Below are 94,715 nucleotides of genomic sequence, written 5' to 3'. Positions count from 1 at the left end.
TCAACCGAAGTGTTTTTTTGTGGGGGGGGGGGAGGGGGGGGGGGAGGGGGGGGGGGGGGGGGGGGGGGAGGGGGGGGGGGGGGGGGGTCCCCCCCCCCCCCCCCCCACGCCCATGCCCACCCGCTCGCGGCGCGCGCGGTCGGTGTCGGCCGCGCGGTCAGTGGACTCGGCGCCCGAACGCGTCCTCGCGCGTGTAATAGCGGTAGAAGAACGTGCCGAAGGTGCACCCCGCGACGATCAGCGACATCATCACGGACCGCCAGAACGAATGCGGCGTCTGGATGTACAGGAAGCCGAACGCGATGCCGGCGAACGCCGACCACAGCAGCGCGTGCACCTCCCTCGCCATCCGCGGGGCCAGCGTCAGCAGGGCCATGGACACCACCGCGAACACCAGCGCGCTGAGCCAGCCGAGCAGCAGGTTCCCGCCGGTGATGGGGCCGCCCTGGCGGGCGTCGGCCGCGACCCAGTAGCCGTAGACCAGGCCCAGGCCGACCGGGCCGGCGAAGTGGGCGATGCGGTGGGTGCGTGCGTCGAAGACGTCGGGCGGACGGGTGGGCCGCCCGCCGGGGACCCGTTCTCCGATCGCCCTGCGGCCAGCGCGGGCCGTGCCGCCGGGCGCGGGTGCCGCTTGAGCCATGAGAGCACTCCTCTCTCCTCGCCCCCGGCTTCCAGAGCACACCTGGGGGCACGGCCTGGCAAGTCGGCCAGGAGAGTGACGGGTGCCCGGATGCGGCGGGTTCTCTCCCGTGTTTCGCTGGGAACGCCGAGAGACATGGAGGGCTGCCCGCCGTGACGGACACGGAGTACGGCCGGCGGCGCCATCCGCTGCGCGTGCGCGGTCGGAACGTCGCCTGGGTGCCGCCTCTGCTGCTGCTCGTCGGCATCGTGCTGCTGGACCTCAACACCACCGAGCGGTTCCGGATCATCACCTGGATCGTGCTGGTCCCCGGCACCGCCGCCGCGATCTGCGGGGTGTGGACGACGGGCGCCTTCGCCGTGCTGGCGGTGGTGACCTACGTCGCCGTCGACAGCGCCTGGCCGGGCGAGTACCAGGCCGGTCTCGGCGACTTCGTCCTGGTCGCCGTCGGTGGCCTGCTGGCCGTGATCGCCTGCGCCGTACGCCTCCGCAAGGAGCGGCAGACCCTGCACATCCAGGACATCGCCGCGACCACCCGTCGTACCGTGCTGCGCCCGCTGCCGCCGCGCTGGGCCGGGCTGGAGCACGCCGGGGTGTATCTGGCGGCCGACGTCGAGGCCCGGGTCGGCGGCGACTTCTACGACATCCAGCCCGGCCAGCACGGCACCCGCCTCTTCGTCGGCGACGTGCAGGGAAAGGGGCTCGGCGCGGTGGAGACCGCCGCCGCGCTGCTCGGCACCTTCCGCGAGGCCGGCTACCACGAGGAGGACCTCGCGACCGTCGCCGAGCGCCTGGAGATCCGCATGCTGCGGCACCGCCGGCACACCACCGCGCTCGGCCGCGAGGACGGCGACCGGTTCGCCACCGCCGTGCTGATCGGCTTTCCCGAGGACGCGCCGGAGAGCATCGAGGTCGTCAACTTCGGACATGAGCCCCCGCTCGCCGTGGGCCCGCGCGGAGTCCGCGAGCTGCCCAGCGGGGACGGGCTGCCGCTCGGCTTCGGCGACCTGGCGGGCGGTCTGCCGCCCGTGCACCGGGTGCCGCTCGCCGCCGACGAGACGCTGTTGCTGGTCACCGACGGGGTGACCGAGGCCCGCGACCGGCGGGGCGCCTTCTATCCGCTGGTCCGGGAGCTCGCGCCCGCGGTCGCCGACCGGGCGGGCCGCCCCGATCCCTGGCTGCTGGTCCGGCTGGTCCGCGACGGCGTCCTGCGGCACTGCGGCGGACGGCTGGTCGACGACACCACGGTGTTCGCGGTGCGGCGGGTGCGGGGGGCGGCCGCGGGCGAGGACGGCGAGGACGGCGAGGACGGCGAAGACGGCCAAGAGGGACGTTTGCGGTCCTGATGCCGTCCTCCTGGTCTCCTGAGGCGCGCGTTTGCAGGCGCAGCGGTTACGGTGCTGGCTGGAGAGCGTGGAGAGCCGGCCAGGTCGGCAGGGCCGACAGGGGCTGCAGGGCTACAGGGGGAGGACCGATGCCCGGAACCGTGCTGCTGCTCGCGGCCTCGCCGGTGGGCCGGGGGCGGCTGGTGGAGGCGGCCGGTGTGCTGCCGGTGCTGGCCGCCGTCGCCCCGGCCGTGCTGTCCGGCACCGACACCGCCAACGTCGTGGAACTCGCCGATCCGCTGGAGCCGCAGGCCGTGCTGACCCGGCTGCGCGCCGCGGCGGCCGCGCCCGGGCCGCTGACCCTGTACATCGCCGGGCAGCTGCAGCTGGACCGGCGGCAGCGGCTGCCGCACCTTGCGCTGGCGCGCACCACCGCGGCGACGGTTCGCTACACCGGGTTGCCGTGGCACTGGATTCGGGAGGAGCTGCGGTTGCGCTCCGCTGTGGATACGGCGCTGGTCGTGGATCTGCATGCGGATGCGGAGGCGTGGCGGTACGTGGCGGAGCGGGGGCTGGACTGCGGTGCGAATGCTGCCGTTTACGGGCGTGTCGCGCCGGTGGGTGGGCGGCGGGGGGTGGCCGAGCCGGGGTACATGAAGGCGGTGGCGACGTTGTTGCGGAGTGGGTACCGGCCGCCGCTGCTTCAGTTGCACGAGCTGGCGTTGGGGCGGATCGCCGAGGCCAGTGCGGGCCGGGATCTGGTGCTGGCCGTTCCTGGGGGCACCGTCCCCAGACCCCCGTTCGCCCACCCGCCCACCCGATTCGGTCAGCCGGAAGGCCAGGCCCCCACCGCACCCGCCACGAGTCCGGCCCCGCACGCCACCGGGCAGACCCCGCCCGCGCTCGCCCCCAGTCACGCCCCCGGCGTCGTCAAGCAGGTCCCGTCCGGCGCCAAGTCGGCCCCCGACGCCGGCAGGCAGGATCCGCCCGGCGCCAAGCAGTCCCCGCTCGCCCCCAGTCACGCCCTCGACGCGACCAAGCAGGCGCCGCCCGCGCTCGCCCCCAGTCACGCCCCCGGCGTCGTCAAGCAGGTCCCGTCCGGCGCCAAGTCGGCCCCCTACGCCGGCGGGCAGGATCCGTCCGGCGCCAAGCCGGCGCCCTACGCCGGCAGGCAGGATCCGTCCGGCGCCAAGCAGTCCCCGCTCGCCCCCAGTCAGGCCCTCGACGCGACCAAGCAGGCGCCGCCCGCGCTCGCCCTCAGTCACGCCCTGGACGCCGTCAAGCAGGTCCCGTCCGGCGCCAAGTCGGCCCCCCACGCCGTCAAGCAGCCCCCGCTCGCCCCCAACTACACCCCCCACGCCCCCAACCACACCCCCCACACCCTCGCCCCACCCCCCGGTGTCACCGGCCCCGACCCCCACGCCGTCATCAGTGCTGCCGTGCAGAGTGGGCGGCACGGTGATGCCGATGTGCTTGCGGCTCAGCAGGAGGAGGCTGCCGTGCGTGTCTATGGGCCGGGTTCCGACGAGGCCCTGCACTGGGTCGAAGTGCGTGCCGATCTCGCGATGTTCGCGGGGGACGCGGTGCGCAGTTGCCGGGCTTGGCTCGCGGTCGCCGAAGTGCGGCTGGCCGCGGGGCAGGCCGTGGACGCGTCTGCCGTGGAGGCGGCCGTGGACCGGGCGCACCACCAGTGGGGGCGGATCACGGACCCGGCGCGAGCCCGTGAACTCGGGCCCGCGCTCGCGGAGTTGCGGCGGCGGGTGCCGGGTCGCCGACAGGGTGCGCTGGAGAACGTCCGGCGGCAGCTGCGGCAGCTTCAGGCCGTCCAGTAGGCGCCAGCAGGTCTCGTAAGCCCCGTCACGCCGTCGGCAACAGCGCCAGGGCCCCGGAGACGAGCGTGCGGACTCCGGGGGCGATCACCGACAGGTCGGGTGCGAAGTCCGGGCTGTGGTTGCTCGGCACGGCCGCGAACTTCTCCGACAGGGTGTCGCCGGGGGCCTTGTCCCACACCTCGGCCGGAGTGGTGGTCACGAACCAGTACGAGTACGGGATGGCGCCGTCGAGCGCCAGAGCGGGGAAGTCCTCGCTGCCCATCGCCGGTCCCGGGTCGAACACCGTGCCCGCGCCGAAGACCTCGCCGTGCACGGCGGCCACCGCGCTGTCGGTGGGCGCGTCGTTCACGGTCACCGGGAAGGTGTTGCCGATGGTGATGTCGGGCTCGCGCGGGCAGCCCGCGGCCACGCACTCGCCGTGCGCGATGCGCCGGATCGCGGCCAGCATCCGCTGCCGTACCACCTCGGACTGGCTGCGCAGGTTCAGCGAGACGCGGGCCTCGGACGGGATGATGTTGTGCCGGGTGCCGGCCTCGATCCGGCCGACGGTCAGCACGGCGGACTCGCCGGCGGCGAGCTCCCGGGAGACGACCGTCTGGAGGCGGGTGACCAGGTAGGCGGCGGTGACGACGGGGTCCACCGTCGCCTCCGGACGGGAACCGTGCCCGCCCCGGCCGTGCACCACGATGTCCACGTCCGTCGCCGCCGACATGATCAGGCCCGGCGCGTGCGGGTACAGGCCCGCCAGGCCCGGAGCGGCGTGCTGCCCGAGCAGGACGTCCGGCCGGCCGAACCGCTCGTACAGTCCGTCCGCGACCATCCGGGCCGCGCCCTGCCCGGTCTCCTCGGCCGGCTGGCCCACCACCAGCAGGGTGCCCCGCCAGGTCTCCCGCCCGGCGGCCAGGGCCGCGGCGGCGCCGGTCAGCCAGGTGACGTGCAGATCGTGCCCGCACGCGTGCATCACCCCGTCCGCCGCAGAGGCGTACGGCAGCCCGGTCGCCTCCCGGACCGGCAGCGCGTCCATGTCGGCCCGCAGCAATACGGTCGGCCCGTCGCCGTTGGCCAGCCGGCCCACGACCCCGGTGCCGCCGACGCCCTCGGCGGTCTCGAACCCGGCGCCCTTGAGCCGCCCGGCCAGCGTCGCGGCGGTGCGGTGCTCGCGCAGGGACAGCTCGGGGTGGCGGTGCAGGTCGCGGTAGAAGTCCTCCCACCGCGACACCGGCAGGTCGGAGGTCAGGTCCAGGGCGGTACGGGCGGCGGCAGAGGTCATGCTCGCAGCGTAGGCCGCCGGCGGGGCCTGCGGGAGGGTCGGTCGTTCCGGCCGGGGGCGCCCGGTGCGGCCGGGGAGGCCCTTCACCTCGCGGATGCCGACTGCTGGGTCCCGTGGGCGCCCGGTCCGGCTTCCGCCGCCCGGGCCGGGCCCGCGTTCGCCGCGAGGATCAGGGCTGTCGCCGCGATCACCGCGGCGACGACGGCCCTGCGCGCGGTGGTGTTTCCGTAGGGTGCGGATGTACGTCCGGGCACGGTGACCTCGCAACACAACAGCGACGTATTAAGCAGACTTAATCCGCCGTTTAACCTAGGGGCTGGACGGGTCCAACGGCAAGAGGCACCAAGGGAGTTGGGGGGCCGACAATGCGGGAACGGGACGACCCTGCGGTCATCGGACGGCGCGTACAGCAACTGCGCACCGAACGCGGGCTGACACAGCGGCAGTTGGCGGAGCCCGCCTACACACCCGCCTATATCTCCACCGTGGAGGCGGGCCGGGTTCGGCCCTCGGACGAGGCGCTGCGGCACATCGCCGGCCGGCTCGGCGTGGAGTACGAGGAACTGGCCGTCGGACGGCCCGCTCACCTCGCCACCGACCTGCGGCTACGCCTCACCGAGGCCCAGAGGGTCCTCGCCGACGGCAGGGCCGAGGAGGCCGCCGGCCAGTACGCGGCGCTGCTCGCGGAGGCGGAGACCCATGGGCTGGGCTGCGAGCGGACCACGGCACTCCTCGGGCTCGGCGAAAGCGCCCTGGAGACCGGTGAGCTGGCGCAGGCCAGGGAGTTCTTCGAGCGCGCCGAGGCGCACCTCGCGGACGAGTCGCTGCCGGTGCGGGTGCCTGCCGTCCGCGGCCGCGCCGTCGCCCACTACCTCGCCGGTGAACTCAGGTACGCCGTGTACCTCCTGGAATCCACCCTCGACGAGCTCAACCGAGGCGGACTGCACGACCCCGACGCCCTCCTGCTGCTCTACGCCAGCGTGATCGGCCCGTACATGGACATGGGCGCGCACGCCCGTGCCGCCCAGGCCGCTGAGTTCGCCCTGGCGCTCGCGCCGCAGGCCGGCGATCCCGCGCTGATCGCCCGGATGCACCGCTCGGTGGCCCGCACCCTGATCGCCGAGGGCCGGGTCACCGAGGCCGACGCCTCCCTCGCCAAGGCGGCCGAGCTGTACCGCCGGCTGAGCCTGCGCACCGAGCTGGCCAACTGCCACTGGATGCGCGGATACGTGTGTGCCCAGAACGGCGAACTGGAACGCGCCGAGGCCGAGTTGCGCCAGGCGTACACCATGCTCTCGGAGACCCGGGCCGCCCTGTACCGCAGCCAGGCCGCCGTGGAACTGGCCGATGTGCTGCACCGCCGGGGCAAGTCGGAGGAGGCCGCCGTACTCCTGGAGGGCGTCCTCGGCGACTTCTCCTCCGAGCGCGGCGCGGTGCACGCCGCCGCGGCCCACCGTCTGCTCGGCATCATCGCCGAGGACGCCCGGGACACCGAGGCCGCCGAGGAGCACTACGTCCGCGCGCTCAGCCTGCTGGAACGCGCGGGCGCCGCGGGTGACCTGGCCGACCTGTGCCGCCTCCTCGGCGATCTGCTGCGCCGCACGGGCCGTATCGACGCCGCCCTCGACGCCTACCGCACCGGCCTGGGACACCGCACGACCCCGGGCACCACGACCCTGGGACCGGCACCGGCCCAGCCGCCGCTGTGACGCCTCGCGGATCACACCTGGACCCGGCCCTGCTTGCGGATGTCCGCCAGGCGCAGGGCGCCGATCTGGACGGCGGCCTGGGTCGCGTCGTTCGGTACGTCGCCCAGGCCGCCGTTGGTGAGGGCGAAGGCGTCCGGGCCGACGCGGACGGCGGCCACATCCAGGGTGAGCACGGCGTGCTGGCCCTGTCGGTTCATGGCGGCGAGGCTGATCCGCAGGCCCTGGCGCGCGTCCCCGACCTGCGGCAGCGTGGCGTCGCTGACCTGGACGTCCTCCGTGATCCCGGTCTCCGTGCCGGCCGTGAACCGCGCGCACCGCGCCGGCATCGTCTTCAGCCAGGCGAGCGCCGCGTCCACGTCGGCGGGGCGGCGGGCGGCGATCTGGTAGCGCAGCTGGGCGTTGGTGTCGTCGTTGTCCAGGCCGACGGCGACGCGGGCCGGGCCGCCGAGGAGCTCGTCGGTGTAGAGGGCGTCCAGCAGCCGCTGGCACTCGCCGGCCGAGGTGTTCGCCTTCAGCAACTGGTCCCGCCAGGTGGCCGCCCCGCGGGTCGCCGTCCAGGGGGCGCCGAGGTCGGTCTGGGTGATGAGCGCGGCCTGCGCCTGCTCGTCGGTGAGGGGGGAGCCGTCGGCCCGCATGGACCCCTTCCGCGTCGGTGACGGCTTGTCGATGGTCGGGATGGGCTGGGGCGCGGTCTCCGGCTGCTTCAGACCGAGGGCCGCGCAGCCGCCCATGGCGAGGAGGCCGGCGACGGTGAGCCAGAGCGGGAGGCCGCGAAGGCGTATCGCGTCGGTCATGCAGGTGCCTCCTGGGGCTGCGAGCCGGTGGGCGGACTGGCCGGGCCGGCTGATGTGGTGCCTGATCTCACGGCACCACCGCCCCGACCGGCCCACCAGCGCTCCGGGCCGTCCGGGTGAGTGGTCCGCCGCAGCCCGCGGAAAACGCCTCGAAATGCCGCTTCGGTGCCTGCTACGGTCGCCGTATGCAGCGCGCCCAGCAGTGCCACCCGTGCCCGAAGAGCACGACGACGCCGGAGACCGTCCCGGCGCGCTGACACCTGACCAGCATCCGAGCCCCGGGGCGAACGCCCCGGGGCTCGCGTCTGCGTGGGTGTTCGCCTCCCCCAGTGAGGAGACCCACCGATGAACGACGCACTCCCCGACCACCGCCGCCTCGGCCGCGAGCTCGACCTCTTCGACACCGACCCGCTGATCGGCGCGGGGCTGCCGTACTGGCTGCCCGACGGGGCGGTCGTACGGCACACCCTGGAGGAGTACATCCGCGAGGCCGAACGCCGGGCCGGGTACCGGCATGTGTACTCGCCCGTGCTCGGCAAACGGGAGCTGTACGAGATCTCCGGGCACTGGGACCACTACAGCGACGACATGTACCCGCCGATGAAAGCGGGCCCCCATGAGTCCGAGGAGGTCGTACTGCGGCCCAGCCTCTGTCCTCACCACGCCCTGATCTACCGCGCCCGCTCCCACAGCTACCGGGAACTGCCCCTGCGCATCGCCGAGCTGGGCGGCATGCACCGTGCCGAACTCTCCGGAGTCCTCGGCGGTCTGACCCGCGTCCGCGCCATCCAGCTCAACGACGCGCACATCTTCTGCACCCTGGACCAGGCGGTTGAGGAGGCCCGCGGCGCGCTGGAGCTGATCGCCCGCGCCTATGCCGACCTGGGCATCGAGGCCGTACGGCACCGGCTGTCGCTGCCCGGGGAGGGCGGGAAGTACGTCGCCGATCCGCAGCTGTGGCGCCGGGCCACCGAACTGCTGCGGGAGGTGCTGGACGCGTCCGGCGTGGCGTACGAGGAGGCCGAGGGCGAGGCCGCCTTCTACGGCCCGAAGATCGATGTGCAGATCGCCGACCCGGCCGGCCGCGAGTCCACCCTGTCCACCGTGCAGATCGACTTCCACCAGCCGGCCCGTTTCGACCTGCACTACATCGGCGCGGACGGTGCCAGGCACCGGCCGGTCATGGTGCACCGCAGCATCATCGGCAGCGTCGAGCGGGCCGTCGCCCACCTGATCGAGGCGCACGCGGGCGCCTTCCCGGCCTGGCTGGCCCCGGTGCAGCTGGCCGTCCTGCCGGTCGGCGAGGAGCAGCTGGAGCAGGCGGCGGCGATCGTGCGCAGGGCCGTGGAGCTGGGCCTGCGCGCCGAACTCATGGGCCCCGCCGAGGGCACCCTCGGCGCCCGGATCCGGGCCGCGCGCCTGGTGCCGTACCAGGCGGTGGTCGGCGCCCGGGAGGCCGCGGCGGGCCTGGCCGCCGTACGGCTGCGGGACGGCCGCCGGCCCGGCGAGCTGCCGGTGCCGAAGCTGCTGTCCCGGATCGCCGCGCGGGTGGCCGCACGCGGCACCGTCCTGTGGGACTGACCGCCGTGAGCGGAGGCCGGAACTGATCTAAGGTCGGCTTGACGGAAGGAGTCCGCCGTGACCGGTCAGTCCATCCCCGTGATCATCGACTGCGACACCGGGGTCGACGACGCCCTCGCCCTGCTGCTGGCCGTGCGCCACCCGGACCTGGATCTGCGGGCGGTGACCTGCGTGGCCGGGAACACGGACGTCGACGGCGTGGTCCGCAACACCCTGACCGTGCTGGAGCAGGCGGGCGCCCCGGACATCCCGGTGGGCCGGGGCGCCGAGCGCCCGCTGATCGAACCGGCCCGCTCGGCGCGGCATGTGCACGGCGCCGACGGCATGGGCGACCTGGGCCTTCCCGCGCCGAGGCGCACGGCGTCCGAGCTGGACGCCGTGGCGCTGCTGCGCCGCGAGATCCTGGCCTCGCCGCGCCCGGTCACCCTGATCCCCACCGCGCCCCTGACGAACATCGCCCTGCTGCTGCGCACCCACCCGGAGGTGACCCGCAACATCGAGCGGATCGTCTTCATGGGCGGCGCGGTGGCCGTCGGGAACGCCACGCCGGTCGCCGAGTTCAACGTCTGGCACGACCCGGAGGCGGCGGCGATCCTGCTCACGGCCGGGGTGCCCGTCACGATGTACGGGCTCGACGTCTTCATGCAGGTGGTCGTGCCCGCGCCGGAGGTCCACCGGCTGCGCACCAGCAGCGACCCCGGCACCCGGCTGGCCGGGGAACTGCTCGCCCACCGGCCGGCCCACCAGGGCGAGGCCCCCGACGCGGAGGAGGCGGGCGGCCTCGGTGACGCGGGCGCGGTGTGCGCGGTCGCCGACCCGCAGGGCATCACCACCCGCCTGCTGCCGGTCGAGGTCTCCCTGGCCCCCGGCCCGACCCGGGGCCAGACGGTCGTCGACCGCCGCCCCCGCCCCGGCGAGTCCGAGATCCACGAGGGCAGGCGTGAACAGCCCCTGGTGGACGTGGCGTTGGAGGTCGACGTGGACCGGTATGTGAAGCTGTACCTGGAGACGGTGGAGCGCCCTTAGACCGCGTCGCGCCGCAGCGGGGCGGTACTCGCCCCTAAGGTTCCTTTCCGGGCAATGTGGACAGATTCCCTGTACCGTCGTCCTTCCCGAAGGGATCCCGTATGGCAGGCCGCTCCCCGGACCTCTCCTCCAAGAACCCCGACTGGTGGCGCCAGGCCGTCATCTACCAGGTCTACCCCCGCAGTTTCGCCGACGCCGACGGCGACGGACTCGGTGATCTGCGCGGCATCACCCAGCGCCTGGACCACCTCGCGGGGCTCGGCGTCGACGCCCTGTGGCTGAGCCCCTTCTACCCCTCGGAACTGGCCGACGGCGGCTACGACGTCGCCGACCACCGGGACGTCGACCCCCGCCTCGGCACCCTGGACGACTTCGACGCCCTGGTCGGCGAGGCCCACCGGCTCGGTCTGAAGGTGGTCGTCGACATCGTCCCGAACCACACCTCGCACCAGCACCCCTGGTTCCGGGAGGCCCTGCGGTCCGGCCGCGGCTCCCCGGCCCGCGAGCGCTATGTCTTCCGCCCCGGCCGCGGCGCGCACGGCGAACTCCCGCCCACCGACTGGCAGTCCGTCTTCGGCGGCAGCGCCTGGAAGCGGACCCCGGACGGCGAGTGGTACCTGCATCTCTTCGCCCCCGAACAGCCCGACCTCAACTGGGACAACGAGGACGTCCGCGCCGACTTCCGCACCACCCTGCGCTTCTGGTCCGGCCGGGGCGTCGACGGCTTCCGCGTCGACGTCGCCCACGGCCTCGCCAAGGACCTGGCCGAGCCGCTGCGGGACATCGGGAACATCGGTGCCACCGGCGAGACGGCACTGCCGCTCGTCGAGCCGGGCAGCCACCCGTACTGGGACCGCGACGAGGTCCACGAGATCTACCGGGACTGGCGCAAGGTCTTCGACGCCTTCAGCCCGCCGCGCACCGCCGTCGCCGAGGCCTGGGTCCCGGGCCCCCGCCGCGCGCTGTACGCCCGCGCCGACGAACTCGGTCAGGCCTTCAACTTCGAGTACCTGGAAGCCCGTTGGGACGCCGACGAGCTCCGCCGGGTCATCACCGACGAGCTGGCCACCGCCCGGGCCGCCGGCGCCACGGCCACCTGGGTGCTGTCCAACCACGACGTCGTACGGCACGCCTCCCGCCTCATGCTCCCGCCCGGCACCGACCCGGCCGCCTGGCTGCTGTCCGGCGGCAGCGCGCCCGCGATCGACCCGGTGGCCGGGCTGCGCCGGGCCCGCGCGGCGACCCTGCTGATGCTGGCGCTGCCGGGGTCGTCGTACCTCTACCAGGGCGAGGAACTCGGGCTGCCCGAGGTCGCCGACCTGCCCACCGAGGTGCTCCAGGACCCGATCTGGGAGCAGACCGGCCATGTCCGCAAGGGCCGCGACGGCTGCCGGGTGCCGCTGCCGTGGACGACGACCGGGCCCTCGTACGGCTTCGGGCCGGGCGCCGCCTGGCTGCCGCAGCCGTCGTCCTTCGCGGCGTACGCCGTCGAGGCGCAGACGGAGGCCGAGGGCTCGACACTGGAGCTGTACCGCACGGCGCTGCGGCTGCGCCGCAAGCTGCTGGAGGGCGAGACGCTGACCTGGACGCCGGACGCCCCCGCCGGCGTCCTGGACTTCACCCGCTCCGAGACCTGGCGCTGCATGACCAACCTCGGTGCCGGGCCGGTACCGCTGCCGCCCGGGGAGGTGCTGCTGACCAGCACCTCCTCACCGCTCGACGGTACGACCCTGCCGCCGGACACCACCGTCTGGCTGGCCTAACCGGCCGACGGGCTCGGCGCCGGCGAGGCGCCGCCGCCGGTCAGCCCGCTGAGGTCGACGGGCGTCGACGTGGGGTTCGGCGGCGGGGTGAGCACCACCTCCGGCTGACCGGCTGCCGGGGGTGGCGGGGTCAGGTCGGAGGCGGGCAGCTTCGGCGGGGTGGTCTGCTGGAAGAGCGTCTGGTCGAAGTCGACCAGACCGGTCTTCTCCATCACCGTCATATGGTCCAGCACGGTGTTGTTGGCCTGGTCGGCGAGGGCGCGCACCAGCGAGTTCTTGGTGGTGGACCGGATCTTCGAGATCGTGTTGAAGATCGCACCGTGCGTCATCCGCAGGATGTTGGCGAAGTCGCTGTCGAACTTCTTCCCGGTGTCCGCCTTCAACTGGCTGACGAAGCCCTGCTGCTGGGGGCTCGGCAGGTTGGGCAGCGTGATGTTCAGCATCGGCGCGATCTTGCGGCAGCTGGTGTCCAGAGCCGCGTGCCCGTCGACCAGGTGCTTGCTGGCCGTGATGACCGTCGGTGTGGTGCCCTTCTGCAGCCCCATCTGCCCCACCGGGTACTCCCACAGACCGGCGGCCCGCACCTTCACCACGAAGTCCCGGTCCTGCTCGGTGAGCGGCCCCCACTGGGTGTTGGCGATGACGCGGTCCTGCGCGGTGGTCACCTTGGTCAGGCCGAGCATGCTCGGGTAGGCGAGTGCCACCAGGGTGACGGCCATCGCACCACCCACGAAGAGCGTTCCCGTCGCGTTCCGCGAAAAGCGCACCGTGCCTCCTGCCCGGTCGTGGATCCCGCCCGCGGTGACGGCGCGGGGCGGTTCGGACGCACAGCAGTACGGACGGGGCGGCCGTTCGTATCGGTGCGGCGGGTAAAGATTTGTATCTGTGCCGCAGGTAAAGAAGAGTTGACCGTTCCTCGGGAGAGGCGGGAGGAAACGCTGGCATAGATTTGCCGCATGCCCCCACAGCCGCCGCCCCGCATGCCCGCCGCCCTGCCCGTGCTGCCCTACCGCAAGCCCACCAAGGGCCGCGACTACTGGGTCTTCGACGACGTGCTGCCCGAGGTGGACGCCGTACGGGAGCGGTGCCTGGCCAAGGACGACTGGGTCAAGGGCTACCCGTACACCTCCGAGACCTGGCCCGGCCTGCGCGCCATGCCCGGCCTCGACCCGGCCGAACTCGCCCGCGTCGAGGCCCTGGTGAAGCAGGCCACCGGCGCGAAGAAGCTGTGGGTGCAGCAGGCGCCCGGCGGCGGCACCCTCAACCACAACTGCGTCCAGGTGGTGGGGGAGGGCGAGAGCGAGCCGCGTCCGCACACCGACTCCCGTGCCCTGTGCCGGTACGCCGCCGTGCTGTACCTGAACCCGGGTGTGCCCAAGAACTGCGGCACCGCCTTCTACCGCCAGTCACTGCCGGGCGGCCGGCTCGGCGGCAACATCGTCCAGGCCCCGCACAACAACCTCGTCGAGGCCCTCGGCACGAGGTTCGTCCCCGCCGACCATTTCGAGGAGGACGTCCGCGTCCCCCACAAGTACAACCGCCTCCTCCTCTACAACGCCAACCTGGTGCACAGCGCGACGGGTTACTGCGGCAAGGAGCTGGAGGACAAGCGCATGACGGCGGTGTTCTTCTGGATGGCGTGACGGCACCGCGGCGCGGGCCCCGTCACCGGAGCAGCAGCAGCGTCGCGGCCGTGATGCAGGCCGTGCAGACCGTGAGGGTCAGGGCCAGGCAGCGGCGTTTCAGGTCCTGGTAGCGGTGTTCGTACTCGGCGCGCAGGGACACGCAGCGGGCCGCGATGCGTTCCAGGTCGGCTCGGGAGCGGGCCAGGGTGTCGGCGATGTAGCGGTGTTCGATGTCCTCGCGCTGGGCCGTGGTCAGCCACTCCAGGGATCCGGTGAACTCCCGTGCGCGTTGCTCCGCCTCGGCGATGCGGGCCTGCCAGAGCAGGTACCCCTCCACCTCGTTGGCGAGCGCGTCGTCGGCTCCCTGCCGCGGCAGACCGCTCACCCCTGTCCTCGGTCGGGCCGCGCCGGGAGCGGGTGCTCGTGCTCCAGCATCGCGATGTCGGGGTGGTGCAGGTCGAACGCCGGGGACTCGCTGCGGATGCGCGGCAGGGTGACGAAGTTGTGCCTCGGGGGCGGGCAGGAGGTCGCCCATTCCAGGGAGCGGCCGTAGCCCCAGGGGTCGTCCACGGTGACCGGCTTGCCGTACCTGGCCGTCTTCCAGATGTTGTAGAGGAACGGCAGCATCGACAGGCCCAGCAGGAACGAGCCGATGCTGGAGACGGTGTTCAGGGTGGTGAAGCCGTCGGCCGCCAGATAGTCGGCGTAGCGGCGCGGCATGCCCTCGGCGCCGAGCCAGTGCTGGACGAGGAAGGTGGTGTGGAAGCCGACGAACAGCGTCCAGAAGGTGATCTTGCCGAGGCGTTCGTCGAGCATCTTGCCGGTCCACTTGGGCCACCAGAAGTGGAAGCCGGCGAACATCGCGAACACGACCGTGCCGAAGACGACGTAGTGGAAGTGGGCCACCACGAAGTACGAGTCGGAGACGTGGAAGTCCATGGGCGGTGAGGCGAGGATGACTCCGGTCAGGCCGCCGAAGAGGAACGTGACCAGGAAGCCCGCCGCCCAGAGCATCGGCGTCTCGAAGGACAGGCTGCCCTTCCACATCGTGCCGATCCAGTTGAAGAACTTCACGCCGGTCGGCACGGCGATCAGGAAGGTCATGAAGGAGAAGAAGGGGAGCAGCACCCCGCCGGTGACGTACATGTGGTGGGCCCACACCGTCGCGGACAGGCCGGCGATGGAGATGGTCGCGGCGATCAGGCCCATGTAGCCGAACATGGGCTTGCGGGAGAACACCGGGATGATCTCGCTGATGATGCCGAAGAACGGCAGCGCGATGATGTACACCTCGGGATGGCCGAAGAACCAGAAGAGGTGCTGCCAGAGCAGGGCTCCGCCGTTGGCCGCGTCGAAGACGTGGGCGCCGAACTTGCGGTCCGCCTCCAGGGCGAACAGGGCGGCGGCCAGGATCGGGAAGACCAGCAGGACCAGGACGGCGGTCAGCAGCACGTTCCACACGAAGATCGGCATGCGGAACATGGTCAGACCGGGGGCGCGCATGCAGATGATCGTGGTGATGAAGTTGACCGAGCCGAGGATGGTGCCGAAGCCGGAGAAGGCAAGGCCCATGATCCACAGGTCGCCGCCGATGCCCGGCGAGTGGACGGCGTCGGTCAGCGGGGAGTAGGCGAACCAGCCGAAGTCGGCCGCACCGTCCGGGGTGAGGAAGCCGCCGACGGCGATGAGCGAGCCGAACAGGTAGAGCCAGTAGGCGAACATGTTCAGCCGCGGGAACGCCACGTCGGGCGCGCCGATCTGCAGCGGCATGATCCAGTTGGTGAAGCCGGCGAACAGCGGCGTCGCGAACATCAGCAGCATCACGGTGCCGTGCATGGTGAACAGCTGGTTGAACTGCTCGTTCGAGACGATCTGCAGGCCCGGCCGGGCCAGCTCGGCGCGCATGATCAGGGCCATCACGCCACCGATCAGGAAGAACGCGAAGGACGTCGCCAGATACAGCGTGCCGATCGTCTTGTGGTCGGTGGTCGTCAGCCACTTCACCACGACACTGCCGGGCTGCCTGCCCCGGACCGGTACCTCGCTCTCGTAGGCGTCCTCGGCCGCGGCGGCCCCATGGGGTTCGTTGAGGATGCTCACAAGTCGTCCGTCTCCTGATGGTCGCGATCCGCGCACGCCATACGTCGGCTACTGGCCATCCTTTGCCGCGCGAGGGTGTACGCGCCGCCCGACGCGCGGCCGACCGCGTGACGGATGCACCCGGACGGCCTAAGGGGCGCCGGGCGGGGGGCGCGGCTTTCGTGCGGCAGGATGGCGTGATGGCCGAAGAGGAAGATCAGTCCGCCGCTCACCGGCCCGTTCAGGTGGCCGGGCGGCTGGCTGTCGGGGGACTGGTGCTCGCCGCGCCGGCCTGGCTGGTGCGTGGGGTGTGGGAGGTGCGGCTCGCGGTCGCGGGGAGCCGGGCGACGGGCCGCCGGATCAGGGGAACGGGGTGCACCGGCCGCTCAACTCCCTGGAGGAGTCGTACCGCTGGGTGACCGCGGTGGGGGCCGGGCTCGTTCTGGTCTGTGCGCTGCTGTTCCTGTCCTGGCGGGATCGTCGTCGACGCGTTCCGCGGCAGCGCTCCCGGGCGGCGGCTTCCCGGCTCCGTCGACGTGTGGTGGGCGCTGTGGGCGCTCGGGACGCTCCGCGGGGCGGGGATCGGGTACCGCGACTCCACGGACGAGATCACCGGGCGTGCCTACGGCGAGGTGAGGCCGCTGCTCGTGTGCGACGCCGCCGTGGTGGGCGCCGCGATCGCCGGTGCCCTCGCGGTACGGGCCGTGACCGCGGTACAGGTGGAGCGGATCCGCGGGGCCCACGCTCAGGTGGCCGAGGCCGGGGTCGGCTAGCGCACCGGCTCGATCACGTCCGCCCACACGCGGTCCTCCCAGGGGTTGCCCGGGATGCCCAGGCGGGCCGCCACCACGTCGTCCAGGAACTCCGCCCGCTCGGCCTCCAGCGGCACACCTGGCCACCAGAGGGCGTCGCACTCGGTGCGGACGAGGAAGCGCGCGCCGTCCGTCCGGAAGCGGTACGGGTGCAGCCGGTCCTGCTCGCAGCAGGGGCAGACCGGGCGAGTCGTCATGGCGGGCACGGGTGTGTGGGGTGGTGTCGGGTGCGGTACGGATGCGGGCATGAGCAGTATCGCCATTGTGGGGGCCGGGCCGGGGCTCGGGGCCGCCGTTGCCCGGCGGTTCGGGCGGGAGGGGTTTGCGGTGGCCCTCTTCGCCCGGGAGCGGGAGCGGCTCGACGCGCTGGTGCGGGACCTCGACGGCAGCGGGATCACGGCCCGGGGGTTCGTCGCCGATGTGCGCAGGCCGGAGGAGCTTGCCGCGGCGCTCGGGCGGGCGGCGGCCGAGGTCGGGACCGTCGAGGTGCTGCAGTACAGCCCGGTGCCGCACCGGGACTTCATGCGGCCGGTGCTGGAGACCGGGCCCCGGGAGCTCGTCGGGCCCATCGAGTTCTCCGTGTACGGCCCCGTGGCCGCCGTGCAGCAGGTGCTGCCGGGGATGCGCCGGCTGGGGCGCGGGACGATCCTCCTCGTCAACGGCGGGACCGCCGTCGTACCGCACACCGAACGGGCCGGGACGTCCATCGCGTTCGCCGCGGAGAGCGCGTACGGCCATCTGCTGCACGAGCGCCTGGCCCCTGAGGGGATCCATGTCGGGCAGCTGGTGATCCCGGGGGCGATCACTCCGGGGCACGCGCGCAAGGATCCGGCCGTGCTGGCGGAGACGCTGTGGGCCATGCACCGGGACCGGCACGGCTTCCGGCACTTCGCCGACGATCTCGGCGCCTGACCCGTCGTTCCCGGCGACTGACAGGCCACGGTCACCCTGCAATGCCAGGGTTTGTACGCCAATATAATGATGTTGGCCGTATTGCTCTCTTCAAGGGGGCCTCCGTGGCTGTCGAAATCCCCGCGATCATCAAGCCGTCCCGGCTCAGGAGCCGGGGCGGACTGCTGGGCGAGTGTCTGGCCGAGTTCCTCGGGACCTTCGTGCTCATCTCCTTCGGCTGCGGTGTGGTCGCGATGGCGGTCGCCGCACTGCCCGGTTCGGGCCGTGCCGCGACGCCCACCACGGTCTTCCTGGCGGCGGGTGACTGGCTGCTGATCACCTGGGGCTGGGCGTTCGGGGTCGTCTTCGGCGTCTACGTCGGCGGCGGGGTGAGCGGTGCCCATCTGAACCCGGCGGTCACCCTGGCCATGGCGGCACGGCGCGGATTCTCCTGGGCCAAGGTCCTGCCGTACTGGTTCTCGCAGGTGGTCGGCGCGCTCACCGGCGCGGCGCTGGTCTACCTCGTCTATCACGACGCGATCAGCGCCTTTGACGCCGCCGCGCCCGGACCGAAGGTGAACGGGCACACGAACGCCACCTTCTCGATCTTCGCCACCTTCCCGGCGGCGTACTTCCACGGCGGCGTCTGGGGGCCGCTGATCGACCAGATCGCCGGCACGGCTTTCCTGCTGATGCTGATCGCCGCCGTCCTCGACGTGCGCAACCTGGCCGTGCGGGCCAACCTCGCACCGCTGGTCGTGGGCTTCGTCGTCGCCGCCATCGGCATGTCCTACGGCGCCAACGCGGGCTATGCCATCAACCCGGCCCGTGACTTCGGGCCGCGCCTGCTCACCTACGCGGCCGGCTGGAACAGCCTGGCGTTCCCGGGCAGCGTGTCCGGCGTGTACAGCGGCTACTGGTGGATCCCGATCGTCGGGCCGCTGATCGGCGGTGTGGTCGGGATCGTCGTGTACGACCTCTTCATCGGTGACGTCCTGCTGCTCCGGGCCGAGCTGGCCGAGCCGCCGGAGCCGGGGCGGGCGACGGCGGTGCGCACCTCCGACGAGGAGTAGCCCCCGGGACGGCGGTCCCGCGGCCGCCCCGGCGCTCACAGCGGCCGGGTCGGCCAGTCCAGGAGGCGGGCGCCGATCACGGCCGTCTGGAGCATGTAGCGGTGCGCCGGGTCGGCGGGGTCCGCGCCGGTGAGTTTGTGGATGCGTTCCAGGCGGTAGGTGAGCGCGCGGACGCTGAGGGAGAGCCGGCGGGCGGCCTCGGCGGCCACGCAGCCGGAGTCGAAGTAGGCCGCGAGCGTGTCCAGCAGGTGCACGGCTCCGCCGCGGGCCCGGGTGAGCGGGCCGAGGGTGTGCGACACCAGGTCGACCAGCGCCTGCCGGTCCCGGGCCAGCACCGGGTAGACGAGCAGGTCGGCGGCCCGCAGCACCGGCCCGGCCAGGCCGAGCCGGGTGGCCATCTCCAGCGCGGCGAGGGCCTCCTCGTACGACTGCACCACCCCGCCGGCGCCGTGCTGCGGGCGGCCGATGGCGATCCGGCCGCCATCCGTCGCCGCGTACGCCTGCTTGGCGAAGTACAGGAGGATCTCGTCCTCGTCGCCCGGCGCGACGCACAGCAGTCGGCCGTTCTTGGTGGTGAGCAGGATGCTGCGGGAGTCGAAGCGGGCGAGCACGGCGGCCTCCACCCGGCGGGCGACCGTGCCGCCCTCGACGTAGGCGGACGGGCCCTCGGCGACGGCCACCGCGTGCGCCCGGGACAGGTGCAGGCCGAAGCGTTCGGCGCGCTCGACGAGGCGGCCCAGGTCGCTGCGGCCGTAGAGCAGGTCGTCGATGAACTCCCGGCGCGCGGCCTCCTCGCGGCGTACGGTGAGCCGCTGCGCGCGTTCGTAGCCCTCGGCGAACGCGTCGATGGCCTGCTCGACGGCGGCCAGCGTGGCCAGGCTGCTCTCGACCGAGCCGGGCACGGCCGACCAGGCGGCGCGGGTGGCGGCCAGGTGGGCCACGATCAGCGCGCGCAGCCCGTGCCCGGCCTCGGCGGCCTGCTCGCCCAGGGTCCGCCGGGTCTTCAGCTCCTCCCTGGTCAGCCGCCGGCCGGTGGCCGAGACCTCGGCCAGCGTCCGGGGAAAACCGTCCAGGTAGTGCTCGGGCGTGTCATGTATGTCGTGCTTGTCCCCCATGCCGGTACCGGCCCCCGTCCCCCGTGCTCCCGCGATCTTGACGTGCCGGTGACGCTTTCCTAGCGCCCCTCCGGCATCGAGACCCTAGTGAACACTGCCGGACACCGGCAATGCGCGGGCGTATGCCCTGGCCGCACCATCTTCCGCGGGGAGCACTACGGAGGGTCGCGGTGCCGGACGCCGGCCGACGGCCGGTGCGTCAGTACCGGCACGGGGGTCCGGTACACGGTCCGGCACCGCGATCCCGGGGGGCTCCGTACCTCATCGTCTGACGCAAGGACGTGTGTCATGGAAGTCCTCGGCGTGCTCGTCGCCGTCTGTCTCGTCGTCGTGGTGCTCGCGGTGCTCGCGTTCTCCCGGCTGTACCGCAAGGTGGACCAGAGCCAGGCCCTGATCGTGTCGAAGACGCGCCAGGTGGACGTGTCCTTCACCGGCCAGGTCGTGCTGCCGATCCTGCACAAGGCCGAGGTCATGGACATCTCGGTGAAGACCATCGAGATCAGCCGCTCGGGGCGGGACGGACTGATCTGCCGGGACAACATCCGCGCCGACATCCGGATCCTGTTCTTCGTGAAGGTCAACAAGACCATCCCGGACGTCATCAAGGTCGCCCAGACCGTCGGCACCGAGCGCGCCAGCCACCAGGACACCCTCCAGGAGCTGTTCCACGCGAAGTTCTCCGAGGCGCTGAAGACCGTCGGCAAGCAGATGGACTTCACCGACCTCTACACCAAGCGTGAGGAACTCCGGTACCTCATCATCGAGTTGATCGGCATCGACCTCAACGGCTACCACCTCGAGGACGCGGCGATCGACTACCTGGAGCAGACCCCGCTCTCCCAGATGGACCCGGCCAACGTCCTCGACGCCGAGGGCATCCGCAAGATCACCGAGCTGACGGCGATCGAGCACGTGCGCACCAACGAGGCCCGCCGCAACGAGCAGAAGGAGATCACCCGCCAGGACGTCGACGCCCGCGAGGCCATCCTGGAGCTGGAGCGCCGGCAGGCGGACGCCGAGATCAAGCAGAAGCGGGAGATCGAGACCTCCCGGGCCCGCGAGGAGGCCGAGACCGCCCGCGTGGTGGAGGAGGAACGGCTGCGCGCCCAGGGCGCCTTCCTGCGCACCGAGGAACAGCTCGGCGTGCAGCGGGAGAACCAGGCCCGGGAGATCGCCGTCGCCGCGAAGAACCGCGAGCGGGTCATCGCCGTCGAGAACGAGCGCATCGAGAAGGACCGCCTGCTGGAGGTCATCGCGCGGGAGCGGGAGACCCAGCTGACGAAGATCGCCGCCGAGAAGGAGGTCGAGGCGGAGAAGCGGGAGATCGCCGAGGTCATCCGGGAGCGGGTGGCGGTGGACCGTACGGTCGCCGAGCAGGAGGAGTCCATCAAGAAGCTGCGCGTGGTCGAGGAGGCGGAGCGCGAGCGGCAGGCGCTCGTCATCGCCGCCGAGGCGGAGGCGCAGGAGAAGCTGGTCAAGGACATCAAGGCCGCCGAGGCCGCCGAGCAGGCCGCCACTCACCGCGCCGCCGAGGAACTCACCCTCGCCGAGGCCCGGTTGAAGACCGCCGACCTCGACGCCCGGGCCAAGCTGCGGCACGCCGAGGGCGTCCAGGCCGAGGCCGCCGCCGAGGGGCTCGCCGCGGTGCAGGTCCGCGACAAGGAGGCCGAGGTCACCGTGAAGGCCGGGCGCGCGGCGGCGGAGGCCACCGAGGCACGGCTGCGGGCCGAGGCCGAGGGCACCCAGGCCAAGGCGCTCGCCGAGGCGGAGGGCGCACGCGCCAAGGGCCTCGCGGAGGCCGAGGGCGCGCGGGCGGCCGCGGAGGCCACCGAGGCGCGGCTGAAGGCCGAGGCGGAGGGCGCGCGCGCCAAGGGCCTGGCCGAGGCCGAGGGGACCAAGGCGAAGGCGCTCGCGGAAGCCACGGCGATCGGCGAGAAGCTGAAGGCCGAGGCCGCCGGTCTGACCGAGAAGGCCGCCGCGATGGCCGCGCTGGACGAGGCCTCGCGCGGGCACGAGGAGTACCGGCTGCGGCTGCAGGCGGAGAAGGAGATCCGGCTGGCCGGGCTGGAGACCCAGCGGCAGGTGGCCGAGGCGCAGGCGACGGTGCTGGCGACCGGGCTGGAGAACGCCGACATCGACATCGTCGGCGGGGAGTCCGTCTTCTTCGACCGGCTGGTGTCCTCCATCTCCCTCGGCAAGGGCGTGGACGGCTTCGTCGCCAACTCCCGCACCGCGCAGGCCCTGGCGAAGCCCTGGCTGGACGGCTCGGGCAGCTTCACCGACGACCTCTCCCACATCCTCGGCTCGCTCGGCTCGGGGGACGTGCGGAACCTGACGGTGTCGGCGCTGCTGGCGAAGCAGATCAAGAACGGCGGCCCGCAGGCGGGCCAGCTCCAGAAACTCCTCGACCGGGCGAGCGAACTGGGCCTGTCGGACACCCCGGTGACGGCCCTGAACGGAAGCGGCACGGGGAGTTGAGGGCAGCGCCCCGAAGGGGCGCGGGGCTGTACCGATATGCGGCTCCGCCGCGTGGGCGCGACCAGCCACCCGATACTCGGCAGACCACCCGCAGCCCCGAGCTCGTAGCCGCACAGCCCACGAAGGGAACTACACGCAATGGCCACCGCTGAGGCGCCGCAGGTGGATGCCGGCACCTACGAGGTGCTGCGCGACCGGCTCGCCGGGCATGCCGCCGAACTCGCCCGGCGGGCCGAGGACCTCAACGCGCGCCGGGCCGAGGAGTTCGGCTCGGCGCGGCTGGACCTGGCCGCCACCGCTCGCCTCCGCACCGAGTACCCCTGCTCCCCGAGCGACATCGTGGCCGTAGGGAACGCCCTGCTCTTCGGCGGAACCGGCGGAGCCACAGACGTACTTGCCCTGTACGACCGTGACGGGGCGCGGCTGCCCGAGGACGCCGTACCCGGACTCCTGGACGACCCGGCGTTCGGCAAAGAGTTCAGCGCGCTGCACCGTTACTACCGCGAAGCGAGCCTGCTGCGGCTGCGCCGGGTCGACGGCCGGCTGCTGGCGGTGTTCCGCACCGGCGAGAAGGCCGACGACGTCCGCGTGCTGCGCTGGAGCCTCGCCGAGGACGGCCGCGTGGCGTTCCTGGACGCGCGCGGCGACCGCGACGACGTCTTCCCGCCGGCCCAGGACCTGACCTGGACGGAGACCACCCGCGAGGATCACGTGCTCGGCCGGGAGCAGTACGTGGCCGTACCCGGGGGGCTGGGGGTGACCACCGTCGGCGGCTCCCTCACCGTACGCACCCCGGACGGGGAGGAACTGTTCGCCGAGCCCGTGCAGGAGCCGCTGCAAGCACTCGCGGACGCGGAGGTCGCGCACGCGCGGGTCGGTGCGCTGGTGCTGCTGCGGGTGCGGCCGTACAAGGAGGAGGACGACCGGTATCTCGTGTTCGACACGCTGTCCCGGGCCGTCGTCCGGCTCGACGGGATCGGGCAGGCGTGCCGGCGGCTGCCGGAGGAGCAGGGGATCGTCTTCCCGGGCGGGTACTGCCTGGCGGGCGGAACTCACAAGACGTACGAACTCGACGTGACAGGCCTGGAGTTCGAGCGGGAGGTGCGCGCGCCGAACGGCGAGGACGTGCTGTACGCCTTCCGGTCCCGGGCCGGCGGGCGCACCCTGCTGCTGTCGTACAACACCCTGCGCAAGGAGGTCGCGAACCCGCTGCCGTGCCGGGGCTGGGCGCTGTTCGAGGACGGCGCGCTCGCCGTGCTGCGCGACGCGGGCGAGGAGCCCGCGCACACCCATCCGGTGCAGTGGTGGACCTCGCCGTACGTCTCCGACACGCACGCCGCCGCGCTGCGCACCGGCACCGGCGCGTTCGCCCGGGTCGGCAACGCGGATCTCGTGCGCGGGCTCGCCGACTGTCTGTCCGTGGCCCGGCTGGTCACCGACGGCATCGAGACCAGCGAGGGGTACCGGGCGCTGGTGGCGGCCTGTGTGCGGGCCGCCGACGCCCATCACTGGCTCGCCGATCCCGAACTGGGGGACCTGGCGGGTCCGTTGGGTGAGGCCCGTACGGCCGCCGAGCAGGTGCTGGGCGAGTTCGAGACCGTACGGGAGCTGACCCGGCACGCCGCGGACGCCCTCGACGAGGCCGAGGGGCGGATCGCGGCCGTGGTGCGCCGGCTGCGCGGGGAGGCGCCGCGCGAGGCCGCTGCCTGGGTGCGCGGGCTGACCGAACTCCGGCATGCGCACGGGCACTTGCTCACCCTGCGCGAGCTGCGGTACGTCGATGCGGCCCGGCTGGAGGAGCTGGCGGCCGCCGCCGAGGACGACCTCGCCGCCTTCGGGCGGCGCGCGGTGCAGTTCCTGGCCCGCGAGGACGCCTTCGCCGGGCAGCAGGCGGAGGTCGAGCGGCTGGTCGGGGAGGCGGCGGCGGTCGGGACCGTGGCCCAGGGCGCGCCCGTCGCCGCCCGGCTCGACGAGCTCGCCGACGGGCTGCGCACGGTCACCGAGGTGGTGACCGGCCTGGACATCACGGACGCCACCGTCCGTACGGCCGTCCTGGAGCGGATCGCCGAGGTGCTGGGCGGCGTCAACCGGGCCCGGGCGACCCTGGACGCCCGCCGCCGCAGCCTCCAGGACAGCGAGGGGCGGGCCGAGTTCGCGGCCGAGACCGCGCTGCTCGCCCAGGCGGTCACCGCCGCGCTCGCCGCGTCCGGCACGACCGAGGAGTGCGACGACCAACTCGCCCCCGTGCTCGCCCGGTTGGAGGACCTGGACGGCCGGTTCGCCGAGTTCGACGACTTCCTCGCCGAACTCGCCGACCGGCGCGCCGAGATCTACGAGGCGTTCGCCGCCCGCAAGCAGTCCCTCGCCGACGCCCGCGCCCGCCGCGCCGAGCAGCTCGCGCTCTCGGCGGGGCGCATGCTGGAGTCGGTCGCCCGCCGGGCCGCCACCCTGGCCGACGCCGACGCGATCACCACGTACTTCGCCTCCGACCCGCTGGTCGCCAAGGTCCGGCGCACCGCCGACGAGCTGCGCGCCCTCGGCGACAGCGTGCGCGCCGAGGAACTGGACGGCCGGCTGAAGTCCGCCCGCCAGGAGGCCGCCCGCGCCCTGCGCGACCGCGCCGACCTGTACGCCGAGGACGGCCGCACCCTGCGGCTCGGCGGGCACCGCTTCGCCGTCAACACCCAGCCGCTCGACCTCACCCTCGTCCCGCACGGCGACACCCTCGCCTTCGCGGTGACCGGCACGGACTACCGCGCCCCGGTCACCGACCCGGACTTCGCGGCGTACCGCCCCTACTGGGACCGCCATCTGCCGTCCGAGTCACCTGAGGTCTACCGCGCCGAGCACCTCGCCGCCCGGCTGCTCGCCGAGCACGGCCCGGCCGCCCTCGCCGCCGCCGACGACCTTCCGGGCCTGGTCCGCCGGGCGGCGCAGGAGTCGTACGACGAGGGCTACGAGCGCGGGGTCCACGACCACGACGCGACCCTCGTGCTCCAGGCGCTGCTTCCCTTGTACGAGGGCGCCGGCACCCTGCGCCACGAGCCCGCCGCCCGCGCCGCCGCCCAGCTGTTCTGGGCGCACGGCACGACGCAGGACGCCCGGACCGCCTGGTCCCGGCGGGCGGTGTCGCTGGCCCGGGCCCGGGACGCCTTCGGTGCCGTACCGGCCATCGGGGAGCTGGAGCGGGAGCTGGCGGCGGCGATCGAGGCCTGGGACGCGTCAGTGGCGGGCGGGCCGGCCGCGGCGTACCTCTTCGAGGAGCTGACCGGCGGCCCGGAGGGCTTCGTCATCGGCCTGACGGCACGCACCCTGCTGGAGAAGTTCCGGCACGCGGACGGCAGTTACCGCGCCGACCTGGAGGGCCTGACCGAGCTGGCCGCGCGCCGGCAGGTGGTGCACGCCTGGCTCGCCGCGTACGCCGCCGCCACCGGCACCGAGGCCGGGCCCGGCGAGCTGGCCGAGGCGGTCGCCGCCGAGCTGTGCCCGGACCTGCCGCGTTACGACGGCGACGCCCCGCTGACGGCGACGGCCGAGGGCCTGCTCGGCACGCACCCGCGGGTGACCGGCGGCCGACTGGCCCTCCGCCTGGACGAGTTCCTGTCCCGGACGGCCCGGTTCGCCGCCGACGAGGTGCCCGCCTTCCGCGCCTACCAGCGCCGCCGTACGGCCCTGGTGGCGGCCGAGCGCGACCGGCTCCGTCTGGACGACCACCGCCCGCGGGTGATGCCGGCGTTCGTCCGGGGCCGCCTCGTCGACGAGGTGTACCTGCCGCTGATCGGCGACAGCCTGGCCCGGCAGCTGGGCACCACCGGCGAGTCCAAGCGTACCGACACCGGCGGCCTGCTGCTGCTCGTCTCCCCGCCCGGCTACGGCAAGACGACCCTCATGGAGTACGTCGCCGACCGGCTCGGCCTGATGCTGGTCAGGGTCAGCGGGCCCGCGCTCGGCCACACCGTCACGTCACTGGACCCCGCCGACGCTCCGAACGCCACCGCCCGCCGCGAGATCGAGAAGATCAACTTCGCGCTGGCGGCCGGCAACAACACGCTTCTGTACCTGGACGACATCCAGCACACCTCGCCCGAGCTGCTGCAGAGGTTCATCCCGCTGTGCGACGCGACCCGACGGGTGGACGGCGTGTGGGACGGCGAGCCGCGCACCTACGACCTGCGCGGCAAGCGCTTCGCGGTGTGCATGGCCGGCAACCCCTACACCGAGTCCGGTGAGCGCTTCCGCGTCCCCGACATGCTCGCCAACCGCGCCGACGTGTGGAACCTCGGCGACGTCCTCACCGGCAAGGAGGACGTCTTCGCGCTCAGCTTCGTCGAGAACGCCCTCACCGCCAACCCGGTGCTGGCCCCGCTCGCCGCCCGTGACCGCGCCGACCTGGACCTCCTGGTGCGGCTGGCCGGCGCCGACCCGACCGCCCGCGCCGACCGCCTGAGCCGGCCGATGCCGGCGGCGGAACTGGACGCCGCGGTGGCCGTGCTGCGGCATGTGCTGGCGGTCCGCGCGACGGTGCTGAGGGTGAACGAGGCCTACATCGCCTCCGCCGCCCAGTCGGAGGCCACCCGCACGGAACCGCCCTTCCGCCTCCAGGGCTCGTACCGCGACATGAACCGGATCGCCGGGCGGCTGCGCCCGGTCATGAACGACACCGAACGCGAGGCCGTCGTCGACGACCACTACACGGCCGAGGCCCAGACCCTCACCACCGGCGCCGAGGCCAACCTGCTGAAACTCGCCGAACTGCGCGGCACGTTGAGCCCGGCGCAGGCCGCCCGCTGGACCGAGGTGAAGACCGCCCACATCCGCGCCCGCGCCCTCGGCGGGCCCGGGGAGGATCCCATGAGCCGTGCGGTGGCCGCGCTGGGACTGCTCGCGGACCGGATCGCGGCGGTGGAGTCGGCGATCGCGCTCGCGCGGAAGCGGTGAGCGCCGCGGGTTCAGCCGTACGCCTCGTCAGCCGAGGCAGAGCACGACCAGGCAGAGCTGGTTGGGGGAGGTCGACGACGGGGACGTCGGCGGGGTGGACGTACCGCTGCTGGTGCCGCTGCCGCTGCCGCTGCCGGTGCTGGTGGAGGGCGGCTGCTGTGCCGTCGAACCCGTCGAACCGGTCGAACCCGTCGAACCGGTGGAGGCCGCGGGGGCGTGCGCCGGCTGCGTTGCGGCCGGGACCGCCGGTGCGGCCGGGTGCTGGGCCACCGCCGTGGTGTGCGTGTGGCCGGCGGACTGCGCCGTGCGGGGCGCGGGGGCGAGGGACTGCTGGTGGGGGGCGGTCACGGCGGGCGTGTGTGCCGTCGGCGTGGCGGGGTCGCGCCGGTGCGTGGCGGTGGGCGGGGCCGGTGTGGACGCGGGGCGGCTGGGCGCGGCCGACGGGTCCTCGGTGAGGCCCATGCTCCGGTGGTCCGGTGCGGCGGCCGCCTGGGCCTTGTCGCCGTTGCCGCGGTCCATTGAGGCGAGCGTCAGGCCGCCGCCGACGAGCGCGACGGCGGTCGCCACCACGGCCCGGCGCTGGTTCTTCTTCCAGCGCGCCAGCTGCCGGCGCCGGGCGGCGCGTCCCCGCGGGGCGGGCGGCGCGTCGGTGACGTCGGCGGGCGGTGTGTCCGTGGCCGGGTCCGCGAGGCCGGCGGCCGGTCCGGTCATGGGTTCCCCGGCGCCGAACCAGCTGTCGTCGGCGGGCGGTGCGGCCGAGGCGGCGGCGTGGGCGCGGGGCGAGGCGGCGGCGCGGGGCGAAGCGGCGGCGTGGGGCGGGGCGGCGGCGTGGGCGCGGGGCGAGGCGGCGGCGCGGGGCGAGGCGGCGGCGTGGGGCGAAGCGGCGGCGTGGGGCGGGGCGGCGGCGTGGGGCGAAGCGGCGGCGTGGGGCGGGGCTATGTCCGGGGCGTAGGCACCGCACCCGGGACAGACCAGGGCGCCGTTGAGGTGCCGACGGCACGAGGAGCAGTAGTCCATCTGTGGTCTTCCTGAGTCCATGGGGGAGCGGGCGACCGTCACGGTAACGAGCCTTTGGAAAGGCTGTGTGCAGCCCGTGTGGCACTCCTGCACAGATTCGGAGGGTGCTTTCCCCGTGTCCCGGCCGATCCGGGCGGTCTGCGTGGGCATAGTGGCGGGCGGCTTCCGCACCGGACCGGCAGGAGGAGACACATGCTCGGCACAGAGTTCCGCACCGGCTCGCCCATCTGGATCGACCTCGGCAGCCCCGACACAGAGGCGGCCGTCGCCTTCTACAGTGCGGTCTTCGGCTGGGAGTTCGCCTCCGCGGGCCCGGAAGGCGGCGGCTACGGCTTCTTCCAGAAGAACGGCGGCACGGTGGCCGGTCTCGGCCCGCTGACCGAACCGGGGGCGAGATCCGCCTGGATGACGTACTTCCGCACCGACGACGCCCAGGCCACCGCTCGGGCCGTGAGCGACGCCGGCGGCAAGGTGCGGGCCGAGCCGATGAGCATGGGCGAGACCACCTTCGCCCAGTTCACCGACCCGCAGGGCGCGCAGTTCGCGGTGCTGGAGTCCGGGCAGGGGCTGCAGCGGGCGTCGGAGGACAACGCGCTGGTGTGGGTGGAGCTGCACGTCGGCGACCCGGGGGCGGCCATCGGCTTCTACCGCGGGCTGTTCGGCTGGCGGTCGCAGGAGATGCAGGCGCCGGGCATGACCTACCAGGTGCTCAGCATCGGGGAGGGCGACCAGCAGGAGGGGACCTTCGGCGGTGTGGCGTCGCTGCAGGACGACCGGGAGGACGCCCGCTGGGTGCCGTACTTCGCCGTGGCCGACGCGGACGCGATCGTCACGGCGGTCGGCGGCAGCGGCGGCTCGGTGCTGATGCCGGCGGCGAACGTCCCCGGCGTCGGCCGTATCGCCTGGCTGGCCGACCCGGCGCAGGCGGTGTTCGCCGTGCTCAGGCCGGACCCGCGCCAGGCCTGAGGTGGGGGATGTTGCGGCTCGCCTTGGCTCGTTCGCCGACGGCGAAGTTGACGTGACCCGTCCCGCCGGCGTCTTGCGGGACACCGGCGGGACGGGCGTCTTGGGGTGCGGCCCTGACCCGGAGCGGCCGCCACGCTGTACCCGTACACGGTCGGGCGGAGCGCTTCGCAGCGTGTGGCGGAAGCCCGCACAATGATCCGCGACCTGCTGTCGAGCTGAGGGAGAACCGTGACCACGATCGCCGTGACGGGGCACATGGACCTGACCGAAGCCAGCGTGACCCTCGTACGTGACGCGCTGCGGGAGATGCTGAAGCCGTACGCAGCCGGTGGCGACCTGATCGGTGTCTCGTGCATCGCGAAAGGCTCGGACTCGCTGTTCGCGGAGACCGTCCTGGAGCTCGGCGGTCAGCTGATCGCGGTCATCCCCTCGCAGGACTACCGGCAGAACAAGGTCAAGCCGGACCATGCCGAGACGTTCGACCGGCTCGCGGAGTCGGCAGCGGAAGTCGTGGTCCTGGACCACGCAACCGCGAACCGCTCGGCGTACGAGGACGCCAACCGCACACTGCTTCAGCGTGCCGACCGTCTCGTCGCCGTCTGGAACGGCGAACCGCCGTCCGGCAAGGGCGGCGGTACTGCGGACACCGTCCTCGAAGCCCGGGAAGCCGGACTGCAGGTGGATGTCGTATGGCCGCAGAATGCGGCGCGCGAAGGTTGAGGCTCCACGCAAAGGCAGCCAGGCCCTGGGTGCTTGTTGGGCTCGCAGACGATCGCCGCGGTTCTCTGCGCGCCCGTGGCCGCTGCCGCTCATCCTCCGCGGCGAGCGAAGGAGTCCCGCACCGGCCTGCGGACCCGCCGTCCCCACGGCTTGAAGACGGACAGCACGACCATCGCCAGGTACAGCGACAGCGCGACGGCTGGCACGATCACGGTGTTGTAACGGACGAACCCCAGGTGCATGGCCGCGATCGGGCCGGTCGGATGCCGGTCCACGGCGTGCACCGCGTAGTGCAGCCGGGCGCTGAGGGCGAAGATCGAGGCCACCGCGGCCGCGAGGGTCAGCCAGAACTTGACGGCCACCCAGTAGTAGCGGAACAGGCCCCAGGACGTGCCGAGGCTCAGCACCACCCCGCTGAGCAAGGTGAGCAGGCTCAGCGGGACGATCAGCGCGTCGCCCAGCACCCCCATCGCCCGGTACGCGGTCCGCAGCGTGTCGGCGTCGTCGGTCGCCAGCGCCGTGGCCCCGAGGGTGAGGAGGCAGAGCATCAGCGCCAGCCAGCCGACCGAGGCGACCACATGCACGACGACCCAGCTCTTACGGGCCCTCGGTGACAGTCGACGGCTCACTTCGCTTCCTCCAGGTCCGGCTACGGGCGCCCGACCAGCGTCCCCGGCCGCCCGGCCCGACGCGTCCGCCGACGGGAGCAATGTTGGCTGCGCCGAGCCGAGTACGCCTGCCGCGACGAACACCGAGCGAAGTGCTGCTCCAGCAGCTTCGAGCCGGTGAAGTAGCTTGCGAATCCACCCGAAACCACGCCACCGACCGGAGGGTCGCCCATGCCCCGAAAGGCGCCGTATCTCGCCGTCGCCGACGCCCTGCGCGCGCGGGTTCTCGCGGGGGAGTGGGAGATCGGGACGCGGCTGCCCGCACGGGTGCGGCTCGCCGAGGAGTACGGCGTCGGGCGCAATGTCTTACAGCGGGCCGTGGACCGGCTGATCATCGAGGGCCTGCTGGAAGGCCGCGCGGGCTCCGGCACCTACGTCCGCGCCCCCCGCGAGCGCCTGCGGATGCTCCGCTCGTGGCACCGCGAGCACCGGGGCGCCCGCGCCCTCGGCGGCACGCCGGAGCGAGGGCGGGCCGGTTCCTGGGACGCGCACAGCCTGGTGCGCGTCCCCGCGCCCGAGGCCATCGCCGAGCGGCTCGCCATCAACACCGGGGACCTCTGCGTCAACACGCAGTACGAGTTCCTCGCCGACGGGCGGCCCGTCCAGCTCTCCGATTCCTGGGAGCCGATGGCCGTCACGCGGGGAACCCCGGTCGTCCTGCCCGAGCGGGGGCCGCTCGCCGGCAGGGGAGTGGTCGCGCGGCTGCGCGCCATCGGCGTGGACGTCGAGACCGTCGTCGAGGTGCCGCGCCCGGCGCGGGCCGGGCGGGCGGAGGCGCATCTGCTGGGGATCGGCGTCGGGGACCTGGTGCTCCGGATCGAGCGGATCATCTACGACACCGAGGGCCGTCCGGTGGAGACCGCCGACATCGTCATTCCGGATGTACGCCGGGAAGCGGTCTACGAGTTCGCGGTGGACGTGCGGTGAGCCGTACGCCCGCGGTGCCCCGGCTCGGGCTGCTCCGCGACCCGGACTTCGGGCGGCTGTTCGTCGCCACCGCTCTCGGTCAGCTGGGCGACCGCATCCTCTTCCTGTCGTTGCCGCTGGTCGCCCTCCTCGACCTGCACGCCGATGCGTTCCAGGTGGGGCTGCTGAGCGCGCTGACCACGGCCGGCTCGCTGCTGGTGGGACTGCCGGCCGGGGCCTGGGTGGACCGCCTGCCCAAACGTCCGGTGCTGGTCGGCGCCGATCTGGCGCGGGCCCTGGTGCTCGCGACGATACCGGCGGCCTGGTGGGCGGGCCTCGGCACGGCCGGCCTGACGCTGAGCTTCCTGCCGTCCTTCATCTCGCCGCTGCGGACCTTGCGCATTCCCCACTCAGTAACGGCACCGGAGTCCTAGCCCGGACACCAGGGAACAAGTAACCCGCCAGGTTCGAAGTCGCTTTCCGCCCACGCCCGACGCACACACCGCCCGCCAGCCGGCGAGGCGGTTCGCGGTCCGCAACCCCCGGGTCCCGTCGGGCCCGGGGGGTGCGCAGGGATCCGGCGCCGTAATGCGGCGGCCCGCCCGCGGCGCGCGGGCTAGGATCCCGGGCATGGCTCTGACCGTGAGCGACGTGGACCGGTTCGAGGCGGCCAGGCCCCGGCTGGAGGCCATCGCCTATCGGCTGCTGGGGTCGGCGAGCGAGGCCGAGGACGCCGTGCAGGAGACGTTTCTGCGCTGGCAGTCCGCTGATGTGGAGCGGGTCGAGGTGCCCGAGGCCTGGCTGACCAAGGTGCTCACCAACCTGTGTCTCAACCAGCTCTCCTCGGCCCGCGCGCGGCGCGAGACCTATGTGGGGCAGTGGCTGCCCGAGCCGCTGCTCGCCGGGGACCCGATGCTCGGGCCGGCCGACACCGTCGAACAGCGCGAATCGGTGTCGTACGCGGTCCTCGCCCTGCTGGAGCGGCTCACCCCCAACGAGCGGGCGGTGTATGTGCTGCGGGAGGCCTTCGGCTACCCGCACCGGGAGATCGCCGGGATCCTCGACCTCACCGAGGCCGCCAGCCAGCAGATCTTCCACCGGGCCAGGAAGCACGTCGCCGACGGCAGGGCACGTACCGAGATCGACCTGGCCGCCGCCCGGCGGGTCGTCGAGGAGTTCCTCGCGGCGGCCACCAGCGGCAGGACCGAGCCGCTGGTGCGGCTGCTCACCCAGGACGCCGTGGCGATCGGCGACGGCGGCGGGAAGGTCCCGGCCCGCGCCAAGGCGTTCGAGGGTGCCCGCGCGGTTGCGACGTTCATGCGGGGTCTGTTCAAGCCCAGCGAGGCCAAGCGCCGCCTCGTCGGCGGGTCGTCCGAGCTGTACGTCACGACCGCCAACGGCGGCCCCGCCGTCGTGGCGGTCGTCGGCGGCCGGGTCATCGGCGTCATGTGCCTGGAGATCACCGCCGAGGGCATCGCCGCGTTCCGCAACCAGGTCAACCCCGACAAGCTGGAGCGCGCGAGCCGGCGGTGGGCCGCCGCCGACCACGGCGAACCCCTGCTCAGCCTCTACTGATCCGCATGTGATCCGGTTCACACCCGACTCCTGTCAGGAATCGGCGGGCCGCCCGGTTCAAGGGGCGAATCCGCTGAAGGCAGCGGCTGAAGGCAGCAGCAGACAGGAGCCGTGAAATGCAGCACCGCATCGTCGTCCTCGGAGCGGGATACACCGGAGCCGTCGCCGCCGGGCGCCTCGCCAGGCGGCTGCGCCCCGAAGACGTCGCCATCACCCTCGTCAACCCCGAGCCCGACTTCGTGGAACGCGTCCGCCTGCACCAGCTCGCGGTCGGCCAGTCCCTCAAGCCCCGGCCCCTGGCCGGGATGTTCGCGGGCACCGGCGTCGAACTGAGGCTCGGCAGGGTCACCGGCGTGGACGTGGACCGCAGGACCGTCGCCGTCACCGGCGCGGACGGCCCCCGGGAACTGGCGTACGACACCCTCGTGTACGCCCTCGGCAGCGGCTGGAACGACCAGGGCGTCCCCGGCACCGCCGAGCACGCCGAGCAGCTCGCGAGCCGCCCCGGCGCGCTCCGGCTGCGCGAGCGGCTGGCCGCCCTGGGCGCCGGACGGCCCGTGGTCGTCGTCGGCGGCGGCCTCACCGGCGTGGAGGCCGCGACCGAGATCGCCGAGGCCCGGCCGGACCTCGACGTCGCCCTCGTCGCCCGCGCCGGCCTCGGCGACTGGCTGTCCCCGAAGGGCCGCGGGCACCTGCGGAAGGTCTTCGGCAGGCTGGGCATCACCGTGCACGAGCACGCCGCCGTCACCGCCGTCGAGGCCGACCATGTCACCCTCGCCGACGGCACGGCCGTCCCGGCCGCGGTCACCGTGTGGACCGCCGGTTTCGCCGTGCACCCGATCGCCGCGGCCACCACCCTGGAGGTCACCGGCGAGGGGCAGATCGTGGTCGACCGGACCATGCGCTCCGTCTCGCATCCGGACGTGTACGCCATCGGCGACGCGGCCATGGCGATGGGTCCCGGTGACAAGCCGCTGCGGATGTCGTGCGCCTCGGGCGGCTTCACCGCGTGGCAGGCCGCCGAGGCCGTCGTGGCCCGCCTGACCGGCGGCAGGTTGCCGAAGGTGCCGATCCGCTACTTCAACCAGTGCATCTCGCTGGGCCGCGGGGAAGGCCTGATCCAGTACGTCACCGCAGACGACCGAGCCGTCCGGGCGGCCCTGACGGGACGGCTCGCCGCCCGCTACAAGGAGCTGGTCTGCAAGGGAGCGGCCTGGAGCGTCGCCAACCCGATGTTCGGGATGCCGACCCGGCGGCGCCGCGTCGTACCGGAGCCGGCCCGGGTGAGCGCGGAGGCCACGGCATCGGCCTGACCCCCGTCACACCCGCCCACGCTCCCTGGCGGCAGGGACGTGGTCCGCACCGGCGTGCACGTGGCTAGTGTTTCCCGCCGCTCCGGCCGCTGCCTGCCCGGCCTTTCCCGGCGGAGTCGCCCGTGCCGCCGGAGCTGTTGCCGGATGTCCCGTTGCCCGAGGTGCCGGCCTTGCCCGTCGTGCCCTTGCCGGTGCCCCCGGCGCTTTTGCCGGACTTGCCGGTGCCGACCGGCTTGCCCGGCTCGGCGGTCGCCCGCGCGAGCTGGTCGGAGCAGTACGCGGCGACCTCGTCCCTGCCGCCGGCGGCCGTGACGAGCCGCTGCCAGGTTCTCGAGTCGAGGGCTTTGCCCCGGGCCTGGACCTGCTCGTAGGCACGGCAGTGGGCCTCGGTGTCCTTCGCGGACGGCGGGCGGTCCCCCGGCCAGGAGCCGGCGGAGGGCGCCGCCGACGCCGTACCGCCCGGCCGCTGCGGGGCGGCCGCCGACGGATGCGCGTGCGGTCCGGAGGCGGTACCGCCCGTCGAAGAGCCGGCGGAACCGATGGCCGCGACGGCGACACCACCCAGGGTGAGGCTGGCGAAGACCACGCCGAACGTCATCTTCACCGGGCGCCGGAGCCGCCGCTCCGCGGCCGGCCGCCAGTCGTCCCGCCGCCGGCTGCGTGCGCGGTGCGCGCCCGTGGCATGCGCGTCCCGGAACGCGGCCACGGCCCGCTGCTCGGCCCGTGGGTCGAGATCACCGGCGCGCAGGACGGTGGCCAGCGCTGTTTCCAGCGCGGCGGCCTGGGCCGGACCCGGCGCACCGGACACGGCGCCGGGCCGCACGCGTCGACGGCCCTGGACTCCGTCGCCGCTCAGCCGTTCACCCATGTCCGTTTTCCGTTCCCGTCCGTTCCTGTCCGGCCGTTTCGTTTCGTTCGGTGTTTCATGTCGACTCCCCCAGCGTTCGGGAAGCCCCATCCGTCACACCCATCTCCGCCTCACCGCCGATGCCGAGCTGGCGCGCGAGGCGTTTCAGGCCTCGGTGAGCCGCTGTCCGCACCGCTCCGGGGCGCTTGCCGAGGACGCGTGCGGCGGCGGGACCGTCGAGGCCGACCACGACCCGCAGGAGCACGGCCTCGGCCTGGTCCCGGGGCAGTCCGCGGACCAGTTCCAGGGCCCGCTCGGTGGACATGGACTCCAGGGCCTGCTCATGGGTGCTGTGCGGACCGGGCAGGTCCAGCACGTCCTGCTCGGTCCCGCCCGCCCGGGGCCGCACCCGCTGGCGGCGCAGATGGTCCAGCGCCCGGTGCCGGGCGATGGTCGCGGTCCAGCCGCGGAAACCGGCACCGTCGCCCTTGAACCGGCCGAGGTCGCGGGCTATCTCCAGCCAGGCGTCGGCGGCCACGTCCTCGGCGTCGTCGCCGACGATGCCGTGCAGATAGCCGAGCAGACCGGGCTGTACGAACCGGTAGGCGACCGCGAAGGCGGCCTCGTCGCCCTCCTGGGCCCGTGCGACCGCCGCGCCGAGTTCCCCGTCGTACGCCTGTACGCGCCGGGGTTGCCGTACCTGGCCCAAGATTGTCCTCGTTCGCGCCGGTTCATAGCGAGCTTATGCCGTCCACCGCGTCCCTGCCGCACCGACGGCCCCACAGTTACCAGCGCCTGAGCTCACAGAAATGTCACAACGCGCCGGGAGCCCTTCACGCAGCCGCCGGTGACCCGCGGTCGCGGCCCGCGTGACGTTTCCCGCGGGCCGCGCGCTGGGGGAGTGCCGGGTGCGGTACCGCGCGGGCCCGGCCGCTCGCCCGCGCCGGTGCCGCAGCCCGCCCCCGGACCCCTCTCCGTGTCGTCCGCTACTCCCCCCTGGGCGGCCCGGAGAGGGATGGGGCGGCCAGGGCCCCGACCACTGCACAGGGCCCGGCCGCCCCGCGCCCGGTACATCGGTGGCGTGATGCTTCGGCGGCCGCGTGCGCTCCTTGGGGCATGAGCGCGTACCTCCGTCTGCGCGCAGTGCCGTCGCCGGCACTGCGCAACAGCTCGACCTGGCTCGAACGGAGCTTCGAGGACGACTCGGAGACCGTCCGCCGCTACCGCGACCAGGAGCGCATCTACGCCGGCGCTTCCCCGCACCACCCCCTCGCCCAGGACCGGCCTCAGAGCCAGGTGGTGCTCGGCGGCCGGCCGGTGTTCCGCGTCGACCGGCACAAACCACCGCTGCTGGTGCTGACGGCGGCCCAGACCCGCCGGGTCTCCGGGTTCCTGGCGATGGCCGACTTCGACGCCCTGTGGCACTTCGCCCGGGACGCGCTGCTGCCGCGCTACGGCGGCGTGCGGGCGGAGCCAGAGACCTGGCGTGCGTTCGCGGCGGCGCACCAGGAACTGAAGGCGTTCTACTCGCACACGGCCGAGCGCGGGGACGCGGTGGTGAAGTGGCTGCCCGAGGAGTGAGGAGTGGCTGCTGAGGAGTGAGGTGTAACAGTTCCGGGCCGCCGCGCTCTGTCCATGCGGACGACCACGCCGGTCGGCCAGGACAGGGGACACGACTCGTGCGGTGGACGGACGAAAGCGGCAGAACGTACGGCGAGGAGCCGTACGGCGGTGTGGGGAACGCGTATGCCCCCGGGCACGAGGGCGACGGCGCCCACACCGACACGGCCACGCTGCCCCGGGCCGCCGCGCACCAGGCGCCGTCCGACCCGTACCCCGTGCCTTTCGTGCCGGAACCGGACTGGGAGTCCGCACCGACCTGGGAGACGGAGCGGGGCCGGGACACGGAACCGGAGTCACCGGCGAGCGAGCCGGTGCGGCCGGTCTTCGTGGACGCCTCGGGCCGCCGCCAGCGCCGCGTGCTGCGCGCCGCCCGGCTGCTGATGATCCCCGCCGGCGGCTATGTCGTGCTGCTGGTCGGCACCCTGCTGGGCGGCCCGAGCGTCAGCGCCCCGTTCGTTCCGCAGCCGGACGCCACGCACCCGGCCACCGCCCGCGTGACCGGCTCCGACGCCCCCTCCGGCACCGGCCGTGCGGCGCCGCACGCGAACCCCGGACCCAGGACGCACAGGACGACGTCCGGCCGGACGGCAGCCCAGGCCGCCCCCGCGGCCGGGCCCGCCGCGGCGCCGACCAGGGCCACCTCCGCCATCCCGGCCCGCCCCCGCACCTCGAAGGGCCGCGCCCTCGGCACGTCCCACAAGCCCGTGAAGTGATCCAAGGCCCTGACGTGACAGACCGACGGCACCGCACCGCCCCCTCCCGCCGCAAGACCCCCGTCCGCCGCCGCGACCGCACCGGCCAGATCACACCGCGCACCCACTGGCTCCTGCTGAGCGTGCTCGCGGTGACCCTGTCGACGGCCCTCCTGCTCCAGGGCTACACCCACCACATGTTCGGGATCAGCCAGGACGACGTGACCGGTGCCCGCGGCCGGAGCGACGCCGTGCCCGGCCGGGTGGTCCACGGCGGCCCGGTGATCGCGAACGCCGCCGCCTCCGCGCAGACCGTCCAGGTCGCGGACCGCACCATCGCCCTCACCTTCGACGACGGCCCCGACCCCGTCTGGACGCCGCGCATCCTCGACGTACTGCGCCGCGACCATGTGCACGCGACCTTCTTCGTCGTCGGCACCGAGGTCGTGGACCACCCGGAGCTGGTCCGCCGGATGATCGCCGACGGCCACCAGATCGGCATCCACACCTTCACCCACCCCGACCTGTCCCGCCTCGCCCCGTGGCAGCGCTCCCTGGAACTGCGCGAGACACAGCTCGCGGTGGCCGGCGCGGCCGGGGTCACCACCGCGCTGCTGAGACCGCCGTACTCCTCGGAGAACGCCGCACTGGACGACGCCGACTGGTCCGTCCTGAAGCAGGCCGACCAGGCGGGCTACGTCACGGTGCTCACCACCCAGGACGCCGAGGACTGGCAGCGCCCCGGCACCGCCCGCATCCTCGCGAACGCGACCCCGCACGGCCACGCCGGGCAGATCGTGCTGATGCACGACGGCGGCGGTGACCGCTCCCAGACCGTCGCCGCCCTGAACGCCCTGATCCCGCGGCTCAAGGCACACGGCTTCCGGTTCACGACCGTCGGCGCGGCGGTCGGCATGGCCGGTCCCGTCCAGCGCGCCGGCCTCGGCGACCACCTCCAGGGCATGGCCCTCATCGCGGTGCTGCGGACCGGCGACTGGATCGTATGGCTGCTGGGCGCGCTGATGACCGCGGCCGGAGCGATCAGCGTGCTGCGCGCGGCGGTCGTGCTGATCGCGGCCCGCCGGCACCGAAAGCTGCGGACCGGGCGCCGGGGCCGCTCCTGGGGGCCGCCGGTGACCGAGCCGGTCAGCGTCATCGTCCCCGCGTACAACGAGAGCGCCGGGATCGAGGCGGCCGTGCGCTCCCTGGTCGCCTCCGACCATCCGGTGGAGGTCGTCGTGGTGGACGACGGCTCCACCGACGGCACCGCCGACCTGGTGGAGTCGCTCCGGCTGCCCGGGGTGCGGGTGATCCGGCAGGAGAACGCGGGCAAACCGGCCGCGCTCAACACCGGGCTCGCCGCGGCCTCCTGCGACCTGGTGGTCATGGTCGACGGCGACACGGTCTTCGAACCCGGCACTGTCCGCGCCCTCGTGCAGCCCTTCGCCGACCCCCGGGCGGGCGCCGTCTCGGGCAACGCCAAGGTCGTCAACCGCGGTGGTCTGCTGGGCCGTTGGCAGCACATCGAGTACGTGGTCGGCTTCAACCTCGACCGCCGGCTGTTCGACCTCGCCGAGTGCATGCCGACCGTGCCCGGAGCGGTCGGCGCCTTCCGCCGCCGGGCGCTGCTCGCCCTCGGCGGCGTCAGCGACGCCACCCTCGCCGAGGACACCGACCTCACCATGGCGCTGTGCCGCGACGGCTGGCGCGTGGTGTACGAGGAGGGCGCGGTGGCCTGGACCGAGGCGCCCGCGTCCCTGAACGCCCTGTGGCGGCAGCGGTACCGCTGGTGCTACGGCACCCTGCAGGCGATGTGGAAGCACCGCGGCGCGCTGGTGCAGCGCGGCGCCGCCGGCAAACTGGGCCGCCGGGGCCTGCTCTATCTCCTGCTCTTCCAGGTGCTGCTGCCCCTGCTCGCGCCGGCCGTGGACATCTTCGCCCTGTACGGCCTGGTCTTCCTCGACCCGCTGCGGATCGCCGGCCTGTGGCTGGCCTTCCTGCTGCTGCAACTCGGCATGGGCCTGTACGCCTTCCGCCTGGACGGCGAACGCCCCGGCCCGCTGTGGAGCCTGCCGCTGCAGCAGTTCGTCTACCGGCAGCTGATGTACCTGGTGGTGATCCAGTCCGTCTTCACCGCCGTGTCCGGCTCCCGCCTGCGCTGGCAGCGCATGGAGCGCTACGGCAGCCTGGCGTCGGCCCCGGCGGCCACCGGTCCGTCCGGGGAAGGCCGCTCCGCCGCCCCTGAACAGCCGGACCCGTACGGGGCCGTCCCCGGTCCCGGAACGTACGCGGCCGTCCCGCAGCCCGCACCCTACGGCTCCCTCCCACAGCCGGAGCCGTACGGGGGTCCTCCCCGGCCCGCGCCCCAGGCCGGCCACCGGCAGCAGCCCGTCCCCCACGACACCACCCAGTGGTCCTGAAAGGAAAGTGATCCGAGCCCATGAGCGGAACCCGGCGCCGACAGCCGCAGCGCAGCAGCTCCGGCAGCCGTGCGGCGGTCGGCCGCAGCAGGCGGCGCCGTAGCGGCCTGCAGAAACGTTGGATCGACTATCCCAGGGCGGGCCGCACGGGCCCGCGCCGCTGGCTGCCGTCGTGGCGCCAGGTGCTCGCGTCGTTCCTGCTCTGCGTCGGCGCAGTGGCCGCGGCCGTCGGGTACGCCTACGCCACGGTCACCATCCCCGACCCGAACCCCAAGGCGCTGCTCCAGAACAACGTCTACTACTGGTCCGACGGCACCGTGCTGGCGACCGACGGCAGCGTCAACCGGGAGAACGTCACCCTGGCGCAGGTCCCCGCCGATGTGCAGGGGGACTTCATCGCCGCCGAGAACGCCTCCTTCTACACCGACCCGGGCATCGACCCGCAGGGCATCGCGCGCGCCCTCGTGCACATGGCCGAGGGCGGCTCCGTCCAGTCCGGCTCGACGATCACCCAGCAGTTCGTCAAGAACACCTACCTCGACCAGTCGCAGACGCTCTCCCGCAAGTTCAAGGAACTGCTGATCTCCGCCAAGATCGGCGCGAGCATGAGCAAGCAGCAGATCCTCCAGGGCTATCTGAACACCTGCTACTTCGGCCGCCAGGCCAACGGCATCCAGGCCGCCGCCCGCGTGTACTACGGCCTCCCGGTCGAGAAGCTGAACGTGAGCCAGGGCGCGTTCCTCGCCGCCGCGGTCAACGAGCCGAGCCTCTTCCAGTACGCCGACGCCGACCCCCGCGCCCGGGCCCGGGCGCAGGCCCGCTGGTCCTGGGTGCTCGACCGGATGGTCACGACGGGCAAGCTGACGCAGGAGCAGCGCGCCCGCATCGCGGCGGCCGGCTTCCCGACGCCCAGGAAGTGGGCCCCCGGGTCCGGGCTCACCGGCCAGACCGGCTATCTGGTCCAGCTGGCCCGCTCGTACGCCCAGGCCCACGACCCCTCCATCACCGACAGTGGCCTGAGCCGGGGCGGTTACCAGATCCACACCACCTTCGACCGCAAGCGGACGGCGGAACTCGCCGAGGCCGTGGCGAAGGTGCGCGCGGAGCGCCTCGACCCCGCCCACCGGGCCGCCGACCGCAATGTCCAGGTCGGCGCCGCCTCGGTGGACCCGGCGACCGGCCGGATCCTGGCCGTCTACGGCGGCCCCGGCTACCAGCAGGCCCACTACTCGGACAACGCCGACACCTCCGGAGTCCCGGTGGGGTCGACCTTCAAACCGCTCGTCCTCGCCTCCGCGCTCCAGTACGGGGCCGTCCTGAAACCGGGCACGCCTCCGGCGCCGATCACCCCGGCCAGCAAGTTCGACGGCGACGACGGCATCCAGATCAAGGACCAGCAGGGCAACTACGTCACCGACGACAAGGACCCCACCGGCCTCCTCCACCAGCACAACGACACCACGCACCGCTGGGGGTACATCTCCCTGCGCACGGCGATGGAGCAGTCGGTCAACACGCCGTACGTGCAGCTGGGCGAGGACGTCGGCTACGCCGACGTGGCCCGCACGGCGAAGACCGTGGGCCTGCGCCCGGAGAGCCTCGCCGCGCCCAGCGCCGGCTTCTACATCGGCACCTCCACCCCGAGCGCCATCCGCATGGCGGGCGCCTACGCGACCTTCGCCGCCTCCGGGATGCAGGCCACGCCGTACTCGGTGACCAAGGTGACCCACGACGGCGCGGTCCTGCCCGGCTTCACGACCCCCGCCCCCGTACGGGCCCTGCCCGCACCGGTCGCCGACAACGTGACCGACGTCCTCAGGGGCGTCATCGCCCGGGGCACCGGCACCAGGGCCCAGGCCCTCGGCCGTACGGCGGCGGGCAAGACCGGCACCACCGACGACTACCGCTCGGCCTGGTTCATCGGCTACACCCGCCAACTGGCCACGTCGGTCGTCCTCTTCAAAGAGGACCCGGCGCACCCCCAGCTCCAGTCCCTGGCCGGCGTCGGCGGCCTGCAGAAGGTGTTCGGCGGAGACATCCCGACCGAGATCTGGACCCGGTACATGCACGACGCCCTCTCCGGCCTCCCCGACCTCCCCTTCCCCACCCCGGCCCCCCTGGGCCACGGCAGCGACGAGCCCGGCGTCCCCTCTCCCTCCCCCAAGCCCACCCACCCCCCGGCCAAGCACACCGGCACCCCGGGCAAGCGAAGGCCCGGCACCACGACCCCCGGTCCGGGTCCCGCCCCCGGCCCCAAGTGCCATGCGCACAAGTGCCGTTGACATCGGAAGGGCAGGCGTGCCGATGGCTCCGGAGGGCAGCTCCCGCTGAGGCCACGGGCGCGGTGAGGTGTAGGGTCCGGAGGCTGGTTGCGTGCCGGGTGCGCCCTGCTGTGGGTTGCCTGTGTGCTGCTGGCGCAGGGGCGGAACCGCGAAGCCCAGGAGTAGAGCATGAGGAAGTACGTCTGGGGTGCGGCGCTCACACTCGCGGTGGTGCCGGCGCTGGCCGGGTGCGGCGCTTTCGGGAAGGGCGCGCCCACGCCGGTCGCGACAGCCCCGGTGACGATGCCCGATCTGGTCGGGAAGAACGCCGAGAACGCCGAGGAGCAGTTGGAGAAGCTCGGTGTGCCGAAGAGCCGGATCGAGCTGCGGGCGGATGACGGAAACCATGTGGTGGTGCTGGTGGCGTCGAACTGGGACGTGAACGACCAGTCGGTGAAGGCGGGTGCGCGGCTCGGAGTGAAGCAGACGCTCGTGCTCGGCGTGGGCAAGCCGACGTGGCGCGAGCGTCATCACGGCCACCTGCTCTAGCCGAAGAGGGCGCCGCACAGCACTTCGCCCCGCCGGGCAACCGGCGGGGCGAAGGAGAACGTCTGCGCTGTATCTCTACTTGGTGAAGGCCGCCACGCCGTTCGGGGTGCCGAGGCCCGTCGGGCCGTCGTAGCCCTTGCCTGCCTTGCACAGGTAGGTGCCGCAGGATCCGTTGGCGCCGTCGGTGACGTCGTTCAGCTTGTCCGGGTGGGCGTAGGGGTAGGACGCCGGGACGTCACCGGAGCCCGGGGCGCCCGCGAGGGCGTAGACGCCGGCGATGAACGGCGCGGAGGCGCTGGTGCCGCCGTACACGTTCCAGCCGCTCGCCTGGTAGGTGTCGTAGACGGCGAGACCGGTGGCCGGGTCGGCGACGGCCGCGACGTCGGCGACGGCGCGCTTGGCGCAGCCGGTGTCCTTCTGCCAGGACGGCTTGGCGTCGAACTGCGAGCAGCCCGAGCCCGCTCCGTCGCCGCCGGCGGAGGCGCCCCACACGGACTCGGACCAGCCGCGGGTGCTGCTGTCCTTCTTGAGCGAGGTGCCGCCGACGGCCGTCACGTACTGCGAGGCGGCCGGGTACTCGGTGCCGTAGCCGCTGTCGCCGGAGCTGACGGTGATGGCGACGCCGGGGTGCTTGAAGTACTGGTCGTCGGCCTTGGTGTCGGCGGCCTCCTCACCGCCGCCGTAGCTGTTGGAAACGTACTTGGCGCCCTGCTTGACCGCCTGGTTCACGGCCGCGCCGAGGTCGTCCATGCTGGCCGACTTGGCCTCGACGAGCAGGATCTTGCACTGCGGGCAGGCCGCGCTGACCATGTCGACGTCGAGGGAGATCTCGCCCGCCCAACCGGAGTCGGGCGCCGGGTAGTTGGTGCCGCCGTCCTGGTCGGTCTTCTTGAAGCAGCCGTTGCTCGTGCTGCACTCCGGCAGGCCGTACTGGGAGCGGTAGGCGGCCAGGTCCTTCTCGGCGTTCGGGTCGTCGTTGGCGTCGACGATCGCGACCGTGGCGCCCTTGCCGCCGTCCTTGGGCAGGTTGTAGGCGGCCTGGAGGTCGGCCGGCCCGAAGCCCTTGGGGGTGTCGTGGCGGCCCAGGGACTTCTGCGGGGTGAGGTCGGTGCGGACGACCGCCTGGCAGGCCATGTAGCCGGGCCTGGTGGGCTGTGAACACAGCGAGCGGGTGTGCACCGTGGAGGTCGTGGCGGCCGCGGGCGATGCGGCGGTGGTGGTCGTGGCGAAGGCCGCCGACTGGGTGGCGACGGCCAGGCCGCCGGTGATCAGAGCTGCTGCAGACAGGAGCGCGGGCGCGCCGCGGCGTATCGGGTTCCTTCTGCGATGAGACTGCAATGAACTGCCCTCCGTGGGGGGATGGGTGGCTCCACGACGGCGGCCGGAGGCTGCGTTATCAGGTTCATGACAACCGCTTTCCGTTGGGGGTGGCCGGGTGGAGCCGGTTCGGGCATCCTGCTGATGCTGCCACCCTGGTCAGTGGTGGCTACTGATGAGGCTATGGACACTTTGCTGAAGAGAACAGAGCCAGTTGGTAAAATCCTTGGACTCAACTCTCGGCGTCGACCGGTACGTTGTGCAGCCATGGAGCTTGAAGACGGAACCATCAACGACCTGATGTCGCTGGGCCTGGCCCGGTACGAGGCGCGGGTCTACCTGACCCTCATCAGGCGTGGTTCTTACACGGCCGCCGAGGTGGCCCGGGAGGCCGACGTACCGCGCCAACGTGTGTACGACGTGCTCGACGCCCTCGTACGGCGGCGGCTGGCGACCACCCACCCCGGCCGGGTGGCCACGTACTCCGCCGTCACGCCCGAGCTGGCCCTCGCCCGCCTGATGGCCGCGCAGCGGGAGACGATCGACCGACTGGACCGGGTCTCCCAGGACTTGGCCGGCATCCTCCAGCCCCTGTGGTCCCAGGGCCGGGAGCACACCGACCCGCTGGACTACATCGAGATCCTGCGCGACCCGAAGGCGATCGCCGAACGCTTCGCCGACATCCAGCGGCAGGCACGGCACGAACTGCTCACCTTCTGCAAACCGCCGTTCGTCGCCCCCACCGAGAACACGGACGGCCTGGCGGTGGTCGACCGACTCCACCACTCGGGCGGCACGGTCCGCGCGATCTACCTCGACGACGCCCTGGCCGACCCCGAGCAGGTGGAACACGTACGGCGCTTCGCCGCGGCGGGCGAGGAGGCCCGCTTCGCCCCCGAACTCCCACTGAAGCTCGTCATCGCCGACGCTTCCCTCGTCCTGTGCGACATGCCCGACCCCGTGGCCGGCGCCGACTCCACCACCACCCTCTTCATCGAGCACCCGGCCCTCGCGGCCTGTCTGCGCCTGGCTTTCCACACGGTGTGGACGAACGCCACACCCGTCACCCGGCGGGCAGGCTGACCGTGAACCTCGCCCCGGGCGCGGGTCCGGGGGCGTACGACACCTCGCCCCCGACGGCCCGGGCCAGGCGTCGGGCCAGCGGCAGCCCAAGGCCCGCGCCGTCGTGGCCGTCGCCCGAGTCGGCGCGTCGGCCGGGCTGGAACAGCTCGGCCACGAACGCCTCCGGCACGCCGGGACCGTCGTCGGCGACGTCGATCCGCACGACGCCGGGCACGCGCACCGCGGACACGGTCACCCGGGAGCGGGCGTAGCGGGCGGCGTTGGCGAGCAGGGGACTGAGGATGCGTTCGAGGAGCGCGGGGGCGACCCCTGCCTCCAGCACCGGTGCTTCCGCCTCGACCGCGGTCTTCACCCGGTCCGGCGTGTCGAGGTGCTGGAGCAGCCGGTCCAGGACGGGCACGACATCGGTCGTCCCCGGGGTCGTCGCCGGGTTCAGCGCGTTCTCGCGGGCGTCGTTCAGCAGCGTGTCGCAGATCGTGCGCATGGACTGGGCGGCCTCGGAGATCACTTCCTGCGCGGCACGGGTCTCGGCGTCCGTGCGGGGGCGGCTCCGCCACCAGTCGAGCTCCATGATGATCCGGGTGAGCGGGGTGCGCAGTTCGTGGGACAGCTCTCCCGTCAGCTGCTGTTCATGGCGCAGCACGGTGCGGGTGCGGTCCAGGAGCTGGTCCAGCGATGCGCCGAGGCGGGCGAGTTCGGCCGGATGGTCCGCCGTGCCGAAGCGCTCGTCGGAGCCGATGGCGCTCCACTGGGTGGCCTGGTCGGTCATCGTCCGCACCGGGCGCAGGGCCCGGCTGACGGAGAGTCGGGTGAGGGCGTAGGTGCAGCCGAGCATCACGGCGTCGAGGATCAGTGACCCCAGCAGCAGGGTGTCGGCCGAGCCGCGGTACGGAGCGAGATCCAGGGCGGTGACGACGGTGGCCCGTGAATGCCGACCGGGGAGGGGCTGGGAGCACAGCCTGATGGGCGGGTGGCCGTGGGTGTGGACGGTCGCGCAGGCGTGCCCGGGCCGCTCGGCCAGCCGGTGGGCGCCCCGGGTCAGCGGGCTGCCGGCCCTGGCGGACGGCGGCTTCTCCAGCAGGCGGGGTCCGGCGTAGATCCACACGTTCGCGTCGAGGAGGCGGTCGTTGACGGTCTCCAGGACGCGTACCCGGGGGCCGTTCGTGTCGACGGTCGTGGCCACCGCCGCCGCGCGGTTGCGCAGTTCGTCGTCGGCCTGGTGCTGCAGGTGACGGTCCATGACGGCGTTGAACACCACCGTCAGGATCGTCATCAGCAGGGCGGTGGCTGTCAGCGCCGCGAGCGAGAGCCGGCCGCGCAGGGTGCGGGGGGCCATACGGCGGAGGTGACGGAAGGCACGGTTCATGACAGACGGTGTCCGATCCCGCGCGCCGTACCGAGGGTGAGGCCGCTGCCCGCCTCGCGCAGCTTGCGGCGCAGTCGGCTCAGGTACTGGTCGAGGGTGTTGTCGCTGACCTGCGCTCCCTCGGGCCAGCCGGCCCGCACCAGGTCGCGGCGGCGCACGAGGCCCCCGTCGGCGGCGACGAGCGTGGCGAGCAGCCGGAACTCGGTCGGGGACAGGGCGGTGCGGGCACCGTGCACGGTCATGCTGTGGTGCACCGCGTCCAGGACCAGGTCCCCGGCGGTGGCCACCGTCGCCGGCGCGGCGGTCCGTCTGAGGGCGGCTCTCAGCCTGGCGGCGAGTTCCGCGAGGTGGAAGGGCTTGGGCAGGTAGTCGTCCCCGCCGGCGGAGAAGCCGGACAGCCGGTCGTTGAGGTGGTGCCGGGCGGTCAGGAAGATCACGGGGGCGAGGAAGCCGTTGGCCCGCAGCGCCTGGCACACGTCCCGGCCGTCCGCGTCGGGCAGGCCGACGTCGAGGACGGCCGCTGCGATGTCGGCGGTGGCCAGCCGCAGGGCGGTGGCGCCGTCGGCGGCCAGGACCGGCTCGAAGTCCTCGTCGGACAGGCCCCGGCGCAGTACGTCCCGCAGGGCGTGATCGTCCTCGACGACAAGGATCTTGAGGCGCATGATGCTCCAGAGGCCTTCCGGTCGGAGTCGTACGTGTCAGGGCCGCCGCGGCGGCCGCCGGGCCGTCAGGACCGACGCGACAGCCACGGGGCCCTCCGGGCCGACGCGACAGCCGCCGAGCCATCCATCATCGGCGGACTACCTGCCATCCATCGTCGGTGGACCGCCTGCCGTCCATCGTCGGCGGACAGCCGCTGTCCAACACCGGCGACCGGCCGCCGTCCGGGACGACGCACCAGCCGCGGGGCCGCTCGGGATGATGCGGCAGCCACCGGGCCTTCCGTCTCGGCGGACCGCCTGCCGTCCATTATCGGCGGACAGCTTGCCGTCCATCATCGGCGGACCGCCTGCCGTCCGGGACGACGCGGCAGCCGCCGGGCCGCTCGGGATGATGCGGCAGCCACCGGGCCTTCCGTCATCGGCGGACCGCCTGTCATCCATCATCGGCGGACCGCCGCCGTCCGACACCGGCGACCGCCTGCCGTCCGGGACGACGCGGCAGCCACCGGGCCGCCCGGGACGCTGCGACAGCCGTCGGCCCGTTCGTCATCGGCGGACCGCCCGCCGTCCGTCATCGGCGGACCGCTCGCCGGCCACCGGCGCTCCCGGCGCACCACCGGGGCCTACGGCGCTCCCGGCGCACCGGCCACCAGCACCACCGGCCACCAGCGCACCAGCGGCGCACCAGCGCACCGCCCGCCACCTGCGCGCCGTCGGCCACCGGTGCCGGTGTCACTGCTCATGGGGTCACCAGAAGGGCGCCCAGGCGCCTGGCGGTGAGCCATCGTGCCAGGGTTCCCGCCTGCCGTCGCGCCGCGGACATCGCCCCGAAGGCCACCAGCGCGCCGACGACGAGGCCGGCCAGGACGTCGTGCGGATAGTGTGCGCCGACCCACACCCGGGAGACTCCCATCGCCAGTGCGGCCACGACGGCGACCGCTCCCAGACGGCGCGAGACGAACACCAGGGCCACGGCAGCGGCGGCGGCGATGGCCGCGTGGTTGCTGGGGAAGGACCAGTCGCCCGGCGCCGGACACGCCTCCAGCGTCCTCATGTGCAGGCTCTGGCACGGCCGGTCCTCCCGCACCGCCAGCTTCAGCACGGCGTCCACGCCGTACGCCAGGACCACGACCACCGGCACCACCAGCGCGATCACCGCGGCGGTGGCACCGGTGTGCCGGGCCCGCCACCAGCCGAGGGCCGCCAGGACGGCGAACACCGCGAGCCCGTACGTCGACCAGGCCGAGACCGTGTCGTCCAGCCAGCCGGGCGAGTGCTGTGCGAGACGGACCACGTCCGAGTAGACGGAGCCGTCGACGGAGGACCCGTCGACGGCCAGGATCACTGGTTCCCTCCCGTCGCGTCGGCGCCCCGGAAGAACACGTGGACGGGGGGCTGGGGAGCCGGCTGCGGCGGATGGGGCATGGGTGGGGGCCTTCCCTGCGGACCGGGCGGGAGTGAACGCCCGGCAACAGTTGACTACAGCGAAGTAGACGGTCTACGGAACTGTAGACGAACGGCGCCCGGGGAACGTTCCCGGGTGACGCGCACCACGCGCAGGCCATCCGTGGTCACGCAGCCGCCCGACCTCGAAGCCCCGCTCCGCGCAGCTGTCGAGGATGCGGGGCAGGGCGCCGAGCGCCGAGTGCCAGGCGCCCGGGGCGGAGGTGCAGTCGGAGTCGTGCAGCAGGATCGTTCCGCCGCCGTCCAGATCGCGGGTGACGGTGCGGTGGACGGACTCTGTGGTGGCCCGCGCCGTCCAGTCCTCCCCCCAGCAGGTCCACAGGACGGGCGTGAGGCCGAGCCGGTGGGCCGCCAGATGGGCGCCGGCCGACATGACGCCGTACGGCGGCCGGAACAGCGTGGGCTGCCGCCCGGTGATCGCGGCGACGGTGTCGCGGGCGCGGGCGAAGTCGTCGTAGGTGGCACGTGGGCCGCGCAGGAGCAGCGGGCGGTGCAGCCAGCCGTGAATGCCGATCTCATGGCCGGCCGCGGCGATCTCGCGCACCAGACCCGGTGAACGGCGCGCCTGCACCCCGAGCAGGAAGAAGGTGGCGTGCACCTCGCGCGCGGCGAGCAGGCGCAGGAAGTGCGGGGTGGAGACGGGGTCGGGTCCGTCGTCGAAGGTCAGGGCGACGTGGTCCGGGCGGCCGCGGCCCGAGAGGCGGGGAAGGGCGCGGTTGCGCAGCGGCCCGAACGTGGAGACGACGGGCGCGGCGTGCGTGGCGAGCACGGGCAGGGCGGCCAGGGCGGCCGTGCGCAGGGTACGGGCGGCGGTCATCAGTGGTTCCCTTCCGGCTGGGGGGCGTGCTGCGGGGCGCGGTCGTCCGGATCGAGGCCGTGGCTGATCGCACGTGCCAGCCCGGGGCCCTCGTACGCCGTCGCGATCCCCGTACCGACGGCGCACGCCCACACGGCGCACGCTACGGCGACCGTGGCGGCGAGGCGCCCCGGAGGGGTGCGCCGACGGCGGCAGGGGGGCCGGTGGCCGGGCCCCGGCAGCCCGGCCGCCTGGTACACCCGTGCTATCTCGGCCGCCGGGCCCCGGTCCGGCGTCGCGGCGAACAGGGCGAGGCCCGTCTCGCGCTGGAGCTTTCCTCGCGGGCCCTCGATCAGGTCCTGCAGTACGGCCTCGAGGTCGGCCGGCTCGCGGATCCACGCCGCGGCGCCGGCCTCGTCCAGGGCGGCGGCGTTGGTCAGCCCGTGGCCGGGAATGCAGCGGTAGCTGGCGACGGGCAGGCCCACGGCGAACGCCTCCAGGGAGGTGAGTCCGCCGGCGTTCTGCACGAGGACGTCTGCGGCGCGCATCAGGCCGGGCATGTCGTCCATCCAGCCGTGGACGTGCTCGATGCCGTCGGCGCGCAGCTGCTCGGCCAGGGCCTCGTTCCGGCCGCAGACGACGACGGGCACGGCGGCGCCGCAGTCGCGCACCTCCCGGGCCACCGTGCGGACCGGTCCGACGCCCCAGGAGCCGGCCACCAGCAGGGCGAGCGGGCTGTGCGCCGGCAGCCCGAACCGGGCCCGTGCGCGCTCGCGCTCCTGGCTGTCCCCGGGCCTGAACCGGGGATCGGTGACCGGCCCGCACACGCGTACATCCCGGGCGCCGACGGCACGGGCCTGGGCGCCGGGGACGGCGTGGGCGGCGAGGTGGACGTCCACGCCGTCCGCCACCCACAGGGGATGCACCGAGAAGTCCGTCAGGTAGGTCAGGACCGGGACGGTCAGCCGTCCGGAGCGGCGCAGGTTGCCGAGCACCCGGCTGGCTCCTGGGTAGGTGGACACGACCGCGCCGGTGCCCGGGGCGAGGGCGCGCAGCACCCGGTTCTCGGCGGAGCGCAGCAGGGCGCGCGCCGCCGGGCCGCCGCCTCCGGCGCGCTCGGTGCCGGCATAGATCCGCTGGTAGGCCCACGGTGCCCGGACGAGCAGCCGGTGGTAGCCCCGCTGGACGGCGCGGCCGAGCCCGGCGGGCAGCAGGTCCAGCAGGTCGTGCCGGTCGACGGTGAAGCCGTCTTCGACGAGGCGGCGGGCGAGTTCGGTGGCGGCGCCGTCATGCCCCGCGCCGACGCTCGCGGAGATGATCGCGACCCGGCGGGAGGGAGCGGCCACGCCTTGCGGGCGCGGTACGGCGCCCGCGAGTGCGGGCATGGGGAGAGTGCGTCCGGCATACGGCATGGGCTGGTCCTCCGGGCGTCGGGAGAGCTAGCGGATCTACAAGATGTAGTAGATGCCTGTCGAAGCCCGGAGCATACCTCCTACAACTGGTAGGAGATGGCCGGGTAGCCTGTCCGAACGAAAGGCCGGGAAGGGCCGGGGAAGGACGGACGTGAGCGACCCGAACAACCGGGAGAATCCGGGCCGGCGGGCGCGCGGCGAGCTGGAGAACGACGTGCTGGCCGCGCTGTGGGCCGCCGACGGCCCCCTGACCGCGCGCCAGGTCCTGCAGCGGCTGCCCGGCGGCCTGGCGTACACCACGGTCCTGACGATCCTGTCCCGTCTCCACGACAAGGGCATGCTCGTCCGGCACCGGGAGGGCCGCGGATACGCCTACGCGCCGGTCCGGGACGAGGCGTCGCACACGGCCCGGCGCATGCGGTCGCTGCTGGAGGAGGGTTCGGACCGCGAGGCGGTGCTGACCCGCTTCGTGTCCGAACTCTCCACGGAGGACGAGCAGTTGCTGCACCAGCTGCTGGCCGGGCACGAGGCACGGGACGAGCGCTCCGACGGGAAGCGGTGACTCGTGCTGATCAGCGTCTACGTCCCGTTCGTCGTCACGGCCGTGCTCACGCTGCTCGCACCGCGCCTCGCCCGTCGGCTCACCCCGCGCCCCGCCGCCTGGGCCCTGGCCTGCGCCGCGCTCGTCACGGCGGTCGGCTGGACCGGCTCACTCACGCTGCTCGCCTTCACCGGCATCGCGCAGATTCCCCAGGTCGCGGCCGAGGGCCACTGGTCCGCGAGCGCACTGCGCGCCGAGGACCCGGTCTACCTCGTCGTCGCGGCCGTCAGCGCGCTCGTCCTGGCCGCGAGCGTCGTCTCGCTGGGCGTCGCCACATTCCGCCAGGTCCGCCAGGTCGTCCGCGCCCGGCGGGAGTGCGCCGCGCTGCCCGGGGACGTGGAACTGGCCGTGCTCGACGACGACGCTCCGCTGGCCTTCGCCCTGCCCGGCGGGCCGGGACGGATCGTGGTCTCCCGTGGCATGTTGTGCTGTCTCGGCGATGACGAGCGCGCGGCCCTGCTGGCGCACGAGCGGGCCCATCTGCGCGGCAGACACCACCTGTTCCTGAGCCTGTGGCGGCTCACGTCCGCCCTGAACCCGCTGCTGCGCCCCTTGGCTCACACCGGTGCCTTCGTCCTGGAACGCTGGGCCGACGAGGACGCCGCCGCCCGGGTCGGCGACCGGGCGGCGGTGGCCCGCGCGGTCGGCCGCGCCGCCCTCGCCGCCGCGGGCGCGTCCCGCCCCGCCCTTGCCGCCACCGGCGGGGAAGTGCCCCAGCGGGTACGGGCCCTGCTGGCCCCGCCGCCCGCCCGCCGGGCGTCGCCCTTCCTGGCCGGCGCCCTGTTGCTGACCGTGTGCTGCGCCAGCCTGGCCAACGCCGCCTCCGACAGCGATCGCATGGTCGACAGCGCGATTCGAGCGCAGTGCGCGGCACTGTCGGCCACCACGACCGCACCACCGGCGGATGACCACCGGCACGGCCCCGGCTTCTGCTGCGGCCCGTACCACCGCGGCGAGTTCGGCGAACACCGCTCGTAGACCCGCGGCCGTGCTCCGGCGGCCGCGCGGCGCGATACGTTCGACGCCCACGGCACCCACGAGAGGAACCCAGCGTGACCGTCGAACGCATAGGCCCGCCCCTTTTCGGTACGGAGCGCGAGACGCTGCGGGCGTTCCTGGACTTCCACCGGGCGACCCTGGCGATGAAGTGCGAGGGTCTGACGGAGGAACAGCTCAAGGAGCGGTCGAGCCCGCCGTCGACCCTGTCCCTGCTCGCCCTGGTCCGGCACCTGGCCGAGGTCGAACGCGCCTGGTTCCGCCGGGTGTTCGACGACAACGCCGCCCCGATGCTCTGGTCGGACAAGGAGTTCGACTTCCAGGCCGCCTACGACACCACGGGCGCGAGCGCCGAGGAGGCGTTCGCGGTGTGGCAGGCCGAGGTCGAGCACTCGCGCCGTATCGAGCGCGAGGCCGGGTCCCTGGACCTCGCCGGGTACCAGCCGCGCTGGGGCGAGGACGTGTCCCTGCGGATGGTGATGCTCCACATGATCCTGGAGTACGGCCGCCACAACGGCCACGCGGACTTCCTCCGCGAGGGCGTGGACGGCACGGTGGGGGCCTGACTCACTGAAGCGGGCCCCAGTCTGCGACCGGGGCCCGCTTCATGGAGCCGGTGACGGGCGGGTGCGGCTTCACCAGCCGAGCGCACGCTCGTCGGCCTGCGCGTCCGGGGCCGGCGTGGCCGGGCGCGCGTCGTGGCAGGTGAAGCCGAGCCGGGTCAGGGCCCGCCGCATCTCGATCGTGGTGAAGTCGCGGCGGTCCAGCCGGGTGATCACCTGCCCGACCTGCATCACGGGGTAGACACGGCGGCCGATGGTCACGGACACGCCGGTGACGGGTTCCGGCGTGATGCCGCTCATGGACTGCTCGACCTCACTCTTGATCAGGTCGAACGGGAATCTGGCGATGACACAGCGCATGGATGCCTCCACAGGGGGGTGGGGAAAACACCGGGGGAGTCGACTCGACCGCGCCACGGCGGCTGGACGAAGGTCAGGGCGTGAGGGCGAGGACGCCCAGGGCGTATCCGTGCTCGTCGATGACGGGGGACACGTCCAGGTTCCGGCCGCGCATTGCGGCTTCCGCCTCGCCGAGCACGGCCATGGACGAGGTGAACGGTCCGCGGTCGAGCGGGATGTCCCGCAGCCGCGTCCCGTCGCGGTACCACGTGCCGCCGCGGTGCGCGGCGAGTTGGGACCGCGTGACCAGACCCGCGCACCGCCCGTCCTCGTCGCGGAGGAGCAGGTGCGGGACGCGGGCGCCGATGAGCACGGACAGCGCCACGTCCACGGCCATGTGGTCGTCCACCTGGGGCCCGGGACCATGCATGGCGTCACGTGCGGTCAGACCGGTGCCTTCGGCGCCGTCGGCCTGTCGTGTTCGGGGCGGAATCGGCATCAGGCGCTTCTCCTCTTCGTCGGGCCGGACGGGCCGGGCGGGCCGGACGACGGCTCCCGGCGATGACCGGGAGCGCATCGGCGTGCTCGGGCTATGCGTTCTTCCTCGTGGCGAAGCGACGGGCTCGGGCGGCGGTCCGGCCGTTCCCGCCCCGGCCCCTGCGGCTGCGGGCGGCGGATCCCTCGCCCTGGCGTCCCGCGTCGACCGGAGCGGTGAGGGTGACGGGCACGCCGGAGGGGGTCCGGGCGCCGGTGATGCGCTGCAGCTCGGACTCGCCCGGGCGGATCCGGACGGTGTGCGGGGTGATGCCGGCGTCGGTCATCAGACGGTCCACCGCGCGCCGCTGGTGCGGCAGCACGAGGGTGACGACGGTGCCGGACTCGCCGGCGCGTGCGGTACGGCCGCCGCGGTGCAGATAGTCCTTGTGGTCGTTCGGAGGGTCGACGTTCACGACGAGGTCGAGGCCCTCGACATGGATGCCGCGGGCGGCGACGTTGGTGGCCACCAGGACCGTGACGTGGCCTTCCTTGAACTGGGCGAGCGTCCGGTTGCGCTGCTGCTGGGACTTGCCGCCGTGCAGGGCCGAGGCACGCACCCCGACGGACAGCAGGTCCTTGGCGAGCCGGTCCACCGCGTGCTTGGTGTCCAGGAACATCAGCACGCGTCCGTCGCGGGCGGCGATCTCCGTCGCGGCGGAGTGCTTGTCGGCGTCGTGCACCTGCAGCAGATGGTGCTCCATCGTGGTGACGGCGCCCGCGGACGGGTCGACCGAGTGCACGACGGGGTCGTGGAGATAGCGGCGCACCAGGAGGTCGATGTTGCGGTCCAGGGTGGCCGAGAACAGCAACCGCTGGCCACGGGCGGGGACTTGGTCGAGCAGCGCGGTCACCTGCGGCATGAAGCCCATGTCCGCCATCTGGTCGGCCTCGTCCAGGACGGTGACGGCGACCTGGTCCAGTCGGCAGGCTCCCCGCTCGATGAGGTCCTTGAGCCGGCCGGGCGTGGCGACGACGACCTCGGCGCCGTCGCGCAGGGCACTCGCCTGCCGGCCGATCGACATGCCGCCCACCACGGTGGCGAGCCGCAGCCGCAGGGCGCGGGCGTAGGGGGTGAGCGCGTCGGTGACCTGCTGGGCCAGTTCCCGGGTGGGGACGAGGACGAGGGCGAGCGGCCGCCGGGGCTGGGCGCGCTGCCCGTCGAGGCGGGCCAGCACAGGCAGACCGAAGGCGAGCGTCTTGCCCGAGCCGGTACGGCCCCGGCCCAGGACGTCCCGGCCGGCCAGCGCGTTGGGCAGGGTGGCCGCCTGGATCGGGAAGGGCACGGCCACGCCCTCGGTGCCGAGCGCGGCCAGCAGCCGTGCGGGCATGTCCAGTTCGCCGAACGTCTCGACGGCCGGCAGCGGTTCGGTGAGGGTGACCGGCAGGGCGAACTCCTGTCGGCGCGCGGTGGAGCGTGCGCCCTGGCCGCTCTTTCGTCCGGCGCCCGGGCGGGGAGCCTGGCGGCCCGCGCCCTGCGTACGGAAGCGGCCGCCGGAAGCGGTGCCGGTCGAGCGGGTGGCGCCTGCCGAACGCGTGGACCTTCGGTCCGCGCGGAAGCCACCGGAAGTGCCCCCGGTGCGACGGGTGCGGTTCATGGAGGAACCTTCCTCGATGCGGCGTATCGAGGAATTCCGTCCGGCGGCGATGGCCGCACCGGGATTCACAAGAATGAGCCGAAGAAAAAAGAAGAGCCGGGCCTCGTGGCGCTGCGGCCGGGGCAGCCGGCGGTCCGGGAAACCCGGGAACCCGGAAACCGGGAAAACCAATGGGCTGGGGCCCGCACCCCAAGAGCGCGGGCCCCAGCCACATGATGCGCGAACCAGTGGCTCGCGACGGTTCGCGTCAGCGTCAGGCGGGAACGATGTTCTCGGCCTGCGGGCCCTTCTGGCCCTGCGTGACGTCGAAGGTCACCTTCTGGCCTTCCTGAAGCTCGCGGAAGCCGGAGGTGGCGATGTTCGAGTAGTGGGCGAACACGTCAGCGCCGCCGCCGTCCTGCTCGATGAAGCCGAAGCCCTTTTCCGCGTTGAACCACTTCACGGTGCCAGATGCCATATTGAATCTCCCTTGGGGGGCAGTGCCGGACTCCGCACTCTGCGGAGCCGAGTCGCCGCGATGATCACCCCTCCGGAAAGATCCGGAAAGCTCTGCAAAGAAAAAATCTCTGGCAACCAAAACTGCAACTGCTATCACGCTAACACAGTCGGGTGGCAGCGTGAATGCGTTTTCTGGTGTGTCCGCTGATTCTCGATCCGCCGCACTGCGTAATTCTGTAGTGGCGGGACTAGGTATCCGCGTCGCGCTCGGCCAGCTTCCGGCGCATGTCCCGGTTCAGCCGAAGGGCGTCGTCGAGCTGGTCCTCCAGGGAGATGATGCGGCACGCGGCCTCGATGGGGGTGCCCTGGTCGACCAGTTCACGGGCGCGCGCGGCGACGCGCAACTGGCGGCGGGAGTAACGGCGGTGGCCGCCTTCGGAACGCAGGGGGGTGATCAGTCCGGCTTCGCCGACGGCCCGGAGGAAGGCGGGGGTGGTGCCCAGAACGTCCGCGGCCCGCCCCATCGTGTAGGCCGGGTAGTCATCGTCGTCGAGGTTGCCGGCGACAGGGGCGTTCTCGGCGGGCATGGCACCTTCGTTTCGGGGGACGCGGCGTGGCACCCGCGCTCCGAAGACCCAGCGCCATCTGCCTCGTCCGACAACCCTAACTCCGCCGCGCGCGCAGATGTGGCCTCGCCGTGACAGATTTCCGCACGCGCCCGGACCAGCCATCGTCGCCGGCCGCGGTCGCTTCCTTCAGCAGGACGCCTGCAGGTGAGCTGTGTGGCGGGCAACGAGCAAGGGGGTTCGGCCACGTGCCCGTCGCCGCCGGTGTCTTGATCAACAGGCGACACTCGTGCAGCGCAGAGGCCCGGCCGGACGTCACACACCCGACGCGCCGCCCACGGCTGCCACCTGCACCGGGTGGCCTGGCCAACGGCCTGTTGGCGCTAAGTCGGGAAGCGGCCCTTTCACAGCCCGAACAGGCTCGCCGCGTTGTCGTGGCACACCGCCCGGAGCCACTCCCGGCCGAGGCCCAGGCGTTCCAGGGCGTGGAGTTGGTGCACGTAGGGATAGGGGATGTTGGGGAAGTCGGAGCCGAGCAGGATGCGGTCGCCGAGCGCGGCGAGCCGGGGCAGGGCGCGGCGGGGGAACGGTATGAATCCCTCGGTGAAGTCGGTGAACGCCATCGTCGTGTCCAGCCGCACCTCGTCGTACCGCTCGGCGAGGCCGAGGAACTCCTCGTACTCGGGCATCCCCAGATGGGCGACGACCAGCCGCAGCCTCGGGTGCCGGGCCAGCACCCGCGCGATCGGCTCGGGACCGGTGTGTTTGCCCGGCGCGGGTCCGGAGCCACAGTGGATCACCACGGGGATCCGCGCCTCGGCCAGCAGCCCCCAGGCCGGCTGGAGCAGTTCGTCGGCCGGGTCGTAGGCCCCTACCTGCACATGTGCCTTGAACACGCGCGCGCCCGCCTCGACGGCCTCGCGGACGTACGTCTCGGCATCCGGCTCGGGATGGAGGGTCGCGGTGTGCAGACAGTCGGGGGTGCGGCGGGCGAAGTCGGCCGCCCATCCGTTCAGCCACCGGGCCATGCCGGGCTTGTGCGGGTAGAGCATCGCGGTGAAGGCGCGGACCCCGAACTCCCGGAGCAGGGACGTGCGTTCCGCCTCCTCCCGCCGGTAGGTGATCGGCCATTGGAGGCCGCCGATCAGGGGTCCGTTCGTGTCGAAGTAGTCCCACACCTTGTGCAGGACACGCTCGGGCATGAAGTGCGTGTGCACGTCGACCAGCCCGGGAAGACCCAGCCCGCCCCAGAAACGGCGAACCTCATCGGCCTCGGCGGGGTCGGCGGGCGCGCTGCGGTGATCGTCCATGCCGCTCACCATCGGCCTTGGCGGCATGCCGGGTCCACCCCTTTCGGGCTCTGGGCCGGGATCCCGTTCGCCGTAGTACCCGGGTACCACCGGCCCGGCGGTGTTCAGTCCCCGGTACCACCGGATCCGGGAGATGGCGGACTTAGCGTGGCGGAGGAGGCGTCGGGCGTGCCGGGCGCCCGAGTCCGAAAGAGAGAGCGCGAATGATCGAGGCCCAGCAGCTCACCAAGAGGTACGGGGAGAAGACAGCCGTAGACGGACTGGACTTCACCGTGAAGCCGGGTACGGTGACCGGCTTCCTCGGCCCCAACGGTGCCGGCAAGTCCACGACGATGCGCATGATCGTCGGACTCGACGCGCCGACGAGCGGTTCCGTCACGGTGAACGGTCACCGCTACGCCCGTCACCAGGCGCCGCTGCAGGAGGTCGGGGCGCTCCTGGAGGCGAAGTCGATCCACCCGGGCCGCTCGGCCTACAACCACCTCCGTGCGCTCGCGCTGACCCACGGCATTCCGCGCCGCCGGGTCGACGAGGTCGTCGAGCTCGCCGGTCTCGGCAGCGTCGCCAAGAAGCGGGCCGGCGCCTTCTCCCTCGGCATGGGCCAGCGGCTCGGCATCGCGGCCGCGCTGCTGGGCGATCCGCAGACGGTGATGCTGGACGAGCCCGTCAACGGACTGGACCCCGAGGGCGTGCTGTGGATCCGCAATCTGCTGACGTCGCTCGCCGCCGAGGGACGGACGGTGTTCGTCTCCTCGCACCTGATGAGCGAGGTCGCGCTGGTGGCGGACCACCTGATCGTCGTCGGCCGGGGCCGGCTGCTGGCCGACACGACCGTACGGGACCTGGTGCGCGAGGCGGGCGGCGACACCGTGAAGGTCGCCACGGAGGATCCCGCACGGCTTCGGGACGTGCTGGCCGGGCCGGGCGTGGAGATCACCGGCCGCGTCGGCACCGAGGAGCTGCAGGTCACCGGGATGAGCGCCCGTGAGATCGGGCTGAAGGCGGCCGAGCACGGGATCCCGCTGTTCGAGCTGACCACGAAGGCGGTGTCGCTGGAGGAGGCATTCATGGAACTGACCAGGGACGCCGTGGAGTACCACGGCTCCACGACGGGCACCGAGACCTCCGGGAGCGCGGCATGAGCACCCTCACGGCGACACCCGAGACCCCCGAGGCCGCCCCCAAGGCTCCGGCCCGCCCCGCCTACCGGGTGACCGGACGGCGCGTGCTGGCCTCGGAGTGGGCCAAGCTCTGGTCCCTGCGGTCCACCTGGATCACCCTCGGCCTGGGCCTGCTGTTCCTCGTGGCCTTCGGCGTCATCGCGGCGAGCCACTACAAGTCCAATCTGGACTCCGGCCGCCACATGGACCGCGACTTCGCCACCGCGACGGCGGTCAGCCTGTCCCTGTTCGGCACGAACTTCGCCCAGCTCGCCCTCGGCGTGCTCGGCGTGCTGGTCACGGCGGGCGAGTACTCCACCGGCATGATCCGCTCGACCCTCGCGGCCGTACCGCGCCGACTGCCCGTGCTGTGGTCCAAGGCGGCGGTGTACGGACTGGTCGCCCTGGTGGTCGCGACGGCCGGCGCGTTCGTCGCCTTCCTCGTCGGCAGTCGGATCGTGTCCGGTACGCCCGCTGCGATGGGCCTCGGTCACGCCGGCGTCGTACGCAGCCTGCTGGGCGCAGGGCTCTACCTCGGTCTGGTCGGTGTGATCGGCGCCGCCCTCGGGGCGCTGCTGCGGTCCGTCGCCGGCGGCATCTCGGTCCTGGTCGCGGCCCTCATGCTGGTGCCCGGACTGGTCTCCCTGCTGCCCACCTCGTGGCAGGGCGACATCGACCCCTACCTGCCGAGCCACGCAGGCGAGTCGATCTTCGCGCTGACCCACGACTCCACCACCCTGTCGCCCTCCGCCGGGCTCCTGGTCTTCCTCGGCTGGACGGCGCTGGCGCTGGTGGGGGCGGCGTACCGGCTGCTGCGCAGCGACGCCTGAGCGCCGTGTGCGTGACGGCACCCGCATCATGGACGGGTGGATGTCGTGACCACCGATGAGCTCAGCGGGATGGGGCCGCTGGTCGCCCGGCTCGGCGGGGTGGGCCAGCGGCTCCGGCACGCCGACCGGGCCCGTCCGTGGGTGCTGGATACCGCGGTGGTGGTGCTGGCCTTCCTGATGCTCTGCCTGCCGGACCTGCTGCACGAAGCCCATGGGGACGGCGACGGCCCGCGCCGCTTCCGCCTCGTGTTCACCCAGCTGCCCACGCTCGGCATGCTGGCCCTGCAGGCCGGGCTGGTGCTGCCGCTGCTGTGGCGGCGGCGCGCGCCCGCGGCGGCCTTCGGTGCCGTCGCGGCCGTGTTCGTCGTCCAGTGGTCCCTCGGCGCCGCGCTCCGGGCGGACGTCGCGCTCTTCGTCGCCCTGTACAGCCTCGCCCTGCACGGGCGGCTGCGGCAGCTGCCGTGGGCCTGTGCGGTCATGGCGGGTGCGCTGGGCCTGGTGGCGGCGCGGGTCTCGGCGGCGGTGTCGGTCTGGGACGCGCTCTTCTTCCTGCTCAGCACGGCGACCGCGGCCCTCGCGCTCGGCCTGATGATCCGCATCCGGCGGGCTCAGCTCGCGGGGCTGCGGGATCGCGCGGCCCGGCTGGAGACAGAACGCGACCAGCGGGGCAGGCTCGCCGTCGCGGCCGAGCGGACGCGGGTGGCCCGGGAGATGCACGACATCGTCGGCCACAACCTGTCCGTGATCATCACCCTCGCCGACGCGGGTGCCTACGCCACCGCCGCCGCCCCGGAGCGCGGCAAGGAGGCCCTGCACCTCATCGGCGACACCGGCCGCCAGGCCCTGAGCGAACTGCGGCGGGTGCTCGGCGTACTCCGTGAGGCGGACGGCCCGCGGGGCGAGCCCGAACTGAGCCCGCAGCCCGGTCTCACGGACATCGACGCGCTGTGCGAGGGCGTCCGCGCCGCCGGCCTGGACGTCGTCTACCGTACGGCCGGTGACGTCGACGCCCTGGACAGCGGGGTGCAGCTCACGGTCTACCGGATCGTGCAGGAGGCCCTGACCAACACCCTCAAACACGCCGGCGCGGGGGCGCGTGCGAACCTGGCGATCGTCGTGGCGGACGCGCGGCTGACCATCACCGTCCGGGACTCCGGGCCGGCCACACCGGCCGGCCGGCCCGGCACGGCGAACGAGGAAGGGCACGGCCTGGTGGGCATGCGAGAACGAGCGGCTCTCTACGGCGGACACGTCAGCGCGGGTCCGGCGGGCCCGGGATGGACGGTGCGCGCCGCCCTCGACCTCGCTCCCCAGGGCGGTGCCCGGTGACGACCGTGCTCGTCGTGGACGACCAGCCGCTGCAGCGCTACGGCTTTCGCATGCTGCTGGACTCCGTGCCCGAGACGGAGGTGGTCGGGGAGGCGGCACACGGCGCCGAGGCCGTGCGCAAGGCCGCCGAACTCCGTCCGGACGTCGTCCTGATGGACGTCCGCATGCCCGGCATGGACGGCATCGAGGCCACGCGCCGTATCGTCGCCGCCGGCGACCGCTCCCGCGTCCTCGTCCTGACCACCTTCGACCTCGACGAGTACGTCTACGCGGCACTGCGCGCCGGAGCCAGCGGCTTCCTCCTCAAGGACGCCCGGCCCGAGGAACTCCTCGCCGGCATCCGTGCCGTAGCCGTGGGGGACGCGGTGATCGCCCCCGCGCTCACCCGCCGCCTCCTGCACGAGTTCGCCCGGCTCGTGCCGTCCGGCGGCGACGGCTCCGCCGAGGATCCGCGCCTGAGCGCCCTCACCGACCGCGAACGCGAGATCCTCGTCGCCATCGGCAAGGGCTGGACCAACGGCGAGATCGCCACGCGTTTCGTCCTGTCGGAGTCCACGGTGAAGACGCATGTCGGCCGTGTCCTGTCCAAGATCGGCGCCCGAGACCGGATCCAGGCGGTGATCTTCGCCTACGACCATGGCCTGGCCCGACCGCACGCGGACTGAGGGCGGGTCACGTCCCGGACGCTCTGGGCTTGGTCAGGGGCTCCGCGAGTAAGCCCGGCGCGTCACCGGTGAACTCCTCCTCGTTGACCCAGACGATGCCGACCTCGCCCTCCGGGGCGTCGATGACCACCTTCGCACCGTGCGGGATGCCCCGGACTCGCTCCACACGCCATTGCCTGGTCTCCATGCGGACACCCCATCCCAGATACCCGTTGCGGTCATACCCCGCCAGAGGTAGACGGAATGGAACCACGCAGATACGGCGCGTGTGTGGCGATTGAGGGAAAATCCTCAGATGTCTATTTATCGAGAGAGTCACCGTCGCCCGCGAGTCCGCGCAGCCGGCGTTGCACACGCGTCCATTCCCGGATGTCCTCGGCCTTCTCGGCCCTGTCCTCCGGGGCCTGCTCGGGGTCGCGCGTCGCGAAGACGATCAGACGCATCCCCTTGCGCTTCAACTCGATGACGTCGGTGTCCACGAGCTCCCCGTCGGCGAGTTCGTGCTGGATGCGGGCCGGGAGCCGCGAGACGAACCCGGCGGCGTCCCCGGAGGCGGATGCCGGAGCCTCGGCGACCGGGCCGGATATGGCCGAATCCGTCGCCAGGGTCGGAGTACCGCCCTCCAGGACGGTCCTGGCGCTTCCGGGTGCCCAGCCGAGAGCCCGTTCGAGCTTGTCGATGGTGAGCGGCATGGTCTTGTAGCCGTCGCTGGACTCGGCGCGCTGCACCGTGGAGTAGCCGATGCCCGCCGCTTCCGCGAGGTCTTCCTGTCTCCAGCCGCGCGCCTTGCGTGCATCACGGATGGCCGCTGCGAGGCGCTTCCAGTCTCGGGGAGTGGTGGTCACAGTCGTCATGATGCCTCACCGTATGGCAACACCTACAGATACTTTCAAGCTGTTGACCAGTAACGAGTCTGCTTGTGAGCCGGTAAGGCGTTGCCTGGCGGATTCAGCCTCACCAGTGACACGTTCATCTCATCGATGACACGTTATGTGACACCTCCGTGCGGTCGACGAGCCTGCTCAACGCATCACGGTGATGTATTCCTGCCCCTTTCGGTTGCATTCACTCCTTGCGGTGAGGTTTCTTCCTCGCTAGTGTCCTCCCCGTGACACCTAACGGAGCCACGATTCGCGCCTTCCGTGAGGCGCGTGGCCACTCGTTGAGGAGCCTTGCAAGCCTCACGGATAGGCATCCCAGCACCATTATGCGCATCGAAGAAGGTTGCCGGGGTACGACCCCCGAGACCCTGAGGCGGATCGCCGCAGCGCTGCAGATCCCCGTCGAGGCCATCACCAAGGAGGGGCCGTGAGCGAGGAATCGTTCCTGTCCCGTCGGGTGGGCGGTGACGGGCAGCCCAGGGGAGGGGACCGGGAATGGTGGTCTCCCGGGTGTCGGCAGGGCCGGTCGTACCCCGTTCCTCGCCGATGCCCAAGCCGAAACGGAGACAGTCAAGTGACTCATCCCTGGGCCGAGACCGGTCCGCTGAGAGGGCTGGAGCCCGAGCTCATCAGCCGAGCGCGAAGCGGCGACCGGAAGGCGTTCGCGGCCTTGTACCGCCAGCACCGTGACACGGTCTACGCCGGCATCGTCCGCCGGGTGAACAACCGGGACCTCGCGGAAGACCTCACCCAGGAGGTGTTCGTGCGGGCGCTGCGCCGTATCGAGACCTTCACCTGGCAGGGAAAGAACATCGATGCCTGGCTGCTGACGATCGCCCGGAACCTGATCGCCGACCACTACACCTCCAGCCGGGCGCGGCGCGAGGTGCCCACCGGCGAGTTCGGGGAGTGGGGCGAGTGGGACGGCAACACCGAGGACACCGTGCTCCACAGCGTCCTGGCGGCGGAGGCGCGCAAGGTGGTCGGCGACGCGCTGCCCCTGCTCAACCCGCACCAGCGCACCTGCCTCCGGCTCAGGTTCCTGGAGGAGCTGTCCGTCGCCGAGGCGGCCCGGGTGATGGGCCGGCAGCCCAACGCGGTCAGGTCGCTCCAGCACCGGGCCATGCGCAACCTGACCGAGCTCGTCCGGGAGACCTGGGCGGTGGGAGCGTGACGCAGGAGGGGAGCATCCGAGCGGCCGCCACGGTCATCCGCGAGTGCTTCGCGAACTTCGAGGCGGAGGTGGCGGTCAGGCTCGCACTGGCGCTGGACACCGACACCTTGTCGCGGCTGTGTTCCGGGGTGTCCGAGGGGGAGCGGGAGCCGCAGTCGGCGCGGGCGTGCGACACGGTGATCCTGCGGCAGGCCCCGGCCCTCGCCGGGCAACCGGACGCCGAGCCGGTGAACTCGCTGGAGGCCGAAGCCATCGCGTGGCAGGCGAAGTGCGCCCAGGCCAAGGACGTCTGGGCCGCGCTGGGGATGCGGTTCCACGGCCACAGGCCGGAGGTCATGGCCATCGAGTGGGACCGCGACCGCGTGGTGGTCTGCGTCAAGGCGGTGTCCCTGGCCGACTGGTACTTCTGGCTCTCCGTCATCGGGGCACCGGTGGACGCCGACACCCGGCAGGCCGGCTATGCGCAACTGGCCTTCGGCCAGCTGGACGGGGTGCCGGTGCATCTGGTCGCGCACGACGTACCGCGCCTGCTCAGCGAGGCATGGGACGCGGCCCGTGAACCGTACTTCCTGTGGGGCCGCGTCTACGACCTGGCGCGGCCGCTGACCGACCGCAACGGCGTCACCTGGCACCACCACCGCTTCCGGCCCAAGGACCACGTCCCTCTCCTGCGGAGGGACGGCGACGACGAGCCCTCGGCCCTGACATACCTGATCCGCGAGACGGGTCCACTGACCGCCGCGACCGATCACCGCGGGCCGGTTGTGACGGCGGGGGCTGTTGGCTGCGGGCCGGATGTGGCGTCCGGGATTGCCGGCTGCGGACCCGACCCGGCGGCCGGGATCGCTGGTTTTGCTCCCGACTTGGCGGCGAGGATCGCTGGATTCTCTCCCGATTCGGCGACCAGGGTCACGTTCGCTCCCGATTCGGTGACGATGACCGCTGGTTGTGCCCTCGACCCGGCGACGGGTATTGCTGGCTCTGCCCCCGATCTGCTGGGCGGCATTGCCGGCTCCGCTGCCGATCCGGCGTCCGGGACAGCTGGTTGCGTCCTCGATCCGGCGGCGGGTATTGCCGGCTCCGTCCCCGATCTGCTGGGCGGTTTTGCCGGCTCCGCTCCTGATCCGGCGTCGGGGATCGCCGGCTGCGCCCTCGACTCGGCGGCGGGTATTCCCGGCTCCGTCCCCGATCCGCTGGGCGGGATCGCTGGCTCCGTCCCTGACTCGGTGGGCGGGGTCGCAGGCTGCGCCCTCGACCCGGCGTCCGGGAACGCCGGCTACGCCCCCGGGCCGGCGTCCGGGAACGCCGGCTACGCCCCCGGGCCGCTGGGCGGGATCGCCGGATGCGCTCCCGATGCGGCGGGTGGGATCGCCAGTTGCGCACCCGACTCGGTGGGTGTCGAGGATGGCGGCGACGCGTGAGGCCGGCATCCCCGTTCGACTCCGGAGAGCACCTGGTGCCTCTTGCCCGGTTGCGCCGGGTGTTCTCCGGTACTGTGCCCGCCTCGGGCACAGGGGCCGCACCGTACCGCCCCCGAAGCGGTGCGGCCCGCCCGCCCGCCTCACCACGACCGGTGGCGTGGTGAGGCGGGTGTGGGCGGCCGGCGCGGACGACCGGCTGCTCCAGCCCGCCGAGGGAACCTCCGGCGCCGCGCACGACTGCGACGGACCCGTCTTCGTCGACGCGTCCGGGCGTCGCAGCCGCCGCTTCCGCCGCCTCGGCATCGCCGTCGGTCTCGCCTGCGCGGCCTATCCCGTCGTCACCCTCGCCACCCTCCTGTCGGGCAACTCCGGTGCGCCCTGGCTGTCGGTGCCCGACCGGGGGGCCGGCACGTCGGCCGTCCGGGTCGACACCTCGCCGCGGCCTTCGGGCTCGACCGAGCCGACCCGTTCGCGGAGCGACTCGGCCGAGCGGGTCCGCTCCGCGAGCGGTGCCTTCGTACCCCGCGCCCAGGCCCGTCGCCGTACGACCCCGGCGGCGGGCGCGACCGCTCTGCCCGGGCCGTCGGGCAGCCCGGTCACGCCGGGGGCGTCCATCGCCCCGAAACCGTCGGCGAGTTCCGTCGAGCCCACCTCCGGCCGCACCACCGATGCCCCGGACCCCGGCCCGTCCACCCCGGCCGGCTCCTCGCCGGACCCCACCACGTCCGGCGGCGATGTCACACCCGGCCCCAGCCCGTCCACGGTGTACGACGGCTCCGTGGCCGACGGTCCCGTCCGTCCCGTACACGTCGGCGCCGGCCCCACCCGCCTTTCGTCTCCGGAGAACGTCCGCTGATGGCACCCAGCCCCGTCCTCCACGCCTCGGCGACGAAGAACACGCGGAAGAACACCGCGAGCGTCCGGCGCGCCCGGCTGCGCCTGCGCCTCCTACTGCCCCCGCTGGTCCTCCTCGCCATGATGGCGATGCTGATGCTGCGCGGGTACGTGCACAGCGAGATCCTCGCCGACTACCGCGTCCGTTCCGAGGCAGCCAACGACAAGGTTCCGGAGAGTGTTCTCGAGGGCGGCCCGGTCATCGACACCCGCGACGGGCGAACGACCAGCCTGCGCGTGCCCGACCACCGTCTCGTCCTCACCTTCGACGACGGCCCGGACCCCACCTGGACCCCCAAGATGCTGGACGTGCTGAAGAAGTACCACGCGCACGCGGTCTTCTTCGTCACCGGCACCATGACCTCGCAGCACCCGGGCCTCGTCCGCCGCATGGTGGCCGAGGGCCACGAGGTAGGCCTGCACACCTTCGACCACCCCGACCTCTCCTACCAGTCCAGACGGCGCATCGACTGGGAGCTGTCCCAGAGCCAGCTCGCGCTCACCGGGGCGGCCGGCATCCGCTCGTCCCTGTTCCGGCCGCCGTACTGCTCCTTCGCCGATGCCATGGACAACGCGTCCTGGCCGGTGACGAAGTACATCGGTACCCGCGGCTACATCACCGTCGTCAACGACACCGACAGCGAGGACTGGCGGAAGCCGGGCGTCGGCGAGATCGTCCGCCGGGCCACCCCCGAGGGCGGCAGGGGCGCGATCGTCCTCATGCACGACGCCGGTGGCGACCGCCGCCAGACCGTCGAGGCGCTGGACGAGTTCCTGCCCCGGCTGCGGGCCGCGGGCTACCGGTTCCAGAACCTCAGCGAGGCGCTCCACGCGCCCAGCGCGAACACCCCGGTGACCGGCGTGAACCTGTGGCAGGGCAAGGCGTGGATCTTCCTGGTCCGGGTCTCGGACAGCATCACCGACGGCCTGGTGGTCGCACTGGCGGTCACCGGCGTGCTGGTCCTCGCCCGCATCGGTCTGCTGCTCCTGCTGTCGGGCGTGCATGCCCGCCGCGTACGCCGCAAGGGCTTTCGCTGGGGTCCGGTCCCCGTCACCGAACGGGTGTCGGTGCTGGTGCCCGCGTACAACGAGGCCGCATGCATCGAGAAGACGGTCCGTTCCCTGATGGCGAGCGAGTACCCGATCGAGGTGGTCGTCGTCGACGACGGGTCCAGCGACGGCACGGCCCGCATCGTGGAGGACCTGCGCCTGCCGGACGTGCGCGTCGTGCGCCAGCCCAACGCGGGCAAGTCCGCCGCGCTGAACAGGGGCCTCGCACTCGCCCGGCACGACCTGGTGGTGATGATGGACGGCGACACGGTGTTCGAACCGTCCACCGTGCGCGAGCTGGTGCAGCCCTTCGCGAACCCCCAGGTCGGCGCGGTCGCCGGCAACGTCAAGGTCGGCAACAAGGACTCCCTGATCGGCGCCTGGCAGCACATCGAGTACGTGGTGGGCTTCAATCTGGACCGCAGGATGTACGACGTCCTGGGCTGCATGCCCACGATCCCGGGCGCGGTCGGGGCCTTCCGCCGCTCCGCACTGGAAGGCGTCGGCGGCATGAGCGACGACACGCTCGCCGAGGACACCGACATCACGATGGCCCTGAACCGCCACGGCTGGCGGGTGGTGTACGCGGAGAAGGCTCGCGCCTGGACCGAGGCCCCCCAGTCCGTGCGGCAGTTGTGGTCGCAGCGCTACCGCTGGTCCTACGGCACGATGCAGGCGATCTGGAAGCACCGTCGTGCCGTCGTCGACAAGGGCCCGTCGGGCCGGTTCGGGCGCGTCGGTCTGCCGCTCGTCTCCCTGTTCATGGTCGTGGCCCCGCTGCTGGGACCGCTGATCGACGTGTTCCTGCTGTACGGCGTCGTCTTCGGGCCCACGCGGAAGACGCTGGTTGCCTGGCTGGGCGTCCTGGCGCTCCAGGGGGCCTGTGCGGCGTACGCGTTCCGGCTCGACCGGGAGAGGACGACGCACCTCGTCTCCTTCCCGCTCCAGCAGATCCTCTATCGGCAACTGATGTATGTGGTCCTGCTTCAGTCCTGGATCACCGCACTCACCGGAGGCCGCCTGCGCTGGCAGAAGCTGCGGCGCACGGGCGTGGTGCAGGTCCCGGGCACGGTCCCGCGGCAGCAGGCGCGCGGGGCAGGAGTGATCGGAGGCCCGTCGGATGACGACACACGAGTACGCGGCGGAGACGACCTTGTCCCTGAGCCCACCCCGGCCCGCCCCGCAAGCGATCCCGGCACCCACGCCGGCCCCCGCTCCGGCCGCGTCGAAGCCGGCCCGTGACCGCTACCTGGACCTGCTCCGCTCGATCGCCCTGGTCCGGGTGGTGGTCTACCACGTCTTCGGCTGGGCCTGGCTGTCGATCCTGTTCCCGTCCATGGGTGTGATGTTCGCGCTGGCGGGCTCGCTGACGGCGCGCTCGCTGAACCGTCCGGCACGGGACGTGGTCAGGAGCCGGTTGCGCCGCCTGCTGCCTCCGCTGTGGGTGTTCGGCGCGGTGGCGCTGGCACTGATGTGCGCGGACGGCTGGAACCCGGTGAAGGACCCGGACCACGGCGGCACCTGGGGCCTGCTCGAACTCATCGATTACGTCGTTCCGATCGGCACCCCGCCGTACCCCGAGCACCTCGGCTCCAACTCCGGTCTGCTGGAGGACACCTGGGCGGCGCAGGCGGTGGGCCCCCTGTGGTACCTGCGCGCGTATCTGTGGTTCGTCGTCGCGTCCCCGCTGCTGCTGTGGGCGTTCCGCCGCGTCCCATGGGTGACGCTGCTGGCACTGCCGGCACTGACGGCCGTCGTCGGCACGGGCCTGGTCACCATCCCCGGTGCGACGGGTGACGTGGTGACCGACTTCGTGGCGTACGGCGGCTGTTGGGTGCTGGGCTTCGCCCACCACGAGGGAATGCTCAAGCGGATCCCGCGGTATGCGCTGGTGTCCTGCGCGGTCCCGGTGATGGCGTTCGGTCTGTGGTGGGCGTCGGGTCATCCGGGCCCCGACGGATGGGATCTGAACGACATCCCCCTGGCCCAGGCGACGTGGTCGTTCGGGTTCGTGGCGATCCTGCTCCGGTACTCCCCGTCGTGGCAGGGGCTGCCGGGCCGGCTGGCGCGCTGGGACAAGCTGGTGACGCTGTCGAACAACCGCGCCGTCACGGTCTACCTGTGGCACAACCTGCTGATCGTGGCCACGGTGCCGATCATCGACCAGGCGTACCGCCTGCCGTTCCTGCAGAGCGACAGCGCGACGGCGGCGCTCGACAGGACGTACACGCTGTGGATGTTCGTCCTGGTCTGGCCCCTGATCGCCGTCACGACCCTCGTGTTCGGCGCGATCGAGGACGCCGCGGCGAACCGGACTCCTCGGCTGTGGCCGAACGGACCGGGAAAGCCGACCGGGCGACACGCCCGCCGAGCTTAGCCAGGGGCTGCGGCGTTCCTGTCTCTTCAGTTCTGCCGCAGCGCTCGTTCCGTGGTGAGCATGAGCTCCTCCGCCGGTGACCACCAACAGGAGTACGACCCTGTGCGAGCCGGTCACTGGGCGACGGCCGAGCAAGCGGGACCCCCGAAGCGCCGAAGGGCGGACCCGCGAACAGGACCCGCCCTTCGGACGCCCGGTCAGCCTCTGTTCAGCGGACGAAGGAGATCTCCGGGTAGCTCGTGTTGGGTCCGTCGAGCAGGGTGCTGTGCTGGTGGCGCAGCTCCTGGTCGAAGAAGGCCGCGAGGTAGGCCCGCTGGACCGCGACCGCGCGGTCCGGGTCGATCGTGCCGAACTGCTGCTGGAGCTGAGCCTGGGAGAGCCCGAGCAGGCCCGCCTCCTGCGGCACCATCCACTCGTTGTCGCTGAACGACAGGTGCGCCGCGCCATGGAGCTGGATGTCGACCCGGTATCCCTTGAGGTGCGACCACAGCGTGCGCCACGAGCCGTCGTTGTTGCGGTTGTGGGTTCCGGAGCTGAAGAGCATGAAGGGGCGGTCCAGGTCCTTGCTCGGCGCCGTACCGAAGAACTGGCCGTCCAGGTCGGCGCCGGCCTTGATACGAGAGTCGAGCTGCATGGAGGTGTCGACCGCGCCGCCGCCCAGCGACCAGCCGAACATGCCGATGCGGGACATGTCCACGGACTGCGCCAGCCCGGTGGGGAGCGTGGGGTGGCCGGGGTCCGGGTTGCCGCCCTTGCTGATCGTGTTGAGCTGGTTGATGACGAAGCGGATGTCGGCCGCGCGCACCTTGAGCGTGTCGGAGGAGTGGGCGCCCGCCGGCATCGTGTTGACCTCGAGCCGGTTGGCGGGGAACTGCACCTCGTTGGCGTCGTGGGTGTGGTCGACGGTGACGACGAGGTAGCCGCGGCTGGCGAGGTCCTGGGCGAGTGCGGTGCCCATCGCGCGGTCCGAGTGCAGCCCGGTCGAGTACAGCAGGACGGGCAGCTTGCCGAGCTTGGTGTTCACCGGGGCGAGGACATGGCCCGCGGTCCTCGGCAGGGTCACCTGCTGCGGCGACAGCCCGCGGGAGGCGAGGAAGTGGGCGCCGGAGATCGACGGCATCCACGGCGCCTGATAGTGCCCGGACGTGGCGGTGGCCGGATACCACAGCGACACCATCAACTCGCGAGGGGTGCTGCCGGGCACGTACGGATCCGTACGGGACTTGTCGACGAGGTGCAGGCCGACCATGCCCACGCTGTGGGGCCCGGTCGGCGCGGGCATGTTGAGCTGGAGACCCGACGTATCCGTGCGGCCGGACGTGAGGGCCTCAGGGTGTACGGGCTTGTGGTGCAGCGGCGCCTCGTCGTTCTCGGGCGCCCAGGGCGTGTGCCGGTCGGGCTGGTCGGGCGAGAACCCGGTGGCCGCAGGCTTGTTGGACGTCTTTCCGGCGGCCATCGCCGGCGTCATCCCCGCACCCAGGGCGACGGCCAGCGCGCCTGCCGTACCGACCGCTCTGGCGATCACTCTGCGACGGTGGCGCGGGCGGCGGTGTTTCATGGGACCCCCTTGTTGGTCAGCGATCGCAGAACGGGCGATCGAATGCCGCACACCGTACCGCTGGGGCGGCCGTCGGACTGCGCGGAGGCCCATGCCGCCGGCAGCGCCTCCCAGTCGTTTTGCGAACGCGACTTCACAAGCGCCCCGGCGAACAGTGGTGCACTGACACATACGCATCCCGCCGAGCCTCCGCTCAGCGAGGAGCGCTCCCGACCCCTTCGGGCGCCACACGAGGGCATAGGAGAGGTCCCACGAATGCCGGCGAGCCGGCCAAGTCCTGCGAACGGGCGTCGCTCCGATGGGCGCCGTTGCAGGAGCATACGGACCATTGGCTGCGCCGGATGTACGTCGGTCAACTCCATCTACGTCTGCACGGGGTTACGGCAGACTAGCGCCCCGCGGAGCGAGCAGGTCGGGTCGGGGTCGCCTCGTGCAGGACCAGCATGTCCGCCACGAAGCAGGCGACCTCGCCGTCCGCGTCCCGGCCGATCCACACGGGGTACGAGCCGTCTCCGCGGCCGCTGGGGTAGGCGATCAGGTTGGTGCCGGTGGCCGGGTCGTCGACGATCGAGATGCCGTGGTCGTTCTCCTTCCACGTGCCCGCGGCCTGACCGTCCCGGAACCGTTCGCCCAGTTCCCCGGCCATGGTCGCGTCGACGAAGCAGCCGGTGCCGGAGTCCACGCCGAAGCCATGGAACTCCCCGTCGCGCAGCAGGCGTTCGTGCTGCCCGTCGAGCAGCGCCGGTTCCCAGCTCACCGCGGGCCGCTCGGACACCAGCACACGGACCGCGGTGTACTCGTCGATGACGAGTGTCCTGCCCAGATGCTCGGCCGTGTAGCCGGCGGAGGCCAGCTGCACACGGTAACTCCCGGGCGCCACCGGCACGGTGAAGCCCGCGTCCTGTGCGCAGGCGCGGTATGTGGGGTCGCGGGCCGCCAAGCGCCCGCTGGGCAGGTGCAGTGTTCCGGCCTCGATCGGGTCCCAGACGGTGTACGCCTCGTCCGCCGTGAAGCGGGCGCCCGCGGTGAACAGTTCGTTCAGATGCCGGGGACGCATCCCTTGCGGCGCCCGCCAGTTGGGCCGGGCCGGCTCACGCTCGGGCACCACCGGGACTTCGCGCGGTTCACAGCGGTCGGCGCCCGGAAAGCCGAGCACGGCGAACAGCTCCTGCCACCGCCCGAAGGCAGGCACCGGCAACCATCGCCGCTCCTCGGGCACATCCGCGGTCGTCTGCAGCGCGCCCCCCTTGTCGCCCCGTGGTTCGACGATCCGGGTACCGCGTCCGTCCGGCAGCAGTTGGGTCGTCACCCGCCCGGCGTCCGCCGCGAACTCCGGCATGCCGTCGTCCGTGTACGCCCAGCCACGCTGGTGAATGAGGAAGAGCCGGTCCTCCGTCAGGCGTCGCAGGTCCATCTCAAGGAACCGCCGCCCCTGCGCGTCGTACACCCACAGCCCGAGGTAGTGACGCTCCCAGGCCACATGCGCGACGACCACCCCGGGGCTGCCCTGCTGCCGCAGCACCACCGCGTACGGCAGCCCTGCGGCGTCCCGTGCGGCCGCCACCGCGGCGTCGATCGGCCCGAGCACGGCTGCGCGCCCGGAGTCCCACCCTTCGCCGTAGGCGACGTCGACGATCTCCGGGCCGGCCATCAGGCGGCTTCGCCGAGGCTGTTCCGCACACGCCCGTCCGGCATACGTACGCCGATGGGCCGGCCGAAGTGGGCACGCTGGTCGGCGTCGAAGTCCAACCACGGCGCCCCCGCACGGCGCGCGAGCATCGGAACGCGTTCGCGCACTTCACCCATGGGCTGCTCCCCTCTCGGCTCGACACAGGGAGAACGCGTATCCGATTCCCCCCACTTGGCCCAGCGGAAGCAGCCCCGAGATCATCACGGATGGGCGGCGCGTCCTATGCCACACCCTGGGGCGTCGTGGCGACGGAGGCCGCGGTGGTTACAGGCCGCAGGAGCCGCGGTCTAGGTGGAAGTAGCGGGCGTTGGCCCAGCGGCACAGCCGGATACCGACGGTGACGCCGACGATGGTGACCAGGGCGGGCAGGTATCCGCCGGCGACCTGGACGATCGGGATGGCCGGGCATCCCCCGGAGATCGCCCAGCCCGTACCGAACAGCACTGCGCCGGGGATCACGCCGGCGTGGATGCGCCCCGGGGTGCGGCGGACCCGCAGCAGAGCGAATGCGCACACGATGATCACGACCGCACCGGCGAAGGAGAGGAGCATGCGCAGGTCCTGGAAGGTGAACATGCGGTTCAGCTCGGTGTAGTCGCCGAAGCCGATGTTGGAGACGGTATAGCCGAGAGTGAGGCCGGTGATGATGTTGGCCAGCAGAATCGCGCCCCGAGTACGCATCAGATCACCTTCCACAGCAGGAACGACACCGCGACGGCGGTGCCGAAGAACACGGCGGTCGCAACCAGGCTGACCGGGCGCAGACGGCCGCAGCCGTTGAGTCCGTGGCCGGAGCTGCACCCACCGGCCAGCCGAGTGCCGAAGCCGACCAACACGCCCCCGACGAACAGCAGGACGGTCATGGTGGTCGGATTTGCGGTGACCACGTTCCGGAATCCCGGTCCCATGTCGAAGCGGAGGTGGAACCGCCCGGAGGTGACCGCGGCGATCAGTCCGCCGAGGAAGATCGACACCAGCAGGGCAGCCTGGGTGACCAGCGGGGCGGGGCCCGGGCTCGTGACCGGGGTGTCCTCACTCACCGTCGGTTCGGCGTGCGTTTCGAGCAGCTGTGAAGTCCCGTGCGGAAGCGGCGGCACGGTGGGCGCGGCGGGGCTGGTGCCGAAGTGCTCCGCCGTAGCCGCGGCGAGAGCGTCAGCCAGAGCACGCTCGTCGGTGAACTCCTCGTCCATCCGCTCCAGGCGGCGCTCCCTGCGCCAGTGCAACACGCGATCCCACGCGGACGACACCCCGAAAGACCGGTCCGTGGTGAGGGCGTGGTTGATGGTGATCAGAGCGAGCCCGGCAGCGCCGGCCCACCAGGGCCAGTAGCCACTCATGCTGGGCCTCCCATCCATTCGGTGAATCGAGCCCACCAGCCGCGCTTCGAGCTGGGGCCTTGCCCCGCGTGTCGAGATGGGCGATCTGGAGGCTGGGGAAACGGTGCGGATGGTGACGGTCGGTAATGCGACACCGGTATCGTCGGAGATACCGCCCCGAACTGAGCCATGGTCTCCGGTACTCCGGTCACAGGTTCCGACGGCTCCGGTGGCCGAGCCGGTGCCGGCTGCGACCAGGACGCGTTCTCCGGCGGCCAGGGATTGTGTTGTGGTGGAGGGGCCTGCTGCGGTCCCTGCTCCGGGCCGGCGGCACCGGACCGGCCTTGGCCGGTGGCCGCGTCTTCAAGGTGTCGCGCGCGGGCACCGTTGGGCAGCAGGCTGATCGGCACACGCTCGCCGGTGAGTGACACCTGGTAGCGCGCACAGCCGAGCCACTGATCCTCGCTGTCGCAGTAGTAGTCGCGCCAACCTTGCAAGCTCGCCCTGAGCAAGGGGAAGAGGGGGCATCCTGCGGCGTGCGAGCAACTCACGTTGCTCCCTTCTGACCGGCGCACACCGCCCTGTTCCGTGAGGGCGGTTGCCGTTCTCGGTCTCTTGCCCTCGCCGCGCCCCGGGTCGACGATCTGAAAAGGCGCGGTGATGGCCTGTCACGATGCGGAGCAGTGTCTTCCTTTCTCGACCGGGCGAGATGGAACCATTGTTTTGGTGTCCCGAGCAACCTGAGGGGGATTCTCGCCGTGACCGCTTGACATTGCTGACTGAAACGTGCCACGCGATATCGAGTCAGTTGTTCGTGGAGATGGTGCATGTATGGGGGGTGTCTGTGGCGAAAATGTGAATTCGACTGTGCCGAAACTGCTGATATTACTGGGTCGTCAATGAGGCGTGAATGAAGGGGAATCATGTGCCGACCCGCGGTCTGCCAGTCATGCCGGAAGGCGACCTACGAGGGCTGCGGGAGGCACGTGGAGCAAGTGCTCGCCGGCGTGCCAGCACCTCAGCGGTGCATGTGCGAGTCGGCGGAGCGCGTTCCGCGACGCATGGACCGTTCACCCGGCCGCTCGAAGGGTGGCTGGTGGACCAGGCTCATCGCGTGGATGAAAAGTCCGGCATGAAGTCTGTGCATTACCATCCCAGTGATCTACGTCACTGCGGCCTGCGTTTCCCGTGATGTTCGTCGGTAGGGCTGCGCTGTAGATGTGGGCCACTCCTGTGCTGGGTGTGCCTCACGTGACTTTTCTCTGCGGCCTTTCCCGGCCTTCTGATGGGGTGGATACGTCGTGAGTCGTCGTACGTCGCATGCGTACAGACCGCTGAGCCTGAAACGACGGGCGTGGCTGACGCTCGGTGCCGTGCTCCTGGGAGGTGGCGGCGTGGTGACGTACGCGGTCGCCAGTCCCTCCGGCGGACCTGCGGCGGTCCGGGCCAAGCGGCCCGTGAAGGTCTACGACCTCGCGCTCAAGGGGACCACGGGCGGCAAGCTGGAGCTGCCGCGCACGCAGACGCGGCAGTTCTCCCTGGTGGGCGTCTCCTGGACGGGGGCCGTCAAGCGGCTCGACGGCACGGCGCAGGTGCGCACCCGCAGCCTGGACAGCGGTGCGTGGAGCGCCTGGCACGACCTTGAAGTGAACATCGACCCGCCGGAGCACCCCAAGACCGGGATGCGCGGCGCGTCCGAACCTCTGTGGGTCGGTCCCTCCGACGGCGTCCAGGCCCAGGTGGTCCACAAGGACGGCACCACGGGTGCGCTGCCCAAGGGACTCCAGGTCAACCTGGTCGACCCGGGCGTGGTGACCGACGCCGAGACCAAGGCGACCGAGCCGGCGGCGTTCGTCGCCGAGGCGAGCAGCCCAGCGGCCACGCCCACCGATTCCACGGCACCCACCGACGGTACGACCGTGACGCCGACGGACGGCCAGACCGGCACGTCCCCCGCGCCGACCGATCCCACGTCCCCGGCCGCCACCGACACCACGGCCACGGCCACGCCCACCGGTTCGGCGTCCGCCTCCGTGTCCCCCTCGGATTCGACGAGCGCGTCCCCGAGCCCGTCGGTCACCACGCCGTCCGCGCCGCCGTCCACCGTGCCCGAGCCGCCGATCACCTCGCGCGCCGACTGGGGCGCCGACGAATCGCTCAGCCCCGACCCATCGCAGTACAACGCCGACGTCAAGGCCGTCTTCGTCCACCACACCGACGGAGCCAACGACTACTCCTGCGCCGACTCGGCCTCCATCGTGCGCGGCATCTACGCGTACCACACGCAGGTCAACGGCTGGAACGACATCGGCTACAACTTCCTCGTCGACAAGTGCGGCACCGTCTTCGAGGGCCGCAAGGGCGGCGTCGACCTGCCCGTGCTCGGCGCCCACACCTACGGCTGGAACCGGGAGTCCGCCGGCATCGCGGTGCTCGGCGAGTACACCTCCACCAGCGCCTCCGACGCCGCCCTGGCCTCCATCGCCCGCCTGGCCGCCTGGAAGCTCGGCCAGTACGGCGCCGACCCGGCCGGCACGGTGCAACTCAACGCCGGGGCAAGTCAGCAGAACTACTTCGGCACCAGCTTCACCGCCGGCACCGCATACACGTTCCAGCGGATCTCCGCCCACCGCGACGGCTACAACACCCAGTGCCCGGGCAACTCGCTGTACGCCCAGCTGCCCACCATCCGCGCCTGGGCGGCAGGCCCGGTGCAGGGCCTGCAGGTCACCTCGGTCGGCGGCGCGGGCCTGGCCGGCTCGACGTACTACACCAAGGGCGCCGTCACCCTGAACTGGACGACCACCACGCCCGGTTCGCTCATCTCCAAGTTCGAGCTGCTGGTCGACGGCAAGGCCGTGACGTCCGTCGCCGGCACCGCCACGTCCGCCGGCACCACCCTGGCCCTCGGCAACCACACCGTCGCCGTGCGCGCCGTCCACCAGTCCGGCAAGACCACCACGAGCGCCGCGGTGAACGTGGTGGCGGAGACGACCGCGCCGACGTTCACCACCACGCCGAACCTCTCGCTGCGCACCGGCACGGTCAACACCGGCGCCGTCCCGGTCACCCTCGGCTGGAAGGCCACCGACGACGCTGCGCTGCAGAGCGTGAAGCTGCTGTCGCCGACCACGGCCACCTTCGGCCCGACCACCACCAGCTCCAGCCGTACCGCCGCGTCCGGCACCGCGGCCACCTGGTCGATGCGGGCCTACGACTACGCCGGCAACTACCGCACCGCCTCCCCCTCCTACACCCCGGTGATCCTGCAGGAGACCTCGGCGGTGAAGTCCGGCAGCTGGACCACCCGTTCCTCCACCAGCTACCTGGGCGGGAAGTCGTACTCCAGCGGCGCCAAGGGCGCGAGCCTCACCTGGACCTTCACCGGCCGCTCCGCCTCCTGGGTGGTCTCCCGCGCCTCCAGCTCCGGCCAGGCGTACGTCTACGTCGACGGCGTCAAGGTCAGCACGGTCGACCTGAAGTCCTCCACCACCCTCTACCGGCAGGCGATCTGGACGAAGACCTGGTCCAGCAGTGCCAAGCACACGGTCAAGATCGTCGTGGTGGGCACCAGCGGCCGCCCCACCGTCACCACCGACGGCCTCGTCTACATCAAGTAGTCCCCCAACCCCGTGGGGTGTACGGCAGCACAGGGGCCCTTGTCCCGCCTGGCCGGCCAGGCGGGACAAGGGCCCCTTGCCGATCGGGCGCTGTCTAGGGCCGGTCGGACGGCCCCTTCGACGGTCTGGTCTCGGTGCTCGGCTTGCCCTGACCTTTGCCCGTCTTGTTCGCGTTCTTCGTCCTGCCGGTCTTCTTGAACTTGTTCGTCCGGGTCGGCGCCGGGGCGGTGTCGTCCGCCGCCCCGGTCAACTGGGCGCAGTATCCCGCGACCTGTTGTTCACCGCCCGCGGCTCGGACCAGGCGTTGCCATGCCGTGGCGTTCAGCGCATGGCCACGGCCCTTGATCCTTTCGTAGGCACGGCAGTGGGCCTCGATGTCCTTTGCGGTGCCGGGGTGAGAGGGGAAGGCGGTCGCTGCCGTCCCTGGCCCCGTGGAGGGGTAGCCCTCTTCGCCAGGGGCGGGCGTGGGCGGCCGACGCGTGCTGTTACCGGTGCCGACCTTGGCAGCGTGGTGCCGTGCGCCGTCGACCACGCCGACGGAGGCGACGGCGACACCGCCCAGCAGGGTGCCGGCCGCGAGGGCGAGGGCGCCGCCGCGTGCCCAACGCTGCTTTCGCGTCCTCGGCCGCCAGTCGTCCCGGCGCCGGGTACGCACGGCCTTGTCGCTCGCCGTGCGTGCGGCGCGGAAGGCGGTGAGGGCGGCCTGTTCCGCACGGTCGTCCCCGGCCTGCTGACGCAGCGCCTCACCGAGCCGCTCGGCGAAGTCGTCCAGGCCGGAGGGGTTGTCGCGTTCGGTGGGGCCGAGGCGTGGGGCGTCCTCGGGCCGGTGAGCCTTGCCGCTCAACCGTTCGTCTCCGTTTCGGTGGGTGCTCATCCCTGCTCCCCCGGCGTCCGCGCGACATCGCGTGTCACCTCGCTGGTGTCCAGCAGACGGGCGAGGCTCCTCAGGCCACGACGCTCCAGGACCCGTACGACAAGGACGGGCCTGCCCATGACCCGGGCGACCGCCCGTTCGTCGAGGCGTACGACACGGCGGAGGAGGACCGCCTCCGCTTGGGCGTGGGGCAGCCGGGCGACCAGGGTCTGGGCCGTCTCGGCGGACAGCACTGATCCGGGCGCAGGATGGCCGGTGTGGTCTCCGGTGGGGGGCGTCCCGGTGGCTGCCGAGCGGGGCGGTGCGCCGTGACGCCGGAGGTGGCCGCGTGTGTGGCGCCGGGCGATGCTCGCCGTCCAGCCGCGGAATCCGTGTCCGTCGCCACGAAACCGTGGCAGCTCGCGGGCGATCTCCCGCCAGACGGCGGCGGTCACGTCCTCGGCGCCTTCACCCAGGAGCCCGCGCAGGTAACCGTGCAGGCCGGGCTGGACCGCTCGGTACAGCACCGAGAACGCCGCCTCGTCACCGTCCTGGGCCCGTGCCACTGCCGTGCTCAGCGCCAGATCATCGGCCGACATACGCTGAACACGCCTTTCCTTTCGCACGATCGATCCGTCCCCCACGGGCCGAGTAACGCCCCGGAGCGTACGGCACGTCATACCGGCGTCCCAAATAGTCCGTGGCCACTCCACGCAACTCCCGCGCCGGGCGCGCCCGTGCCTGTCAAAGCGCCCGGTCAGGCTCGGCGTTCCGTGTCGTCGTCAGGGATGGCCCAGGAGGGCCGGGCCGGGGAGGCCGCCTGCCGTGGTCGCCGCGCGGGGCCGGGCCGCGACGGGAGAGCGGGGGTGGTGGCCGGTCGCGGCGGACCGGATGCGGGCAGAGGCGTGAGCTGCCCTGGGCCGGCGGGTGACGAGCCGCGCGGTGGCGTGAAGCGGGCCACCTCGCTCGGGCACATGCCGAGCAGACGCCCGGCGTCACCCTGGCTCACGTGGAGCTTGTCCACGAGCTCGTGAACAGCGGCGGCGATCGCCTGACTCTCGGCGGCGACCGCGGCCGCCCGGCGGCGCCGCGCTTCGGCCACCGACCCCAGCACGGGTGCGAGTTCGGGCACCAGAAGGTCCAGCACGATCACGTCCGGAGGGACCCCGACGGCTTCGGCGACGAGGCCGCGCGCCAGGTCCCCCACGCTTTCCAGGGTGCGGCACTGGCTGTGGAGGTCGAGGCGGGGGATGTCGACTGCCCACCATCGGCCGATACGGTGCAGCAGGACCTGGAACTCGTAGCGGGGACTCATGGGCTCTGCGTGCTCTCCCTTCCGTCGGCCGGGGCCGTTGCTCACGGGCTGACACACGGCTCGCGAACTCCGCTCCCTCGGCCCTGCCGGGAACGGCCGGGTAGGCGTGGTCAGCCGAGGCACAGCCCGAGCAGGCAGACCTCCGTGGGTGACGTCGACGCCTGTGAGGGTCTGGTGCTCTGGGGCGTGCCCGGCTTCGTGCCGTCGTCCGTCGCGGGCGCCGACTGCTGTTGCGCCGTCGTACCGGAGCGCTCGGGGGTCGTGTGGCCGGCGGTCGAGGCGGTGCTGCGCGGCTGCGGGGTCGCCGTCGCCGCCGGGCGGGCAGGAGCTACGGCGTCCGGCCGGGCGATCGGTTTCGTCGCGCTGGGCGTCGCCGCGAGGGACTGCTGCCGCGGTGCGTTGGTCGTCTGCGGCTGCGGCTGGGACGGGGCGTGTGACGGCCGCTGGGAGTGTCGAGCGGTCGCCGGTGCGGCGGCCGGGGGGCTCTGCTGGGGCGTCTGCTCCTGGATGGTGCTCGTTCTCGGGTCGTCCGGTGCCACGGCTGCCTGTGCCCGGTCGGTGGAGTGCCGGTCCATCAGGGCGATGCTCAGGCCGCCTCCGACGAGTGCGACAGCGCTCGCGACCGCTGCCCGGCGTTTGTTCTTCCTCCAGCGTGCCAGGCGGCGACGGCGTGCCGCACGCCCCGGCCGCGCGGGCGGCAGGTCCTCCGCGCCGGCGGCGACGTGCGGGTCCACGTCGATGGCAGCGGTGGACTCCGTCGCACCGTCCGGGATGCTGTCGTGCCACGTGACGGAGGCCGCGGGGTCCCGGTGGGCCGTTGGGACCGGTCCGGCGCTCGTCGTCGCCGGGGGTGAGCCGCTGTGGCCCTTGGCGGCGGGCGGGGCTATGTCCGGGGCGTAGGCGCCGCACCCGGGGCACACCAGTGCGCCGTTGAGGTGCCGACGGCATGTGGAGCAGTAATCCATCTGCGGTCTTCCCGTCTTCTTGGTTCGACGTGCCGTCGGCCTGGGCCGCGGCTTGGTCCTTGGGTGAGGAGGGGACACGCGGACGTACCCGCGTCGAGGCCCGCCCCTACGGCGGCGACCCGCGCCGCTCCGGCTGACCGGTCGCGGCGGCCCGGGTGCGGTCGTCCCGACGACGGGCTTGCCGACCCGCATCCCGTCCGGTCAGCAATTGCGCTGACTGGTGCCGCGTGCGTTCCGCGGCGAGTTGAGCTTCGGTTCGGTCCGATTTCATCGCGATCAATAAAGAGGCCGGTCCACGGTCAGGCTCGGTTGAGCCGGGCAGCGATCCCGTGACCGATCAGCAAATAAATGACGGCCGGTAGACCGTAATTGAGGACGACGCGTAGCCCCTCTGTGTCCATCGTGAAAATGTCCTGTGCCCACCAGGACAGCCAGCCCGCTGTGCCCCGCACGAATTCGACGAACACATTCGCACGGTTGGCGTCGAGCAGGAACAGCAGGATCCACAGGCCCAGCAGGCCCGCCGCAATGTCGACGACCGTGCAGATGGTGATGGCCGTACGCCGTGTGGTGGCCTGACGGTGCGGCGAGCGGTCCGGGCCCGGCGGCTCGTTGTAGGCCTGGTATCCGGGAACCGGGTCGATGTTTCTCACGGGGATATCCGATCTGACGTAGTGCCGTGTCTGCGTGCTCGCGTCAGGGCACCCCGATTCAGCCGGTCGGTACCCCGCTTCTCCCTACTTCTGCGTCCCGTATGCACTGCAGCGTTACACCGACGCCTGTGATGTCGCGAATATGGCTTCCTATGCAGGCACTTACCGGCATGTTCACACGCCGGGCCAATTTTCCGGACGAAGTGGAGGAGCGTGATTCGGGTGCCGCCAAAGTCCCCGGCCGCCGGTGTTGGCGTAATTTCGTGACCGGATTATGAAGGAGTCCAGGGCACTCCTTCACAGAGTTGTCGGTCTCGCAACCATTCCCGTCCCTCCGTGACACTCCTGACCTGTGGCGCGCTGTTGGAAGTGACCCCTGGTGGGGTCATGGCGCCCATCCTCCGGGGGGAGGTTTGCAGGCGCTGACGTGCTGGGGCAGGTTCGGTTCCCCCCGTGCCGGGCCTGCCCCTGCTCTCCCGGTTCGGAGAGCCGTGTGGCCTTGGGTGTCCCAGAGGTGTGACGGACCGTCACTCCGGTGCGCTGTAGGAGTGGGCCCAGGAACCAGGGACCCAGGGGCCTCGTGGCACCTGCTCGCCCCCTGTTCCGAGCGGGTGGTCGCGCAATGAGGGGCAGGCAGGTGAATCCCCCGTCGTCTGCCTGCCCCATGCGCACCCCGGCGCCCGGTCCGAGAGGGAGTGTGCATCGGCCCGGGCAACGGGGACCCGAACGCCCGCAAACCGAACAACCGGGCCCGGGGGAACTACGAGCAACGCGATGATCGGGGTTGGGTGTGCAAGGTCTGCTGGCGGACCGCTATGAGTTGCAGGAGCTGCTGGGACGCGGCGCGATGGGCGAGGTCTGGCGAGCCTGCGACCAACTCCTCGGGCGGCCCGTGGCCGTCAAGCTGCTGCATGCCGCGGAGCCGGCGGACGCCGAGCGATTCCGCCTGGAGGCCCATATCGCGGCCCGGCTCAACCACCCCAACGTCGTGGGCATGTACGACTTCGGCGCGCACCACGACCAGGCACACCTGGTCATGGAACTCGTCGACGGCTGGAACCTGGCCCAGGAACGCTCCCTGCGCGGCGCCCTGCCCCCGGCCGAGGCGGCGGCCATCACGGCCCAGGCGGCCGCCGGCCTCTCCGCGGCACACCAGCAGGGAGTGGTCCACCGGGACGTCAAACCTGCCAACCTCATGCTGACCACCGACCGCACGGTGAAGATCACCGACTTCGGCATCGCACGCTTCGCCGAGGAGGCCGCCAGTAACCTGACCGCCACAGGCAAGATCATCGGCACTGCCGACTACCTGGCTCCGGAACGCGCGCTGGGCCGTCCCGCGCAGCCCGCGTCCGACGTCTACTCCCTCGGTTGTGTCCTGTACGAACTGCTCACCGGGCGGCCCCCGTTCAGCGGAGCCACGTCACTGGCCGTGGTCCAGCAGCACGTCAGTGCCACACCTGCGCCGCCCGACCGCCTGCGCCCCGGCATACCGCAGCCGCTCTCCGACTACGTGCTGCGCATGCTCGCGAAGGACCCGGCCCAGCGGCCCACCGCCGAGCAGGCAGCCGTCTGGCTGGCCGCGCAGAACGGGACACCACGACCGGCCGAGCACGGCACCACTCTCATGCCCACCCCGGCATTTCCACCGCCTCCGGCCCCGCTGGCCGGTGAATCCCGTGCCGGCACGCACTCCCGCCCCACCGGTCGCCGCAAACTGGCCTCCAAAGCCGTTCTCGCCGGCGCCGGCCTCGCGCTGTTCGCCGGGGCCACGGCCCTCGGAGCCTCGCTGAACTCGGGTGCCACGGCACCTGCGTCTCCGGTCTCTCCCTCACCCGCTCGCATCGCATCAACGCCCGCCGGTCGGACCCCGGCCACGACGCCATCGCCTGCCCCTGCGTCCGCCCGGACGTCACCCAGGCCGGCACCCGGTGGCGACAAGGGCGGCGAGTGGTCAGGCAAGCACGGCGACGGGAACGGAGGAAAAGGACGGCGACGGCACTCCGGCGACTGAGCCGCTGGGAGAGGCCGCGTACAGCCGTGACGGCGGGCAGAGGGACCAGGTTCGCCTGCGGGAGCTCCTGTCCGGCCGGCCAGGCACACGGCATGGAGCGTGTGCTCTTCGGCCGGCTGGAGGGCTGAGACGAGGCAGGGCCGGGCCCGCGCCGCAGTAGTGCGGCGCGAGCCCGGCCCTTGTCGGTCAAAGAGCGCCGCCGTCAGAAGGCGCCGGTGCCGTTGGGCGTGCCGAGGCCGGTCGGCCCGTCGTATCCCGAACGCGCGGTGCACAGGTAACTGCCGCCGCAGGAGCCGTTGCTGCCCGACGTGACGTCGTTGAGCGCCGACCTGTGGCTGTACGGATACGAGCCGTTGACGACCTGAGAGGTGTTTCCGGCCAGTGCGTAGACGCTCGCGATGATCGGCGACGAGACGCTGGTGCCACCGACTTCGACCCATCCGTCGGCACCCTGTGCGACACCGAGTTGAAGCTCGGTGTCGCACAACAACCCGCCGCGGCAGCTGCTGTACGTGTCGTAGACCGCCACCCCGGTGTTCGGGTCGGCGACCGCGGCCACATCGGCCACGGTGCGCTTGGCGCATCCGGAATCGTGCTGCCAGGACGGCTTGGCCTCGTACGCCGAGCAGCCGGAGCCCGCGCCGCTCCAGGCGGCCTCGGTCCAGCCGCGGGAGTTGGACGCCTTGCTCAGCGAGGTGCCGCCCACGGCGGTGACGTACCGGGAGGAGGCCGGCCAGGAGACGCCGTAACCGGAGTCACCCGAGCTCGCCGTGATCGCGACGCCGGGGTGGTGGAAGTGCGAGTCGAAGGAGGTGATGGTGTTGTCCTCGGACCCACCCCAGCTGTTGGAGACCGAGACGACGCCCGATGTGGTGGCGGCGGTGTCCTCGGCCTTCATGAGATCCGAGACGGTCGCCGACTTTGCCTCGACCAAGAGGATGTGGCAGCCGGGGCATGTCGCCGAGACCATGTCGAGGTCGAGGCTGATCTCCTCGGACCATCCGTAGTCACCGGAGGGCAGCGGCGATGCCTGGCCGCTCTGATTCACCTTGCGGAAGCAGCCGTTGGCGTGGGTGCACGAAGGCAGACCGTAGGCGCTGCGGTAAGCGGCCAGGTCGGACTCGGCGTTCGGGTCGTCCATGGCGTCGACGATCGCCACCGTTCGACCGGATCCCGAGGTACCGCCCAGCTTGTATGCGGAACGCAGCTCGGACGGCACGTACCCCATCGTGGTCGGGGAGCCGGTGGTGAACGGTGACATGCGGCCCGAGGTGGTGCGGTGGGCCTTCATGACGCCGAAACAGCGGACCTGTCCTGCTCGCAAGCGATGGAAGCAGCCGAAGCCCGTCGTACCCGCCGAGGCGGACGCGCGCGGGGCGGACGGGAGAGCGGCGGCCTGGGCACCGGTGGCCAGGCCGATGGTGAGGGCGGTGACGGTGAAGGTGAGCATCGCGGTGAGGGCAGCTGCCATCCGCCGCACCCGCCGTCTCGGTCGGTGCCGGTGGATCACCAGGGATCCGGAGGGTATCTCGCGTCGGTGCATCAAGCCTCCGTGCGGTTTCAGGCGGTTCGGGAGGGCCACATGACGAAAACCACCCTTGACAGACGGCATGTCAGGGCAGCTGCGGGCCGGATGGTTTCACCATGCGGTCGCCGTCTTCCGCCGGTCAAGGCCATGCCGATGCAGGTGTTGTGGGGCTGCCGCGGTGAGCGAGTGAACCGCCGGTGGCGCTGGCGTGTCCGCGGTAGTGCTCTGGCCGCCACCGCCTCCGGGTTCTGTGTGGTCCGGGGGCGGACAAGGTAAGCGCGTTGCGCGGCCGGGAAGCTGTAACCGGTGCTTGGCGGTGGCTCACTCACCGGCTCGCCGCCTCCATCAGCACCAACCTCTTACCAGGCCAGGTGAAAGGCGCTGACCTGCGGGACTGCGCGGGCGTGTCGTGGCTGTGGCCGCGAAACGCGGCAAACTCGCTGCTCCTGACGGTCACCGTGACCCGTACGGACGCCGCCCACACCACGACGCCCGTGCAGTGGACCGTGCCCGTGGGAACCGACGGCACGACAACGGTCAAGGACACGCCGTCCATCGGTGGCGCCAACACCTACACGGTCAGCTACCCGGGCGACGCCTCCCACAAGGCGGCCACCGCGTCCGCGATCGTCCAGGTGTCCCGTACCGCGACGGCCCTGTCCGTCACCACCAACGCGTCCTCGTACGCGTACGGCGCGACCGCCACCGTCACCGCCCACCTGGGCACGACGTACAACGGCCGTACGGTCTCGATCTACGCCCAGCCTTACGGCGGCGGGAAGACGCTGGTCAAGACCGGCACCGTGGACACGGGCGGCAACCTGTCGGCCACGTACAAGCTCACCCGCAACACGACGTTCACGGCGTCCTTCGCGGGCGACTACCGCTACGCACCGGCCACAGCCACCCACACCGCCTACGACCAGGTGAAGATCGCGGAGACGCTGGGCGGCTACTACACGAGCACGACGTACAGCGGCGTCACCTACCGCGTGTACCACCACACGGTGAAGCCGCGGGTGACCGCCGTCGTGACCCCGAACAAGTCCGGCCAGTGCGAGAGGTTCCAGGCCCAGGAGTACTACAGCGGCGCCTGGCACGCGCTCACCACCTCGGGCTGCTACTACCTCGACCCGAACAGCACCTGGGTGGCGCAGCTGAGCCTCACCAACGCGGTCAACCAGAAGTTCCGGGTCCGCTCGGAGTACGTGCACAGCACGCAGGACAACACCAACCTGACCACGTGGGGCGGCTGGCTCTACCTCACGGTCAGAACCTGAGCCGCCCCGGCGGCGATCGGCCCGGACACCCGCGACGGCGGTGCCCGGGCCGGAGGGCCGGTTGTACGCCTCTGTTGCACTTCAGGCCCGCGACATCATGTGCGGGCCCAGGGGTGGGGGCCCGGCTGTGGTGCGAGGGAAGGTGCGTACACTGTCGTGACTTTGAGCGGACTGGGTACCGGCCGCCGGCGTGCTCCCCTTACCCCCCACCACGGCCGGCGTTGAGCGCCCGGTGCGCTCCCTTCATGGGGAGGAACGGGTGGCTCAACACCCTCACAGACGCGGCCGTCTGCTGGCCGCGGCCACCGCGACCGTGCTAGCGGCAACCTTCGCTGTTCCCGTCGCCTGGGCGGACACCGCCGCACCAGCACCGGTCACCGCGCCAATCACCCTGCCGGCCGAGACCGTTCCGGCCTCCGTCGGCCCGGGCCAGGTCGTCGACGTCTCCTCGACCGGCGTCCTGCACGGCAGTTACGGGAACAGCTACGCCTGGACCGACTTCGCCTCAGGGACGACCACACGACTGGCGTTCCCGTCCGACACCCGGGCAGCCCGGTACGCCGGCAACGGGCTGGTGGCGTTCTACGCCAACGGCGCCGGCGGCACTCCGCTGGTGTTCCAAAGCCTTTCCGACGGCAGCCGCCGGACGGCCTGCGACTGCTACGTGTACGGCGCCTTCGCCGGAAAGGCCCTGGTGTCCGACCACGGCAGGGGGCTGGCAATCGCCTCGCCGGACGGCACCCTCACCCCGGTCGCCGCGCCGACCGGCGCCGTGTTCAGCGGCTCGATCCGGGGCGGTGGGGACAACGATCACGTGATGATCCCCTATGAGCAGAATGGCGCCCAGTACTACTTGTGGATCAACGCTGACGGCAGCAACTCCGTGATCGACGCGTCCTCGCTCCCGGGGACGGGACAGTTCGCTGTCGGCGACGGCAAGCTCGTATTTCTGAACGGCGCCGGCGACGTCCGGGTCTTCGCCGCAAGCGACGTCACGGCGCCCCCGGTGTCCGTCACCCTGAGTCTGCCCGGCCCGTCCCGCCTGGTCGGCGTGGTGGGGGACAACCTCGTCGTGGTCACGCCGGCAGGGGGTTCCGGCTTCACGTTGTCGGCGCTCCCGCTGAACGGGGGGCCCGGCCAGTCCCTGGGCACTGGATACCCGGTCACCGTGCCGCTCACCGATCCGGAGTCCCCGGACGGCAAGGTCGTGGTCGCGCAGACATCGGCGTCCGGCACCACCATGCGTGTGCTGACCGCCGCCTCCGACGGCTCCGTGGACTCGACCGCGTTCGCGGACTTCCCAGTGACCACCTGGCGGCCGGACGCCCTCGCGCTGGCGAACGGGGAACTGGACGCCGCCTACACCAGCCCGTACACCCCGGACAGTTCCCGGATGCAGCACACCGAACTGCCCGTCGATGCAGCGGGGAGCACGGGTGCGACCACCTCACTGAATGCCCTGCCGCAGGGTGACGCGCTGTTCGCCTCCGCGGACGGCTCACCGGTCGTGGTGGACGCGGCGAACGGCGACATCATTTCGGGCGCCGGGTCCAAGTTCTCCACCGGCCTGTCCGACCTGCGCGATGTCCAGGTGGCCGGTTCGACCGAGGCGTTCAGCGGCCTGACACCGGCAGGGACCCGGATCCTCCAGGTCGATACGGGCGGCAACACGCAGGAGCGGCCGTTCAGCACGTTCGCGCTGTCCGCGACCACCCTGTGGACCCAGACCGCGCCGGGCACGGTCACCGGCGTCAACCTGAACACCCTGCCCAGCACCGCCCCCGCGCCCGGCACCTTCACCGTCGCGGACTGCCCGCTGTCGGTACTGCGGGCGAACGGACCGTGGATCTACTGGGCCTGTGCCACGGCCGACGGCGGCGCCGGGGTCTACAACACAGTGACCCGCACCTCGGTGCCCGTGCCGTGGACCGCCGACGGGGACACCGCGCTCGGCGACGGGTTCGTGGCGACCGTCTCCGGCAACACCCTCAGCCTCACCGACGTCACCAGCGGTACGGCGCAGACCCGCAAGGTCGCCGACCTGGCCGACCCCGTGCTGGGGCAGGGCTGGACTGTCGACCCGTACGGCGGAGGGATCGCGTACGCGGGCAGCGACGGCACGGTGCACGTGGTGCCCAGCGGAGTGTCACCGTCCGATGTGGCCCTGTACGGCCAGACGACCGGCGTCAGGAACGACGGCACGGGGTGGCAGGGCACGTGGCAGGTCTCCCGGCCGATCGCCTCCTGGACGCTGACCGTGACGCGCTTGACCACCGGCAAGGTCGTCAGCACCGTCACCGGCGGTCCAGCCCGCGCGCAGTTCACCGCGCAATGGGACGGCACCGAGCCGGGCATCACACGCCCCTCGATCGGGCCCTACAGGTGGAAGATCACCGCACGGCCGGCCGACGGCCGGGGCCCGGACGCCACCACCACGGGTAGGACCCTGCTGCCCGGCGGCGCACCCGCGTTCCACGACTTCCAGTCGGCGAGCGGCCTGCCGGACGCCTTCGGCGACATTCTGGTCCGCACCTCGGCGACCACCTTCTCCTTCAAGGACAGCACCGGAAACGGCTCCTTCATCCCGCTCCAGGACAAGTCGACCTGGCCCGCCGGCACCACGGTGGTGCCGTTCGGTCCTCTGCGCGACCGGAAGACCAACGACGTGCTCGTACGCACGCCGTCCGGTGATCTGCGCGTGTACTCGAACCTGTACAACAGAAACGCCTACACCGACCTGGGCACCGGCTGGAACCAGTTCAAGTGGCTCGGCTACGCCGGGGACGGCAACGGGGACGGGTACCCGGACCTGCTGGCGTGGAGCGCGTCGAACGGCAACCTGTACCTGTACCCGGGCAACGCCCAGGGCCGGTTCGGGGCGCGGACACTGCTGCGCACCGGCCTGGCCTACACCAAGCTGATCGCGGTCGGGGACGTCACCGGTGACGGGGTGGGGGACCTGCTGGCGTACGACTCCAAGCGGAACCTGTGGCTCATGGCCGGCAACGGCAAGAGCAACTACGCCGCGCGCAAGGAGGTCTTCGCCAACTGGGGGCAGGCCTACAACACGATCACCGGCGTGGGCGACGTGACCGGTGACGGCAAGGCGGACCTGCTGGAACGTGACTCCGCCGGCAACGTCTGGATAAACCCCGGCCGCGGAGACGGCACGTTCGGCGCACGAATCAAGGCCGGCGCCGGCTGGCAGAACTACCTGAATCTCTACTGACGGCCACACGGCGCGGGGCCGGAGGACAGCCCTCCGGCCCCAGACCTACTCCAACCAGGCCTACGCCGTCGGCTGACACGCGGCGAGTGATCACCGCACGCAGCAAAAAGGCCCGGGTCTGTGACCTGGGCCTTCTTCATGGAGCGGGTGACGAGAATCGAACTCGCGCTCTCAGCTTGGGAAGCGACGAAGCCTGGGCGGGTTCCATCGGTCCTGACCAGCGCAGACACCTGGTCCTTGAGGTGGTCGCGTGGGCCGGATCGCACCGCTGTTGACCGTGGTTTTCCGTCCTTACGGGCACGCTATGGGCACGACTCCGGAGCCATCGGCCAGGGGGACAGGGCGACGGACATGGGAAGGATCCTGCGTCCAGGTGCCTCTTGCCCAGGACGTGCGTGGCTGCGGATGTGTAGGCGGGGTCGGCTACCGGCTGCCGTTCGACGTCGACTCCGTAGGCGCGGGCGAGGCCGTCGAGGCCGTCTGCCCATCACTGACCGAGGGGCCGTGGCTTCCATGCGGGTAAGCCGTCGCCAGTGTGCCGATACAACTCGGCGACGACCATGGCTCGGACATCCGGGTTTGCGGAGGGCTGGAAAGCCCGCCTCCGAGGCCCTGGTGGCCGCCGGCATTCCGAAACCGGCCGAATGCTTCACCGACCGCCCCTTCGCCGAGTACCGACCGGGCCATGGACCCGGAAGGCAACTGGTTCGACCACTCGGAACACGGCTTCGGCGGCCCGTGACCGCCGTCCGACGCCACCGGTTCCTGAACCCCGACCAGGCGTTCATCAACCGGCCCGGACGGTCCCAGGACGGGGGCAGCACCCACGCGAACAGCTCCCGGAACCGCCCGGATCAGATCAGTCGGCCAGCCGGTTGACGGCACCGGCGGTGATGCCCTCCATGTAGCCGGGGTCGTCGCTGGGCTGACCGGTGAGTTCGACGATGCCGAACCTGTGGCCGCTGCGGATCACCGCGACGCCGCCGGCAACCTTGCCGTCGCCGCTGAAGGCCGGGTACCAACTTCCCTGGCCGGCCTTGACGGTGATCGTGTGACCCTTGCCGTAGTACCAGTGACCACGCGGCTCGTCCTGGCAGCCGCGCACCAGCTTGTCGAGCTGCTTCGCGTACGAGGCCGCCGATGTGTCGGTGGTACCGTCCGCGACGGATTCGGTCAGCGAGGTGCCTTTGGTGTCGAAGGTCCAGGTCACGTCGGCATAGGCGGCGGCCTTCCCCTTGGTCAGCTCTCGCATCGTCTCCTCGCCGGAGCATGCCGAGAGAGCTTGCTTCCCGGTCAGGTCCACCGTCGCGCGGACCGGGGCCAGGCCCTGCTGGAAGAAGTCGTCACTCTGCATCAGGTTGGCGGAGCCGAGGCCGGGTTCGGCAGGAGGGGCGGCAGGGGCGGTTGCCGACCGACTCGCAGAACTCATGTCCGCGCCGGCGGCGGGAAGCGCGCCGATGCCGACCGCTATCAGGGCGGCACCGACGGAGGCGGCTGTTCCTGCGGTACGACCGCGACGCGCGAACTTCCTGCGGGCTGCCTGGTTGTCGAACATCTCATCTCCTGTCTGGTCGCGACGCGGTTGGCGTCGTCATACATCTGGGAGATGCCGGAGGTACGGGAGATGTTGGATAGCGATCTGCCACGATCGACGTGATCCATGTCACGTCCGCTGGTGGGACGGGGCTGGTCTCAGAGCCGTGTCACGGCCGTACGGACGATCCGCGTCATCGCAGCCGTGTCCAGGCAGGCATCAATCTCCAGGACCCCGTAGTGCGAGCCGTTGCGGAGTATGGCGACGCCTCCGCACGGCTCCTTGCCTCGTGGTGCGGTCCCTGTGGTGTTCAGGTCACCGCCGTACACACCCATCCAACTCGCGGTGATGTCCACAGCGACGTCAATCGTGTGCGTCGGCCCGTAGACCCAGTGGGTGGCAGGCTCGCTCTGGCACGGCACTTCCTCCAACAGCAGGCGTTCCGCGTAGTTCTGAGCCAGTGCGTGGCTTCCTGCGTCGTCGGCGACTTCGCGTGCGACCTGATCGTCGATGTTCGCCGCCTCGGTAGGGTCGCCGTGGCCTGTGTCCTTGCTCGTCACCAACCCGCGGAAGTGCGCGTCGTACGATCCGAGCGTCTCGCCGAGGGTCTTCTCGCCGGTGCAGGTCGCGTTGGCGTAGTTGCCGTCTCCGACGCGATCCCGCACGTAGATGCGCTTGGAGAGACCAACCTTCCTGAACTCGGCCGCTGTCAACAAGTGCCGGTTCGTCATGGGCCCGCTCGCGGGCCTCGGCGTCGGAGAGCCGTTGCCCGGCGAGGACGCCGCAGCGCCTGGCGTCACCGTCGGGGTGGCCGGAGCAGAGGGCGCGGGCAGGACGAACCGGCCGGTCAACAGGCCGAGTCCGATGGCTACCGCCAGGATGACGACGATCGTCCGAGGACGCACGGCAGCACCTCCCGGCCCGCGGTCGAGCTGATGCCAGGTGAGAGCGGGAGGCCGGGGCGTCTCACAGGCCACCGCCGAGGCGGTCCCGCATGAAGCGACGGGCCTGATGGATGCGGTCCTTGACCGTGCCCAAAGGAGCGTCGGTGATCTCGGCGACCTGAAGATAGGTCAGGTCTCCGAGATCGCGCAGCACGAAGGACTCCACCAGGGCCGGGTGCCGCTCCTCCAGTGCGGCCAGCGCCTCCATCAGGTCCAGGCGGGTCCCCGCGATGACGCTCGTCGTCCGTGGGTCGACACCGTCGGGAACGACGGCATGACTGTCCTCCGCGCGTCGGCGCATCGAGCGATACGTGGACCTGGCGGCGTTCGAGGCGATCACTGTCACCCAGCCGAGGAACGAGCCTCGCCCGGTGTACTCGTGCAGATGTGTACTGATGGACAACAGGGCGTCCTGCGCGGCCTCTTCGGCGTCGGCGTGGTGCGGAAGAAACCGGGAGCAGCGGCGCATCACGGTGGGCCGAAGCCTGTTGAGGAGGCGGTCCAGGGACGCCCGGTCACCTGCCTGGGCTGACGCCACGAGGTGCGTCAGCTCATCCTCCTCGAGCACCCTGCTGTCCCCCCGCTATCGTCCGACCTGGACCCCACTGGGTCGCACGGAAGTTCCCGACTACAGCCGGCCACATCCACCACATCGCCCCGGGAAAAATGTTGCCACATGCAGAAGCTAGGTCGTTATCTCCTTGAGGACAGGCTGGGAGCCGGTTCGTTCGCCACCGTCTGGAAGGCATACGACCCCGAGCTCGACACCGATGTCGCGGTCAAGGTGCTGGCCGACAACTGGGCGTCGAACGCCGATGTACGACAGCGCTTCCTGGCGGAGGCGAGGCTGCTCCGCAGGATCTCCAGCCCACGTGTCGTGCGCGTTCACGACGTCGGCGTCCAGGACGACCGGCCGTACTTCGTCATGGACTACGTCCGAGGCGGCACGCTGGCCGAGAAGACAGGGCACTGCCGGCCTGCGGAGGCGCTCCGGCTCGCGGCCGAGGCCGGGTACGCAGTTCAGGTGCTCCATGATGCGGGCGTCATCCACCGCGACATCAAGCCGTCGAACCTGCTGCTCGACACCGGCCGCACGCCTGCCGCCGTACTTGTCGCGGACCTCGGCAGCGCGAAGCGACTGGCCGACGCGTCGGGGCTGACAGTCACCACCGGCACTCCCGCGTACATGGCGCCCGAACAGGCCTTCCAGACGGGCGGGTTCGACGGTCGAGCCGATGTGTACGCCCTCGGCGTCGTCGCGTTCGAGTTGTTGACCGGACGCAAGCCGTTCGGGTCGGGCGGTCGCACCGTCCTTGTGACGCAGCAGGCGTCGACGACGTCGTTGCCGTCCCTTCCCAGGGAGCTGGGGGTTCCGGACGGGATCGAAACACTGCTTCGCGCTGCGCTGTCCGTCGAACCTGACGAACGACCGCAGACCGCAGAGGCGTTCGCGGATGCGCTGCTGTCACGGGAGGGAGAGGAGTGGGCGTCGGTCAGGTCTTCGGGGCCGACGCGCCTGATGGTCTGGCTTGCAGCGGTCGTCGTGTTCCTGATGACAGCGGTGCTGACCTGGTTGTTCCGCTGAACTTGCGGGTACCGCGTCCCATACAGAAGGTGCCGCCTGTTCGCGAGCGCCGCAGCAGGTTCCGGCACGACGCTCGCCGCAGCTCATGGATTGCCTCGGTGCCTTCGGCCTGCTGGGGAGACATTGCTGTCCGCGGTGCACTGCTGGGCGAGCGGGCGCACTGCACCGGCCGCGCCCGCGGCGCGACGTACCGGTGACGAGTCCGCCCGCTCGCGGATCTCCTTGAAGCCGCAGTCGAGGATGTTCGCCCTGTGGCCGGAGCTGTTCGTCCAGCCGTCCATGACGCTCTCGGGAGAGTTGTACCCGTAGGCGACGTTGTCGCCCGCCGACCTGTACTCGTACCCGACACGGGAGAGCCGGCCGCTCATGGTCGAGCCGTCGGAGCCGGGCGCTTCTGGCCGTACGGCCTGGACCATGACAACGAGTACTCGAACACGGCGGCCGACCGCCATGTCCAGATCATCGCCGCGATGGTGCGTGACGGCCTGCAACTCCGCCGGGGCGGCGCGACCCGGACCGCCGAGGGGACAACAAAACCCCAGGCCGCTGACCTGGGGTTTCTCTCTGGAGCGGGTGACGAGAATCGAACTCGCGCTCTCAGCTTGGGAAGCGACGGCGCTTACGGAGGCGGATAGCTTCTGACCTGGGCCTCGTGCGACAGACCCACCTGACCACTGATCTTCACCTCGTCCAGCGCAGCACGCAGCTGGACGACCAGCCGCAGCCGAATCGCCGGGGCCAGATCATCCAGACCGGCGCAGAACCGCGCCACGTCCGCCTTCAGGAAGCCGATGGGGCGAGGACGCACAGGGCCTCGGAGGTGGTCTCGACCGGGCGGAGGGCGGTCTCCTGTTCGAGCAGGCCGTCGAGGATGTAGAAGGAGTCGCGCCGGGTGCCGGGGATCAGGATGCCGTGCAGGCCGCTGAACTGGTCCGAGAGGAAGTTGTAGAACGTCGCCCCGTGCCGACGGGTGCCGAAGTATGTCGGGTTGCGTCCCGAGTTGAGGGTGCGGATCGGGGTGATGAAGCGCAGTCCGTCGGCGGAGGCCGGCTCGCCGCCGCCCCACGCCTGTACCAGGGGCAGGCGCATGTGGTAGTCGACAACAGGGATGGGTTGCAACCTGTGGCAGCAGGCCAGCCCGCAGCACCACAACCGAACACTCCGGCCGGTTCCCATCCGCAAGCAGACGGACAGGACCGGTGCGCATCGTTCCGGACGTGGGGGGGGGGGGGGGGGGGGGGGGGGGGGGGGGGGTGGCGTAGCCTAGGGGGGGGGGGGGGGGGGAGTGTGGGCGGTG

84 protein-coding genes and 1 pseudogene are annotated in these 94,715 nt (G+C 72.1%); 42 read left to right on the top strand and 43 right to left on the bottom strand.

All coding sequences use genetic code 11. The features are described 5' to 3' along the window. Positions 1 to 157: 157 nt before the first annotated feature. Positions 158 to 640 (bottom strand): hypothetical protein, encoded by a 483-nt coding sequence (locus tag ACZ5NH_RS15910; RefSeq protein ID WP_468775632.1) that lies wholly within the window; start codon positions 638 to 640, stop codon positions 158 to 160. A gap of 152 nt (positions 641 to 792) precedes the next feature. On the opposite strand from ACZ5NH_RS15910, the gene ACZ5NH_RS15905 reads away from it, so the two are divergent. Both ACZ5NH_RS15905 and ACZ5NH_RS15900 read left to right on the top strand, forming a co-directional pair. Then, positions 793 to 1,986: a PP2C family protein-serine/threonine phosphatase gene (locus ACZ5NH_RS15905; protein ID WP_468775630.1), complete on the top strand. Its 1,194-nt coding sequence runs from the start codon at positions 793 to 795 to the stop codon at positions 1,984 to 1,986. A 128-nt stretch (positions 1,987 to 2,114) separates the two neighbouring features. Next, the gene (locus ACZ5NH_RS15900; protein ID WP_468775628.1) at positions 2,115 to 3,797 is read left to right on the top strand and encodes a hypothetical protein; all 1,683 of its coding nucleotides are present in this window, start codon (positions 2,115 to 2,117) and stop codon (positions 3,795 to 3,797) included. Positions 3,798 to 3,822: 25 nt separating this feature from the next. Here the strand turns inward: ACZ5NH_RS15900 and ACZ5NH_RS15895 are convergent, their stop codons facing one another. Beyond that, positions 3,823 to 5,067 carry an amidohydrolase gene (locus ACZ5NH_RS15895; RefSeq protein WP_468775626.1) on the bottom strand — a complete coding sequence of 415 codons (1,245 nt, stop codon included), beginning with the start codon at positions 5,065 to 5,067 and terminating at the stop codon, positions 3,823 to 3,825. 365 nt (positions 5,068 to 5,432) lie between these two features. Here ACZ5NH_RS15895 and ACZ5NH_RS15890 point away from each other — a divergent pair, with 365 nt between their 5' ends. Further along, positions 5,433 to 6,776 carry a helix-turn-helix domain-containing protein gene (locus ACZ5NH_RS15890; RefSeq protein ID WP_468775624.1) on the top strand — a complete coding sequence of 448 codons (1,344 nt, stop codon included), beginning with the start codon at positions 5,433 to 5,435 and terminating at the stop codon, positions 6,774 to 6,776. A gap of 11 nt (positions 6,777 to 6,787) precedes the next feature. Here the strand turns inward: ACZ5NH_RS15890 and ACZ5NH_RS15885 are convergent, their stop codons facing one another. Next, positions 6,788 to 7,570: a hypothetical protein gene (locus ACZ5NH_RS15885; RefSeq protein WP_468775622.1), complete on the bottom strand. Its 783-nt coding sequence runs from the start codon at positions 7,568 to 7,570 to the stop codon at positions 6,788 to 6,790. 345 nt (positions 7,571 to 7,915) lie between these two features. Between ACZ5NH_RS15885 and thrS the strand changes: the two genes are divergently transcribed. From thrS to ACZ5NH_RS15870, 3 genes are all read left to right on the top strand, one after another. Further along, a complete protein-coding gene (thrS, locus tag ACZ5NH_RS15880; RefSeq protein WP_468775620.1) occupies positions 7,916 to 9,151 on the top strand; it encodes a threonine--tRNA ligase in 1,236 nt (411 codons plus the stop codon). Positions 9,152 to 9,208: 57 nt separating this feature from the next. Further along, positions 9,209 to 10,177, top strand: coding sequence for a nucleoside hydrolase (locus ACZ5NH_RS15875; RefSeq protein ID WP_451554603.1), 969 nt, complete (start codon positions 9,209 to 9,211; stop codon positions 10,175 to 10,177). 101 nt (positions 10,178 to 10,278) lie between these two features. Continuing rightward, positions 10,279 to 11,940 carry a glycoside hydrolase family 13 protein gene (locus ACZ5NH_RS15870; RefSeq protein WP_468775618.1) on the top strand — a complete coding sequence of 554 codons (1,662 nt, stop codon included), beginning with the start codon at positions 10,279 to 10,281 and terminating at the stop codon, positions 11,938 to 11,940. Here the strand turns inward: ACZ5NH_RS15870 and ACZ5NH_RS15865 are convergent. Further along, positions 11,937 to 12,659 (bottom strand): DUF4142 domain-containing protein, encoded by a 723-nt coding sequence (locus ACZ5NH_RS15865; protein ID WP_468776179.1) that lies wholly within the window; start codon positions 12,657 to 12,659, stop codon positions 11,937 to 11,939. The genes ACZ5NH_RS15870 and ACZ5NH_RS15865 overlap by 4 nt on opposite strands. A gap of 237 nt (positions 12,660 to 12,896) precedes the next feature. Here ACZ5NH_RS15865 and ACZ5NH_RS15860 point away from each other — a divergent pair, with 237 nt between their 5' ends. Then, positions 12,897 to 13,583: a DUF6445 family protein gene (locus ACZ5NH_RS15860; RefSeq protein ID WP_388623070.1), complete on the top strand. Its 687-nt coding sequence runs from the start codon at positions 12,897 to 12,899 to the stop codon at positions 13,581 to 13,583. 22 nt (positions 13,584 to 13,605) lie between these two features. Here ACZ5NH_RS15860 and ACZ5NH_RS15855 read toward each other — a convergent pair whose 3' ends face one another. Next, positions 13,606 to 13,950, bottom strand: a complete 345-nt coding sequence (locus ACZ5NH_RS15855; protein ID WP_388623073.1) for a cytochrome C oxidase subunit I — start codon at positions 13,948 to 13,950, stop codon at positions 13,606 to 13,608. Continuing rightward, a complete protein-coding gene (gene ctaD / locus ACZ5NH_RS15850) occupies positions 13,947 to 15,665 on the bottom strand; it encodes an aa3-type cytochrome oxidase subunit I (RefSeq protein WP_451554599.1) in 1,719 nt (572 codons plus the stop codon). Before ctaD ends, ACZ5NH_RS15855 begins: the two co-directional genes overlap by 4 nt. Before the next feature lie 428 nt (positions 15,666 to 16,093). On the opposite strand from ctaD, the gene ACZ5NH_RS15845 reads away from it, so the two are divergent. Further along, positions 16,094 to 16,417 carry a hypothetical protein gene (locus tag ACZ5NH_RS15845; RefSeq protein WP_468775615.1) on the top strand — a complete coding sequence of 108 codons (324 nt, stop codon included), beginning with the start codon at positions 16,094 to 16,096 and terminating at the stop codon, positions 16,415 to 16,417. On the opposite strand, the gene ACZ5NH_RS15840 is transcribed toward ACZ5NH_RS15845, so the two are convergent. Beyond that, positions 16,414 to 16,653, bottom strand: coding sequence for a hypothetical protein (locus ACZ5NH_RS15840; RefSeq protein ID WP_468775613.1), 240 nt, complete (start codon positions 16,651 to 16,653; stop codon positions 16,414 to 16,416). The genes ACZ5NH_RS15845 and ACZ5NH_RS15840 overlap by 4 nt on opposite strands. A 49-nt stretch (positions 16,654 to 16,702) precedes the next feature. Between ACZ5NH_RS15840 and ACZ5NH_RS15835 the strand changes: the two genes are divergently transcribed. Both ACZ5NH_RS15835 and ACZ5NH_RS15830 read left to right on the top strand, forming a co-directional pair. Continuing rightward, positions 16,703 to 17,368, top strand: coding sequence for an SDR family NAD(P)-dependent oxidoreductase (locus tag ACZ5NH_RS15835; RefSeq protein WP_468775611.1), 666 nt, complete (start codon positions 16,703 to 16,705; stop codon positions 17,366 to 17,368). A gap of 104 nt (positions 17,369 to 17,472) precedes the next feature. After that, positions 17,473 to 18,420 carry an MIP/aquaporin family protein gene (locus ACZ5NH_RS15830; RefSeq protein ID WP_468775609.1) on the top strand — a complete coding sequence of 316 codons (948 nt, stop codon included), beginning with the start codon at positions 17,473 to 17,475 and terminating at the stop codon, positions 18,418 to 18,420. Positions 18,421 to 18,455: 35 nt separating this feature from the next. Here the strand turns inward: ACZ5NH_RS15830 and ACZ5NH_RS15825 are convergent, their stop codons facing one another. Continuing rightward, positions 18,456 to 19,535 (bottom strand): PucR family transcriptional regulator, encoded by a 1,080-nt coding sequence (locus tag ACZ5NH_RS15825; protein ID WP_468775607.1) that lies wholly within the window; start codon positions 19,533 to 19,535, stop codon positions 18,456 to 18,458. Between the two features lie 288 nt (positions 19,536 to 19,823). Between ACZ5NH_RS15825 and ACZ5NH_RS15820 the strand changes: the two genes are divergently transcribed. After that, complete coding sequence (locus ACZ5NH_RS15820; protein ID WP_468775605.1) at positions 19,824 to 22,013, top strand: flotillin family protein; 2,190 nt, start codon at positions 19,824 to 19,826, stop codon at positions 22,011 to 22,013. A gap of 138 nt (positions 22,014 to 22,151) precedes the next feature. After that, positions 22,152 to 26,951, top strand: coding sequence for a DNA repair ATPase (locus ACZ5NH_RS15815; RefSeq protein ID WP_468775603.1), 4,800 nt, complete (start codon positions 22,152 to 22,154; stop codon positions 26,949 to 26,951). A 27-nt stretch (positions 26,952 to 26,978) separates the two neighbouring features. Here ACZ5NH_RS15815 and ACZ5NH_RS15810 read toward each other — a convergent pair whose 3' ends face one another. Beyond that, positions 26,979 to 27,968 carry an SCO2400 family protein gene (locus tag ACZ5NH_RS15810; RefSeq protein WP_468775601.1) on the bottom strand — a complete coding sequence of 330 codons (990 nt, stop codon included), beginning with the start codon at positions 27,966 to 27,968 and terminating at the stop codon, positions 26,979 to 26,981. Between the two features lie 192 nt (positions 27,969 to 28,160). On the opposite strand from ACZ5NH_RS15810, the gene ACZ5NH_RS15805 reads away from it, so the two are divergent. Together ACZ5NH_RS15805 and ACZ5NH_RS15800 are read left to right on the top strand one after the other, a co-directional pair. After that, positions 28,161 to 28,934 (top strand): VOC family protein, encoded by a 774-nt coding sequence (locus tag ACZ5NH_RS15805; protein WP_468775600.1) that lies wholly within the window; start codon positions 28,161 to 28,163, stop codon positions 28,932 to 28,934. A 228-nt stretch (positions 28,935 to 29,162) separates the two neighbouring features. Beyond that, complete coding sequence (locus ACZ5NH_RS15800; RefSeq protein WP_468775598.1) at positions 29,163 to 29,654, top strand: hypothetical protein; 492 nt, start codon at positions 29,163 to 29,165, stop codon at positions 29,652 to 29,654. Positions 29,655 to 29,743: 89 nt separating this feature from the next. Here the strand turns inward: ACZ5NH_RS15800 and ACZ5NH_RS15795 are convergent, their stop codons facing one another. Further along, the gene (locus ACZ5NH_RS15795; protein ID WP_468775596.1) at positions 29,744 to 30,283 is read right to left on the bottom strand and encodes a DUF2269 domain-containing protein; all 540 of its coding nucleotides are present in this window, start codon (positions 30,281 to 30,283) and stop codon (positions 29,744 to 29,746) included. A gap of 210 nt (positions 30,284 to 30,493) precedes the next feature. Between ACZ5NH_RS15795 and ACZ5NH_RS15790 the strand changes: the two genes are divergently transcribed. From ACZ5NH_RS15790 to ACZ5NH_RS15775, 4 genes are all read left to right on the top strand, one after another. Beyond that, positions 30,494 to 31,249 carry a GntR family transcriptional regulator gene (locus ACZ5NH_RS15790; protein ID WP_468775594.1) on the top strand — a complete coding sequence of 252 codons (756 nt, stop codon included), beginning with the start codon at positions 30,494 to 30,496 and terminating at the stop codon, positions 31,247 to 31,249. Beyond that, positions 31,246 to 31,662, top strand: coding sequence for an MFS transporter (locus ACZ5NH_RS15785; protein ID WP_468775593.1), 417 nt, complete (start codon positions 31,246 to 31,248; stop codon positions 31,660 to 31,662). The genes ACZ5NH_RS15790 and ACZ5NH_RS15785 overlap by 4 nt, the downstream gene beginning before the upstream one ends. A gap of 196 nt (positions 31,663 to 31,858) precedes the next feature. Continuing rightward, entirely contained in the window at positions 31,859 to 32,803 is a 945-nt protein-coding gene (gene sigJ, locus ACZ5NH_RS15780; protein WP_468775591.1) for an RNA polymerase sigma factor SigJ, read from the top strand. 116 nt (positions 32,804 to 32,919) lie between these two features. Beyond that, positions 32,920 to 34,116 (top strand): NAD(P)/FAD-dependent oxidoreductase, encoded by a 1,197-nt coding sequence (locus tag ACZ5NH_RS15775; RefSeq protein WP_468775589.1) that lies wholly within the window; start codon positions 32,920 to 32,922, stop codon positions 34,114 to 34,116. Positions 34,117 to 34,180: 64 nt separating this feature from the next. Here ACZ5NH_RS15775 and ACZ5NH_RS15770 read toward each other — a convergent pair whose 3' ends face one another. Then, a complete protein-coding gene (locus tag ACZ5NH_RS15770) occupies positions 34,181 to 34,984 on the bottom strand; it encodes a hypothetical protein (protein WP_468775587.1) in 804 nt (267 codons plus the stop codon). Between the two features lie 55 nt (positions 34,985 to 35,039). Beyond that, positions 35,040 to 35,672 carry an RNA polymerase sigma factor gene (locus tag ACZ5NH_RS15765; RefSeq protein WP_450981413.1) on the bottom strand — a complete coding sequence of 211 codons (633 nt, stop codon included), beginning with the start codon at positions 35,670 to 35,672 and terminating at the stop codon, positions 35,040 to 35,042. A gap of 407 nt (positions 35,673 to 36,079) precedes the next feature. Between ACZ5NH_RS15765 and ACZ5NH_RS15760 the strand changes: the two genes are divergently transcribed. The 5 genes from ACZ5NH_RS15760 to ACZ5NH_RS15740 all read left to right on the top strand — a co-directional run bounded on the left by ACZ5NH_RS15760 (position 36,080) and on the right by ACZ5NH_RS15740 (position 42,508). Beyond that, positions 36,080 to 36,544, top strand: coding sequence for a DUF1877 family protein (locus ACZ5NH_RS15760; RefSeq protein ID WP_468775585.1), 465 nt, complete (start codon positions 36,080 to 36,082; stop codon positions 36,542 to 36,544). A 98-nt stretch (positions 36,545 to 36,642) separates the two neighbouring features. Next, complete coding sequence (locus tag ACZ5NH_RS15755; protein ID WP_468775584.1) at positions 36,643 to 37,299, top strand: hypothetical protein; 657 nt, start codon at positions 36,643 to 36,645, stop codon at positions 37,297 to 37,299. Positions 37,300 to 37,313: 14 nt separating this feature from the next. Further along, positions 37,314 to 39,698: a bifunctional polysaccharide deacetylase/glycosyltransferase family 2 protein gene (locus tag ACZ5NH_RS15750; RefSeq protein ID WP_468775583.1), complete on the top strand. Its 2,385-nt coding sequence runs from the start codon at positions 37,314 to 37,316 to the stop codon at positions 39,696 to 39,698. A gap of 20 nt (positions 39,699 to 39,718) precedes the next feature. Then, positions 39,719 to 41,980 carry a transglycosylase domain-containing protein gene (locus ACZ5NH_RS15745; protein WP_468775581.1) on the top strand — a complete coding sequence of 754 codons (2,262 nt, stop codon included), beginning with the start codon at positions 39,719 to 39,721 and terminating at the stop codon, positions 41,978 to 41,980. Positions 41,981 to 42,148: 168 nt separating this feature from the next. After that, positions 42,149 to 42,508 carry a PASTA domain-containing protein gene (locus ACZ5NH_RS15740; RefSeq protein ID WP_468775579.1) on the top strand — a complete coding sequence of 120 codons (360 nt, stop codon included), beginning with the start codon at positions 42,149 to 42,151 and terminating at the stop codon, positions 42,506 to 42,508. A 75-nt stretch (positions 42,509 to 42,583) separates the two neighbouring features. Here ACZ5NH_RS15740 and ACZ5NH_RS15735 read toward each other — a convergent pair whose 3' ends face one another. Continuing rightward, the gene (locus tag ACZ5NH_RS15735; protein ID WP_388623129.1) at positions 42,584 to 43,846 is read right to left on the bottom strand and encodes a S53 family peptidase; all 1,263 of its coding nucleotides are present in this window, start codon (positions 43,844 to 43,846) and stop codon (positions 42,584 to 42,586) included. A gap of 246 nt (positions 43,847 to 44,092) precedes the next feature. On the opposite strand from ACZ5NH_RS15735, the gene ACZ5NH_RS15730 reads away from it, so the two are divergent. Then, a complete protein-coding gene (locus ACZ5NH_RS15730; RefSeq protein WP_388623132.1) occupies positions 44,093 to 44,908 on the top strand; it encodes a TrmB family transcriptional regulator in 816 nt (271 codons plus the stop codon). On the opposite strand, the gene ACZ5NH_RS15725 is transcribed toward ACZ5NH_RS15730, so the two are convergent. The 5 genes from ACZ5NH_RS15725 to ACZ5NH_RS15705 form a co-directional block, all read right to left on the bottom strand. After that, positions 44,889 to 46,244, bottom strand: coding sequence for a sensor histidine kinase (locus ACZ5NH_RS15725; protein WP_468775576.1), 1,356 nt, complete (start codon positions 46,242 to 46,244; stop codon positions 44,889 to 44,891). The two genes, ACZ5NH_RS15730 and ACZ5NH_RS15725, sit on opposite strands and share 20 nt — an antisense overlap. Before the next feature lie 26 nt (positions 46,245 to 46,270). Then, positions 46,271 to 46,936, bottom strand: coding sequence for a response regulator transcription factor (locus ACZ5NH_RS15720; RefSeq protein WP_468775574.1), 666 nt, complete (start codon positions 46,934 to 46,936; stop codon positions 46,271 to 46,273). A gap of 739 nt (positions 46,937 to 47,675) precedes the next feature. Then, a complete protein-coding gene (locus tag ACZ5NH_RS15715; protein WP_388623139.1) occupies positions 47,676 to 48,281 on the bottom strand; it encodes a phosphatase PAP2 family protein in 606 nt (201 codons plus the stop codon). A 153-nt stretch (positions 48,282 to 48,434) separates the two neighbouring features. Next, positions 48,435 to 49,217, bottom strand: a complete 783-nt coding sequence (locus tag ACZ5NH_RS15710) for a polysaccharide deacetylase family protein (protein ID WP_468775572.1) — start codon at positions 49,215 to 49,217, stop codon at positions 48,435 to 48,437. Next, the gene (locus tag ACZ5NH_RS15705) at positions 49,217 to 50,581 is read right to left on the bottom strand and encodes a glycosyltransferase (RefSeq protein ID WP_468775570.1); all 1,365 of its coding nucleotides are present in this window, start codon (positions 50,579 to 50,581) and stop codon (positions 49,217 to 49,219) included. The genes ACZ5NH_RS15710 and ACZ5NH_RS15705 overlap by 1 nt, the downstream gene beginning before the upstream one ends. A gap of 178 nt (positions 50,582 to 50,759) precedes the next feature. Between ACZ5NH_RS15705 and ACZ5NH_RS15700 the strand changes: the two genes are divergently transcribed. The 3 genes from ACZ5NH_RS15700 (at position 50,760) to ACZ5NH_RS15690 (ending at position 52,771) form a co-directional block, all read left to right on the top strand. Next, a complete protein-coding gene (locus ACZ5NH_RS15700; protein ID WP_388623148.1) occupies positions 50,760 to 51,170 on the top strand; it encodes a BlaI/MecI/CopY family transcriptional regulator in 411 nt (136 codons plus the stop codon). Positions 51,171 to 51,173: 3 nt separating this feature from the next. After that, entirely contained in the window at positions 51,174 to 52,187 is a 1,014-nt protein-coding gene (locus ACZ5NH_RS15695; RefSeq protein WP_468775567.1) for a M56 family metallopeptidase, read from the top strand. 74 nt (positions 52,188 to 52,261) lie between these two features. Continuing rightward, entirely contained in the window at positions 52,262 to 52,771 is a 510-nt protein-coding gene (locus ACZ5NH_RS15690) for a DinB family protein (protein ID WP_388623154.1), read from the top strand. Positions 52,772 to 52,840: 69 nt separating this feature from the next. On the opposite strand, the gene ACZ5NH_RS15685 is transcribed toward ACZ5NH_RS15690, so the two are convergent. The 6 genes from ACZ5NH_RS15685 to ACZ5NH_RS15660 all read right to left on the bottom strand — a co-directional run bounded on the left by ACZ5NH_RS15685 (position 52,841) and on the right by ACZ5NH_RS15660 (position 57,553). Further along, entirely contained in the window at positions 52,841 to 53,128 is a 288-nt protein-coding gene (locus tag ACZ5NH_RS15685) for an SCO5918 family protein (RefSeq protein WP_388623157.1), read from the bottom strand. Between the two features lie 73 nt (positions 53,129 to 53,201). Then, positions 53,202 to 53,606 carry a CBS domain-containing protein gene (locus ACZ5NH_RS15680; protein ID WP_388623160.1) on the bottom strand — a complete coding sequence of 135 codons (405 nt, stop codon included), beginning with the start codon at positions 53,604 to 53,606 and terminating at the stop codon, positions 53,202 to 53,204. Between the two features lie 91 nt (positions 53,607 to 53,697). Continuing rightward, entirely contained in the window at positions 53,698 to 55,239 is a 1,542-nt protein-coding gene (locus ACZ5NH_RS15675; RefSeq protein WP_451553790.1) for a DEAD/DEAH box helicase, read from the bottom strand. Positions 55,240 to 55,492: 253 nt separating this feature from the next. Further along, complete coding sequence (locus ACZ5NH_RS15670) at positions 55,493 to 55,696, bottom strand: cold-shock protein (protein WP_007383480.1); 204 nt, start codon at positions 55,694 to 55,696, stop codon at positions 55,493 to 55,495. A gap of 229 nt (positions 55,697 to 55,925) precedes the next feature. Further along, positions 55,926 to 56,264: a helix-turn-helix domain-containing protein gene (locus ACZ5NH_RS15665; RefSeq protein WP_468775564.1), complete on the bottom strand. Its 339-nt coding sequence runs from the start codon at positions 56,262 to 56,264 to the stop codon at positions 55,926 to 55,928. Positions 56,265 to 56,647: 383 nt separating this feature from the next. Next, positions 56,648 to 57,553, bottom strand: a complete 906-nt coding sequence (locus tag ACZ5NH_RS15660; protein WP_468775562.1) for an amidohydrolase family protein — start codon at positions 57,551 to 57,553, stop codon at positions 56,648 to 56,650. A gap of 203 nt (positions 57,554 to 57,756) precedes the next feature. Here ACZ5NH_RS15660 and ACZ5NH_RS15655 point away from each other — a divergent pair, with 203 nt between their 5' ends. The 4 genes from ACZ5NH_RS15655 (at position 57,757) to ACZ5NH_RS15640 (ending at position 61,537) form a co-directional block, all read left to right on the top strand. Further along, a complete protein-coding gene (locus tag ACZ5NH_RS15655) occupies positions 57,757 to 58,695 on the top strand; it encodes an ABC transporter ATP-binding protein (RefSeq protein WP_388623169.1) in 939 nt (312 codons plus the stop codon). After that, positions 58,692 to 59,543, top strand: a complete 852-nt coding sequence (locus ACZ5NH_RS15650; RefSeq protein ID WP_468775559.1) for an ABC transporter permease — start codon at positions 58,692 to 58,694, stop codon at positions 59,541 to 59,543. Before ACZ5NH_RS15655 ends, ACZ5NH_RS15650 begins: the two co-directional genes overlap by 4 nt. Positions 59,544 to 59,612: 69 nt before the next feature. Continuing rightward, positions 59,613 to 60,872 (top strand): sensor histidine kinase, encoded by a 1,260-nt coding sequence (locus ACZ5NH_RS15645; RefSeq protein ID WP_468776176.1) that lies wholly within the window; start codon positions 59,613 to 59,615, stop codon positions 60,870 to 60,872. Beyond that, the gene (locus ACZ5NH_RS15640) at positions 60,869 to 61,537 is read left to right on the top strand and encodes a response regulator (protein ID WP_450981390.1); all 669 of its coding nucleotides are present in this window, start codon (positions 60,869 to 60,871) and stop codon (positions 61,535 to 61,537) included. Before ACZ5NH_RS15645 ends, ACZ5NH_RS15640 begins: the two co-directional genes overlap by 4 nt. Positions 61,538 to 61,544: 7 nt before the next feature. Here the strand turns inward: ACZ5NH_RS15640 and ACZ5NH_RS15635 are convergent, their stop codons facing one another. Both ACZ5NH_RS15635 and ACZ5NH_RS15630 read right to left on the bottom strand, forming a co-directional pair. Next, positions 61,545 to 61,724, bottom strand: coding sequence for a hypothetical protein (locus ACZ5NH_RS15635; protein WP_388623178.1), 180 nt, complete (start codon positions 61,722 to 61,724; stop codon positions 61,545 to 61,547). A 112-nt stretch (positions 61,725 to 61,836) separates the two neighbouring features. Then, the gene (locus tag ACZ5NH_RS15630) at positions 61,837 to 62,391 is read right to left on the bottom strand and encodes a helix-turn-helix domain-containing protein (protein ID WP_388623180.1); all 555 of its coding nucleotides are present in this window, start codon (positions 62,389 to 62,391) and stop codon (positions 61,837 to 61,839) included. 254 nt (positions 62,392 to 62,645) lie between these two features. Here ACZ5NH_RS15630 and ACZ5NH_RS15625 point away from each other — a divergent pair, with 254 nt between their 5' ends. The 6 genes from ACZ5NH_RS15625 (at position 62,646) to ACZ5NH_RS15600 (ending at position 69,334) form a co-directional block, all read left to right on the top strand. Next, complete coding sequence (locus ACZ5NH_RS15625; RefSeq protein WP_388623183.1) at positions 62,646 to 62,849, top strand: helix-turn-helix domain-containing protein; 204 nt, start codon at positions 62,646 to 62,648, stop codon at positions 62,847 to 62,849. A 143-nt stretch (positions 62,850 to 62,992) separates the two neighbouring features. Then, complete coding sequence (locus tag ACZ5NH_RS15620) at positions 62,993 to 63,592, top strand: sigma-70 family RNA polymerase sigma factor (protein WP_388623186.1); 600 nt, start codon at positions 62,993 to 62,995, stop codon at positions 63,590 to 63,592. Next, the gene (locus ACZ5NH_RS15615; protein WP_468775555.1) at positions 63,589 to 65,013 is read left to right on the top strand and encodes a BN159_2729 family protein; all 1,425 of its coding nucleotides are present in this window, start codon (positions 63,589 to 63,591) and stop codon (positions 65,011 to 65,013) included. The genes ACZ5NH_RS15620 and ACZ5NH_RS15615 overlap by 4 nt, the downstream gene beginning before the upstream one ends. 157 nt (positions 65,014 to 65,170) lie before the next feature. Then, a complete protein-coding gene (locus ACZ5NH_RS15610) occupies positions 65,171 to 65,869 on the top strand; it encodes a hypothetical protein (protein WP_468775553.1) in 699 nt (232 codons plus the stop codon). Beyond that, positions 65,869 to 68,199: a bifunctional polysaccharide deacetylase/glycosyltransferase family 2 protein gene (locus ACZ5NH_RS15605; RefSeq protein ID WP_468775551.1), complete on the top strand. Its 2,331-nt coding sequence runs from the start codon at positions 65,869 to 65,871 to the stop codon at positions 68,197 to 68,199. The genes ACZ5NH_RS15610 and ACZ5NH_RS15605 overlap by 1 nt, the downstream gene beginning before the upstream one ends. Further along, complete coding sequence (locus tag ACZ5NH_RS15600) at positions 68,111 to 69,334, top strand: acyltransferase family protein (RefSeq protein WP_468776174.1); 1,224 nt, start codon at positions 68,111 to 68,113, stop codon at positions 69,332 to 69,334. The genes ACZ5NH_RS15605 and ACZ5NH_RS15600 overlap by 89 nt, the downstream gene beginning before the upstream one ends. A 208-nt stretch (positions 69,335 to 69,542) precedes the next feature. Here ACZ5NH_RS15600 and ACZ5NH_RS15595 read toward each other — a convergent pair whose 3' ends face one another. The 5 genes from ACZ5NH_RS15595 to ACZ5NH_RS15575 form a co-directional block, all read right to left on the bottom strand. After that, entirely contained in the window at positions 69,543 to 70,859 is a 1,317-nt protein-coding gene (locus tag ACZ5NH_RS15595; RefSeq protein WP_468775549.1) for an alpha/beta hydrolase family protein, read from the bottom strand. A 421-nt stretch (positions 70,860 to 71,280) separates the two neighbouring features. Then, positions 71,281 to 72,543 carry a DUF4241 domain-containing protein gene (locus ACZ5NH_RS15590; protein WP_468775547.1) on the bottom strand — a complete coding sequence of 421 codons (1,263 nt, stop codon included), beginning with the start codon at positions 72,541 to 72,543 and terminating at the stop codon, positions 71,281 to 71,283. Then, positions 72,543 to 72,698, bottom strand: coding sequence for a hypothetical protein (locus ACZ5NH_RS15585; RefSeq protein ID WP_468775545.1), 156 nt, complete (start codon positions 72,696 to 72,698; stop codon positions 72,543 to 72,545). The genes ACZ5NH_RS15590 and ACZ5NH_RS15585 overlap by 1 nt, the downstream gene beginning before the upstream one ends. Positions 72,699 to 72,846: 148 nt before the next feature. Then, the gene (locus ACZ5NH_RS15580) at positions 72,847 to 73,263 is read right to left on the bottom strand and encodes a YeeE/YedE thiosulfate transporter family protein (RefSeq protein ID WP_451555762.1); all 417 of its coding nucleotides are present in this window, start codon (positions 73,261 to 73,263) and stop codon (positions 72,847 to 72,849) included. Then, entirely contained in the window at positions 73,263 to 73,919 is a 657-nt protein-coding gene (locus ACZ5NH_RS15575) for a YeeE/YedE family protein (RefSeq protein ID WP_468775543.1), read from the bottom strand. The genes ACZ5NH_RS15580 and ACZ5NH_RS15575 overlap by 1 nt, the downstream gene beginning before the upstream one ends. A gap of 1,319 nt (positions 73,920 to 75,238) precedes the next feature. Between ACZ5NH_RS15575 and ACZ5NH_RS15570 the strand changes: the two genes are divergently transcribed. After that, entirely contained in the window at positions 75,239 to 77,518 is a 2,280-nt protein-coding gene (locus tag ACZ5NH_RS15570) for a peptidoglycan recognition protein family protein (protein WP_468776172.1), read from the top strand. 94 nt (positions 77,519 to 77,612) lie between these two features. On the opposite strand, the gene ACZ5NH_RS15565 is transcribed toward ACZ5NH_RS15570, so the two are convergent. From ACZ5NH_RS15565 to ACZ5NH_RS15545, 5 genes are all read right to left on the bottom strand, one after another. Next, a complete protein-coding gene (locus tag ACZ5NH_RS15565) occupies positions 77,613 to 78,392 on the bottom strand; it encodes a hypothetical protein (protein ID WP_468775541.1) in 780 nt (259 codons plus the stop codon). Next, positions 78,389 to 78,970, bottom strand: coding sequence for an RNA polymerase sigma factor (locus ACZ5NH_RS15560; protein ID WP_468775539.1), 582 nt, complete (start codon positions 78,968 to 78,970; stop codon positions 78,389 to 78,391). Before ACZ5NH_RS15560 ends, ACZ5NH_RS15565 begins: the two co-directional genes overlap by 4 nt. Before the next feature lie 158 nt (positions 78,971 to 79,128). Next, positions 79,129 to 79,686 carry a hypothetical protein gene (locus tag ACZ5NH_RS15555; RefSeq protein WP_468775537.1) on the bottom strand — a complete coding sequence of 186 codons (558 nt, stop codon included), beginning with the start codon at positions 79,684 to 79,686 and terminating at the stop codon, positions 79,129 to 79,131. A 110-nt stretch (positions 79,687 to 79,796) separates the two neighbouring features. Further along, a complete protein-coding gene (locus ACZ5NH_RS15550; protein WP_468775535.1) occupies positions 79,797 to 80,651 on the bottom strand; it encodes an SCO2400 family protein in 855 nt (284 codons plus the stop codon). Positions 80,652 to 80,950: 299 nt separating this feature from the next. After that, entirely contained in the window at positions 80,951 to 81,304 is a 354-nt protein-coding gene (locus tag ACZ5NH_RS15545) for a hypothetical protein (RefSeq protein ID WP_468775533.1), read from the bottom strand. 790 nt (positions 81,305 to 82,094) lie between these two features. On the opposite strand from ACZ5NH_RS15545, the gene ACZ5NH_RS15540 reads away from it, so the two are divergent. Beyond that, positions 82,095 to 83,318, top strand: coding sequence for a serine/threonine-protein kinase (locus ACZ5NH_RS15540; RefSeq protein ID WP_468776170.1), 1,224 nt, complete (start codon positions 82,095 to 82,097; stop codon positions 83,316 to 83,318). A gap of 202 nt (positions 83,319 to 83,520) precedes the next feature. Here ACZ5NH_RS15540 and ACZ5NH_RS15535 read toward each other — a convergent pair whose 3' ends face one another. After that, positions 83,521 to 84,789, bottom strand: a complete 1,269-nt coding sequence (locus tag ACZ5NH_RS15535; RefSeq protein ID WP_468775531.1) for a S53 family peptidase — start codon at positions 84,787 to 84,789, stop codon at positions 83,521 to 83,523. Between the two features lie 515 nt (positions 84,790 to 85,304). Between ACZ5NH_RS15535 and ACZ5NH_RS15530 the strand changes: the two genes are divergently transcribed. Both ACZ5NH_RS15530 and ACZ5NH_RS15525 read left to right on the top strand, forming a co-directional pair. After that, positions 85,305 to 86,126, top strand: a complete 822-nt coding sequence (locus ACZ5NH_RS15530) for a hypothetical protein (RefSeq protein ID WP_468775529.1) — start codon at positions 85,305 to 85,307, stop codon at positions 86,124 to 86,126. 259 nt (positions 86,127 to 86,385) lie between these two features. Next, on the top strand, positions 86,386 to 89,355 hold the full coding sequence (locus ACZ5NH_RS15525) for an FG-GAP-like repeat-containing protein (protein WP_468775527.1): 2,970 nt from the start codon (positions 86,386 to 86,388) through the stop codon (positions 89,353 to 89,355). Between the two features lie 859 nt (positions 89,356 to 90,214). Here ACZ5NH_RS15525 and ACZ5NH_RS15520 read toward each other — a convergent pair. The 3 genes from ACZ5NH_RS15520 to ACZ5NH_RS15510 form a co-directional block, all read right to left on the bottom strand. Further along, on the bottom strand, positions 90,215 to 90,910 hold the full coding sequence (locus ACZ5NH_RS15520; protein WP_468775525.1) for a hypothetical protein: 696 nt from the start codon (positions 90,908 to 90,910) through the stop codon (positions 90,215 to 90,217). A gap of 137 nt (positions 90,911 to 91,047) precedes the next feature. Continuing rightward, the gene (locus ACZ5NH_RS15515; RefSeq protein WP_468775523.1) at positions 91,048 to 91,620 is read right to left on the bottom strand and encodes a hypothetical protein; all 573 of its coding nucleotides are present in this window, start codon (positions 91,618 to 91,620) and stop codon (positions 91,048 to 91,050) included. 235 nt (positions 91,621 to 91,855) lie between these two features. Continuing rightward, positions 91,856 to 92,401 carry an RNA polymerase sigma factor gene (locus tag ACZ5NH_RS15510; RefSeq protein ID WP_468775521.1) on the bottom strand — a complete coding sequence of 182 codons (546 nt, stop codon included), beginning with the start codon at positions 92,399 to 92,401 and terminating at the stop codon, positions 91,856 to 91,858. A 108-nt stretch (positions 92,402 to 92,509) separates the two neighbouring features. On the opposite strand from ACZ5NH_RS15510, the gene ACZ5NH_RS15505 reads away from it, so the two are divergent. Then, positions 92,510 to 93,418 (top strand): serine/threonine-protein kinase, encoded by a 909-nt coding sequence (locus tag ACZ5NH_RS15505; RefSeq protein ID WP_468776167.1) that lies wholly within the window; start codon positions 92,510 to 92,512, stop codon positions 93,416 to 93,418. Between the two features lie 83 nt (positions 93,419 to 93,501). Here the strand turns inward: ACZ5NH_RS15505 and ACZ5NH_RS15500 are convergent, their stop codons facing one another. The 3 genes and pseudogenes from ACZ5NH_RS15500 to ACZ5NH_RS15490 form a co-directional block, all read right to left on the bottom strand. Beyond that, positions 93,502 to 93,834 carry a CAP domain-containing protein gene (locus tag ACZ5NH_RS15500; RefSeq protein WP_468776165.1) on the bottom strand — a complete coding sequence of 111 codons (333 nt, stop codon included), beginning with the start codon at positions 93,832 to 93,834 and terminating at the stop codon, positions 93,502 to 93,504. Between the two features lie 203 nt (positions 93,835 to 94,037). Then, entirely contained in the window at positions 94,038 to 94,190 is a 153-nt protein-coding gene (locus ACZ5NH_RS15495; protein WP_468775519.1) for a hypothetical protein, read from the bottom strand. Between the two features lie 41 nt (positions 94,191 to 94,231). Beyond that, positions 94,232 to 94,510: pseudogene (locus tag ACZ5NH_RS15490) on the bottom strand (Tn3 family transposase); the annotation flags it as partial. Between the last annotated feature and the right edge of the window lie 205 nt (positions 94,511 to 94,715).

Source organism: Streptomyces sp. NPDC031426, from assembly GCF_055581585.1.
This window is presented reverse-complemented; position numbering and strand designations above follow the sequence as displayed.

Coding starts and splice junctions, on each gene's coding strand:
- ACZ5NH_RS15585 (WP_468775545.1), bottom strand. CDS start 72,698: ATGGGTGAAGTGCGCGAACGCGTTCCGATGCTCGCGCGCCGTGCGGGG.
- ACZ5NH_RS15770 (WP_468775587.1), bottom strand. CDS start 34,984: ATGGGTGAACGGCTGAGCGGCGACGGAGTCCAGGGCCGTCGACGCGTG.
- ACZ5NH_RS15580 (WP_451555762.1), bottom strand. CDS start 73,263: ATGCGTACTCGGGGCGCGATTCTGCTGGCCAACATCATCACCGGCCTC.
- ACZ5NH_RS15575 (WP_468775543.1), bottom strand. CDS start 73,919: ATGAGTGGCTACTGGCCCTGGTGGGCCGGCGCTGCCGGGCTCGCTCTG.
- ACZ5NH_RS15660 (WP_468775562.1), bottom strand. CDS start 57,553: ATGGACGATCACCGCAGCGCGCCCGCCGACCCCGCCGAGGCCGATGAG.
- ACZ5NH_RS15705 (WP_468775570.1), bottom strand. CDS start 50,581: ATGCCCGCACTCGCGGGCGCCGTACCGCGCCCGCAAGGCGTGGCCGCT.
- ACZ5NH_RS15520 (WP_468775525.1), bottom strand. CDS start 90,910: ATGTTCGACAACCAGGCAGCCCGCAGGAAGTTCGCGCGTCGCGGTCGT.
- ACZ5NH_RS15730 (WP_388623132.1), top strand. CDS start 44,093: ATGGAGCTTGAAGACGGAACCATCAACGACCTGATGTCGCTGGGCCTG.
- ACZ5NH_RS15550 (WP_468775535.1), bottom strand. CDS start 80,651: ATGGATTACTGCTCCACATGCCGTCGGCACCTCAACGGCGCACTGGTG.
- ACZ5NH_RS15860 (WP_388623070.1), top strand. CDS start 12,897: ATGCCCCCACAGCCGCCGCCCCGCATGCCCGCCGCCCTGCCCGTGCTG.
- ACZ5NH_RS15725 (WP_468775576.1), bottom strand. CDS start 46,244: ATGGCCCCCCGCACCCTGCGCGGCCGGCTCTCGCTCGCGGCGCTGACA.
- ACZ5NH_RS15590 (WP_468775547.1), bottom strand. CDS start 72,543: ATGGCCGGCCCGGAGATCGTCGACGTCGCCTACGGCGAAGGGTGGGAC.
- ACZ5NH_RS15895 (WP_468775626.1), bottom strand. CDS start 5,067: ATGACCTCTGCCGCCGCCCGTACCGCCCTGGACCTGACCTCCGACCTG.
- ACZ5NH_RS15805 (WP_468775600.1), top strand. CDS start 28,161: ATGCTCGGCACAGAGTTCCGCACCGGCTCGCCCATCTGGATCGACCTC.
- ACZ5NH_RS15565 (WP_468775541.1), bottom strand. CDS start 78,392: ATGAGCACCCACCGAAACGGAGACGAACGGTTGAGCGGCAAGGCTCAC.
- ACZ5NH_RS15840 (WP_468775613.1), bottom strand. CDS start 16,653: ATGACGACTCGCCCGGTCTGCCCCTGCTGCGAGCAGGACCGGCTGCAC.
- ACZ5NH_RS15655 (WP_388623169.1), top strand. CDS start 57,757: ATGATCGAGGCCCAGCAGCTCACCAAGAGGTACGGGGAGAAGACAGCC.
- ACZ5NH_RS15810 (WP_468775601.1), bottom strand. CDS start 27,968: ATGGACTACTGCTCCTCGTGCCGTCGGCACCTCAACGGCGCCCTGGTC.
- ACZ5NH_RS15515 (WP_468775523.1), bottom strand. CDS start 91,620: ATGACGAACCGGCACTTGTTGACAGCGGCCGAGTTCAGGAAGGTTGGT.
- ACZ5NH_RS15890 (WP_468775624.1), top strand. CDS start 5,433: ATGCGGGAACGGGACGACCCTGCGGTCATCGGACGGCGCGTACAGCAA.
- ACZ5NH_RS15670 (WP_007383480.1), bottom strand. CDS start 55,696: ATGGCATCTGGCACCGTGAAGTGGTTCAACGCGGAAAAGGGCTTCGGC.
- ACZ5NH_RS15720 (WP_468775574.1), bottom strand. CDS start 46,936: ATGCGCCTCAAGATCCTTGTCGTCGAGGACGATCACGCCCTGCGGGAC.
- ACZ5NH_RS15555 (WP_468775537.1), bottom strand. CDS start 79,686: ATGAGTCCCCGCTACGAGTTCCAGGTCCTGCTGCACCGTATCGGCCGA.
- ACZ5NH_RS15710 (WP_468775572.1), bottom strand. CDS start 49,217: ATGACCGCCGCCCGTACCCTGCGCACGGCCGCCCTGGCCGCCCTGCCC.
- ACZ5NH_RS15760 (WP_468775585.1), top strand. CDS start 36,080: ATGAGCGCGTACCTCCGTCTGCGCGCAGTGCCGTCGCCGGCACTGCGC.
- ACZ5NH_RS15635 (WP_388623178.1), bottom strand. CDS start 61,724: ATGGAGACCAGGCAATGGCGTGTGGAGCGAGTCCGGGGCATCCCGCAC.
- ACZ5NH_RS15870 (WP_468775618.1), top strand. CDS start 10,279: ATGGCAGGCCGCTCCCCGGACCTCTCCTCCAAGAACCCCGACTGGTGG.
- ACZ5NH_RS15865 (WP_468776179.1), bottom strand. CDS start 12,659: ATGGCCGTCACCCTGGTGGCACTCGCCTACCCGAGCATGCTCGGCCTG.
- ACZ5NH_RS15645 (WP_468776176.1), top strand. CDS start 59,613: ATGGGGCCGCTGGTCGCCCGGCTCGGCGGGGTGGGCCAGCGGCTCCGG.
- ACZ5NH_RS15745 (WP_468775581.1), top strand. CDS start 39,719: ATGAGCGGAACCCGGCGCCGACAGCCGCAGCGCAGCAGCTCCGGCAGC.
- ACZ5NH_RS15885 (WP_468775622.1), bottom strand. CDS start 7,570: ATGACCGACGCGATACGCCTTCGCGGCCTCCCGCTCTGGCTCACCGTC.
- ACZ5NH_RS15505 (WP_468776167.1), top strand. CDS start 92,510: ATGCAGAAGCTAGGTCGTTATCTCCTTGAGGACAGGCTGGGAGCCGGT.
- ACZ5NH_RS15820 (WP_468775605.1), top strand. CDS start 19,824: ATGGAAGTCCTCGGCGTGCTCGTCGCCGTCTGTCTCGTCGTCGTGGTG.
- ACZ5NH_RS15560 (WP_468775539.1), bottom strand. CDS start 78,970: ATGTCGGCCGATGATCTGGCGCTGAGCACGGCAGTGGCACGGGCCCAG.
- ACZ5NH_RS15835 (WP_468775611.1), top strand. CDS start 16,703: ATGAGCAGTATCGCCATTGTGGGGGCCGGGCCGGGGCTCGGGGCCGCC.
- ACZ5NH_RS15815 (WP_468775603.1), top strand. CDS start 22,152: ATGGCCACCGCTGAGGCGCCGCAGGTGGATGCCGGCACCTACGAGGTG.
- ACZ5NH_RS15665 (WP_468775564.1), bottom strand. CDS start 56,264: ATGCCCGCCGAGAACGCCCCTGTCGCCGGCAACCTCGACGACGATGAC.
- ACZ5NH_RS15910 (WP_468775632.1), bottom strand. CDS start 640: ATGGCTCAAGCGGCACCCGCGCCCGGCGGCACGGCCCGCGCTGGCCGC.
- ACZ5NH_RS15825 (WP_468775607.1), bottom strand. CDS start 19,535: ATGGGGGACAAGCACGACATACATGACACGCCCGAGCACTACCTGGAC.
- ACZ5NH_RS15775 (WP_468775589.1), top strand. CDS start 32,920: ATGCAGCACCGCATCGTCGTCCTCGGAGCGGGATACACCGGAGCCGTC.
- ACZ5NH_RS15605 (WP_468775551.1), top strand. CDS start 65,869: ATGGCACCCAGCCCCGTCCTCCACGCCTCGGCGACGAAGAACACGCGG.
- ACZ5NH_RS15675 (WP_451553790.1), bottom strand. CDS start 55,239: ATGAACCGCACCCGTCGCACCGGGGGCACTTCCGGTGGCTTCCGCGCG.
- ACZ5NH_RS15500 (WP_468776165.1), bottom strand. CDS start 93,834: ATGGTCCAGGCCGTACGGCCAGAAGCGCCCGGCTCCGACGGCTCGACC.
- ACZ5NH_RS15900 (WP_468775628.1), top strand. CDS start 2,115: ATGCCCGGAACCGTGCTGCTGCTCGCGGCCTCGCCGGTGGGCCGGGGG.
- ACZ5NH_RS15685 (WP_388623157.1), bottom strand. CDS start 53,128: ATGCGCTGTGTCATCGCCAGATTCCCGTTCGACCTGATCAAGAGTGAG.
- ACZ5NH_RS15650 (WP_468775559.1), top strand. CDS start 58,692: ATGAGCACCCTCACGGCGACACCCGAGACCCCCGAGGCCGCCCCCAAG.
- ACZ5NH_RS15680 (WP_388623160.1), bottom strand. CDS start 53,606: ATGCCGATTCCGCCCCGAACACGACAGGCCGACGGCGCCGAAGGCACC.
- sigJ (WP_468775591.1), top strand. CDS start 31,859: ATGGCTCTGACCGTGAGCGACGTGGACCGGTTCGAGGCGGCCAGGCCC.
- ACZ5NH_RS15630 (WP_388623180.1), bottom strand. CDS start 62,391: ATGACGACTGTGACCACCACTCCCCGAGACTGGAAGCGCCTCGCAGCG.
- thrS (WP_468775620.1), top strand. CDS start 7,916: ATGAACGACGCACTCCCCGACCACCGCCGCCTCGGCCGCGAGCTCGAC.
- ACZ5NH_RS15535 (WP_468775531.1), bottom strand. CDS start 84,789: ATGGCAGCTGCCCTCACCGCGATGCTCACCTTCACCGTCACCGCCCTC.
- ACZ5NH_RS15740 (WP_468775579.1), top strand. CDS start 42,149: ATGAGGAAGTACGTCTGGGGTGCGGCGCTCACACTCGCGGTGGTGCCG.
- ACZ5NH_RS15790 (WP_468775594.1), top strand. CDS start 30,494: ATGCCCCGAAAGGCGCCGTATCTCGCCGTCGCCGACGCCCTGCGCGCG.